Origin of the sequence: Cellulomonas sp., assembly GCF_015234515.1 — a bacterium.
Taxonomy (GTDB): domain Bacteria; phylum Actinomycetota; class Actinomycetes; order Actinomycetales; family Cellulomonadaceae; genus Cellulomonas.
Map to the genome: position 1 here is coordinate 115,344 of NZ_JADGMY010000028.1, position 115,343 is coordinate 230,686.

Below are 115,343 nucleotides of genomic sequence, written 5' to 3' on the forward strand. Positions count from 1 at the left end.
GCGAGTCGACGGGGGGCCCGGGCGCACTCGCCCGCATGAATCGGGGCCACGGTAGTCCTGGGCCCAAGGACATAGGAGACATGGACGCGCGCCCATGTCGATCGTTACCTGATTGATACTGGTCAGTACCGTCCAGCATACGAGACGCGACAGGGGGAAACCGCCCCGAAACGGCCTCGACACGTCCCACGTTCGGGTGGTGCGGCACGCCCGCACGTCCGCTCCGGCCGCGCGGCTGCTACGGCGGCCGCGCGTGACCTCGCCGGGCGCTCATCCGCCGGCCAGCCGGTCCAGCCACGTGCACAGGCACGAGCGGTTGCCGTCCGCGTCCGCCAGCACCCAGAAGCTGGGCGCCTGCGAGTCGTCGACGACCTGTCCGCCCGCGGCCACGGCGGCGTCGATGCGCCCTGGCACCTGGCCGGGGTCGACCCACACGTCCAGGTGCCACCGCTGGCGCGGCTCCTCCGACCCCGACGCCTGGAACCACACCGGCGGGTGCGCGCCGGCCGGGTCGCGGACCTCGTCGTCCGCACCCGCGCGCCGCTCGTAACCGAGGAGCGCCCCCCAGAACGGCAGGACCACGCCGGCGTCCGGCGCGTCCAGCGCGAGCTCGACGCTCTGCAGACCGGACCCGTCAGGGACCAGGCCGGCCTCCCCCGCCAGCCGCGACACGGTGCGGGCGAGATCGACGTCGCGCTGCGTCACCCCGTCCGCGTCGTGGCTCCACAGCCGGACGTCGACATGCCCCCAGCGCAGGTCGAGGTCCGGGTGGTGGTCCGCCTCCTCGGCGGCGGCACCGATCGCGTCGACCAGGGCGAGGCCGACCGCGAACCCTCCGGTCGCGACCCGGGTCCGCAGCCCGTCGCTCAGGTACACCCAGCCGGCCAGGCCGGCGTCCGCGATCTGCTGACCCGTGAGCGTCGTCGCCATACGGGCATGGTGGCGCAGTCGGCGCCGTCGTGCCTGTCGAACGGTCACGGCCCTGGACCGGCACGGTGCCCGACGCGTCAGCCGTCGCCCCCACGGCAGACTGGGGCCGTGGACGACCTGCACGTCTCCCCGGGGCCCGGCGCCCCCGCGGGCCTCACCGTGCCCGCGGCCGAGCTGCTCGAGCAGTTCTCCCGCGCGTCGGGGCCCGGCGGTCAGGGCGTCAACACCACCGACTCCCGCGTGCAGCTCAGCCTCGACCTCGGCACGACGACCGCCCTGGACGACGCCCAGCGCGCGCTCGTCCTCGACCGGCTCGCGCCTCGGCTGTCGGGCACCGTCCTGACGATCAGCGCCGCCGAGCACCGGTCCCAGCGGCAGAACCGCGCCGCGGCGAGGGAGCGCCTGGCCGAGCTCCTCCGGGAGGCCGTCGCCCTGCCGACCCCACGCCGGCCCACCCGCCGCACGCGGGGGTCACAGCGCCGTCGCCTCCAGGACAAGCGCGAGCGCTCGGCCCTCAAGCAGGACCGTCGCGCCCCCCGTCCCGACTGAGCACCGGACCGCCGCGGCCAGAACGACGGACGCCAGGCGGTCACACGTTGAAGCGGAACTCCACCACGTCGCCGTCGTGCATGACGTAGTCCTTGCCCTCGATGCGCGCCTTGCCCGCGGCGCGGGCGGCGGCGACCGAACCGGCCTCGACGAGGTCGTCGAACGAGATGACCTCCGCCTTGATGAAGCCCTTCTGGAAGTCCGTGTGGATGACGCCCGCGGCCTGCGGGGCCGTCCAGCCCTGGCGGATCGTCCAGGCGCGCGACTCCTTGGGGCCGGCCGTGAGGTAGGTCTGCAGGCCGAGGGTGTGGAAGCCGACGCGGGCGAGCTGGTCGAGGCCCGCCTCCTCCTGACCGTTGGCCTCGAGCATCTCGCGCGCCTCGTCCTCGTCGAGCTCGACCAGCTCGGACTCGAACTTGGCGTCGAGGAAGATCGCGTCGGCCGGCGCGACGAGCGCCCGCAGCCGCTCCTGCATCGCGGTGTCCGCCAGGCCCTCGTCGTCGGTGTTGAAGACGTAGATGAACGGCTTGGACGTCATGAGCTGCAGGGCCCGCACGTGCTCGTCGTCCGCCAGGCCGGCGGCGAACAGCGTCTGCCCCGTCTCCAGGACGGCGAACGCGCGCTTCGCGGCGTCGAGCACCTCGGGGTCCGTCTTCTTGCCGCGGACCTCCTTCTCGAGGCGCGGGATCGCGTTCTCGAGGGTCTGCAGGTCCGCGAGGACGAGCTCGGTCGCGATGATCTCGATGTCGCCCTCGGGGTCGACCTTGCCGCTGACGTGCACGACGTCCGGGTCCGCGAAGGCGCGCGTGACCTGGCAGATCGCGTCCGCCTCACGGATGTTGGCGAGGAACTTGTTGCCCAGGCCCTCACCCTCGCTCGCGCCCTTGACGATGCCCGCGATGTCCACGAACGACACCGTCGCGGGCAGGATCCGCTCGGAGCCGAAGATCTCGGCGAGCTTCTCCAGGCGTGGGTCCGGCAGCGGCACCACGCCCACGTTCGGCTCGATCGTCGCGAACGGGTAGTTCGCCGCGAGGACCTGCGCGCGGGTCAGCGCGTTGAAGAGGGTGGACTTGCCGACGTTGGGCAGTCCGACGATGCCGATGGTGAGAGCCACGGGCGTCGAGTCTACGCAGCGCCACGCGTACCGCGGTCCGCGGACCGGAGCACGACCGTCCGGGGCGCACCGCGCGTGACCGTCACGACCGGCGACGCCCCGGACCTCGCATCAGGCGAAGGCGCGCATCTTCTGCAGCAGGTCAGGGCCGCGGCGGTCGAGCACGGAGCCGCCCAGGCGGACTCCCCCGACCAGGACCAGTGCCCCCAGCAGGACGCCGACGCCGAGCGCCGCCCACCCCAGCGCGGCGGACCCCTGGACGACGGCGAACAGCGCGAGCAGCGCCGTCGGCGTGCCGAGCGCACCGATCGCCATGAACCCGACCATCTGCGACGTGAACGCGGCGGTGCCCGCCCCCTGCTTCGTGCCGAACGGGTTCTCCCCCGGCTGCTGGACCGGGTAGACGACGGCGGCCGAGACGACGCTCGCGCCGCCGAGCGACGTCAGCAGCAGTCCGACGCTCGCTCCCACCAGCGCGACCAGCGCGTCCCACCTGTCCGCGTACCAGACCGTGCCGAGCACCACGACGAGCGACATGACCAGACCCAGCGAGCCCGCGACGACGACGCGGCCCCACCGGTCGGCGACGCCCCGCAGCGGGGACGCGAGGTGCGTGCAGTACGCGGTGCCGTCGTACGCGACGTCGGCGGAGATGCTCCAGCCGACCGTGAAGGCCGCGACCGGGCCGGCGATGAGCACGAGCGCGCCCTCGGGCGCGGAGATGGCCAGCAGCAGCGGGACCACCGGGACGATCGCGACCGCGATCGCGTAGCGCGGGTCGCGGAGCCAGTACGTGGCGGCCCGCGCGGCCACCGCGCCGGTCGGCGTCGCCGGCAGGCGACCGAACCAGCCGAGGCCGCGCGCGCGGGAGTCGCCGCCCGCGCTGACGGGCTCGGTGAGCGTGCGGTCCAGCGCCCACGACCACGCGCGCACGGCGACGACGAGCGTGGCGAGGGCGATCAGGAGGCGCAGACCGGCGCCCGCCCAGTCGCCACGCGCCACAGCAGGCGCGAGCGCCCAGGGCGCACCCAGCGGCGTCCAGGACAGGACGCGTGCCACCGCCCCCAGCCCGCCCAGACCGGACGCGCCCGCGGCGACGCCGTTCAGGATGGGTCCCAGGAAGATGAACGGCAGGATCGCGAGCGTGGCGACGACCTCCCGGACGCGCCGCCTGCCGATGACGGGCGCGAGGACGGTCGTCGTCGCCCGGGAACCCAGGGTGCACGCCAGGACGGCGAGCACCGCGCCGACGAGCGCCGCGACCGCCGCGAGCGGCTCGCGCCACCACGACAGCGGCGTGGCGAGGGCGCTCAGCGTGGTCACGACGCCCGGGATGCCGATCAGACCGGCGAGCGTCAGGCCGACGAGCAGGTCGCGGCGCGGCACGCCGAACGTGACGAACCGCCGCGGGTCGAGCGTCGAGTCGACGCCGAAGGCCACGAGCGGCACGACCCACCAGCCGAGCACCACCAGCGACCCGACGACGACCAGGAGGTCCGCACGCAGCTCGGCCTCCACCCACCCGAGGGCGATCGCACCCGCGACCGCACCCACCAGCACGGACAGCCCGTACAGCGCGCCGAGGACGAGGCCGAGGACCTGCCAGACGCTGCGGCGCAGGCCGTTGCGCAGCAGCGTGAGCTTCAGTCGGACGAGGTGCGCAACCACGCCAGGCCCTCCCCCGTGATCCGACCGCCGACCAGCTCGACGAAACGCTCCTCGAGCGACCGGCCGGCGCGCACCTCGTCGACCGTGCCGGCCGCCAGGACGTGCCCCTCGGCGATCACGGCGACGTGGTCGCACATGCGCTGGACCAGGTCCATGACGTGCGAGGACACCACCACGGTGCCGCCGCCGGCGACGTACTGGTGCAGGATCTCGCGGATGTTCGCCGCGGACACCGGGTCGACGGCCTCGAACGGCTCGTCGAGCACCAGGACGCGGGGCGCGTGCACGAGCGCGCACGCCAGCGCCACCTTCTTGGTCATGCCGGCGGAGTAGTCGACCACGAGCTTCTCGGCGTCCTGCTCCAGGCCCACCGCGGCGAGCAGGTCGGCCGTGCGCGATGCCACCGTCGCGCGGTCCAGGCCCTGCAGCAGGCCCGCGTACGTCACGAGCTGGACGCCGGTGAGGCGGTCGAACAGGCGGACGCCGTCGGGCAGCACGCCGATGGTGCGCTTGACCTCGTTCGGGTGCGCCCACAGGTCGACTCCGTGCACGAGCACGGTCCCGGCATCGGGCCGCAGCAGACCCGTCGCCATCGACAGCGTGGTCGTCTTGCCCGCGCCGTTGGGACCCACGAGGCCGTAGAACGAGCCGGCCGGGATCGCCAGGTCGACGCCCGCGACGGCCACCTTGTCGCCGAACCGGCGCCACAGGCCGTGCAGGGCGATCGCGGGCGCGTCCGGCACGGGCGCGGTGCCGGTCGGCGGGATTCCCGGCGCAGCGCCGGGGCCTGGCTGCGGGAGGTGGGCTGGCGTCGTCACCGTCACGAGGATAGGGGTCGGCACCGACGGTCCATATCGGTCGCGGGGCGGATCCTCGGCTCCGTCCGCAGACGGGTCCCGGCGGCCGACGCACCGCCGCGCGGCGCGGCCTCGCGTCGCGTGTCGGTGGGCCCTGGCACGCTGCGGACCATGGACCCCGACACCGCACTCGGTACCGTGCCGCTCCTCCTCGGCGCCCTGCTGCTGGGCGCGGTGCTCGGCGCCGTGGTCGCGTGGGTGCTCGCGTCGTCGCGCGCCGCGCGCGCGGCGGACGAGCGGGTGCGCGCCGCGGAGGTCGACGCCGCCCGCGCGCGGGCGCACCTGGAGTCGGAGCGGGCCGGGGCCGGCGACCGCTTCCGGGCGCTCGCGGACGAGGCCCTGGCGGCGACGAGCGAGCAGTTCCTCGCGCTCGCCCACCAGCGGCTCGCCGCGGAGCACCAGACGCAGGTCGGCGAGCTGGTGCAGCGCGAGCAGGCGGTCCGCGCGATGGTCGAGCCGCTGTCCCGCACGCTCGACCACGTCCGCACCGAGCTCGTCGAGGCCGAGCGGGCGCGCGTCGAGGGCAACGCGGCGCTCGGCGAGCAGGTCCGCGCGATGCGGGCCGCGTCGGAGCAGCTGCGGGGCGAGACGTCGCAGCTGGTGACGGCGCTGCGCTCGTCGCAGGTGCGCGGGCGGTGGGGCGAGGTGCAGCTGCGCAGGGTGGTCGAGGCCGCCGGCATGCTCGCGCACGTCGACTTCGTCGAGCAGGAGCAGGTCCGCACCGACGACGGGCTGCAGCGCCCCGACATGGTCGTCAAGCTCGCCGGTGGGAAGAGCGTCGTCGTCGACGCCAAGGTCGCGTTCCTCGGGTTCCTCGACGCCGCGCAGACCGACGACGAGCAGGTCCGCGCGCAGCGGCTCGCCGCGCACGCCCGGCACGTGCGCAAGCACGTCGACGACCTGGCCTCGAAGCGCTACTGGGACCAGTTCGCCCCCGCGCCGGAGTTCGTCGTGATGTTCGTGCCCGCCGAGTCCTTCCTGCACGCGGCAGCCGAGCAGGACCCGTCACTCATCGAGTACGCCTTCGAGCAGAACGTCGTCATCGCGACACCGGTCACGCTGCTGACCCTGCTGCGGACCGTCGCGTACTCCTGGCGGCAGGACGCGCTCGCCGCGAACGCGCAGCAGGTGCTCACGCTCGGCAAGGAGCTGCACGGGCGGCTCGCGACCATGGGCAGCCACCTGGCGAGGCTCGGCCGGTCGATCGACGCCGCGGCCGGTGCCTACAACCAGGCCGTCGGCTCGCTGGAGTCCCGCGTCCTGGTCAGCGCACGACGCTTCGCGGACCTCCACGTCGTCGACGGCGAGCTGCCGACGCCCGACCCCGCGAACCCGCGTCTGACCGCGCTCAGCGCACCGGAGCTCGTCGCGTCGGCCGCGGACCAGGTGGTCGCGCTCGACGACCTCGTGCTGGGAGACCGGGCCGCCTCACGCGACGCCCGCGCACTGGCGGAGGAGGCGGCTGCCGCACGCTCGCGCGGCGAGGACGCCTCGACCGGCTGAGAGACGGGCCGTCAGACCGGCGGCTACGACCGGCGGCAACGACCGGGGGCGTCAGACCGGCTGGACGTCCAGGCGACGACGACCGTCGGGGCGCGGGCGACCCGTCGGCTCCCCCGCCGCCTTGAGGTCGGCGCGCAGCTCGCGCGGCAGCGAGAACATCAGGTCCTCGGTCGCGGTGCGCACCTCCTCCACGTCGGCGAAGCCGTGCTCGGCGAGGAACGCCAGGACGTCGGAGACGAGGATCTCGGGCACGGAGGCGCCCGAGGTGACGCCCACGGTCGTCGCACCCTCGAGCCAGGCCGGGTCGATCTCGGAGGCCTTGTCGACGCGGTACGACGAGCGCGCCCCGGCGTCGAGCGCGACCTCGACCAGCCGCACCGAGTTCGACGAGTTGGCCGACCCCACGGTGAGCACGACGTCGCACGCCGGCGCCAGCTTCTTGACCGCCACCTGGCGGTTCTGCGTCGCGTAGCAGATGTCGTCGCTCGGCGGGTCCTGCAGGTGCGGGAACCGCACGCGCAGCCGACGGACCGTCTCCATCGTCTCGTCGACCGAGAGCGTCGTCTGCGAGATCCACATGACCCGCTCCGGGTCGCGGACCTCGACGTGGTCCGCGTCGGCCGGTGTGTTGACGACCTGGATGTGCTCGGGCGCGTGACCCTGCGTGCCCTCGACCTCCTCGTGGCCCTCGTGGCCGATGAGCAGGATGTCGAAGTCCTCGGCGGCGAACCGCACGGCCTCCTTGTGCACCTTCGTCACCAGGGGGCACGTCGCGTCGATCGTCTGCAGGTTGCGTGCCGCGGCGGACGCCTTGACCGCAGGCGAGACCCCGTGCGCCGAGAAGACGACGCGCGCGCCCTCGGGGACCTGGTCGGTCTCGTCGACGAAGACGGCGCCGCGGGCGGCCAGCGTGTCGACGACGTGCCGGTTGTGCACGATCTCCTTGCGGACGTACACGGGGGCGCCGTAGTGCTCGAGCGCCTTCTCCACGGCGATCACCGCACGGTCGACGCCGGCGCAGTAACCCCGGGGGGCCGCGAGCAGGACACGCTTGCGCGCCGTGCGGAGGTCGTCCGCGCGCACGTCGACAGGGTCGGGGGCAGCCTGGGTCACCCCGCCAGTCTAGGCCGGGGGCCGCTCGGACCCCGGGGTGACCCCGGGCACCGTCACCCGACCTCCACGACACCCCCGCCGGCTGCCGACCGGGTGGCGTGCACGGTCGCGGCCCGGACCGCCCGGGTGCGACCGTGTCAGTCGCGTGAGGCAGGCTGTGTGCGTGCAGGACGAGACGAGCGCAGCCACCGCGGCACCGGCCGCACCCACGACCGCACCCCTGCCGCTGCCGCTGAAAGCCGCCGACACGACGCCCGAGCGGCCGTGGCCCGTGCGGCACCTCGCACCCAAGGTCGCCGACTACGTCGCCCGCATGCCGCCGGTCTGGGTCGAGGGCCAGGTGCTCAACGTGCGGCGGTGGAACTCCCTGCTGTTCCTCACGCTGCGCGACACGGACCTCGACATGTCGCTGTCGGTGACCCTGCCCGCCGTGGCGGCCATGAGCCTGGGCGACCGGTTCGCCGACGGGGCGCACGTCGTCGTCCACGCCCGCCCGCAGTACCAGGTGAAGAAGGGCTCGCTGGGGTTCGCCGCGGACCGCGTGCGGCTCGTCGGACTGGGCGAGCTGCTGGCGCGCATCGAGCACCTGAAGGGCGTCCTGGCGGCCGAGGGCCTGTTCGACGAGTCCCGCAAGCGCCCGCTGCCCTTCCTGCCGTCGGTCGTCGGCGTCGTCTGCGCGCAGCAGGGCGACGCCGAGCACGACGTCGTCTCGAACGCCCGTGGGCGCTGGCCCGCCGTGCAGTTCGAGATCCGCCGTGTCACCGTGCAGGGCCCCAGCGCCGTGCCGGAGGTGAGCGCCGCCATCGCCGAGCTCGACGCGGACCCGCGCGTCGAGGTGATCGTCGTCGCGCGCGGTGGCGGGTCGTTCGAGGACCTGCTGCCGTTCAGCAACGAGACGCTCGTGCGCGCGGCGGCGGCGTGCCGGACGCCGCTGGTCAGCGCGATCGGCCACCACATGGACTCCCCGCTGCTCGACCTCGTCGCGGACCTGCGCGCGTCGACGCCCACGGACGCCGCCAAGCGGGTCGTGCCGGACGTCACCGAGGAGCGTGCGCGGATCGTGCAGGCCCGCACGCGGACGCGCGCGGCGGTCGCGCAGCGGATCGCCCGCGAGGAGTCGACGCTCGGGCACCTGCGCACGCGTCCCGTCATGGCACGGCCCGAGACGCTCGTCGACCCGCACGAGGACGCACTGCACCGCCAGACGGCGCGCGGCCGCACGCTGCTCGACGCGGCGCTGGCGCAGGCGTCCACCGCGACCGCGCGGCTCGCGGGTCAGGTGCGCGCGCTCTCCCCCGCGGCGACGCTGGAGCGCGGCTACGCGGTCGTGCAGCGCGCGGACGGCGCGGTCGTCCGCAGCCCTGACGACGTCTCCCCGGGTGACCACCTGCGGGTGCGCGTCGCCGCGGGCGAGCTCTCGGCCGACGTCACGCCCTGACCGGTCCGGCCCTGCACCCCGCCCCCTCCGGACACCCGCGCCGGGCCTGCTCCAGGCCCTGTGCCGCCGCATTTCCGGCCCTCGCGACGGCGCGACGCGCGCGCGTGCGACGGTGCGACGGCGGCCGGCCGGCTGGTTGACTGTGCACGTGACACGACGTGAGACGCCCGCACCTGAAGCCTCAGGGAGCTCGCCGACGAGCTCTCTGCCCGACCCCGCGACGCTCGGCTACGAGCAGGCGCGCGACGAGCTGGTGTCCATCGTGGCGCGGCTCGAGTCCGGCGCCGGGACCCTCGAGGAGTCGCTGGCGCTGTGGGAGCGGGGCGAGGCGCTCGCGGCGCGGTGCCAGCAGTGGCTCGACGGGGCACGTGCCCGACTGACCGCCGCCCGGGGTCGCCCCGAGGACGGCAGCACGCCCGCAGACGGCGCCGTCGCCGAGGGTGACGTCGCGGCGGACGCCGGCGAGAGGGATGGGCTGTGAGCCGCGGCACGGACGGCCGCGCCCTGGTCGTCGGGGAGGCGCTCGTCGACGTCGTGGCGCGTCCGGACGGCTCGCGCGACGAGCACCCCGGTGGCAGCCCCGCCAACGTCGCGCTCACGCTCGGCCGCCTCGGCCGGCGCGCGGACCTGCTGACGTGGCTCGCCCATGACGCGGAGGGCGACCTGGTGCGCCGGCACCTGGAGGCGTCCGGGGTCCGGGTGATGCGCGGGGACCGCACTCCCCCGACGACGCCCGTCGCGACGGCCCACCTCGACACCGACGGTGTCGCGACCTACGAGTTCGACCTGCAGTGGGATCTCCCCTCGACGTGGGACGAGGACGACGACGACGCGCTCGTCGTGCACACCGGGTCCATCGCCGCCGTGCTGCGGCCCGGCGCCTCGAAGGTCGCCGAGCTGCTCGAGCGCCGTCTGGCCACCTCGACCGTCACCTACGACCCCAACCTGCGCCCCGCCCTCATGGGCGACCCGGCCGACGTCCTGCCCGTCGTCGAGGGGCTCGTGCGCCTCGCCGACGTCGTGAAGGTGAGCGACGAGGACCTGGCGTGGCTGCAGCCGGGTGTCGCACCGGCCGAGATCGCGGAGACGTGGAGCCGGTCCGGTCCGGCGATCGTCGTGGTGACGCACGGCGGCGAGGGCGCGTTCGCGGTCACGTCGGCGGGCGCGCGCCTGTCGGTCGCTGCCCCGCGCGTGACGGTGGCCGACACGGTCGGTGCCGGCGACTCCTTCATGGGCGGGCTGATCGACGGCCTGTGGACGGCCGGTCTGCTCGGTGCGGCACGGCGCGCCGCGCTGCACGACGCGGACGCGACGACCGTCCAGGACGTGCTGGAACGCTGCGCCCGGATCGCCGCGATCACGGTGTCCCGAGCGGGCGCGAACCCGCCGCGGCGCGACGAGCTCGACAGCGCGCCGGTCACCAGCGACACGAAGGGGGCCGGCGTATGACCGCCGCCACGACTGCTCCGACGACACCCGCAGCCGCCTGGGCGGAGCTGTGCGCCGGCAACCTGCGGTTCGTCGAGGACCGCATGGTGCACCCGTCGCAGGGCATCGACCGGCGTGCCGAGCTCAGCGCGCAGCAGCACCCGTTCGCCGTCGTGTTCGGGTGCTCCGACAGCCGCGTCGCGGCCGAGATCATCTTCGACCAGGGCCTGGGTGACCTGTTCGTCGTCCGCACCGCCGGCCACGTGCTGGACACGACCGTCATCGGGTCGATCGAGTACGGGGTCACGGTGCTCGGTGCACCGCTCGTCGTGGTCCTCGCGCACGACTCCTGCGGTGCGGTCGCGGCCACCGTCGACGCCATGACGAACGGCAACGTGCCCCCGGGGTTCGTGCAGGCCGTGGTCGACCGCGTGATCCCGTCGATCGTGGGGCTGACCGCCTCGGGCCGCCCGCTCGACTCGTTCGACGCCGCGACGCTCGGCCACGAGCACGTGCTGCACACCGCACGGCAGCTGCACGGCTACTCGGTGTCGCTCGCGGACGAGATCGCCGCCGGGCGCTGCGCGATCGTGGCGCTCGAGTACACCCTCGCCGACGGCCGCGCCCGCCTCGCCCGCGTGATCGGCGACATCGGCGCAGGCATGGGCGTCGTCCCACCCTCGACTGACTGACCGTCCACCCTTCGGGACACCACTCGACCGACCTCGCAGTTCGGCGGCGATCGGACCTCCAGAAGCCGCCGAACGTCGAGTTCGGCGGCTGGGGTGGGTGTTGGGGTGTTGGGGTGGGTTGGGGTTAGGCGGCTGGGGTGGGGGTGGTCTCGGTGCGCTCGGGGGTGCGGTCTACGCGCTTGCGCGCCCGCTCGGTCGCGCGCCGACGCTCCTCGACGCTGTCCTCGTCGGCCTTCTTCGCCGCGTCCGCGTCGTAGGTGAGGTTGTCGCCCGTCTCGGGGTCGAAGATCATCAGCCGCGCCGGGTCGAACCACAGCTCGGCGGCGTCACCGTCACGCACGTGCGACTCGGCGCCGAGCGCCGCGATGAACTGCGTGCGCATGCCTTCGCCGTCGAGGTCCCGGTCGAGCTCGGTCAGCGTCTCAGCGACCTCGCCGCGTGTCTCGAACGGGATGTACGCGTAGAGCTCGGGGCCGAGCCACTCGACCACGTCGACGTCCGCCTCGAACGTCACGCCCTTGGCACGCGTGTCGTCGTCGAGGGTGTCGGAGTCCTCGATGTGCTCGGGCCGCAGGCCGACGATGACGAGGTCGCGGCTCCCGATCCGCGTGCGCAGGTCGTCCGTCAGCGGGACCTCCGCGAGCGGGAGGCGCAGCACGTCGCCGTCGACCTCCCCGGGCAGGAAGTTCATGGGCGGCGAGCCGATGAAGCCGGCGACGAACAGGTTGACGGGCTGGTCGTACAGCGCCCGCGGGCTGGCGGCCTGCTGCAGCACACCCTTCTTGAGGACGGCGACACGGTCGCCCAGCGTCATCGCCTCAGTCTGGTCGTGCGTCACGTAGATCGTCGTGGTGCCGAGCCGGCGCTGCATGCGGGCGATCTCGGTGCGCATCTGGCCGCGGAGCTTGGCGTCGAGGTTCGACAGCGGCTCGTCGAACAGGAACGCGCGCGCTTCGCGGACGATGGCGCGCCCCATGGCGACGCGCTGGCGCTGGCCGCCGGACAGGTTCGCGGGCTTGCGGTCGAGGTGCTCGCGCAGCTCGAGCGTGTCGGCGGCCTTCTCGACACGTGTGCGGACCTCGTCCTCGGAGAACTTGCCCTTGTCCAGGCGCAGCGGGAACGCGATGTTCTCGAACACGGTGAGGTGCGGGTACAGCGCGTAGTTCTGGAACACCATCGCGAGCTTGCGGTCACGCGGCGCCTTGTCGTTGACCACGTCGCCGTCGATCACGATCTCGCCGTCGCTGATGTCCTCCAGCCCGACGACCATCCGCAGCAGCGTGGACTTCCCGCAGCCGGACGGCCCGACGAGGATGACGAACTCGCCGTCGTCGATGTCGAGGCTCACGTCGTTCACGGCCGGGTACCCGTCGCCGTACTTCTTCACGACGTTCTTCAGCGTGATCGATGCCATGACGGTCCTCCTTCGGACGTCGGACGGGTCAGCCCTTGACGGCGCCCTGGGTGAGTCCGGCGACGATCTGACGCTGGAACAGCAGCACCAGCACGACGACGGGGATGGTGACGATGACGGCGGCGGCCGAGATGGCCCCCGTGGGCTCCTCGAACTGCGAGGCACCGGTGAAGAACGCGAGCGCAGCCGGCACGGGCCGGGCGCGCTCGGTGGACGTCAGCGAGATCCCGTAGACGAAGTCGTTCCACGCGAGGAAGAACGCGATGATCGCGGTGGTCGCCACACCCGGGCCTGCGAGCGGCACGATGACCTTGCGGAACGCCTGGGCGGTCGTCGCGCCGTCGACCTGTGCGGCCTGCTCCATCTCCCAGGGGATCTCCCGGAAGAACGCGGTCAGGGTCCAGATCGACAGCGGCAGCGTGATCGACAGGTACGGGATGATCAGGCCGGGCCACGTGTCGAACAACCCGATCGCACGCCAGATGTTGAACAGCGGCGTGACGATCGAGATGACGGGGAACATCGACACCCCGAGCGCGAGGCCGAGCACCAGCGCCTTGCCGGGGAAGTCGAGGCGGGCGACCGCGTACGCGCACAGCGCCGCCAGCACGACCGCGATCCCGGTGGCGATGAGGCAGATGCCCACAGAGTTGCGCAGCGCCGGCAGGAACAGCTCGGACGCGTCACCGGTGAGGATGAGCTGGTAGTTCTGCCACGACACCGCCGTGGGCAGGAACGACCCGTCGTCGAGGTCGGCCGGCGCCTTGAGCGACAGCGACACGATCCACGCCACCGGGAACAGGCAGTACAGGACGATCAGGATCCCGCCGACCCACCACCACGCCTTCGTCCGCCCGCTCATCGTCCCGCCCTCGTCGACGCCGCCAGGTTGACCTTGAAGCCTTTGACGAACACCAGCGCGATGAGCGCGACGCAGATGGTCAGCAGCACGGACACCGCCGAGCCGATGCCGATCTCCAGGCGCTGGATGGTCTGCCGGTAGGCCAGGAACGACACCGACTCGGTGCCCGCCGCGCCGTTCGTCATGATGAAGATGTTGTCGAAGATGCGGAACGCGTCGAGGGCCCGGAACAGCAGCGCGACCATGATCGCGGCCTTCATGTTCGGGATCGTCACGCGACGCATCCGCTGCCACCAGGTGGCGCCGTCGACCTTCGCCGCCTCCTGCAGCTCGCCCGGGACCTGCGCGAGCCCCGACAGCAGCAGCAGCGAGATGAACGGCGTCGTCTTCCAGATCTCCGAGATGCAGATGACCGTGATCGCGGTGCCGAACGACGCGAACCAGTCCAGGTCGTCGGGCACGAACGGCAGCCAGCTGTTCATGAACCCGCTGGTCAGGTCGAACATGAACCGGAACGCGAACGCCGAGACGACCGTGATGATCGCGTACGGGATGAGGATCGCCGTGCGCAGCGTGGGACGCATGGTGCTCAGCGCGTTGTTCATCACCAGCGCCAGGGCGAACCCGAGGACGAGCTCGACCACCACGGTGACGACCGTGATGAGCACGGTCACCCACAGCGCCTGCCACCAGATCGAGTCGGACAGGATCAGCGCGTAGTTCTCCAGGCCGACGAACCGCCGGGCGTCGGGGTTGGTGAGCTTGTAGCTGTACAGCGAGTCCCACACGGCCTGCAGGATCGGGTAGCCCACGACGGCGACGAGGACGAGGATCGCGGGCGCGCACAGCAGCAGCCCGAGCCGGGCCTCCTGGCGCGCCCGGTCCGACCGGCGCGGCTTGCGGGGCCGGTCGGTGGCCGCGTCAGCCGCGGCGGGGACGGTGGTGGTCGCGGCGCTCACAGCAGTGCCCTCCCCTGCAGGACGTCGGTGATGAGCGTGTCGCCGGAGGCCGGGGTGGAGTCCGGGGAGACGCTGCGGGGCGAGTGCCACGTGCGCTGCACGCTCGTCGACACCTCGTTGTAGAACGGCGTCTGCGGCCGTGGTGCGGCATTCTGCAGCGACTCGCGGATGAGGTCGGCCATCGGGAAGGCCTCCTGCACCTCGGGGTCGTCGAACGCCACGAGCGACCCGGGCGGGTTGCCGTCCGACAGGTAGTACGCCGCCTGCTTCTCGGGCTGGACGATGCACTGCGCGGCCTCGAACGCCAGGTCGGGGTTCTCGCTGAACGCGCTGACGCCGAGCGTGACGCCCCCGATCGGCGGGCGGGACTGCTCACCCTCGACCGCCTGCGGGTACTGCGCCCAGCCGTAGTCGTCGACGACCGACTGGTCGAGGCTGCCGGACTCGACGCCCGCGTTGGCGCGCTGCCAGACGAACGGCCAGTTGACCATGAAGCCCGCGGAGTCGCCCTCGAACATCGAGGCGTTGATGTCCTCGTCGGCGTTGGAGAGCTGCGGCCCCCCGACACCCGAGGCGGCGAGGTCCGACATGATCTGCGCAGCGGTGCGGCCGGCGTCGCTGTCGAGGCTCGGCGTGACGGCCTGCGGGTCCTCCTCGTCGGGGTTCTCGAGGATGTGCCCGCCGGCGGACTCGACCAGCGCGTTGACCCACACGGTGAGCGACTCGGCGCGCGTGCCCTGGACCGCGACCGTGACGTCCTGCTGCTCGGCCGCGTCGATGATCTGGTCCCACGTGACCGGCTGCGACATGTCCAGGCCTGCGGCCTCGGCCACGGACTTGCGGTACCAGAGCAGCTGCGTGTTGGCCCAGAACGGCACGACGACGAGCTCGTCGCCGTACGTGGCCGCCGCGACGGCCCCCTCGGCCACGTCCTGCGTGACGGTCTGCGCCACGTCGTCCGGGATCTCGGCCAGGAAGCCCGCGTTGGAGAACTCCGGGACGAACGGCGGGTCGATGCTCATGAGGTCGATCGACGTGTCGTTGGCCGCGAGCCGCCGGACCAGCTGCTCGCGCTGGCCCGGAGCGTCGCGCGGCAGGAGTGCGACGTCGAGGCGGTACGCGCCGTCGGACTCCTCGCTGCACTCGGCCGCGATGCGTGCCTGCCCGCCGGAGTCGGGGTTGATGTACCACGTGAGCGTGGGCGGCCCGGCCTCGGCCGACGCGCAGGCGGCCAACGGGGCCACCAACGCCAGGGCGAGGAGGGCTGTGCGTCGTTGCACCGGGGTACCTGACCTCTCGCGTCGTCGGAAGGGTCTTTCGGTGCTTCACATATGACTACGACCTGCAGCGTTCCGCCACCGGAAGCCTGCGCGCCCCGACGCGACGGCGGTGGAAGGATGGGCGCATGACTGACACGAACGGTCCCGACGTCGCGGCCGAGGCCCAGCCCGCGTACCGCATCGAGCACGACACGATGGGCGAGGTGCGCGTCCCCGCCCACGCGCTGTACCGCGCGCAGACCCAGCGCGCGGTCGAGAACTTCCCGATCTCGGGCAGCACGCTCGAGCGCGGCCACATCGAGGCGCTCGCCCGCGTGAAGAAGGCGGCCGCGCGCGCGAACGCCGAGCTGGGCGTGCTGCCGCAGGACGTGGCCGACGCGATCGCCTCGGCCGCGGACGAGGTCGCCTCGGGCGTCCACGACGCCCACTTCCCGGTCGACGTGTACCAGACGGGCTCGGGCACCAGCTCGAACATGAACACCAACGAGGTCCTGGCGACGCTGGCGACCCGCCTGCTGGGGCGCGCCGTGCACCCGAACGACCACGTCAACGCGTCGCAGTCGTCGAACGACGTCTTCCCGACGTCGGTGCACGTGGCCGCCACCGCCGGCGTCGTCCGCGACCTCGTCCCGGCGCTCGAGCACCTCGCGGGCGCGCTCGAGGAGAAGGCGACCGCGTGGGCGCAGGTCGTGAAGTCCGGTCGCACCCACCTCATGGACGCGACCCCGGTGACCCTCGGCCAGGAGTTCGGTGGGTACGCCGCCGCGATGCGCTACGGCGTCGAGCGCCTGCAGGCGGCGCTGCCGCGCGCCGCCGAGGTGCCCCTGGGCGGCACGGCCGTCGGCACGGGCATCAACACCCCCGCCGGGTTCCCGCAGCGGGTCATCGCGCTGCTCGTCGAGGACACGGGGCTGCCGCTGACCGAGGCGCGCGACCACTTCGAGGCGCAGTCGTCGCGCGACGGCCTCGTCGAGCTGTCGGGCGCGCTGCGCACGATCGCCGTGAGCCTGACGAAGATCTGCAACGACCTGCGCTGGATGGGGTCCGGCCCCAACACGGGGCTCGGCGAGATCGCACTGCCCGACCTGCAGCCCGGCTCGTCGATCATGCCCGGCAAGGTCAACCCGGTCGTCCCGGAGGCCGTGCTCATGGTCTGCTCGCGCGTCGTGGGCAACGACGCGACGGTCGCGTGGGCCGGTGCGTCGGGCTCGTTCGAGCTCAACGTGCAGATCCCCGTCATCGCGTCGGCCGTGCTCGAGTCGATCCGCCTGCTGGCCAACGCGTCGCGCGTGCTGGCCGACCGCACCGTCGCAGGCACGACGCCCAACGTCGAGCGCGCCCGCGCGCTCGCCGAGTCCTCGCCGTCGATCGTCACGCCGCTCAACCGGACGATCGGCTACGAGAACGCCGCGAAGATCGCCAAGCACGCCGTCCGGGCGGGAGTCACCATCCGCCAGGCGACGATCGACCTCGGCTTCGTCGAGCGGGGCGAGCTGACGATCGAGCAGCTCGACACGGCGCTCGACGTGCTCGCGATGACGCGGCCGCCGCAGGCGTGAGCGCCCGGGGTGCCCGGGTCGCGCCGTCGACCGGGGCACCCCGGACGGATCCACCCCGCTGCGGACCCAACCTCCGGTGTCACCCGAACGGGTTCTCCCGCAGCCCTCACGTGCGGATTCGTCGCCCCTAGCATCGCCGTCAGTCGTCCGGGCACGGACGCGACACGGGAGGTGCACGCATGGGCTGGCGCTCGCAGGTGCTCCTCGGGCGCCTGCGTGACCAGACCGCCGTCCTCGCGACCGCCGCCGTCGTGGCGTTCGCCGCCACCACGCTGCTGGGCACCTTCGCGTTCCTCGTCGACGTGACCGGCCAGGACGCGGTCGACGCCGCACTGTCCCGCGCCCCGGCCGCCGACCTGGACCTCGAGGCCGTCGTGGACGTCGGCGACCGTGACGTGCGGGCCACGCTCGAGGCCGCGGAGGACACGCTGCGCTCGACCCTGGGCGACATCCCGTACGACCGCGGCGTCTGGCTGACCGGCCACCTGTGGCGCGTCGCACCGGCCGACGGCACCGGGGCCCAGCGCCCCCTCGCCTACCCCCTGAGCACGCCGCAGGTGCCGGAGCACGCGAACCTCCTGTCCGGTGGGTGGCCCGTTGCGCCCCGCGACGACGCCGGCCGCCTCCAGGTCAACGTGCCGGCCGTCGCCGCGGAGCGCTACGGCTGGCGGGTGGGTTCCGAGGTGCCGGTCAGCACCATCGGCAACGCGCGGACCGACAGCTGGATGGTCGTCGGGACGCACGAGCTCACGGGGCCCGCGGTGACGTGGTCACGGGACCTGCTCGACGGGGCGGGGCACGCGCGCGACTTCCCCGTGCCGGGGTCGCGCGGCTACAGCACCACCGACGCGTGGGGACCCGTGGTCGTCGCCGCGGACGCGCTGCTCGAACCCGGTGCCGCGCAGCGGATCCACCTCGTCGCCACACCCGACCTGTCCGCCGCGCCGCGCGGCGAGCTCGCTCAGGCGCGGGACCGGCTCGCCGCGGCACAACCGCTGCTGTCGGCCGCGCTGCAGCCGGTGCGGGCGGTCGGGACCGTGCAGACCCGGCTCGGCGACACGGTGGACGGCGCCGTCCGGCAGCTCGCCGTCACGCGCGTGAGCGTGACCGTCGCCGGGCTCCTGCTGGCCGTCCTGGCGACGACCGTGATGCTGCTGGCCGCACGTGCGGTCGCGGAGCGTCGGCGCGGTGACGGCGCGCTGCTGGTCGCGCGCGGAGCGACCCCTGCGCAGCTGCGCTCGCCGGCAGTGGTCGAGGCGTGCGTCCTCGCCGCGGCCGTCACGGCGACGGCACCGTGGGCGGCGCGGGTCGCGTTCACGCAGCTGCTCGAGAGCTCCGCCCTGGGCGCGGCGGGGGTGCGCGTCCCGCCGGGAGTGCCCGTCCCGGTGTGGCTCGCGTGCGGCGCCGCTGCGCTGGTGCTGGCCGTCGTGCTGGTGGTGCCGGCGTGGCACACGCGCGGCTCGTCGAGCGCCTCCCCGCACACCCGCCTCGTCGCGGCGGGCACCGACGTGGGCCTGGTCGTGCTCGGGGCCGTCACGCTGCAGCAGCTGCTCGCGCACGGCGGACCGCTGACGCACGGCCCGTCGGCGGCACGCCTGGACCCCGTGCTCGTCGCCGGACCCGCCGTCGTCACGCTCGCGGTCGCGGTCCTCTCGCTGCGCCTGGTGGGTCCCGTGGCGCGCGGGGTCGACGCGCTCGCGAGCCGGAGCACGTCCCTGCTCGCACCGCTCACCGCCTGGCAGGTGTCCCGCCGGACCGTCACCGCGACCGCCACGACCCTCGTCGTGGTCCTCGCGGTGGCGACGGCCACCTTCGCGCAGGCGTTCGCCGCGACGTGGCGCGTCTCGCAGCTCGAGCAGGTCGACCTCGCCGTCGGCACCGACATCCGGTTCGCGGCCTCGCGCACCGAGCCGCTGACGGTCTCGGCGGACGTGCGCACCGCCCTCGCGCAGGCACCGGACGGCACCCGGCCGCAGGCCGTCACCGACAGGGGTGGCACGGTCGGGGGCTCCAGGTCGAGCGCGATCCCGACGTACGGGCTGGACACGCACCTGACCGGCGTCGACACCCGGCACCCCGAGGCGCTGCGCGGGCGCGTCGACCCGTCCTGGGCCACGCTGCTGGACGGGCTGGCCGGCGAGCGGTCGGACGCGGCGGCGTCCGGTGCCACAGGCGTCCCGCTCCCGGGCGACCCGCAGTGGCTCACGGCCCGGGTGGTGCCCCTGGCGGGCCCGGACCTGGAGGGCACGGCCCTCGTGATGCTGGCGGTCGAGGACGACGCCGGCGTGCAGGCGTGGCTCACCGCGTCGGTCACGGACCTGACGGACCCCTCGACGGTGGCCGTGGAGGTCCCCCGGGCGCACGGGCCGCTGCGCGTCGTCGCGCTGCGGGCGGTCCTCGCCTCCGGCCCCGCACCCCCGCGCGCCGCGAACGTGGCGAACGCCCCACCCCCGCTCGGTGACCTCGGGGTGGCGGTGGGCGACGTGCGGGTCGTGGACCGCACGGCGCGCCTGACCACGCTGGGCGCCGCCCTGGACGCGCGTGACCGCGGCGTGCGCGTGGACCTGCGGGACACGAGCTGGCGGGCCGGCGCGGGCACCGGTGCGACGGGCTCCGGGCTCAGGACGGACCGTGACGGCCTCGACGCCGCGGCAGCGGTCCCGCCCGACGCGCTGGTGCTGCGCGGCACGTTCGACCTGGAGGTCGCCGCCCGGGACGGCGCGCTCCTGGCGGCGCACAGCTGGCCGTCGGTCGGCCCGGTACCCGTCGTCATGACGCGCGACCTCGCCGAGCGCGGCGAGATCACGGTCGGGGCCGAGTTCCGGCTGGGGACGGGCGACGGGGTCGTGCGCGCCCGGGCGACCGCGCTCGTGCCGTACGTGCCCGGGACCCCGCGGGGGCCCGCCGTGCTCGCCGACCGGACGGCACTCGCGCGGGCCACGGTCGAGGCCGGCGGCACCGACCCGCTCGTCGACGCCTGGTGGCTGACGGCGCCCGACGTCACCGCGGCCCGCACGGCGGCACAGCTCGCCGACGCGCTCGGCGCGAGCCCCACGGTGCGCGTCACGGCAGGGGACGAGGCGGTGACCGGCGCCCTGAGCAGCAGCGTGCCGGCCTCGCTCGGGCTGGTCACGGTGGCCACGGCGCTGCTCGCACTGGTCGGGCTCGGTGCGAGCGCCGCCGCGTCGGTCCGCTCACGCCGCCTGGAGCTGGCCCGCCTGCAGGCGCTCGGAGCGGCGCGGCCCACGCTCGTGACCGGCCTCGTGGGTGAGCACGCGCTGCTCGTCGCGCTCGGGTCGAGCACGGGCCTCGTGATCGGGTACCTGCTGACGCGCGTGGTCGCCCCGCTCCTGACGGTCTCCCCCGACGGCGCGGCGCCGGTGCCGCAGCCGGTCCCGGCGTGGCACGCGGGTCCCGTGCTGCTCCTCACCGCCGGCCTGGCGCTGGGGGCGTGCGCGGTCGTCGGCGCGCTCGCCGCGCTGCTGGTGCGGCGGGCGTCGGGTGCCCTGCTGCGGATGGGGGACGACCGGTGAGCGCCCGCACCCGCCTGCGCGCGGCCACGGCCGGCGCCTGGCTCGTCACCCGGCGGCGCGCCGTCCAGGACGTCGGCCTGCTCGCGGGATCGGCGGTGCTGCTCCTGTGCGCGCTCGTGCTGACGCTCGCCGTGCCACGCCTGGTCGAGCGCGCGGCCGACGCCGCCCTGCGGGAGACGATCACCGTGGCGGGCTTCGACGCCGACCTCGTGGCGGCCGTCGCCCCCGAGCAGTTGCAGGGCGAGGACCTCGCCGACGTCGGCCACGACGCCGCCGCGTGGCTGGCTTCGGCGTTCGGGGACCGCATCCACGACCCGGTCGTGACGCTGCGCACCGGGCACCTGACGGTCCCGACCCCTGCGGGGGACGTCGCCGCGACCCTCGTCCACGTCGCCGTCCCGGGTCAGGACGCCGCACCGGTGCGGTGGGTCGCCGGCACGGAGCCCACCGCGGTCGCCCCGGCGGCGCAGGGTGTGTTCGACCCGGTCGACGGCCGGCAGACGCGGACCGTCCAGGTCGGGCTGAGCGCGGTCGCGGCCGAGGACCTGGGACTGGCGCTCGACGACGGACTGGTCGTGCTCCGCCGGGAACAGGCCGGGCAGCGCCTCGACCTCGTGGTGACGGGGCTGTACGAACCGGCGGACCCGGCGGCGTCGCTGTGGCTCGACTCGCCGGGCCTGCTCGCGGTGCGCGCGGCACCTCCGGGCGCCAGGACGACGATGCAGGTGTCGGCGTACGTCCCTGCGGGGTCCGTCGGTGACCTGGTGACGGCGGTGGGGCGCCGGGACGTGTCCGTGGCCGCGCGTGCCGCCGTCCGCACCGACGGCATGACGGTGGCCGACGCGCACACCCTCGTCGAGGCGGTCGAGTCGCTCTCGGCCCGGTCGGGCGGGGTGACGACCCGCCTCCCCGGCGTCGTCGCGGCGTTCGACGCACGGATGTCCGCCGCGCGCGCCCAGGCGTCCCTGGTGCTCGCCGGTGTGGCCACGGCCGCCGCGCTGTGCCTCGTGCTCAGCGCGTCGCTCCTCGCCGGCCGGCGGCGCGACCTCGTGGCCGCCGAGCGGGCCCGGGGCGCGTCCCTCGTCTCCGTCGCCCTGCGGTCGCTGCTCGAGACCGTGCCGGTCGTGGTCCTCGTCGGTGTGCTGGCGGCCGCTGCCGTCGAGTGGTGGCTGCCCGAGCAGGAGGCGTCGGTGACGCTCGCCCTCGCCGTCGCGGGCGTCGCCGCCGGTGCCCCCGCCGTCCTCGCGACGCTCCAGGCCGCGACCGCGTGGAACGGGCGGCGCGTCCCGGCCGACCGTGAGGAGCGCGCAGCGGAGCGGGCCCGCGGCCACGCCCGCCGTCGCGTCGCCGAGGCGGTCGTGGTCGTCCTGGCCGTCGCCGCCGTGGTCTCGGTGCGCGGGCGCGGCGTCGTGCCGCTGGCGTCGGGCGGGATCGACCCGCTGCTGGCGGCGGCACCGGCGCTCGTCGCCGGTGCGGCCGCGCTCGTCGTGGTGCGGCTCTCCCCCACGGTCGTCCGGGTGGCCGGCCGGTGGGCCGTCCGGTCCCGTGGGCTGTCGGCACCGCTCGCGGCGGCGCGCGCGCACGCCGCCGCGACGGCCGTCGTCCCGCTGCTGGCCACGACCGTGGCGGTGGCGCTCCTCGTGCTGTCCGGGACGCTCGTGCAGACCGTGCGGACGGGGCAGCAGCTCGCAGCGGACGAGCTCGTCGGCGCCCCCGTCCGCATCGACGGGCCGATGGGGACACCGGCGGGCCAGACGCTGCTGGAGACCCTGGGCGACGAGCCCGGTGTCACCGCCGTGGCCGCGGGCGCCCAGCTGAGCCGGCGGACGTTCGGCGAGCGCACCGGGCTCACGGCCACGCTGCTGGTCGTCGACGCGGCCGAGCTCGCCACGGTGCGCCGCGAGCTCGGCCTGCGCGAGGTCCCGGGCCTGGCCACGCTCGGGGAGCCCGGGCAGGGCGGGGCCGTCCCCGCGCTCGCCAGCCCCGCGCTGCTCGAGGTGGCCGCGCTGACGGGCACCGAGATCGCCATGACGGGCGTCACCGGCACGATCCGCCTGGACCTGCGCGGGGCGACGGACCTGCCACCGGACCGGGGCGCGCCGCCGCTGGACGCACGTGCCTCCCTGCCGGTCCGCTCGGCCGACGACGGGATCGTCGTCGTCGACCGCGACCGGCTGGCCGCCGAGCCCGAGCAGGAGGTCCGCGTCGACCGGGCGTGGGTCGCCGGTCCGGGGGCGGTCGAGGCGGTCGCCACCGCCGCCGTCGGTCCGGTCGCGACCTCCGGGCTGACCGTCACCACCCGCGACGGCTGGTTCCAGGCGTGGTCGCACTCCCCCGTCCCGGCCGCCATGACGTCCCTGCTGCTCGCCGCCGCCGGCGTCCTCGCCGTCCTCGCGGTGCTCGCGGTCGTCCTGGTGGTCGTCGCGACGTCCCGCGAGCGCGGCCGCACGGTGTCCGCGCTGCGCACGCTCGGCATGGACCTGCGGACCGCGCGCCGGGCGACGCTCGGGGAGCTCGCCCCCCTCGTCGTCGGCGGTCTCGTCGGCGGGTGCGCGATCGGGCTCGGCCTGCCTGCCCTGATCGGGGGGTCGCTCGGCCTGCGCCGTCTGACGGGCGAGCCGCAGGGGACCACGGTGGACCTGACGTGGTGGCCCGTGGTGGCAGCGGTCGCCGTGCTGGTGCTGGCCGTGCTCGTGGCCGTCGTGGTGGAGCAGGGGGCGCGACGCCGCGACAGCCTGGGGCAGGTCCTGCGGGTCGGCGGTCCGTGACGGGTCGCTCGCGCGGGAGGCGCGACGACGCACCCGAGAGGGTGAATCCACCCCCGTTGCTCCCCAACCTTTTGTGTCACTCGAACGGGTGTTGAAGCAGCATCCACCTGCGGCTTCGTGTCGCCTAGCATCGCCGTCAGCCGAGCCGCACCGGGCGGTCAGCGATGCTGCGGGAGGTGGGCCGGATGGGGTGGCGGTCGCGGATCCTCCTCGGACGGCTGCGCGACCAGGCCGCGGTCGTCGCGACGGTCGCCCTGGTCACGTTCGTCGCCACCACCCTGCTCGGCACCTTCGCGTTCCTCCTCGACGTCACGAGCAACGACGCGCTCGACGCGGCGATCGCGCGGGCGCCCGACTCGGCGGTGACGCTCGAGGCCAACATCCGGGTGCGCAACAAGGACTCCGCGGCTGCGCTCACCGCGGCCGAGCGGGCCCTGACCGGGGTGCTGGGCGACCTGCCCGCCGAGAGCGAGGCGTGGCTGCACGGCCGCCTGTGGTCGCTGCCCCGCCCCGACGGGACGCCCGCGGACCCGCTCGCGTACGCCGCCAGCACCCCGCTGGTACCCGAGCAGGCGGACCTGCTGTCCGGGACCTGGCCCGACCGCGCGCGGGACGACGCCGGTCTGCTGCTGGTCAACGTCCCGCAGGTGGCCGCGCAGCGGTACGGGTGGAGCGTCGGCAGCCAGGTACCGGTGCACGTGACCGGCGCGGAGACGACGGACACGTGGCTCGTCGTCGGCACGCACCGGATCACCGGCACGGCGACGGAGTGGAAGCGGGACCGGCTGGGCGGCACCTCGCACGACGGGGCGTTCCCCGTGCCCGGCACGATGGGCAAGATCCTCACCGACCTGTGGGGACCCATGATCGTCGCGCCCGAGGCGCTGCTCGGCGAGGGCCTGGTCGACACGGCGCAGCTGTACGTCACCCCGCAGGTCGCCGACGCCCCCCGCGGCGCGGTCCCGGCGACGCGGGAGGCGCTCGACTCGGCGCAGGTGCTCCTGGCCAAGGCGCTCGGCGAGGCCGACGTCAGCGGCGCGGTGCGCACCACGCTCGACGAGACCATCGACGCGGCGTGGCGTGAGCTCGCGGTGACGCGCGTCGGCGTGATCGTGGTCGGGCTGCTCCTCGTCGTGCTGGCGACGACCGTCATGCTGCTCGCCGCCCGCATGCTCGGGGAGCGGCGTGCCTCCGAAGGCGAGCTCGTCGCCGCGCGCGGCGCCTCGCCGAGCCAGCTCAGGTCGCTCGCCGTCCTCGAGGCGGTGGTCCTGGCCGCCGTCGCGGCCGGCGTCGCCCCGTGGCTCGCGCGCGGCGCCTTCTCGTGGCTCGCCGCGTACGGCGGGCTCGACACCGCCGGGCTCCACACGCCGCCCGGTGTGCCGCCGTCGGTGTGGCTCGCGTGCGCCGCCGTCGCGACCGTCCTGGCCGTGGCCCTCGTCGTGCCCTCGTGGCACGTCAGCGGCTCGTCGAGCTCGTCCGCGCACGTCGGGCTCGTCCGCACGGGTGCGGACCTCGCCCTCGTGGCACTCGCCGGGGTCACGCTGTGGCAGCTGCTCGACTACGGCGCCCCGCTGACGGCGTCGACGTCGGCGTCGGGTGTGCGCCTCGATCCCGTCCTCGTGGCCGGGCCGGCCCTGGTCGCGCTCGGGGCCGCGGTGCTCGCGCTGCGCCTCGTCACGCCCGTCGCTCGCGTCGCCGACGCGCTCGCCGACCGCAGCCGCTCGCTGGTCGCCCCGCTCGCCGCCTGGCAGGTGGCACGCCGTCCCGCCGCCGCGGCCGGCACGACGCTCGTCGTCGTCCTCGCCGTGGCCGCCGCCACGTTCTCGCACGCGTTCCAGACGACCTGGCGCACGTCACAGCTCGAGCAGGTCGACGCCGCGGTGGGCACCGACGCCCGTGTCGACGTCCAGCGCGGTGAACCGCTGACGACGTCGGCGGACGTCCGCGCGGCCGTCGCGGACGCCCCTGCGGGCACCCGTGTGCAACCCGTCGGCCAGCGGCCCGTGGTCGTCGGGCAGTCGCTCGGCACCGACCGCGGCAGCGCCCTGGTCGACACGCAGCTCCTCGCCGTCGACACCGACCACCCGGAGGCGCTGCGGGGCCGCTCGCAGCCGGGCTGGCCCAACGTCGTCGGTGGTCTCTCGGTCACGAGCCACGGCAAGCCCGTCGAGAAGAGCCCCGGCACGCCGCTCCCCGGGGACCCCCACTGGCTCGTCGCCACCGTGACGTCCGCCTCCGCGCCGGCCGCGGTGGGCACCGCCAACCTCAGGCTGGCCGTCGAGGACGACACAGGCCTGCGGTCCTGGGTGACCGTGCCCAAGCAGACCCTGGGTGTGCCGCAGGAGGTCGTGGTGCCCCTGCCGCGGGCTCTGGGCACGGTGCGCCTCGTCGCCGCCACCGCCTCGATCACCCTCCTCGAGCCGCCGCGCGCCGCCACCGACGCGACGGGGCCCGGCGAGCGGCTCGGCCACGTCGGCCTGGCGCTGCACGACGCGCGCGTCGTCGACCGTGCCGCCGGGGCGACCGAGGAGCAGGCGGCCCTGTCGAGCGCCGGCACGCCGGTCGACCTCAGCGGCGCCACCTGGCAGGGCTACACGACCAGCAAGGGCACGACCCGCTCGTTGGTCTCGGGCACGGCGGCGACGGCGCCCGACCCGGCAGGTCGGCCCACGAACGCGCTGGTGCTCGACGGTGAGTTCGACATGACGGGGATGACGAGCACCAACGGCGGTCTCGTCGCGCACGCCTGGGAACCGCAGGGGGTCGTGCGGGCCGTGATCACCGAGGAGCTCGCCGAGAGCGCGGTCCTCGGCGGACCGGTCGACGTCTTCTGGATGCGGGTCGGCGACGCCGCGGTGAAGCTGCAGGTCGACGGCATCGTCCCGTACCTGCCGGGGAGCCCGCGCGGGCCTGCCATGCTCGTGGACCGGACCGCGCTGGGCCGGGCGATCGTCGAGGCCGGCGGCACCGACACCCTCGCCGACGCGTGGTGGCTGACGGCGTCCGACGACGCCGCGCCGGCACTCGCGGCGGCCGTGGCGGCGGCCGCGGGCGGGGACGCGACCGTGCGGGTGAGCGAGCGCGCATCCGCCGTGACGGGCCCGCTGCGGGCTGCCGTGCCTGCGGCGTTGTCCCTCGTCACCGCTGCGACCGGTGTGCTGGTCCTCGTGGGGCTCGGCACGAGCGCCACGGCCGCCGTGCGCTCGCGTCGCCTGGAGCTGGCGCGCCTGCAGGCGCTCGGTGCGGCGCGGCCGTCGCTCGTCGCCGGGCTCGTGGGCGAGCACGCGCTGCTGGTGACGCTCGGTGCCGGCGCGGGCCTCGGGATCGGCTACGGCCTGGCCCGGGTCGTCGCGCCCGTCCTGACGGTGTCCGCCGACGGCCGGACACCGGTGCCCGCACCCCTACCGAGCTGGGACGACGTCGCCGCGCTCACGATCACGGGCGGCCTGACGCTCGCCGCGTGCGCCGTCGTCGCGGTCCTCGCCGCGGCGCTGGTCCGACGCGCCTCGGGCACGCTGCTGCGGCTGGGGGACGACCGGTGACCCCCCTCGCGACGCGCGTGCGCGCCACCGGCGCCGACGCCCTGCTCGTCACGAAGCGGCGCGCGAGGCAGGACACCGGTCTGCTCGTCGGCACCGCGCTGCTGCTGCTGGTGACGCTCGTCCTGACGCTCGGGGTGCCGCGCCTGCTCGAGCGGACCGCGGACGAGGCCGTCCGCCAGACCATCCGTGCGGCCGGCACCGACGCCGACCTCATCGCCGTCCCACCGCCGGTGATCGACCTCTCGGAGGGTCCCGTCGACGACGCGTACACCGCGGCGCAGTGGCTGGAGTCGCAGTTCGGTGACGCCACCGAGGAGACGGTCGTGACGGTGAGGTCGGGACACGTCGTCGCCGACTCGCCTGCCGGCCTGTTCGCCCTCGAGCTCGTGCACGTCGCGACGCCGGGCAGCCCGTCGCCGGTCCGCTGGGTCGCAGGCACCGCGCCCAGCCCTGCGCTCCCCGACGCGGACGAGGCGGCGGACGCGGAGGGTGAGGCGGCGGACGCGCAGGGCGAGGCGGCCGGCGAGGACGACGGTGCAGCACCGGACGTTCCGACGCCCGCCACGGTCGAGGTCGGTCTGAGCACCGCCACGGCCGCCGCGCTGGACATCACGCTCGCGGACGGGCCGTACACGATCGACCGGCGGACGGACAGCCGGTTCGACCACGTCGTCATCACCGGCCTGTACGAGCCCGTCGACGCGCAGGACCAGGTCTGGGTCGGACAGCCCGGGCTGCTCGGGCCGATCACCTCCCCGTCCACGACCAAGACGGCCCTCCACACGGCGGCGTACGTCCCCGTCGAGTCCGTCGACGACATGGTGGAGGTCGCCGGCAGGGGGAAGGTCGGCGGGACGGCGCGCGCCGCCGTGCGGACCGAGGGGATGTCACTCGGCGACGCGCACGCCCTGACGTCCGAGGTCATGTCCTTCGCGGCCAGGACCGGGCAGCTCTCCAGCGGGCTCCCGCAGGTGGTTGCGGCGTTCGACGCCCGCATGTCCGCCGCACGCGCCCAGGCCTCGCTGGTCGTCGCGGGAGTCGCGAGCACGGCGGCGCTGTGCCTCGTGCTCGCCGCGTCCCTCCTGGTCGCGCGACGCCGTCCCTTCCTCGTGGCCGAGCGGGCGCGCGGGGCGTCGATCGCCTCGATCCTGACGCGCGCACTGCTGGAGTCCGTGCCGGTCGTGGTCGGCGTCGGCGTGATCGCGACGGGCGCCGTGCTCGCGTTGCTGTACGACCAGCCGGGGTCCGCGCTGCTGGCCGTGTCCGTCGGGGTCGTCGCCGCGCTCGCCCCGGCCGTGCTCGCGGCGCGCGAGGCCGCGCAGGCGTGGACGGGCCGCCGCGTGCCCGCCGACCGACGCGTCCGTGCGGCGCAGCGCGCACGCCGGGGGGTGCGGCGCCTCGTCGCCGAGGCGCTCGTGGTGCTGCTCGCCGTCGCCGCGGTCGTCTCCGTCCGCGGTCGCGGGCTCATCCCGCTCGGCTCGGGCGAGGTGGACCCGCTGCTCGCGGCCGCGCCCGTGCTGCTGGCCTCCGCCGCCGCCCTGGTCGTCGTGCGGGTCTCCCCCGCGGTGGTCCGTGCCGCCGGCCGGTGGGTGACGCGCTCGCGCGGGCTCGCCGCGCCGCTGGCCGTCGCCCGCGCCCACGGCGCCACGACGGCGGTCGTGCCGCTGCTCACCGTCACGGTCGCCGTCGCGCTCGTCGTGATGTCCGGGACCCTGGTCCACACGATCCGGTCCGGTCAGCACCTGGCCGCCGACCAGCTCGTCGGCGCACCGGTGCGCCTCGACGGCCTGCTCGACACGGAGGTGGGCGGCGACCTGCTCGGGCGGCTCGCGGCCGACCCGGGCGTGACCGTCGTCGCGACGGGCACCCAGCTGACCCGCCGTGCGTTCGGCGAGTTCACCGGGGTCACGGCCACGCTGCTCGTCGTGGACGCCGCCGAGCTCGCCGAGGCGCGACGGTCCATGGGGCTGCCGGTCGACGACGGGCTCGCGACGCTCGGCGAACCCGGACCCGACGGCTCCGTGCCCGCGCTCGTGAGCGCCGCGCTGCTCGAGCGGGCCGCGATCGAGGGCACCGAGGTCCTCATGTCCGGCTTCAGCGGGACGATGACGGTCGACGTGCGCGGCACCACGGACCTGACGCCCGACAAGGGCGAACCGGTCGACGCGAACGTCGGCGCGCGGGACCAGGACGACGGGCTCGTGGTCGTCGACCGTGACCTGCTCGCGGACGTGACCGAGCAGGCGCCGCGGGTGGACCGTGCGTGGGTGTCCGGCCCGGGTGCGGTGGCCGCGGTCGAGGCCCCCGACGTCGCCCCGACCGCCGCGTCGGGCATCGTCGTGACGACGCGCGACGGCTGGTGGACCGCGTGGTCGCAGGGCCCGCTGACGTCGGCGCTGACCACCATGCTCGTCGCCTCGGTCGGTGTCCTCGCGGCCCTGTCGGTCCTGGCCCTGGTGCTCGTCGTCGTCGCCACGGCACGCGAGCGCGGGCGGACCCTGTCGGCGCTGCGCACGCTCGGGCTCGACGCCCGCACCGCGCGCTGGGCCACGCTGGGCGAGCTCGCCCCGCTGGTGCTGGGCGGGCTGGTCGGTGGGGTCGTGATCGGGCTGGGCGTGCCGGCGCTGATCGGCGACGCCCTGGGGCTGACGCTGCTCACGGCCGAGCCGGAGGGCGCCACGGTCGACCTCACGTGGTGGCCGGTGGCGGCGGCGGTGGTCGTCCTGCTCCTCGCGCTGGTCGTCGCCGTCGCGGCGGAGCAGGCCGTGCGGCGGCGGGACCGGCTGGGAGAAGTACTGCGGGTGGGTGAACGGTGACCAGGATGGAGCAAGCCATGGACCACAGGTCGACGGTGCAGGACGCGCCCCCGACGAGCCTCGCCGTGCTGGAGGAACGTGCCCGGGCACGTCCCGAGGCGTTCGGGCGGACGTCGCTGATCGTGTGCGAGTCCCTCGTGCGCATCTACCAGTCCGAGGGCATCGAGGTGCAGGCCCTGCAGGGCCTGGACCTGCTCGTCGAGGAGGGCGAGCTCGTCGCCGTCGTCGGCGCGTCCGGCTCCGGCAAGTCGACGCTGCTGTCGGTGCTGTCCGGGCTCGACGTCCCCACCGCCGGCAACGTCCGGGTCGCCGAGTGGGACCTCATGACGATGACGGCCCGCGAGCGCGTCGAGTACCGCCGCTCCACCGTCGGGTTCGTGTGGCAGCAGACGGCGCGCAACCTCGTGCCGTACCTGACGTCCCAGGAGAACGTCGAGCTGCCCATGTCGCTCGCCGGTCGCCCCCGGCAGCAGCGGCGCACCGAGGCAGCGGCCCTGCTCGACGTGCTGGGCGTCGCGTACTGCGCGGACCGGCGGCCCGGCCAGATGTCCGGCGGCGAGCAGCAGCGCGTCGCGATCGCGGTCGGCCTGGCCAACTCCCCGCGCGTCCTGTTCGCCGACGAACCCACGGGCGAGCTCGACACCGCGACGTCGAACGACGTCCTCGAGGCGATGCGCTCGGTCAACCGCGAGCTGGGCACGACCGTCGTCGTCGTCACGCACGACCCGAGCGTGAGCGACCACGTGCAGCGCACCGTCGAGATCCGGGACGGCCGCACCAGCTCGGAGGTGCTGCGCCGCACCGCGACGCGCGACGACGGGACCGAGCACGAGGTCGCCGAGGAGTTCGCCGTCCTCGACCGCGCAGGACGCATCCAGCTGCCCCAGGAGTACCGCGAGACCCTCGACCTGGTCGGGCGCGTGCGCCTCACGCTCGAGCAGTCGCACGTCGCGGTCCGTCGGGGCCAGGACGGCGCGGACGACGCCTCGTCCGACGCGCACCGCACCGGACACGGACGGAGAGCCCGATGACCGCCACCACGACCGACCCGCGCAGCGCGGACCGCACGGGCGACGGGCCCCTCGTGCTCGTGGAGCACGTGGACCGCACCTTCGGCTCGGGCCACGCCGCGGTGCACGCGCTGCAGGACATCTCGCTCGAGGTGGCCCCGGGCGAGCTCGTCGCCCTCGTCGGACGCTCCGGGTCCGGCAAGACGACGCTGCTCAACACGATCGGCGGGCTCGACCGGCCCGACGCCGGGCGCATCGTCGTGGCCGGACGCGAGGTGTCGTCGCTGGACGAGCGGGGTCTGGTGTCGCTGCGCCGCGACGTCGTCGCGTTCGTGTTCCAGACGTTCGGTCTCGTCCCCGTGCTGACGGCCGCCGAGAACGTGGGCGTGCCGCTGCGGATGCGGCGCACGCCCGTCGCCGAGCGCGAGGCGCGCGTCGAGCTGCTGCTCGACCTCGTGGGTCTGGGGCCGCACGCCAAGCAGCGACCGGGGCAGCTGTCGGGAGGTCAGCAGCAGCGCGTCGCCATCGCCCGTGCCCTGGCGAACTCCCCGCGGCTGCTCATCGCCGACGAGCCGACCGGCCAGCTCGACTCCGAGACCGGCCGCGCCGTCATGGCGCTCATCCGCGCGGTCGTCGAGGCCGAGGGCATGACCGCGATCGTGTCGACCCACGACCCGGTGATGGTGGCGCTGGCGGACCGGGTCGTGCGCCTCGCCGACGGTCGTCTCGTCGACCGCTGATGCGCTGGCGTCCACGGCTCTTCCGCGGCCGGCTGCGGGACCAGGCAGCCGTCGTCCTCGTCGTGGCGGTCGTGGCCGTCGCTGCGACGACGCTCGTCGGCGTGCTCGCCGGGCTGCTGAACGTCGCGGAGACCCGCGCGGTGCCGGAGGCGCTCGACCGGCTCGACCCCGCGCAGGTGCGCATCGAGTCGACCCTGTGGGTCGGTGGCGAGGACGTGGGGCCGGTGCTCGAGGACGCGCGGGCCGGGATCGCCGAGATCACCGGTGACGTGCCCACCACCGACGAGACGTGGCTGATCGGCTCGATCCACGCGCTGCCGAAGGCCCCCGACGCGACGCAGCCGGAGCTGACCTACCTCGCATCGCTCCCGCACGACGCCGCGACCCTCCTCACGGGCCGGTGGCCGGACCGAGCCGTCGACGACGACGGCCGGGTCGAGGTCAACGTGCCCGCCGTCGCGGCCGAGGCACGCGGGTGGGAGGTCGGCGCGACCATCGACGCCCGCGACTGGGACACCACCGAGTACCGCACGTGGGTGGTCGTCGGGACGCACGAGGCGGCCCGCCCGCTCGGCGCGTGGTCCCGGGACAGGTTGTGGGGCCGCGGGATCCAGCCGGGGTTCAACGTCCCGGGCGGTGCCGGCATGTTCACCACCACCGCATGGGGTCCGCTGGTCGTGGACCCCGCGGCGCTCGCCGGCCCCGAGAAGGTCGACACGGCGTACCTGCTGACCTACCCGCAGCTCGCCGACGCCTCGGACGCGGCTATCGCCGAGCTGCGGGCCGAGATGCGCGACGGCAGCGAGACGCTCGCCGCGGCGCTCGGGGACGTCGGGGGACGGCTCGTCACGGACGTCGACGACACGATCGACGCCACCTGGCGCGAGCTCGTCGTCACACGCGCGGCGGTCATCACCATCGGGCTGCTGCTGGCGACCCTCGCCGCCGCCGTCATGCTCCTGACGGCCCGGCTCCTGGCCGAGCGACGGGCCGTCGAGAGCGAGCTGCTCGCCGCACGCGGCGCCTCGCCACGACAGCTCCGGTCCCTGGTGGTGCTCGAGGCGCTCGCGCTCGCAGGGGTCACCTGGCTGGTCTCGCCGTGGCTCGCCGGCCTCGTGCTCGATCTCGCGAGCCGCTCGGGCCTGCTGGCCGACGCGGGCTACGCGATGGACCCGGGGGTGCCCGACGGCGCGCTGCTCGCCTGCGCCGCCATGGCCGGCGTGCTGGCCGTGACGCTGTGCGTCCCCGCGTGGCACACCGCGGGGTCGACGACCGGGACCGCGCACGCCGGGATCCTGCGCGTGGGTGGCGACGTCGCTCTGCTGGCGCTGGGCGGGCTCGCGATGTGGCAGCTCGTCGTGTACGGCTCGCCCCTGACGGGCGGCGTGGACGGACCCCGCATCGACCCGGTGCTCGTGGCGGGCCCCGCGCTCGTCACGCTGGCGGCGGCGACGGTCGCGCTGCGCGCCGTCGCGCCCGTCGCACGCGTCGGTGAGCGGCTGGCGGGACGCGCACGGTCGTTCGTCGTCCCGCTCGCGGCGTGGCAGGTCGCACGGCGCTCCTCGGTCACCACCGGTACCGTCCTCGTCGTCACGATCGCGGTGACGGCGGGCACCTTCGCCACCGGGTTCGCGGCGACCTGGCGCACGTCGCAGGTCGAGCAGGTGAACCTCGCACTGGGCACCGACCTGCGGGCGGACGAGATCACCGACCCCGCGCTCACGGCCTCGGCGATGTTCGCCGAGGCGACGGCCGCCCACGACGACGCGCACGGTCAACCTGTCGTGAACCGTCCCATCTCCCTCGGTCCCCGTGGTAACTCCGCCGGGGTGTCCGCACGGCTCGTCGCGGTCGACGCGTCGCGGCCGCAGGACCTGCGCGGTCACGGTGCGGTGCCGTGGGGCGCGGTGGTCGATGAGCTCGCGGAGTCGCAGCCCGCGCTCGACGCCGGCACCCCGCTGCCGCCCGACTCGCAGTGGCTGGTGGTCGAAGGCACGGTCGGCACGCTCGAGGGGACCACGGGCAAGGCGCTCGTCGGTGTGACGGTCGAGGACGAGCGCGGTGTCCTCACCCAGCTCGGGCCGCGCTCGACCTTGCTCGGGGCGTCGGAACCCCTCGTCTACGAGATCCCGCCCGCCGGCAGGGGCACCCTGCGCGTCGTCGCCGTGGACGCGCTCGTGACGGTCGAGGAGCTTGCGCCCGACCTCGTGTTCGCGCTGGAGCGCAGCGGCGGCACCGGTGTGATGCTCGCCCCGGTCGAGCTGTCGATCACCGGCGTGCGCACCGTCGCCCGCTCCGAAGGCATCAGGTTCGCGTCAGAGGTCCCGGACGCGCCGAGCACCGCCGTCGCCGTCGACGTCGGCGGCTGGTCCGCCGGCCTGCACCAGGAGGACAGGATCTTCCTGGCGGAGGTCGAGAGCACGATGTCCACGCCAGCGGGCTCCCTGGACCTGCAGTCGAACATGGAGGTGAACCCCTGGTCGAGCGCGCCCGCCCGGCTGGTGGCACGGGCGTGGCCGGCGCAAGGCTCCGTCCCCGTCGTCGCGAGCCACGCGCTGCACGACCGCCTGGACGGCACGGCGCGCGCCCTGACGATGAGCATCAACGGGGTCAACGTCCACGCCCGGGTCGTGCGCTACGTCGACCACGTCCCGGGGGCGCCCCGCGGGATCGCGATCCTCGCGGACCACACGACGCTCACGCGCGCGGTGCTCGAGAGCGGCGGCCCGCCCGGCATGGTCGACGCGTGGTGGGTCGCCGCACCCGCGGCGACGAGTGCCACCGTCGCCGCCGGGCTGACCGACGTCGACGCCGTCGTGCGCACCCGTGCGGGCGAGCAGGACAAGGCGCTGACCGGACCGATCAGTGTCGCGGTGCCCGTCGCCCTGTCGCTCGTGGGCTTCTCGGCAGCGCTCCTCGTCCTGATCGGCGCGGGCTCGGTCGCGGCGGCGTCGGTGCGCGCCCGCCGGCTCGAGCTGGCGCGCCTGCAGGCCATCGGTGCCTCCCGCCCCGGGCTGGTCGGCGGCCTGCTCGCCGAGAGCACGGTCCTGGTCGTCGTCGGCGCGCTCTCCGGGATGCTGGCGGGCTACGGCCTGGCCGCGGTCGTCGCACCCCTGCTCACGATGTCGCCCGACGGGCGCACCCCCGCCCCGGATCCCTGGCTCGTGTGGGTGTGGGGGGACCAGGCCCTGCAGACGTTCGCCGTCGCCGCAGGCGCGTCGGCGGTCGTCGCGGCGGTCGTCGTCGCCGGGGTGCGCCGCACCTCCGGGGCGGCCCTGCGGATGGGAGACGACCGATGACGACGCTGGCGACGCGCGCACGCGCGACCACGGGTGACGCGCTGCTCGTGACGCGCCGCCGCACACGGCAGGACGCGGGCCTGCTGCTGGGCACCGCGGTGCTGCTGATCGCGACCCTGCTGGCGCTGCTGGCCGTCCCCCGGCTGCTGGACCGGACGGCCGTCACGGCGCTGCGGACGGCCGTCGTCAACGCCGGGCTCGACGGGGCGGTCACGGTCCGCGCCGTGCCACAGGGCCTCGGCGGCCTCCCGTTCGCTGCACCGCTCGAGGCGGCGGGATGGGTCGACACCGTGACCCAGGGGCTGCGCCCGGCGATCGCGCTCGTGAAGTCCGTCCCGTACACCGCGACCATCGGCGGCACGGACCTCTCCGCGCGGCTGTTCCTGATGGACGCGCCCGGCCGGCGTTCGGAACCCGTGACGTGGCCGGTGGGCCGGGCCCCGGAGCTCATCGTCCTCCCCGATCCGAAGGACCCCGACCCGCCGCCGGTCCCTGACCTCGAGGTGGGTCTGAGCCTCCCCGTCGCCCGGGTGCTCGGCGTGGACCCCGCTGCGGGGCCGGTGAGCGTGGAGCTGAGGAACCGCAGCTCGGTGCAGGAGGTCTGGGTCACCGGCCTGTACGAGCCGGTCGACCCCGCCGACGATCGTTGGGCGATCGCGCCCGACCTGCTGCAGGTCGTGCCGGCAGACCCCGCGGACGAGGTGGCCGGGTCGTTCTCCCTGTACGTGCCTCCTGCGGCCGCCTCCGACCTGGCCCGCTTCATCGGGAGCAAGCAGCTGACCGGTGAGGCCATCGCGTTCGCCGACTCCGAGCGGCTCCGCACCGAGGACGTCCCCGCGCTGCGCCGCGCCGTCGTGACCCTCATGGCGCAGGACCCCGACGTCACGAGCACGCTCCCGGACGTGCTCGACGCCTACGAGGCGCACGCCCGCGCGACGACCGCACAGGCCTCGCTCGTCCTGGCGGGCATCGGTGCGACGGCCGCGTGCTGCCTCGTCCTGGCCGCGGCACTGCTCGTCGAGCGCCGGCGCAGCCACCTCGCGGGCGAACGCGCCCGTGGTGCCTCGCTGGCGTCCGTCGCGCTGCGCGGCGCGGTCGAGTCCGTGCCCGTCGCCTGCGTGGCCGCCCTCCTCGCGGGTGTGGCGATCACGGTGTGGCTGCCCGGTCAGCGGGGGTCGACCTGGTTGCCGGCAGCTCTCGTCGTCGTGGCCGCGTCCGCGCCCGCGATCCTCGCGGCGCGGGCCGCCGCAGCGGCGTGGACCGGTCGTCGCGTCCCCGCGGACCGCAGGGAGCGCGCGCGGCTCGCCGGGCTACGGGGGGCACGTCGCCTCGTCGCGGAGATCGTCACCGTCGCCGTGGCGGTGCTGGCCCTCGTGTCGCTGCGCGGCCGCGGTCTGGTACCCGACGACGGTGCGGAGCCGGACCCGCTGCTCGTGGCCACACCCTTCCTGCTGGCCGTCGCCGCGTCCCTCCTGGTGGTCCGCATCGCGCCCGCCGTGGTCCGCGCCGCGGGCAGGTGGGCGGCCCGGTCGCGCGGTCTGGCCGCCCCCCTGGCGGCGACACGCGCGCAACGGGGTGCGACGGCCCTGCTGCCGCTCGTCAGCGTGACGGTCGCTGTCGCGCTCATGGTCCTCAGCGGCATCGTCGTGCACAACGTGCAGGAGGGGCAGCAGGTCGCCGCCGACCGTCTCGTCGGCGCCGACGTCCGCATCGACGGCGCCGACGGCATCCTCTCCTCGCAGAGCGCGGTCGCGGCGCTGGAGCAGATCGCGTCGGCGGACGGGGTGACGGCCGTCGCCACCGCCGCACAGATCGAGGAGCGCATCTTCGGGAGCGGTGGTGGTCTCACCGCCGCCGTGCTCGTGGTCGACGCCGCGGAGCTCGCACGGGTCCGTGATGCGATGGGCCTGCCGGTCGACCCGGGTCTGGCTGCCCTGGCCGAGCCGTCCGGCGCGCAGGTCCCCGCCCTCGTCGACGCGGAGCTCCTCGCGCGCGTCGACGCCGAGGACGGTGTCCCGCTCCAGGTCATCAAGGGACGCGTGGACCTCGACGTGCGCGGCACCACGTCGCTGTCGATCGACGCGGGCGCACCACCGGCGGATGCCCGCGCGACGCACGCCTCCCGCACGGAGGACGACGGCGTGGTCGTCGTCGACGCCGGTGCCCTCGCCGCCCGGACGGACAAGCCGCCGTCGACGACGCGCGCCTGGGTCACCGGCCCCAGGGCGCAGCAGGCCGTCGCCGACTCCGGGATCGCGCGCCTGCCGAAGGTGACGGTGACGACGCGCGACGACTGGTACGAGACGTGGTCGCACGCGCCGCTGCCCCGCGCGCTGGCCGTCCTGCTGGTCGCCGCGGTCGGTGCGCTGGGCGTGCTCGCCGTGATCGGGCTGGCACTGGTGGTCGTCGCGACCTCGGGCGAGCGCGGGCGCACGCTGTCCACGCTGCGCACACTGGGGCTCGACGCACGCACGGCGCGGTGGGCGACCCTCGGCGAGCTGGCACCGCTCGTGGTCGGCGGCCTGGTCGGTGGCAGCGCCATCGGCCTCGCGCTGCCCGTGCTCGTGGGGGACGCCCTCGGGCTGTCCTGGGTGACGGCCGCCCCCGGGCACGTGCCGATCGAGCTCACGTGGTGGCCCGTGCTGGTCGCCGCCGGGGCGCTCGCCGTCGCGCTGCTGGTGGCGGTCCTCGTCGAGCAGGCCGTCCGGCGCCGGGAACGGCTCGGGGAGGTCCTGCGCGTGGGCGCGCGCTGACGCGCGCGCCCTGGTCCGTCAGCGCTGGTCCGTCAGCGCTGGTCCGTCAGCGCTGGTCCGTCAGCCTGCGGGCGGGCCAGCGACCCCGACCACAGGCGTGGCCTGCCCCGACGCCCCCGGCAGCTCGTGCCCGGGCCGGCCGCCCCGCATCGCGAAGGCGCACACGGCGCCGACGAGGAGCACGGCGACGGTCACCGCGAGCGTCTGCGCTGCGGCTGCGGCGAACCCGGCCTCGACGGCGGCCTGCGCGGCCGCACGCACCTGGTCGGCGACGTCGGGGGGCACGTCGGCGGGCAGGTCGACGCCCCCGCCCGCGGCACCCAGCCCGGCGGCCGCAGCCTGACGGAAGCCCTCGACGAACGGCTCACGCACCGCGTCGGGCAGGGACCGTGCCGCGTCCTGCGCCGCCGCCGGCATCGTGGCGGCGAGGCGCGACGTCAGCGCGGCGACCACGACGGCGGACCCGATGACCCCGCCGATCTGCCGGTTCGTGTTGAAGGCGCCCGCGCCGGCACCGGCGTTGCGCTGGTCGAGACCCGTGGTCGCGAGGTTGCCGAGCGGCGAGAACACCAGCCCGGTCCCCACACCGAAGCCCAGCATCGGCACGACGAGACGCCAGACCGCGACGTCGGGCTGGACCTGCGTCGCCAGGACGCCGATCGACACGGCCAGCACGACGAACCCGGTGAAGACCACCCACTTGCCGGCCACGCGGTCGGAGAGCCGGCCCGCGAACGGCGCGACGACCCCCGAGATCAGCGAGCCGGGCAGGCCGACGAGCGCCGCGTGCAGCGGCGAGAGGCCGAGGACCTGCTGCAGGTACAGCGTGAACGGGAAGAAGATGCCCGTCATCGCGAAGGACACGGCCGCGCCGGCGAGGTTGGCGAGCGCGAAGTTGCGGTGCACGAACAGCCGCAGCGGCAGCAGCGCGTCCTCGCCCCGGTGGCGCTGCCAGATCAGGAACACGCCGGAGACGACGGCACCCGCACCGATGACGAGCGGCACCGTGACCGGCCCGACGATGGTGCCCCAGTCGTAGGCCGCACCCTCCTGCAGGCCGAACACGAGCAGGCTCATCCCGACGACGGAGAGCACGACACCCGGCACGTCGAACGTCCGCGCGTGCGTCGGCAGCGCGGGCAGGCGCGTCAGCGCGAGCCACAGGGCGACGCCGCCCACCGGGATGTTGACGTAGAAGATCCACTCCCAGCCGACGCTCTCGACGAGCACCCCGCCCAGCACCGGGCCGGTGATGGTCGCGACGCCCGCGACCGATCCCCAGATGCCCAGGGCGGCACCGCGCTTCTGCGCGGGGAACACGCGCGTGATCATCGCCATGGTCTGCGGCGTCATGAGCGCGCCGCCGATCCCCTGCACCGCGCGCGCGGCGATGAGCACGCCGACCGACCCCGCGAGGCCGCAGGCCAGGGACGCGACCGTGAACACGACGAGCCCGGCGACGAACACGGGCCGCGGCCCGAAGCGGTCGCCCATCCGGCCGGTGACCAGCAGCAGCACCGCGAAGGTGAGCAGGTAGGCGCTGTTGACCCAGCCGACGGTCACCAGGCTCGCGTCGAACGCGGCCTGGAGGGTCGGCACGGCGATGTTCACGATGGTCGTGTCGACCATGATCATGAAGAAGCCGAGGCACAGCGGGGGCAGGATGCTCCACGGGCTCCGGCCGCCCAGGTCGACGCCGGGGGCGGGTGCGGTCATGACGTGCTCCGGTCTACGGGGCGCCGGTACGGCGCGGTGGTCCGCGGGCGCGGGACCCTCGTCCCCGCCCGGCGCGCCACACTACGCCCGCGTGCAGCGTCCGGCGCGGCGGTCGGCCGTGCGCACGGCAGCGCACGGCCGACGCGCCGACTTCTCAGACCTCGATGCCCTCGAAGAGCTCGGTGACGAGCGCGGCGACGGGCGAACGCTCCGAGCGGGTCAGCGTGACGTGCGCGAACAGGGGGTGCCCCTTGAGCGCCTCGATGACGGCAGCGACCCCGTCGTGCCGGCCGACGCGCAGGTTGTCGCGCTGCGCGACGTCGTGCGTGAGGACCACGCGGGACGACTGCCCGATGCGCGACAGCACGGTGAGCAGGACGTTGCGCTCGAGGGACTGCGCCTCGTCGACGATCACGAAGGCGTCGTGCAGCGACCGGCCGCGGATGTGGGTCAGCGGCAGCACCTCGAGGATGTCGCGGTCCAGGATCTCCTCGACGACCTCCTTGCTGACCAGCGCCCCGAGGGTGTCGAAGACGGCCTGCGCCCACGGGCTCATCTTCTCCGCCGAGTCGCCGGGCAGGTAGCCCAGGTCCTGGCCCCCCACCGCGTACAGGGGCCGGAAGACCATCACCTTGCGGTGCTGGCGCCGCTCGAGCACGGCCTCCAGACCCGCGCACAGCGCGAGCGCCGACTTGCCGGTGCCGGCACGCCCTCCCAGCGAGACGATGCCGATCTCCTCGTCGAGGAGCAGGTCGATCGCGACGCGCTGCTCCGCCGAGCGACCGTGCACGCCGAAGACGTCCTGGTCGCCGCGCACGAGCTGCACGTGCTTGTCGGCCGTGACGCGCCCCAGCGCCGACCCGCGCGGGCTGTGCAGCACCAGCCCCGTGTGGCACGGCAGGTCGCTCGCGCCGCCGAGGAGGGCCGAGGGGCCCACGACGACGTCCGCGAGCGCGACCGACTCGTGCTCCCACAGGTCGGCCATCTGCTGCTCGGACAGGTCGAGGGCGTCCATGCCCGTCCACCCGGAGTCGACCGCGAGCTCGGCGCGGTACTCCTCCGCTGCCAGGCCGACGGCCGAGGCCTTGACCCGCATGGGCAGGTCCTTGGACACCACCACGACGTGCTGCCCCTCGGCCGCGAGGTTGGCGGCGACCGCGAGGATGCGCGTGTCGTTGTCGCCGAGCCGGAACCCGGCGGGCAGCACGGCGAGGTCCACGTGGTTGAGCTCGACCCGCAGCGTGCCACCCTCGTCGGTGACCGGCATTGGGGCGTCCAGCCGGCCGTGCTTGATGCGCAGGTCGTCCAGCAGGCGCAGCGCGCTGCGGGCGTAGTAGCCGAGCTCCGCGTGGTGCCGCTTGGCCTCGAGCTCCGTGATCACGACGACGGGGATCACGACGTCCTGCTCGGCGAACCGCAGGATCGCGCGCGGGTCGGACAGCAGGACGGACGTGTCGAGCACGTAGGTCAGGCGGGGGCCCGGTGCGGAGCCGTCGGTCTCGGACGCTGCGGTGGCGCTCGTCGCGGTCGTGGTTGCCGGGTCGTGCTTCGAGGTCTGGTCCACGGCAGGCTCCCCTCGGCGCCTCAGCGCCGGTCTGGACGCTTCCCGACGGTCCCTGGCGCCGCAGCGCAGACGGACCGGCGTTCGACGGCGGGACGGGGTCGGCCGGCCGAGGGCCGGGTCCGGCCCTCCTCCCGGAGCGCATGCTCCATGGGCTGACCTCCCGGGACGACGGGTGTCGTCCGTTGTGTCCGAAGGTAACCCGCACCACCGACACGACGCCCGCGATCCGGCGCCGACACGCGAGAAGTCACACGGCGTTCACCTGGCGGGAGGACGTCAGCGCCCCAGGCGCCGCTCGCGCTGGCTGTACGCGCGCACGGCACGCAGGAAGTCGACGCGCCGGAAGTCCGGCCAGTACGCCTCGCAGAAGTAGAACTCGGAGTGGGTGCTCTGCCACAGCAGGAACCCGCCCAGGCGCTGCTCGCCCGACGTGCGGATGACGAGCTCCGGGTCGGGCTGGCCCTTCGTGTACAGGTGCTGGGCGATGTGCTCGACGTCGAACGCCTCCGCCAGCTCGTCGAGGCTCGAGCCGGCGTCGGCGTGCATGCGCAGGAAGGAGCGCACCGCGTCAGCGATCTCGCGCCGCCCGCCGTAGCCCACGGCCGCGTTGACGTGCAGCCCCTGCACGTCGACCGTCGCGTCCTGCGCCGCCTTGAGCGCGGCGGCCGTGCAGTCCGGGAGCATGTCGAGCGCGCCCACCGCCTGGATGCGCCAGCGGCGCTCCGCGGCGAGCTCCCCCACGACGTCCTCGATGACCCGCAGGAGGTCACCCAGCTCCGCAGGGTCGCGCGCGAGGTTGTCGGTCGACAGCAGCCAGAGCGTCACGACCTCGACACCGATGTCCTCGCTCCACTGCAGGAGGTCGCTGATCTTGTCGGCGCCCCGCCGGTGCCCGGTCGCGGACGACAGGCCGCTGTCGCGGGCCCAGCGGCGGTTGCCGTCGAGGATGACGCCGACGTGGCGCGGCACCTGGTCCGGCTGCAGCGACGCGGCCAGGCGGCGCTCGTACAGGCCGTAGAGCGGGTGCGGCAGGCGCACGCGTAGCCTCCCAGGGGCGGGTCGTCGGACGTCCAACACGGTACTCGCCGCGACGGGGTGCCGGGGGCAGGTCGGGCTCCGGGGCACGTTGCAGAGGTCCCATGACACGTCACCTACGGCGACGTAACCTACGTTCACGTAGGTCAGGCAGGCGACGCACGAGCAGAGAGCGGTCACACCCTTCGATGAGCACCTCCCCCGCGCACGGACAGCAGCCCGCAGCACGCTCCGACGACCACACCGGCGCCGGTTCGTTCGCTCGCGCCGCCGCCGACGTCGGTGACGCCGTCGAGGCCGCCGTCGAGAACATCAAGCCGCGCCTGCGTGGCTGGGTCCACGCCGGTGTGGCGCCGTTCGTCCTGATCGCGGCGATCGTGCTCGTCGCCATGTCGCCGACACCGGCGGCACGCTGGTCGAACCTCGTCTTCGGGGTCTCGGCGGTCCTGCTCTTCGGCACCAGCGCCGTCTACCACCGTGGCACCTGGTCGCCGCGCGTCGCGGGCGTCCTGCGGCGCCTCGACCACACCAACATCTTCCTCATCATCGCCGGCACCTACACGCCGCTCGCGGTCCTGCTGCTGCCGGTGGCGACGGCGCGCACGCTGCTCGTCATCGTCTGGTCCGGGGCGATCCTCGGGCTCCTGGCCCGCATCTTCTGGCTGAACGCGCCCCGCTGGGTCTACGTCCCGATCTACCTGGCGCTGGGCTGGGTGGCCGTCGGGTTCTTCCCGCAGTTCTGGGAGACCGGCGGCCCCACGATCGTCTACCTCATCGCGGTCGGCGGCCTGGCGTACACGGTCGGCGCCATCGTGTACGCCCTCAAGAAGCCCAACCCGAGCCCGCGCTGGTTCGGGTTCCACGAGATCTTCCACGTGCTGACGGTGATCGGGTGCGGCACCCACATGGTTGCCGTGGCGATCGCCACGTCACGCCTGGGCTGACTCGCCCGGGCTGACGCGGCCCGCCCACGTCGAAACCGCCACCTCGGAGCCGGGCCACCTCGGACGCGGGCGACTCAGCCCCGCGGCACCACGGCGTAGCGGCGGTGCGCGAGCGACGGGTTGCGCTCGCGCACGGACCGCAGCTCGTCGGCGTCGAGGTCGACCGTGCGGACCTGCGGCTCCTCGTCCAGCTCGAGGCCGACGACGCCGTCCGGCCCGACGACCAGCGAGCGTCCCACGACACCTCGGCCCGCCTGCCCCACGGCGACCACCGCGGCGGTGTTCTCGATCGCGCGGGCGACCGCGAGCGTGCGCCAGTGCATCGCCTTGAGGTCGCCCGACGCCCACGCGGCGGGCACCACGAGCACGTCGGCACCCGCGTCGACGAGCCGGCGCGCCGACTCCGGGAAGCGCAGGTCGTAGCACGTCAGCACGCCGAAGCGCAGCCCGGCCACGTCGAGCACCAGCGGCGGCGCGTCGGCCGGACCCGGCGCTAGCCGCTGCGACTCCCGTTGCCCGAACGCGTCGTAGAGGTGGACCTTGCGGTACACGCCCGCGAGCCGGCCACCGGCGTCGACGGCCACCACGACGTTGTGGGCGCGCGGCTGCCCGTCGGCGCCCGGCTCCCCACCCGGCACCGTCGTGCCGGCGACGACCGCCAGGCCGTGCGCGGCCGCGTCCTCGCGGAGCGCCGAGACGAAAGGGCCGTCGAGCGGCTCGGCCAGCTCGACGCCCACGCCCCGCGGGTCGAACGCGGACGCGTACTCCGGCAGCACCACCAGGTCGGCGCGGGCGCGTGCCGCGGTGCGCAGCGCGTCGCGGGCCGCCAGCAGGTTCGCGTGGCGGTCCGGCCCCACCTCGAGCTGCGCGACCGTGACGCGCACGGCCGGGCGCTGCGGCGGCTGGGGACGTGCGCTCACCGCGGCCCCGCGTCAGGGCGGGAGCCGTCCGGGGTGGCGTCGTCCGTCGGGTCGTCCGGTGCGCTCTCCGGCGCGTCCTGCGTGCCGCCGTCCGACGCGCCGTCGCCCCCGAGGGCCCCGGTGAACGTGACGCTCGTCGCCTCGGCCCGCAGCCGGTCGCGGTGGGCCGCGCGGCGCATGCGTCGCGTGAAGGACACCGCGAGCGCGATGACCGCGAGCGCGAGCAGGAAGGTCGCGACGAACCCGGCGAAGCCCGGCGAGCCCTCCGTGGGGCTCTCGTACGTCGGTCCCGGCAGCCGCCCGGACGAGACTGCGGACGCGACGACAGCCGTCGTCACCAGAGCGTTCATCGTGCGTGCTCCGTCCCGCGGACACCCGCGAACAGGTCGGTCTCCGGCAGCGTCGTCTCCACGCGGGACTCCGCGAGCTCGTACTCCTCGTCGGGCCAGGTCGCGATCTCGACCTCGCGCGGGACGGCGAAGAACCAGCCCTCGGGGTCGATCTGCGTGGCGTGCGCGCGCAGCGCGGCGTCGCGCTGCGCGAAGTGGTCCGCGCACGCGATGCGGGTCGTCACCTCGCGCTCGGGGACCTCCCGTGCCTGGCGCGAGTCGATCCAGTCGCTGAACGGCGACTCGCCACCGGCGGCCACGATCGCGTCGTGCACGGCCCGCATCCGCGCGAGCGAGAAGCCGTGGTTGTAGTAGAGCTTGAGCGGCGTCCACGGCTCGCCCTGCCCGCGGTAGCGCTCGGGGTCGCCTGCCGTCGCGAACGCCTCGACGGACACCCGGTGGCACATGATGTGGTCGGGGTGCGGGTACCCGCCCGACGGGTCGTACGTCGTGATCACGTGGGGCCGGAACTCCCGGACCGCCGCGACGAGCGGGGCGCTCGCCTCCTCGAGCGGCAGGGTCGCGAACGAGCCCTCGGGCAGCGGCGGCAGCGGGTCGCCCTCGGGCAGCCCCGAGTCGACGAACCCGAGCCAGCGCTGCTGGACACCCAGCGCGGCGGCCGCGGCGGCCATCTCCTCACGACGCACGGCGCGCATCGCCTCGAGCCCCTCGGGGGCCGCGCCGTAGTGCGGGTTGAGGACGTCGCCGCGCTCACCGCCCGTGCACGTCACGACCAGGACCTCGACGCCCTCCGCGGCGTACCGCGCGGTGGTCGCGGCACCCTTGCTGGACTCGTCGTCCGGGTGCGCGTGCACCGCCATCAGCCGTAGCCGCTCCGAGCTCACCGTGGATCCTTCCGTGGCAGGTCGTGGGACGAGAGACAATGATCCCTCACCGCACCGACACCGGTCGCACGACACCCAGGAGGCCCCATCGTGGTCGCACCGGCCCCCCGCCCGCCCGCCGGGCGCTACGGACCGGAACCCACCGACGGCACCCGCCGCCTGCAGCGCCTCGCGCTGGCCGCGGCCGTCGTGGTCGCCATGGTGCTCCTCGCCTGGATCGGCACGGGCGTCATGCGGGACCCGGTGATCTGGCAGGACGTCGGCTACCGCGTGGACGGGCCGACGTCGACCGAGGTGACGTTCGACGTCACCACACCGCCGGGCGGGGCGGCGACGTGCCGCGTCCAGGCCCTGTCGGCGTCGTACGCGCAGGTCGGCGTGCTGGACGTGCCGGTTCCCCCTGCCGGGACGCGGACCCGTCGGGTCACGGTCACCGTGCCGACCGTCGAGCTCGCCGTGACGGGCGTCGTGCAGGGGTGCGAGCCCGTCGACTGAGGCCTCACGGACGTCCAGCCCCCGGTCCGGGACGAGCTCGAGCCCGGGGTTGCTAGGCTGTGCGTTTACGCCGCCCCCGGTCCGGCGTCGTACGACAGGTCGACGCGACCGCGGTGGCAGGCCCACCCGCCCCCGTGCCGCACCTTCGTCCGTGCCGCCGGGGGTTCACGCGCCGTCGGACCGACGGCCCCCCAGGCAAGGTAAGGAAGGAGCGATCGTGACCGAGACGACTGCGCCCACATGGCTGACGCAGGAGGCCTACGACCGCCTCACGGAGGAGCTCACGCACCTCCAGACGGACGGCCGCAAGGAGATCACGGACCGCATCGCCGCGGCCCGCGACGAGGGCGACCTCAAGGAGAACGGTGGCTACCACGCCGCCCGCGAGGAGCAGGCCAAGCAGGAGGCCCGCATCCGCGAGCTCCAGGCCAAGCTCCGCAACGTGCAGATCGGCACGCCGCCCGACGACGGCGTCGTCGAGCCGGGCATGGTCGTGACGGCCGTGGTCGCGGGTGACGAGATGACGTTCCTGCTCGGCTCCCGCGAGATCGCGGGCAGCGCCGACATCGACGTCTTCTCCCCCACGTCGCCCCTGGGCGCCGCGATCCACCGCCACAAGGTCGGCGACTCGACGTCGTACGAGGCGCCGAACGGTCGCCAGATCCCGGTCGAGATCAAGGCGGCCAGCCCCTTCCAGGGCTGACGCGCCCCGCCGAGTGCGGGGGAGGCGACCTGACTGCGGGACATCCCGCACCCTGGGCCGGCTCCCCCGCACTCGGCGTCTGACGCCCGACGTCAGGCGCTGCTGAGGCGGTAGCCGGCCGCACGCAGGCCCGTCAGCAGCGCGCCGCAGTGCTCGGGGCCCTTGGTCTCGATCTGCAGGTCGACCGCGACGTCGCTGAACCCCAGGTCGCCGCCCGTGCGCAGGTGGCTGACGTGCATGACGTTGCCGCCCATGGCGGCGACGTCCCGCAGCAGGTCGGCCAACGCACCCGGCGTGTCCTCGACGACCACGTGCAGCTGGAGGTACCGCCCGGCGGACGCCAGGCCGTGGCGCACGACGCGCAGCAGCACCAGGGGGTCGATGTTGCCGCCCGACAGGACGCACACGACCGGCCGGCCGTCCCCCGCCGAGATGCCGCGCGGGTCCGCCATGACGGCGGCGACGGCCGCAGCGCCCGACGGCTCGACCACGAGCTTCGCGCGCTCGGCCACGAGCAGCAGCGCGCGTGACAGGTCCTCCTCCGAGACGGTGCGCACCTGGACCCGGTGGCTCGCCAGCACCTCGAACGGGACGTCCCCCGGCGTCCCCACGGCGATGCCGTCGGCCATGGTCCGCAGCTCGGGCGCCGGCGTGGGCCGTCCTGCCGCGAGCGACGCAGGGTAGGCGGCCGCGCGCGCGGCCTGCACCCCCACGACGCGGACGTCCGGCCGGTCGGCCAGCGCGGCGGCGATCCCGGCGGCGAGCCCGCCGCCGCCGACGGGCACGACGATGGTCCCCACGTCCGGCACCTGCTCGAGGACCTCGAGCGCGATCGTCCCCTGCCCGGCGTCGACGTCCGCGTGGTCGAACGGGTGGATGAGCACCGCGCCCGTGCGTGCCGCGTGCTCGTGCGCCGCCACGAGGGCCTCGTCCACGGACGTGCCGACGAGCTCGACGCGCGCGCCGTAGGACCGCGTCGCCGCGATCTTCGGCAGCGCGGCGTCGACCGGCATGAAGATGACGGCGTCGATCCCGAGGATGCCTGCCGCCAGGGCGACGCCCTGCGCGTGGTTGCCCGCGCTGGCCGCGACGACTCCCCTGGCCTTCTCCGCGTCCGTGAGACGCGCCATGCGCGTGTAGGCGCCGCGGATCTTGAACGAGCCGGCCCGCTGCAGGTTCTCGCACTTCAGCCAGACGTCGGCGCCGATCATCCGCGAGAGCGCGCGGCTGCGCTGCACCGGCGTGCGCTCGGCGACCCCCTCGATCAGCGCGGCCGCGTCGCGGACGTCCTGCGGTCCGATCACGGCGCCACGGGCGGGTCGCCCGCCGTCGTGCCGCGCGCGTCGTCGTCGTCCTCGCGTGCGGCACGCGCCTCGGACTCCGCCTCCGCCGCCGCGGCGACCGCCCGGTCGAGGACCGGGTGCCCCTTGGCGCGTATGGACACGTGGTCGTCCGACCCGAGCTGGGGGAACTTGTCGTGCCCGTGCAGGTACAGCACCACGGTGTTGATCAGGGCCGCGAGCGGCACCGCGAACAGGGCGCCGACGATGCCCGCCACGAGCGACCCGGTCGTGACGACCAGCAGCACGGCGACGGGGTGCAGCGAGACGGCGTGCCCCATGAGGAACGGCTGCAGCACGTGCCCCTCGAGCTGCTGGACCAGCAGCACGACGCCCAGCATGATCAGCGCCGAGCCCCAGCCCTGCGTGACGAGTGCGACGAGCACCGCGATGGAGCCGGTGACGATCGCCCCGACGAACGGGATGAACGACCCGAAGAACACCAGCACCGCGAGCGGCATGACCAGCGGCAGCTGCAGGAACGCGGCACCGATGCCGATGCCGACGGCGTCGACGGCCGCGACGAGGATCTGCGTGCGGGTGTAGGCCCCGAGCGTGACCCAGCCGCGCCGCCCCGCCTGGTGGAACCGCTCGCGCGACCCACGGGGCATGAGCCCGACGACCCACGCCCAGATCCCCCGCCCGTCGATGAGGAAGAACAGCGAGCAGAACAGCGCGATCAGCGTGCCGGCGGCGACGTGCCCGACGGTGACACCCACCGACAGCGCGCCCGAGGCGATCTGCTGACCGCTCGACGCGGCCGCGTCCTGGAGCTGCTCGACGTACGTGTCGAGGTCGCCCTGACCGAGCTGCAGGGGCCCGTCGGACAGCCAGCGGACCAGCTCGTCGACGCCCTCGCGGGCCTGCTCCCACAGCGCGGCGATGCCGTTGACGATCGACCGTCCGGCGAGCGTCAGGAGCCCTGCGACGAGCGCGAGCAGCAGGACCAGCGCGAGGCCGGCCGCGGCGGCGCGCGGCAGCCGCAGGTGCCGCTGCATGGCGGCGACGACGGGCGAGAGCAGGACCGTGATCAGCAGCGCGATCGCGACGGGCACCACGATGACCTTGAGGGCTGCCAGCAGCCACAGCCCGGCGGCGAGCCCGGCAAGGATCACCAGCACGCGCCACGACCAGTCCGACCACGCGCGCACGGCGGCCGGCACCGGCTCGGGACGCGGGGTCAGCGCGGAACCCGCGAGCGGTGCCGGGCCCTGGTCGCGCACGCCCGGTGCGGTCACCGCCCGAGCCCCGCCACGGCGAGGGCCTGCGCCAGGTCGGTCAGCAGGTCCTCGACGTCCTCGATGCCCACGGACAGGCGGACGAGGTCGTCGGGCACCTCGAGCGCCGTGCCGGCCACGGACCCGTGGGTCATCCGGCCGGGGTGCTCGACGAGCGACTCGACACCGCCGAGGGACTCGGCGAGCGTGAAGACCCGGGTCGCCGCGCACACCGCGACGGCGGACTCCGCCGAGCCGGTGCGGAACGCGACCATCCCGCCGAAGCCGCGCATCTGCCGGGCGGCGACCTCGTGACCGGGGTGCTCGGGCAGCCCGGGCCACAGCACCTCGCGCACGCCGGGGTGCTCGACGAGGAACCGGGCGACCGCCTCGGCGTTGCTGTTGTGCCGGTCCATGCGGACCGCGAGCGTCTTCAGGCCGCGCAGCGTGAGCCACGCGTCGAACGGCCCGGCGACCGCGCCGGACGCGTTCTGCAGGAACCCGACCGCGTCGCGCAGGGCCGTGGTGCCGGTGGGGCCCACCATCCCGGCGGGCAGCTGGGCGCCGTCGGCCACGACGACCGCACCGCCGACGACGTCGGAGTGCCCCCCGATGTACTTGGTCGTCGAGTGCACGACCGCGTCCGCACCCAGCGCGAGGGGCTGCTGCAGGTACGGCGAGGCGAACGTGTTGTCGACGACGAGCACGGCGCCGGCCGACTGCGCGTGCGTCGCGATCGCGGCGATGTCGGCGATGCCGAGCAGCGGGTTGGTCGGGGTCTCGACCCAGACGACCTTGGTGCGGCCCGGCTGGATCGCGGCGAGGACGGCGTCGGGGTCGGACAGGTCGACCGGTGTGTGGTCGATACCCCACGGGCCCAGGACCCGCGCGATCAGACGGTAGGTGCCGCCGTAGGCGTCGTCCGGGACGACGACGTGGTCGCCCGGCCGCAGGACGGACCGCAGCAGCGCGTCCTCCGCGGCGAGCCCGGACGAGAACGCGAACGCCGCCGCACCGCCCTCGACGGCGGCGAGCGCCTCCTGCAGCGCGTCGCGCGTCGGGTTGCCGGAACGGGAGTACTCGTACCCACCGCGCAGGCCGCCGACGCCGTCCTGCTTGTACGTCGAGACCTGGTGGATGGGGGTCACCACCGCGCCGGTGCGCGGGTCGGGGTCCTGACCTGCGTGGATGGCTCGGGTCGAGAATCCGGAGTCGGTCCAGTCGGGGTGCTGCGCGAGCGGGTCGTGAGTCACGCCCCCAGGCTAGGCGGTGGACCGGGCGGCGGCGCAGGACGGCGCGCGCCGGCCGCCGGAACAGGCCCAGGGCGGCGCCTGTTGCACGACGTGGACCCGACAGTAAGGAGACGGTCATGGCCTCGTTGTTCGAGACGCTGCTCGGCTCGTCGCTGCGCACCACCATGGTGGACGCGGAGCACGCGCTCAAGGGGCGGGACGGGTACGCGTACCCGGTGCCCGAGAAGCACGTCGTGCTGGGGACGCCGCTGCAGGGACCCTGGCCCGAGGGCACGCGCGTGCTGTACCTCGCGTCCGGGTGCTTCTGGGGCGCGGAGAAGGAGGCGTGGCAGCTGCCAGGGGTCGTCACGACGGCCGTCGGGTACATGGGCGGCTTCACGCCGTACCCGACGTACGAGGAGACGTGCACCGGGCGGACGGGCCACACGGAGACGGTGATGGTCGCGTACGACCCGACCGTGCTGTCCGACGTCGACCTCCTGCGGCACTTCTGGGAGGAGCACGACCCGACCCAGGGCTTCCGCCAGGGCAACGACGTGGGCACGCAGTACCGCTCGGCGGTGTTCTTCACGACGCCCGAGCAGGAGGCGGCCGCGCGGCAGACGCGCGACGCGTACGCGCCGCTGCTCAAGGCGCGCGGGTACGGCGACGTGACGACCGAGATCCGGTCCGTCGAGGACGCCGGCACCTTCTACTACGCCGAGGGCCCCCACCAGCAGTACCTGCAGAAGAACCCGGGCGGCTACTGCCCGGTCAACTCCACGGGCGTCGCCTGCCCGCTCCCCCCGGCCTGACGAACTGGATTGCTCTCTCACCCCCTGGTGAGAGAGCAATCCAGCCACCCCCGGGGGGAGGGCGCGAGAGAGCAATCCAGCCACCCCCGGGGGGGAGGGCGCGAGAGAGCAATCCAGCCCCCCCCTTCCCCCCGGGGGGAGGGCGTGAGAGCGCAATCCAGCCACCCCCATGCGGGCGTGAGAGCGCAATCCAGCCACCCCCATGGGGGCGTGAGAGCGCAATCCAGCCACCCCCATGGGGGCGTGAGAGTGCAATCCAGTCCGGTCATCCGGGCGGGTGCGTGAGAACTCCGGGGGCGGGTGTCGGTGGGCCGGGTCAGGATGGGCGCATGTTGTTCGACGACGTCGCCGACGCGTCCGGGCAGCTCGTGGCGACCCGCTCACGGCTGGCCAAACGGGCGGTGCTGGTCGACGTGCTGCGGCGCGCGTCTGCGGGCGGTCCCGAGGACGTGGCGATCGTGTCGCGGTACCTGGGCGGTGAGCTGCGGCAGCGGCGCACGGGCCTGGGGTGGCGGTCGCTGGCCGGCCTGCCCGCTCCCGCCGTCGCGCCCTCGCTGACGGTGCAGGACGTCGACGCGGCGTTCGAGCACATGGCCGGCCTCGCGGGTCCGGGCTCGTCGAGGGCACGGCTCGAGGCGGCGCGTGCGCTCTTCGCCGCGGCGACCGAGCGCGAGCAGCGGCTGCTCGGTGGGCTCGTCAGCGGGGAGCTACGGCAGGGGGCGCTCGACGCGCTGCTGCTCGACGCGGTCGCCGAGGCCTCGGGCGTCGGGGCCGACGTGGTCCGGCGCGCCGCGATGCTGGCCGGGGAGACGGAGGCCGTCGCGGTCGCCGCCCTCGGTGCCGACTCCCCCGAGGACGCACGCACGGCGCTCGATGCGTTCACGCTGACCGTCGGCCGTCCCGTGCGTCCGATGCTCGCGCAGTCGGCACCCGACGTCGCGACGGCCGTCGCCGAGCTCACCGCACGTGCCGGCACGTCGGACGGGCCGCCCGGCGCGGTCGTCGTCGACACCAAGCTCGACGGGATCCGCATCCAGGTGCACCGCGACGGCGACGACGTGAGGGTCTACACCCGCAGCCTCGACGACGTCACCGCGCGCGTCCCCGAGATCGTCGCGGCCGTGCGGGCGCTGCCGGCCCGCACGCTCGTCCTCGACGGCGAGGCCCTGGCGCTCGACGCCCAGGGACGCCCGCGCCCGTTCCAGGAGACCGCGTCCCGCAGCGCGACCCGGGACGCGGACCTCGCTGCGTCCGCGACGCTCACGCCCTACTTCTTCGACGTGCTGCACGTCGACGGCCGGGACTTGCTCGACGCGCCCCTGCGCGAGCGGCTCGCCGTGCTGGACCAGGTGGCCGCGCCGCACGTCGTCGAGCGCGTGGTCACGTCCGACCCCGCCGTCGCGGGCGAGCACTTCCGCTCCGTCGTCACCGCCGGGCAGGAGGGCGTGGTCGTCAAGGCGACCGACGCGCCGTACGAGGCGGGCCGCCGCGGTGCCGCCTGGATCAAGGTCAAGCCGCGGCACACCCTCGACCTCGTCGTCCTGGCCGTCGAGCGCGGGTCGGGCCGGCGCTCCGGGATGCTGTCGAACATCCACCTCGGGGCGCGGGACCCCGGCGGCGGGTTCGTCATGCTCGGCAAGACGTTCAAGGGGATGACGGACGAGATGCTCGCGTGGCAGACGCGGCGGTTCCGCGAGCTCGAGGTCGCCGACGACGGGTGGACGGTGACGCTGCGCCCCGAGCAGGTCGTCGAGATCGCGTTCGACGGGCTGCAGCGCTCGACCCGCTACCCCGGCGGGCTGGCCCTGCGCTTCGCGCGGGTGCTGCGGTACCGCTCCGACAAGCCGGCGGCCGAGGCCGACACGATCGACACCGTGCGAGCGCTGCTGCCGTAGCCCGCAAGAGACCCCGAGACGGCCGTCGCGCCGAACCGGGCGGCCGGCCCTACGGTGGAGACACGGATCGGCTGTCGGGGGGACGCCATGAACCGCACCATCAGCATCCTGTTCCGCGCGATCCCGTTGGCGATGGGGGTGGTGTGCCTCGCGTTCGGCCTGTACGTCCTGTCGGGCGGCGACGACGCCGCGCACTTCGTCGCAGGGCACGTCAACGTCGCACTGACCGCGATCTGCATCGCCCTGTTCACCACGGCGGCGACGATCATCCGGCAGCTCGTCCACCGCTACGGCGAGGTCTGGGAGATCCTGCTGCCGTCGCTCGGGTACGCGGTCGCGGCGGCCACCGTCATCTGGGGCATCATCGTCGTGCTGGAGGGCGACGAGGCGCAGCACGTCGTGGCCGGGCACGTCATGGTCGGCATCGGCTTCATCGCCGCGTGCGTGAGCACCGTGGCGGCGGCGTCGACGAAGTTCGTGCTCATCGCGGCCAACGGCGCACGCAGCCCGGACAGCGGCCCGCCCGACGGTGCGTACTCGCGCCGGGTCGGCACCCTGTTCATCGCGATCCCTGTCGTACTCGCCGTGATGGGGCTCGTGATCGCCGCGACGCTCTATGCGGGCGGGACGACGCCCGAGCTCGTCGCGGCCCACGTCCTGACGGGCCTGTCACTGATCTGCTCGGCGCTCATCGCGCTGGTCGCCAGCATCGTGCGGCAGGTCCGCAACGAGTTCGGCGACACCGAGCGGTTCCGCTGGACGTGGTGGGTCGTGGCCATGGGGACGATCAACGTCCTCGTCGGCATCGGGGTCCTGCTGGCCTCGGACGACCCGGCCCGGCTGGCGCCCGGCACCGTGCTGATCGGGCTGGGACTGATCTGCTTCAGCATCCTGTCGAAGGTCGTGCTGCTCGCCCTCGTGTGGCGCCGGAAGTTCGCGCTGGCCAACCGCATCCCGATCATCCCGATCGGCACCGCGCTGGCCTGCCTGTTCTTCGCGGCGTTCCTGTTCGAGGCGACGACGCGGCAGCCCGGGTTCTTCGTCGGGGCCCACGTCATGGTGGGGCTCGGGGCCGTGTGCTTCACGCTGTTCTCGATCGTGTCGATCCTCGAGGCCGGCACGTCGGAGTCCTAGGGTCGCCCGCCGCGGCGCGCCGTGGGCCGCTGCGCTGCGCGGCCGCGCCCCGTGAGGCAGGGTGTCCGCGTGGACGAGACAGCCGGGACCGTGCCGACGCAGGTGGACGACGCCCCACCCCACCCCGTGGCCGTCACGGTGTGGCGGTACCTGGCCGCCGCCCTCGTCTGCGGGTCCGCGATCCTCATGTTCGCGGTGCACGTGCGCCCGCTCGCGTACGTGCCCCTGGTCGCGGGCGTCGCGATCGGGTGGGCCGTCGACCGGGTGCTGGGACGGGACCTGCTCGTCATCGCCGCGGGCATGGGCATCGTCAGCACCATCCCGCTGGCCGCGGACCTGTCCGACCTGGGCATGGTGCAGTTCACGATCGCCCTCTCGCTGGCGGTGGTCGTCCCGTACGTGCTCTCGCGGCACGTGAACGGTGACCGCGTCATCCGCTTCCCGTGGCGCACCGGCAAGCGGTGGACGCGCACGCAGTGGGCGTACCTGCTGTTCGTCGTCGGCGCCGGGTACCTGGTGCTGCCGTTCTACTTCCTGTCGTCCGGCGCATACCTCAACTGGCCGACGGTCGTCGAGGGGCAGGAGATCGCGCGCCTGTTCGTCGGCGTCAACGCCGTCGGCACGTGGGACGAGCTGTTCTTCATCTGCACGGTGTTCGCGCTGCTGCGCCGGCACTTCGGCCTGTGGACGGCCAACCTGCTGCAGGCGATGGTCTTCGTCTCGTTCCTCTGGGAGCTCGGGTACCGCGAGTGGGGTCCGCTGCTGACCATCCCGTTCGCGCTCATCCAGGGGTTCACGTTCAACCTGACGAAGTCGCTGACCTACGTGCTGGTCGTGCACCTGCTGTTCGACGCCGTCGTCTTCATGGTGCTGGTGCACGCGCACACGCCCGAGCTGTTCGACGTCTTCGTCACCGCGCCCGCGCGCTGACGCCCGCACCCCGAGGAGGACCCCGATGACCGACGCCCTGACCACCTGGGCCGGCAGCCACACGTTCCGCGGCGGGCCCGTCGTGCACCCGGAGACGGTCGACGAGGTCGCGGACCTCGTCGCCGGGGCCCGGCACGTGCGAGCGCTCGGGTCGCGGCACTCCTTCCACGACCTCGCGGACGGACCCGGGACGCTCGTCGTCCTGGACCGGCTCGACATCCCCACCGTGATCGACCCCGACGCGGCCACGGTCACGGTCGGCGCCGGGGTGCGGTACGGCGAGCTCGCGCGTGACCTGCACGCCGCCGGGTGGGCGCTGCACACGATGGCCTCGCTGCCGCACATCGCCGTCGCGGGCACGGTCGCGACGGCCACGCACGGGTCGGGCGACACCGCAACGAACCTGTCCGCCGCGGTGCGCGGTCTCGAGGTCGTCGGCGCGGGCGGCGAGGTCCGCACGCTCGGCCCCGACGACCCGGAGCTGGCCGGATCGGTCGTCGCGCTCGGCGGGCTGGGCGTCGTGACGCGCGTGACGCTCGGGATCCACCCGACGTACGACGTCGCCCAGGAGGTGTGGCTCGACCTGCCGTGGACCACCGCGCTGGACCGGTTCGACGCGCTCATGTCGTCCGCCTACTCGGTGAGCCTGTTCACCGACTGGCGTGGCGAGACGGTGGGGCAGGTGTGGCGCAAGCACCGCGTCGAGACCGACGCCTGGACCCTGCCCGGCCCGGGCGACGTGCTCGCGGGGTCTCGTCCCGCGCCCGGACCCGTGCATCCGGTGCCGGGCCCGGACCCCGAGGCCTGCACGCAGCAGGGCGCCGTGCCCGGGCCGTGGCACGAGCGGCTCCCCCACTTCCGGCTCGACTTCACGCCCTCGGCGGGCGCCGAGCTGCAGTCCGAGTGGCTCGTCCCCCGTGAGCACGCCGTCGCCGCGATCGAGGCGCTGCGCGGCATCGGCCACCTGACGTCGCCCCTGCTGCTCGTCAGCGAGATCCGGTCCATCGCGGGCGACGACCTGTGGCTGTCCACCGCGCACGGCGGGGACCGCGTCGGTCTGCACTTCACGTGGAAGCCGCTGCGCGCCGAGGTCGACGCGGTGCTGCCGGTGATCGAGCGCACGCTGGCGCCGTTCGCGGCACGCCCGCACTGGGGCAAGCTCTTCGCAGACGAGCAGCGCACGCTGCGCGACCTGTACCCGCGGTGGGACGACCAGCTCGCGCTCCTCGACCGCCGGGACCCTGAGGGCGTCTTCGCCAACGACTTCCTGCTGCGCCACGGCCTGCGCAGCTGACGCCCGGTCGGCGCACGGGAACGCCGCACCGGTCGTCAGACGGCGGGCAGCCGGTCGGGCTCCTGTCGGGCCGCCGCCACCGCCTCGGCGACGAGACGGTCCGTGGCCTCGGCCCGGTGACGCGCGCGTCGCCGGGAGACCCACACCGCTGCGGCGACCAGGACGACCAGGACCAGCAGGGTCCAGGGCAGGGCGGCCGTCGACGCCGTGGCGGTGACCGGTGCGAGCGTCGAGCCGTCCGCGGCGATCTCCGGGACCAGCCGCACGGTCGCGGTCAGGCGCAGGAGCGGACGCACGTCCTCGACGCGGACCGCGACGGTCGTCCGCTCCCCCGGCAGCAGCTCGGGGACGTCGACCTGCACGACCTGTTCGCCCCACCCGAACGGTCCGGCGACGGTCACGGTCGCCGGACCACCGACCCGCGCGTTCCCCGTGTTCGCGACCTCGACCCCGACGTCGACCGAGCCCGCAGCCGTGGGGTCGAGGGTGCCGTGGTGGACCGCACGCGCGTCCTCGAGGCTCACGCCGGGTCCCAGTGGTCCCGCGACGCGCAGGTGCAGCCGCGCACCCAGCCGCCGGTCGACGCTCACGCCGTCCGCGCGGGAGCTGACGAGCGACGTCACGACTCCCCCGGCGTGGTCACCGGGCTCCGCGTCCTCCGGGACGGTCAGGACGAACGGCACGACCACGCTCTCGCCCGGCGGGACCGCGACCTCGGGCGTCGCGATCGCCACCCACGCACCGACCCCGTGCGACGTCTGGTCCGCGCGCCGCAGGTCCAGCACGCCGCGCGTGGTCGTGAACGCGTCCGCCGCGTAGACCTGCAGCGTCGTGGTCGCGTTGCCGTGGTTGGTCACGACGAGGGCGTCCTCGATCGTCTCGCCCGGCGCCGCCGTGTAGGCAAAGTTGGCGCGGTCGGCGGCGTGCGGCTCGGCGTCGGCAGGTCGGACGCCCCAGGTGACGGTGGCGTCCGCGCTCGGGTCGGCGCTCGGGTCGGCGCTCGGGTCGACGGCGACGGCCGACGCGGACCGGGCGACGACGACGGGAAGGACGGCGCCCGTCAGCGCGGCGAGCAGGCCGGTGATCAGGGCGACGACCAGCGCGGGCGCCCGGTGACCTGGGACGAGCGGCGGCGACGTGCGGGCGCGGGTCATACGAGCACTCCTCGGCTGTGGTCCGGATGGGGTCGTGACGCGGAAGGGGCCGTGGACACGTCGGCCGGCCCCGTCGGTGAGGCCGACGGAGCCGACCGACGTCCGTCAGCTCAGCGCCGTGAGGGTGAGCGTCGCGGAGTACCGGCCCTCGGTGACCGAGACCGGCAGGCGCAGGTCGAGCTCGGCACCCAGCAGCACGCTGCCCAGCGCGTGCCCCACGGCGGCCGAGCCCAGGACCGCCGGCTCCGCGAGGCCGTCGCCCGACACGAAGCCCGAGGCGACGGCCGCACCCGGCGTCGCACCGCCGTCGTTCTCGGTCACCGTGGGTGACCATCCCAGGTGCTTGGCGTCGACGGCCCGGTCACCCGCCACGAAGTCGCTGACCTGGCCCGACAGCGACCACGCGGGCGTGTCACGACGCGTGTCCGTGACCCGGACCGGGTTGAGCGCGCCCGTCGCGCGCAGGTGGTCGCCTGCCTGCTCGGCCACGCCGAGGTCGACGAGGTCGTTGCTGCCGTCGATCGCCCACACGAGCTCACCGGGCTCGCCGTCCTGCTCGGGCACGGTCACGGCCAGCCGCTGCGCGTCGTCGGCCGGGACCTCGACGCCGTCCTCGACCACGCGCTTGCCACGCGCGTCCTTGGTGATCGTGAAGGCGTCGTACAGGTCGCCGACCTTCTCGGGCGCATCACCGTTGACGGCTGCGACGTACGACTCGTAGCGCAGGGTGCCGCCGTCGACGGAGACGACCTGGTACGACGAGACGTTCGCGCCGCGCTTGACCTGCGTCGCACCGTTGCGTGTCCACACGTTGTCGCCCTCCGCGGCGAGCGTGTAGTACTTGCCGCCCGAGTTCGACACGGCGTACACCGGCCCGCTCGTGATGCCGGGCGTGCCCGTCGCGGTCGTGTCCTTGTAGCCCCGGGCGTACGTGTGGTCGTGGCCCTGCAGCACGAGGTCGATGTCGTGCTTCTCGAACACGGGCACCCACGCGGCGCGCAGCAGGGGCTCGTCGCGCCCGCTGGAGACGCTGTAGACCGGCTGGTGGAACGTCGCGACGGCCCACGTGTTCGGGTTGGAGCCCAGGACGTGGTCGAGCCAGGCGGCCTGGAAGTCGACCCACAGCTGCCCGGCGTCGGGGCAGCCCTCGGTGCAGGCCGGCAGGTCGGGCGGGGTGAGGAAGCCGGAGTTCCGTGTCGCGTTCAGGGTGATGAACCGAACGTCCTGGTAGTCGACGAAGTAGACCGTCTCGCCGGCGAACGTCTCGAAGTGGTCGAGGTACGCCGCGGTCTGGCGCGCGGCCGGCGTGTCGCCCTCGGCGAGCTTCGCCAGGTCACCGATCGTCGCGCGCGTCGGGGAGTTCAGCGCGTACGTGAAGTTCGCCTTCCAGTTCCGCATCGTCTGGTCGCCGCTGTACTCGTGGTTGCCCGGCGCGGCCAGGACCTGCGTGGTCATCGCGGACTCGCCCATCCCGGAGAACCAGTTGGTCCACTGCGTCTGGTTGCTCGCGGTGTCGATGAGGTCGCCCGCGTGGACGCTGCCCACGGCGTCGGGCGCCTTGGCGTGCGCGGCCTGCACGACGGCGGGCCACGTGGTGTCGAGGCTGATCTGCGCGTCGCCGTAGTAGAGGAACGAGAAGGGCTCGGCGGCGTCGGACGCCGTGCGGAACGTGCGCCAGGGCGTCCAGTCGTCACCCTGCCCGACGCGGTACTCGTACCGCGTCCCCGCCGCCAGTCCGGTGAGGGTGGCCGAGAGGTGCGTGTGCTCGCCGATGGTGTCGGTGACGGTCGCGGCGACCGTCGCACCGGTGCCGCCGGTGCGTCGGTACTCGACGGCCGCCGGCGCGCTCGACGTGCTGCGCCACGTGACGAACTGCGAGGTGGTCGCCTGGTCGGTCGGGGTGAGGATCAGCCGGTCCGTCGCCGTGCCGGTGTCGGCCGCGACGGGGGTGGCGGTGGCCAGGAAGCCACCGGCGACGACGGCACCGCAGGCCAGGGCAGCGGTGAGCCGGTGCCGCAGGGGCCCGGCTGCACGAGGGCGGGACGGGAGTGGCGTTCGCATCGAGCGTCTCCTTGCGTCGGAAGATGACGCCCCGAACGGTGTCGGGTCGAGGCGACGCGCGGTCGTACGGACGGTGTACGGCTCGGCACGGGTGGGAACACTCTGGGGTCCTGCTGCCGGGCCCCCGGGACGTGGGAGGGTGGACCGATGCGCACCCTCGGACTGATCGGCGGCATGAGCTGGTACTCCACGCTGGAGTACTACCGGGTCATCAACACGGCGGTGCACGAGGCGCTCGGCGGGCACCACAGTGCGCACCTGCTGCTGGAGTCGGTGGACTTCGCGCAGGTGCGCGAGCTGCAGCTGGCCGAGGACTGGGCGGGCGCGGGCGACCTCCTCGCCGCCGCGGGCCGTCGGCTGCAGGGAGCGGGCGCCGACGCCGTCCTCATCGCGACGAACCTCATGCACAAGGTGGCGCCCGCCGTGGAGGCCGCACTCGACGTCCCGCTCCTGCACATCGCCGACGCGGTCGCCGACGTCGCGACGGGTGCGGGCTGGGGAACCGTGGGTGTCGTCGGCACGCGCTGGGTGATGGCCGAGCCGTTCTACGCCGACCGGCTCGCGACCCACGGCATCGCCACGCTGGTGCCGGACGCCGCCACGCAGGACGAGATCGACCGGATCATCTTCGACGAGCTCGCGCACGGCCGCGTCCTGGACACCTCACGCGCCCGGCTCACCGCGGCTGCCGCGCAGCTGCAGGCGCAGGGCGCCGACGCGGTGGTGCTGGCCTGCACCGAGCTCGAGCTGGCGCTGACCGGGCCCGGCCCGGTGCCGCTCATCGAGTCCGCCCGCGTCCACGCGCTGGCCGCCGCCCGGTTCGCGCTCGGCGGCGCGACGCCGCCGCTGACGGCCGCGGTCTGACCGCGGCCGCCGTCAGACGTCCCAGGACGTCACGCGCGTCGTGAGGTCCGTCCAGCCGTCGCGGCCCAGGGGCGAGAGCGTCCGGATGCGTCGCCCCGGGTGCAGCCGCGGGTCTGCGGCGTAGCGACGACCCAGCTCGGTCTCGGCGCCGGTGTCACCGGCGTCCGCCCGGACCAGCAGGTCGGCGACCTCGTCCGCGAGCACGGCGACGTCCTCGGGTGCCTCGTGCAGCTCCGCGCCCCACACGTCCCACAGCAGCAGCTCGTCGCGGCGACGGTGCGCGACCTCCAGCAGCACGTTCCCCCGCACGAAGTCCGGTCCGCACAGCTCCGGCAGCTCGCGCGCGACCCCGTACGCACCGAGGTCCAGCCCGTCGCGCCGGTGCGCGAGCCACAGCTCCGCGGCGGTCGCGAACGGTGCGTCGAGGCCCGTCGGCAGGTCGAACGGGTCGAACGGCTCCCCGGCCGGGGGCGCGGCACCGAACGCCGCGTCGATCTCGGGGTCCGCGCGCACCCAGCGCCGTCCGTCCCAGCGCTCGACGACGACGTGGTCGTGCGCGAAGCCCGGGGTGAAGTACCGCGCGAACCCGACGCGGGACCGTGCGGGGATGCCGTGCTCGCGCAGCAGCCCCACACCGAGCAGCGTGTGGTCCCGGCAGCACCCCGCGAGACGGGCAGTGGCCGGACGGCCCGCGAGCGGGGCGGGTGACAGCGCGAAGCCGGCCGTGAGGATCGCGTCCAGCCACCGCAGGTCGACCGTCGGCAGCCGGTCGGCGTCGAGGGTGTCCGCCTCGGCCCGGTAGTGCGCGATCAGTCCCGTCGCCGCGGCGTGCACGTCTGCCGGGCCGGTGCCCAGCGCGGCGAGCACCGCGGCGTGCCGGCCGGGGTCGCTGTAGGGCGAGTGCCGCGCCCACTGCCCAGGGTCGCCCGTCGCGTCCTGCACGCCGTCCGGCATCGCCGCCTCCGTCCCGGGGTCCTGCGTCGGACTCCCGTGCGGAGTAGACACCCCGTGGGTGCCGGACTCATCGGGGCGGGCGGGACCGGACGGCTCCCGACGTGCGAGCGCCGCCGGTGCCCTCGTCGGGGCGACCGGCGGCGCTCGGTGGGACGTCGTCAGCTCACGCCGACGATGTCCACCACGAACACGAGGGTGTCCCCGCCCTTGATGCCGGCCTGCGGCACGCCGCGATCGCCGTAGGCGAGGTGCGACGGGATCGACAGCAGCACGCGCGAGCCGACCTGCTGGCCCACGAGGCCCTCGTCCCAGCCCGCGATGACGGCGCCGACACCGATCGGGAAGCTGATCGACGAGCCGCGGTCGAAGGAGTTGTCGAAGACGCCCCCCTGCCACGCCTGCCCCAGGTAGTGCACCTCGATGTCCTGCCCCGCCTCGACGAGCGCGCCGTCGCCGCGGTCGAGCACGACGACCTCGAGCTGCTCCGAGGGGGAGGCGTCCGGGAACGTGAGCGTGGGCTTGGTGCCGGGTGCGCCCGAGACCTCGGGCAGCGCTGCGGCCATGGCGGTTCTCCTTCGGTGGATGACAGTGCCCGACCATCCTGCCCTGCCCGCCAGGGCCCCGCCGCACGGGCCCCGACGCTCAGCGCCCGAGGACCCCCGCGAGCCACCGCAGCTGCGCGTCGAGCTGGAAGCCACCGCCGCCCTCGTGCTCGTTGAACTCGTACACCTCGATGGCCCGCTCCGGGCGCGAGCCCGCGAGCGTGCCGTAGTGGTTGTACGCCGCGAACACGGTGGACGGCGGGCAGATCGGGTCGCGCAGCGCGACCGAGAACAGCGTGGGCGCCGTGGCGCGGCGCGCGAGGTGCACACCGTCGAGGTACGACAGCGTCCGCAGCGCGGCGGCCTTGTGGTCGCGGTGCACCGACAGGTACGTGACGAGCTCGTGGTACGGGTCCGCGTCGGTGACCGCGATGGCCCGCTGGACGTGGCACAGGAACGGCACGTCCGGCATGGCCGCCGCGAGGCCGTCGGCCAGCCCTGCCACCGCGAGCGTCATGCCGCCGCCCTGGCTGCCGCCGGTCACGGTGACGCGCGCCGGGTCGACGCCGGGCAGGGACCGCACGGCCTCGACCGCGCGGACCCCGTCGGTGTAGACCCGCCGGTAGTAGTGCTCGGCGGGGTCGAGGATCCCGCGCGTCAGGAAGCCCGGCGTCTGCGGCCCCGACCCGACGGGGTCCGGCGTGTCGCCGCCGCTGCCCCACCGCGAGCCCTGGCCGCGGGTGTCCATCAGCAGGTGCACGTACCCGGCCGCCGCCCAGGCGAGGCGCTCGTGCGGGCGCCCCCGGCCACCGCCGTAGCCGATGAACTCCACGACGGCGGGCAGCGACGACCCGTCCGTGGCCGACCCCGCGGGCCGCGTGACCCACGCCTTGATCGGGTGCCCGCCGAACCCGGCGAACGTCACGTCCTCGACGTCGACGAGCGTCAGGCCCGCGTCGTACGGCTCGCGACGCACGTCGAGGTCGAACGCGCGCGTCTCCGCGAGCGTCGCCGCCCAGAACTCGTCGAGGTCCGCCGGTTCGTCGAGCTCCGGCAGGTAGCGCTCGAGCTCGGGCAGGGGCAGGTCGAACAGCGCCATCGCGGGTGGTCCTTTGCAGGTGCGGCCCAGGGGTCGGCCGATGCTAACCCGCGCGGCGACGCCTCCCGCAGGACCGGCACGGCCCGCGCATCAGCGCGTCAGGAACCCCAGCAGGTCGTGGCGCGTCAGGACGCCCACGGGCCGCCCGTCGTCGACGACCATGAGCGCGTCCGCCTTCTCGAGCGCGGCGCGGGCCGAGTCGACGGCCTCCCCCGAGCCGATGAGGGGCAGGGGCGCGGACATGTGCGCGTCGACCCGGTCCGCGAGCGACGCGGCGCCGGAGAACACCGCGTCGAGCAGCTCGCGCTCGCTCACGGCGCCGGCGACCTCGCCGATCATGACGGGCGGCTCGGCACCGACGACCGGCATCTGCGAGACGCCGTACTCGCGCAGGATCTCGATGGCGTCGCGGACCGTCTCGGTGGGGTGCGTGTGCACCAGGGCGGGCAGGTCGCCGCCCTTGGTCCGCAGCACGTCGGCGACCGTCGCGCCCTGGCCCCCGGCGAGGAACCCGTACGAGCGCATCCAGGAGTCGTTGAAGATCTTCGACAGGTAGCCGCGTCCGCCGTCGGGCAGGATCACGACGTAGACCGCACGTGCCGCCGCCTCGGGGTCCGTCTCCTGCAGGGCGCGCGCGTGGCGCAGCGTCGCCTCGACCGCCATGCCGCACGAGCCGCCGACCAGCAGGCCCTCCTCGCGCGCCAGGCGTCGGGTCATCGCGAACGAGTCCGCGTCGGAGACCGCGATGATCGCGTCCGGCACCGTCGGGTCGTACGCGGTCGGCCAGAAGTCCTCACCGACGCCCTCGACGAGGTACGGGCGCCCGTCGCCGCCCGAGTACACCGAGCCCGCCGGGTCGGCCCCGACGACGACCACGCGTCCGCCGTCCGCGGCCGGGCGGTCCGCCGACGCGTCGTGCAGGTAGCGCCCCGTGCCCGTGATGGTGCCGCCCGTGCCCACGCCCGTGACGAGGTGCGTGATGCGCCCGTCGGTGTCCGCCCAGATCTCCGGCCCCGTGCTCGCGTAGTGGCTGGCCGGGCCGTTGACGTTGGCGTACTGGTTGGGCTTCCACGCGCCGGGGGTCTCGCGCGTGATGCGGTCCGAGACCGAGTAGTAGGAGTCCGGGTGGTCGGGCGGCACGGCGGTCGGGGTGACGACGACCTCGGCACCGTACGCGCGCAGCACGTCCCGCTTGTCCTGGCTCACCTTGTCCGGGCACACGAAGATGCAGCGGTACCCCTTGCGCTGCGCGACCAGCGCGAGCCCCACGCCGGTGTTGCCGGACGTCGGCTCGACGATCGTGCCGCCGGGCTGCAGCTCGCCCGACGCCTCGGCGGCCTCGATCATCCGCAGGGCGATGCGGTCCTTCACGGACCCGCCGGGGTTGAGGTACTCCACCTTCGCCAGGATCGTGGCGGTCAGGCCGGCGGTGACGGACGTGAGCCGGACGAGCGGGGTGCCGCCGACGAGCTCGGAGATGTGCTGGGCGTACTTCACGCCCCGATCCTCTCATCCGTCCGCGGCCCGGCCCCGGACGCGCGAGAGCCCCGCCGACCCGGGGGTCGACGGGGCTCTCGTCAGACTGCGGTGCTGGTCAGTCGCCGCGCAGGATGGCGAGCAGCCGCAGCAGCTCGAGGTACAGCCAGACCAGCGTGACGATGAGGCCGAAGGCCGCCGCCCACGCGAACTTGGCGGGCACGCCCTGGTCGACGCCGCGCTTGATGGAGTCGAAGTCCATGATGAGGCTCGCCGCGGCGAGCCCCACGGCCACGAGGCCGATCACGATGCCCAGGAAGCCACCACGCAGCGGGCCGTAGCCCCCGCCGCCGACGCCGAACAGCATGAGGCCGAGGTTGACGAGCGAGTACACGAGGTACCCGGCCATGCCGATGAGGACCGCACGCTGGAACTTGGGCGTGACCCGGACCTTGCCCGAGCGGAACAGCACCAGCGAGACGGCGAACACCGACAGCGTGGCGAGCACGGCCTGCCCGACGATGCCGTCGAAGGCCGACTCGTAGAACGCGCTGATGCCGCCGAGGAACACGCCCTGGGCCACCGTGTACAGCGTGATGAGCAGGGGGCTGGGGTTCTTCTTGAACGCGTTGACGAGGCCCAGCACGAGGCCGACGATCGCGCCGACGATCCACAGGCCGGGCGCGACCACCCACGTGGCCGCGGCCACGACGACGAGCAGCGCGAGCAGCCCACCGGTCTTGACGATGACGTCGTCGTAGGTGAGGCGTCCGGTCTCGCGCGTCGTCGCGGGGGGCGCGTCGTACATCTGCTCGAGCGTCGCGGCGTCCGCGACCTGCGCGCCCGGCGTGCCCCACGCGGGGCCCTGGGTGGCGGTCTGCTGACCGCCGCGGCGCTGCTGGCGCGGGTCACCGAAGACGGGACTGTTGTTGAAGACGGGGTTGGTCATGCGGCACCTCTGGGTCGTGGCCGGCCGGGAGATCATGTCGACGTCCTGCACAACGTAGTGGGTGCCCCGGACGTTCCCCACCTTGGGGCCCCCCGTCCGGGCCTGCCCATTGCCTCGTTCTTCCGGATGATCCCGTCCGCGCAGGATCGGTCGCGGGACGGTGCCGCGCGACCTCACGGAGGAATAGCGTCGTCGGCGTGAGCACAGCGACGCGAACCACGACGCGAACCCAGGGGACCTGATGATCGAGGCGCACGGACTGACCAAGAGGTACGGCAGCAAGACCGCGGTCGACGGCATCGACTTCACGGTACGGCCGGGACGCGTGACCGGCTTCCTCGGGCCCAACGGCGCGGGCAAGTCGACGACCATGCGCATGATCGTCGGCCTCGACCACCCGACCGCCGGCACCGTCACGGTGCAGGGCCAGCCCTACGCGAAGCTGCGCTCCCCGCTGACGGAGGTGGGCGCGCTCCTCGAGGCGAAGGCGGTCCACCCCGGACGCTCGGCGCGTCAGCACCTGCGGGCGCTGGCCGCGACGCACGGCATCGGCGACAAGCGCGTCGACCAGGTGATCGAGCTCGCCGGCCTCGGCGCGGTGGCGAAGAAGCGCGTCCAGGGCTTCTCGCTCGGCATGGGTCAGCGCCTGGGCATCGCCGCGGCGCTGCTCGGTGACCCCCACACGCTAATCCTGGACGAGCCCGTCAACGGCCTCGACCCCGAGGGCGTCGCGTGGGTGCGCGGCCTGGCCAAGCACCTCGCGTCCGAGGGGCGCACGATCTTCCTGTCCTCGCACCTGATGACCGAGGTCGCGGTGACGGCCGACGACCTGCTGGTCATCGGCCGCGGCAAGATCGTCGCCCAGGGCCCGGTGGACGAGGTCGTGTCGCGCGCGACCACGACGACGGTGCGCGTCCGCAGCCCGCACGCGAGCGAGCTCGCGGCGGCCCTGTCCGGCCCGCGCGCCACGATCGACGCGCTCGAGCCCGGGCTGCTGGAGGTCCACGGCCCCACCGCGGAGGAGATCGGTGAGCTCGCCGCCGCCTCGAGGTTCGTGCTGCACGAGCTCACGCCGGTCAGCGGCTCCCTCGAGCAGGCGTACATGTCCCTGACGGCCGACTCCGTCGAGTACCACTCCGGCGTCCCGGACGACACCACGTCGAGCCCCACCGCCGCCGCCGGGACGACCGGCCCGACCAGCACGGAGGCGCACCGATGAGCACCGCGACCACACCCCGCACCGCACCGGCACCGGCAGCCGCGCCCAGTACCGCCCGCGTCACCCCGTGGCACCTGCTGCGGTCCGAGTGGATCAAGCTCTGGAGCCTGCGTTCGACGTACTGGACCCTGGCACTGACGATCGCGGTGCTCGTCCTCCTCGCGTGGGCGATGGCGGCGTCGTACGACCTCGCACCCGAGGCCTTCCGCGGCGCGGACGGCGGCGCCGTGCTGATCTACAACCTGCTCGGCCCCGGGCAGGTCTTCGGGCCGCTCGTCCTCATCGTCCTCGCCGCACTCACCGTGACGGGCGAGTACAGCACGGGCCAGGTGCGCTCGACGTTCGCGGCTGCGCCTACCCGGTTGCCCGTGCTGTGGGCGAAGGGGATCGTCGTCGCCCTCGTGACGTTCGCGACCGCCGCCGTCGGCACGGCGCTGTCCCTCCTGCTCGGTGGAGCGGTGGAGCCCGCGCTGCAGGCGAACTGGGCCGACCCGGAGATGCTGCGCGTCGTCCTCGGCACACCCCTCTACATCGCCACGGTCTCCCTGCTCGGCTACGCACTCGGTGCTCTGCTGCGCAACACTGCTGCCGCGATCGCCACCGCGATCGGGCTGGTCCTCGTCCTGCAGATCGTGCTCGGCTTCATCAGCTGGAAGCCGCTCGAGTACGTGCGCCCGTTCCTGCCGGCGAACGCAGGCTCCCTCGTGACGGTGCCGGAGGAGCTCCTGAGCGCGGAAGGGATGGGAGCGTCCGCCGTGGACCTGTCCCCGTGGGGCGGCTACGCGGTGCTCGTCGCGTGGGTCGCCGTCATCCTCGTCGCAGCCGCGGTGCGGCTGCGCACGCGCGACGTCTGAGAGGTCCGCGCGAACCGACGCGGCGCACCACCGTCCTGGAGGGGGACGGCGGTGCGCCGCGTTCGTCGTCCGCGGGTGCCGTCAGGCGGCGACGTGGGGTGACGCCTTCGCGTCCCGACGCGCCTGGCGTCGCGCTGCTCCCCGCTCCCGGCGCCGCTCGACCAGCGTGTAGAGCACCGGCACGAGCACCAGGGTCAGCAGCGTCGAGGTGAACAGGCCGCCGATGACGACGATCGCCAGCGGCTGCGAGATGAACACCCCACCGCCGGTGAGCCCGAACGCCATGGGTACGAGCGCGAAGATCGTCGCCGCGGCCGTCATGAGGATGGGCCGCAGCCGCTTGCGCGACCCCTCGGTGACGGCGTCGTCGATCCCGCGTCCGCGCTCGCGGTACTGGTTGACCAGGTCGACCAGCACGATCGCGTTCGTCACGACGACCCCGATGAGCATCAGCACGCCGATCAGTGCGGGCACGCCCAGCGGCGTCCCGGTGAGCAGCAGGCCGAGCAGGGCGCCGGTCGCCGCGAACGGCACCGACACCATGAGGATCAGCGGCTGCAGCAGCGACCGGAACGTCGCGACCATCACGACGTAGACGATCGCGAGCGCGACGAGCAGCGCGAGCCCGAGGTCCGCGAACGCGTCCTCCTGGTCCGCCGCGACGCCGCCGATCTCGACGCTCGCACCGGCCGGCACGTCGACGTCCTCCAACGCGGTCCGCATCCGCTCCGTGAGCCCACCGAGGTCCTGGTCGGCCGGCGTGGCCGAGATCGTCGCCGCGCGCTTGCCGTCGATGCGGGTCGTCGAGACCGGCACCTCGACCTCCTCGACGCTGGCGACGGACGTCAGCGGGACGATGCCGGTGGCCGTGGGCAGCACGAGCTGCTCGACCTCGGCCACGCTCGCCGGTGCGGGGACCGTCACGACGGTGACGTCCACAGGCCCGGCACCGAGGTCCACCGTGCCGATCGGCTGCGGGCTCATGAGACCGGCGACCGTACCCACGACCGCGGTCTCGGTCAGCCCGGCGGCTGCCGCGGCCTCGCGATCGACCGTGACGCGCACGGTCGGCTGGTCCGCGGACAGGTCGTTGGTGACGTCCGTGGTGCCCTCGACGTCGGCGACGACGTCGCGCACCTGCGCGGCGAGCCGCTCCAGCTCGTCGGGGTCGTCGGCCTGCACCACGACGTCGACGGTCGACGACCCGAACGCGGCGTCGGCGCCCGCCACGACGACGTCGCCGTGCCCGTCGCTGCCCGACAGGTCGGCGACCGCCTCGCGCACGTCGTCGGCGACCGCGGTGTTGTCGGAGTCGTCCGTGAGGGTCAGCGCGAAGGACGCACGCGGTGCGCCCCCGCCGCCGAACACCGCCTCGATGCCGCCGGCAGAGCCGACCGTGGTCTGCACGGTCTGCACACCCTCGACGCCCAGCAGGACCTCCTCGATCTCCTGCGCCGCGGCATCCTGCGCCTCGAGCGAGGTGGCCGGCGGGAACGTCTCGGTGACGGTGAGGGTGTTCTGACCGGCGTCACCCAGGAAGTTGGTCTCCAGGCGCGTGGCCAGGCCGAGCGTCCCGGCGAAGACGACGACGGCCGCGAGCAGCGTGACGACGGGGTGCGCGATCGCGCCGCGCAGCGTGGCCAGGTACGACCGCTGCATCCAGGAACGACGCTCCTTGGCCTCCGCGGCGGCACGCACCTCCTCCGCACCGGCCCCCTCGACCACGTCCGCCTTGACGAACCAGTACGCCAGGACGGGCACGATCGTCAGCGAGACGAGCAGCGAGGCGACCAGCGCGATCGCGGTGGTGAAGGCGAACGGCCGGAACAGCTCGCCGACCATCCCCCCGACCAGGCCGATGGGCACGAACACCGCAGCGGTCGCGATGGTCGAGGCGGTGATCGCGCCCGCCACCTCGCGCACCGCGGTGACGATCGCGTCGCGCTTGCCCTCGCCGTACGACAGGTGCCGCTTGATGTTCTCGATGACGACGATCGAGTCGTCGACGACTCGGCCGATCGCGATGGTCATCGCGCCGAGCGTGAGGATGTTGAGCGAGTACCCGGCGACCTGCAGGCCGATGAACGTCACCAGCAGCGACAGCGGGATCGAGATCGCCGAGACCAGGGTCGAGCGGATCGAGCCCAGGAACAGCAGGATGACGACGACCGCGAACAGCAGGCCGAGGCCGCCCTCGGTGGCCAGGCCCTCGATGGACTCCTCGATGAACGGGGCCTGGTCGAACACCACGGCGATGTCGACGTCGCCACCGAGCTGGTCGCGCAGCTCGTCGACCGCGTCCTGCGCGCCGTGCGACACGTCGACCGTGTTGCCGGCGGGCGTCTTGGTGAGGGAGACGGCCAGGGCCGGCTCGCCGTCCAGCCGCGACAGGCTCGCCGCGGGCACGGGGGCGACGACCACCTCCGCGACGTCACCGAGGGTGACGGCCTGGCCGGTCGCGGAGCCGAGCAGCGGGAGCGCACGCAGGTCGTCCACCGAGGTGATCGGCGAGCCCGCCTGGACGGACAGGGTGAGGTCGCCCTCGTCGACCGTGCCGGTGGGCAGCACGACCCCGTTGTCCTGCAGGATCGTCTGCACCGCCGCCGGCGACAGGCCCGCCGCTGTGAGGGCGGGCAGGTCGAGCGTGATCGTGACTGCCTGCTCGGCCACGCCCGTGACGGCGACGTCGCGCACACCGTCGACCTGCTCCAGGCGCGGCACCACGACGTCCTCGACGACCCGGGCCAGCGCGGCCTGCGGGTCCTCGCCCTCGCGCACGTCGTCGGGGGTCCCGGCGACCGCGAGCTGCACGACGGGCAGGTCGTCGATCGACCCGGTGACGACCATCGGGTCGACGCCCTCGGGCAGCGCCGAGCGGATGCGGTCGACGGCCTGCTGGATGTCCTGGGCCCGCGCGTCGACGTCGACGCCGTAGGTCAGCTCGACCGTCGTCGTCGAGACCGACGTGGAGGACGTGGAGGTCACGGACTCGACGTCCGCGACGGCGGAGACCGCCTGCTCGATGGGTTCGGTGAGCTGCTGCTCGACGAGCTCCGGCGAGGAACCCGGGTCGACCGCGACGACGACCGCCGTGGGGATCTGCAGCGACGGGATGAGCTCCTGCTTGAGGGAACCGAGGCTGAACCAGCCGAAGACCGCGATCGCGACCGTCACGAGCGCGACGACCGAGCGGTTGGCCAGCGAGAGCCGGGCGAGGCGGGACACGGGTTCCTCCGAGGGGCAGGGCGGCGGTCGTGACGGGGCGGGACGGGTCCGCGTCGTCGCGGCGTAGGGCGACAGTACGTGCGGGTCCGGGGCCGGGGCACCCGCCAACCCAACGGATGCCGGGTTCACGGGGGTTCCCGGCCCCGACGTGGGGCTTGTCACTCCCGCGGCCCGGGACGAGGGCCAAGGTTAGGCTCACCTGATGAGCATCACCGGCCGGACCGCCCTGCCCCTCGTGGCCCCGCGACGCCCCGCACCGGTGCTGGGTGAGGTGGTGCGGACGCAGCGCCTCACGCCGCACCTCACGCGCGTCGTCCTCGGCGGCCCGGGACTGCGACCGCTGGCCGACCCGGTCTGCGCCGACTCGTACGTCAAGCTCGGCCTCCTCCCCGACGGCGCGCTCGACGGCTGCCCGCTGACGGACGACGGCCGCGTCGACCTCGCGGCACTGCGCGCCGGTCTCCCCGAGGGCGTCCAGGTGCGCCAGCGCGCGTACACGATCCGCGCGTGGGACCCGGCGACCCGCGAGATGACCCTCGACTTCGTCGTGCACGGCGACGAGGGCCTCGCCGGGCCGTGGGCTGTGGCGGCGTCGCCCGGCGACCGCGTGCTGGTCCACGGGCCCGGCGGCGCGTGGGACCCGAGCCCGGACGTCGACGTGCACCTGCTCGTCGGTGATGCCAGCGCCGTTCCCGCGGTCGCGGTCGGTCTGGAGCGCCTGCCCCGTGACGCCGTCGGCGCCGCGTTCGTCGAGGTTCACGGCCCCGACGACGAGATCGCGCTCGACGCACCCGCCGGCGTCACGGTCACCTGGCTGCACCACGGCGACGCACCCGCCGGGTCGACGCTCCCCGAGGCGGTCCGCGCCTGGCCGTCCCCCGGGGGGCGCATCGGCGCGTTCGTCCACGGCGAGGCCGGTGCGGTCAAGGAGCTGCGGGCGCACCTGCGCACCCACGGGGTCGCGCGCGCCGACCTGTCCATCTCCGGGTACTGGCGCCTCGGCGCCGACGACGAGAGCTGGCGCGCGAGCAAGAGGGCCTGGAACGCGCAGATCGAGGCCGCGGAGGCGGCCGCGGGGCTGGACTGAGAGAGTCACCGGGGAACGTCGAGAAGCTGGTCGCCCACCCGTCATCCAGGTACGGGCGCCACCCGGGCGCCCCGAGGACGGAGACCGCCATGCCCCGCTACCTGCTGATCGTCGACTTCAGGTCCGGCCCGGACCCCACACCCATGGAGGAGTGGGACGAGGCGGACGTGCAGGCGCACCTCGACCACTACGCCCGGCTGAACGACGAGCTGCTGGCGAGCGGCGAGCTCGTCGGTGGCATCGCCCTCGAGGGCCCCGACGTCGCACGGGTGGTCCGATCCGACGGGCGATCGGGCACCACCGTGACCGAAGGCCCGTTCACCGAGTTCTCGGAGTGGCTCGCCGGGTTCCAGGTGGTCGACGTCGTCGACGAGGCACGCGCGGTCGAGATCGCTGCCCGCGTGTCCGCCGTCCCGGGCCGTGGTGGGGTGCCCTGCGAGCAGCCGGTGCAGGTCAGGCGGGTCGTCGACGGCGCGATCGCGGACGCGGCCACGATGCGTGACTGGCTCGGCACGGCCGACGGGCGCTGAACCGGCCGCCCGGGCGGCGCACACCCCAACGGGTGAGTCCCGACGAAAACGGCACGAGGCTCCTCGCCCGCCCGCTAGCGTTCCGGTGCCCACGACGCGAGGGGGACCTGATGCTGCGCTTCCTGCCGGTGATCGTCGAGATCGCCCTGCTGGTGTTCTGCCTGATCGACTGCATCCAGTCCGACTCGGACCGCGTACGCAACCTGTCGAAGGGCTGGTGGCTCGTCCTCATCGTCGTCCTGCCGCTGGTCGGCGGCATCGCGTGGCTCGTCGCAGGACGTCCGCAGACGCCGCGTACGCAGGTCGCGTGGCGCGCGACCGAGACGGCGGGCTTCCCCGAGTACGAGCGCCCGCGCCGCTACGGCGACGACGCTGATGCCGCCGAACGCCGCCGCGCCGAGGAGCGCCGCTCCGACGAGCTCCACGAGCAGATGCTCCGCGAGTGGGAGGCGCAGGTCCGGGCCCGCGAGCAGGCGACGGAGCGCGACCGCCCGGACGCCTGACGTCGGTGCCCCCGCCGGGGTTCGAACCCGGACTGGACCGGGTTTAAGCCGGTTGCCTCTGCCGGTTGGGCTACGGGGGCGCGCCGCCATCCTGCCAGCGCGCACGCAACTGGATCGCACTCTCACGCCCACGGGGGTGACTGGATCGCACTCTCACGCCCACGGGGGGACTGGATTGCACTCTCGCGCCCCAGGGGGAGGGCGGGGGGGGCGGGGGCGGGCGGGGTCCCGCCCGACCTTGCTCGTGAGAGGGCAATCCAGTCACGGCGTGCGACGGCCCCGCGACCCGGGTGGGGGCGCGGGGCCGTCGGCGGGCGGGTCAGGCCTTGTGGGCGTCGCTCGTCGCGGCCGGGGAGTCCTTCTCGGCCTTCTGCGGCGGGAGCGTCGGGGCGGCGGTGGCACCGTCCGTCGGTGCCGTGGCCTGCGTCGTCTGCTCGACCTTGGGCTTGGGCGGCACCGACGCGGCGCGGAACTCGGCGCGCGGGTCGTGCAGGGAGCCGAGGGCGACGACCTCGCGGCGCAGCAGCACCGACCCGGTCCACCCCGCGGCGATGCGCAGCTTGCGGTTGAAGGTCGGCATCGCGAACACGTGGTACGTCCGGTGCAGCACCCACGCGAGGAACCCGCGGACCTTGACGCGACCGAACATCTGCGCCACGCCCTTGTACATGCCGAGCGACGCGACGGCACCGACGTTGCGGTGCTTGTAGATCGTCGGCTCCGCGGAGCGCAGGACGAGCGCGAGGTTGTCGCCGATGTGGTTGCCCTCGCGCAGCGCGTGCTGGGCGTTCGGCGGGCAGGTCGCGCCGGGGTTGTACAGGTCCGGCACGGCGGCGCAGTCGCCCGCGGCCCAGGCGTCGGCGACGACGGTGCCGTCCGCCGCGGTGACCTGCAGGTACTCGTTGCAGATGACGCGGCCCATCTTGTCCAGGGGCAGGTCCGAGTCCTGCAGGACCGGGTTGGCCTTGACCCCTGCCGTCCACACGACCGTCTCGGCGTCGAACTCCGTGCCGTCCGACAGGACGATGTGCCCGTCGACGCACGAGCTCAGGAACGTGGACAGGTAGATCTCGATGTCCCGCTTGCGCAGCTGCTCGAGCGTGTAGCCGCCGAGCTCCTCGCTCACCTCGGGCAGGATGCGGCGGCTGCCCTCGACGAGGACGAACCGCATCTCGTCCGCCTCGATCTGCCCGTACTTGCGCACCGCGTACCGGGCCATGTCCTCGACCTCACCGAGCGCCTCGACACCGGCGAACCCGCCGCCGACGAAGACGAAGGTCAGCATCTTGCGGCGCAGCTCGGGGTCCCACGTGGACGCCGCGACGTCGATGCGGCCCAGCACGTGGTTGCGCAACGCGATGGCCTCCTCGACGTTCTTGAAGCCGATGCCGACGTCGGCGAGGCCGGGGATCGGCAGCGTGCGCGCGACGGATCCCAGGCCGACGACGAGGTGGTCGTACGTCACCCAGTACGCGTCGCCCTCGATGGGGGTGATCTGCACGCGGCGCTGCGCGTGCTCGATCTGCGTCACGTGGCCCTGCAGGACGTCGACGCCCTTGAGCGCGCGGCGGTGCGGCGCGACGACGTTGCGCGGGTCGATCGACCCGGCCGCGGCCTCGGGCAGGAACGGCGCGTAGGTCATGTAGGGGCGCGGGTCGACGACGACGATCGCGGCGTCACGCCTGCCGAGCCGGCGGCGCAGCCGCCGTGCCGAGTACAGGCCGACGGTGCCGCCGCCGAGGACGACGACGCGCGGCACCTTGCGCGGCTTGCCTGCCGGGGCGGGCATGAGCACGCCCGACGGGCGGGCAGCGTCGACGGGGGCGGACGACTGAGGCATACCTCCTACGGTAGACGCGGACACCCTCCGCGACCCCGTCGGGGAGCGGTGATACCGCGCACACCGGGCGCTCCGGAACCGTGAGGTGAAGCGCTCAGGAACCGGCGGACGCGGCCTCGTCGTGGGTGGTCTCGCGCTCGGAGCCCTCCTGCTCGGTGGCCTCCTGCTCGACACGCACCGCCGTGATCCGTCGGCCCTCGACCACCCGCACCCGCAGCCGCGTCACCGCCGGGGCGTCCGCGCCGTCGGGCGTCTCGACGTCGACGTCGACGACGTCGCCGGGCCGTGCCATGCGCCCCAGCCGCGCCAGGACGTAGCCCGCGACCGTCTCGTACGGCCCGTCGGCCAGCACGACGCCGGTGCGGTCCGCGAAGTCCTCGAGCGTGAGTCCGGCGTCGACGTCCGCGTCACCGACGGCCCGGACGGGGACGTGGTCGTACTCGTCGACGATGTCGCCGACCAGCTCCTCCAGCAGGTCCTCGAGCGTGACGATGCCGTCGGTCCCGCCGTACTCGTCGACGACGACGGCGATGTGCGCGCCCGTGCGTCGCATGGTCGACAGCGTCGGCAGCACCGCGTTGGTACCGGGCAGCTGCACGACCGGGCGCACCACGTCGCCGACGGTCGTCGCCGAGACCTCGATGATCGCCTCCACCACGCCCTCGCGGCCGTGGGTGTCCGGGTCGACGTCCGCCTCCCGGACCGCGCGCGCGACGGGCGCCAGCAGGTCCCGCACGTGGACGAACCCCACGATGTCGTCGAAGTCCTCCCCCGTCACCGGGTACCGCGAGTAGGGCAGGGTGCCGACGAGCTGGGCGGCCCGCGCGATCGGCTCGCTCGCCGCCAGGAACGTGACGTCGGTGCGCGGGCGCATGACCTCGACGAGCGAGCGGTCGCCGGCGTCGAAGATGTCGTCGATGAGTCGGCGCTCGTCCTCCGGGAGGTCGGGGTGCGAGCGGACCAGGTCGCGCAGCTCCTCGTCGCTCATCTGGTCGCTCGTCGCGGCGGGGTCGAAGCCCAGCAGCCGCACGACGCCGTTGGTCGACTTCGACAGCAGCCACACGACCGGCGTCATGAGGGCGGCGAACCGGTCGAGGGGCGGGCCGACCCACAGCGACACGCGTGCCGCCTGCTGCATGGCGATGCGCTTGGGCACGAGCTCGCCCAGCACGAGCGACAGGTACGCGATGAGCAGCGTGAGGGTGACGAGCGCGACGCCCTCGGCGGCGCCCTGGGTCATGCCCAGCGAGACGAACACGGGCGCGAGCGCCGACGCGAGCGCCGATGCACCGAAGGCAGCCGAGAAGAACCCGGCGACGGTGACGCCGATCTGCACGGCCGCGAGGAAGCGGTTGGGGTTGCGCGCCACGGCGGCGACGCGCGCACCGCGCGGCCCCTGCTTCTCGAGCTGGCCGAGCTGCGACTCACGCAGCGAGACCAGTGCGAGCTCGGTGCCCGAGAACACGCCACCGACCAGGACGAAGAGCAGGACGAGGCCGATGTCGGCCCAGATGTCGACGGTCACGGGTCCTTCCAGGGTGGTCGAGCGAGGGCTCCCACCCTAGGCGCCGACCTCGTCCACCCGCCCACCGTCCGGGCCGCCCACCGCCAACGCGGGGGAAACCGCTCGAGCGCGGGTGAAACGAGTAGCGCGCTCGAGCGGTGTCCCCCGCCCTCGGCGCTCGTCAGGGAGCGGCCGGTGCGGGTTCGGCGACGGACGGCGCGTCCGCTGGCGGTGTGCCGTCGGACGGGGGCGCTGTGCCGTCGGCCGGGGCCGGTGCGCCGTCGGGGGCCGGTGCGCCGTCGGACGGGGCCGGTGTCTCGGCGGCGGGGGCCGTGGCCGACGGGGTCGGTGCCGGCTTCGCGTCGTCCGCCGCCTTCTGCCAGGGCAGCACGGGAGCAGCCGCCGCGAACGGCCAGGTGGGGGCGCTCAGCCGCTCCCGCAGGTCCGTGTCGGTCAGGTCGAGCGGACCGCCGTCCGGGAACTCGCCGCGGCTGAGGCTGTGCAGCGGGAAGACGTTCCACCGCGTCTCCCGGTTGGGGCCGGGGACCCCCACGTGCAGGAGCGGCTCGTCGGCACCGTCGGGCCAGTACTCCTGCTGGAGCCAGGGGCTGCCGCCGTCGGGCTCGGTGGTCACGGGACGGCCGAGCTGGTCGAAGACCTGCGCCCCTTCGACGGGGTTGCCGTCGGCGTCGTAGACGAACAGGTTGAAGGCCCGCTCACCGTCGACGATCACGCCGTCCTCGGCCGACGTGTCGACCCACACCTGCGACATCGCCAGCTCGTTGCGGTGCGCTCCGGGCAGCGTCAGGACGAGGATCACGGCCGCGAGCGCGAGCACACGGCTGAGCACCTCCAGCACGCGGTCCCAGCGCGGCCCGGCGCGCCACTCGCCGCGCCCCCACTGCGCGCTCGCCACGATCGCCAGGATCATCAGGACCCAGCCGCCGGAGCTCGACGGCACCCAGAACGGGTACGGCTCGGCGCCGATCGTGTTGAGCACCAGGTGCGCGAGCACCCAGCCGCGCAGCACCCACCACGCCGGACGCAGCGCGACGAGCAGGTCCTCGACGCCGGGGAACCAGCGGGTCCCGCGCAGGCGTGCGAGCGTGGTCCGGGCCGCGTCGCGGGTCGCGCGCCACGGCGCCAGCAACGCGGTGCGGAACGCGTTCTCGGCGCGCCCCTGCTGACCGGCCGGGGCCAGCCCCGCGGCAGAGCGCAGCTCGGCTGCGTACGCCTCGGGCGTGCCGAACTCGTCGACGAGCGAGCCGCGGTGGGCGCGTCCGTCGTCGGCCAGCGCGTCGGCCAGGTTGGCCTCGAGCCCGTCGGTGAGGTCGTCCACCTGCTCCTGCCCGAGGTCCGCGAGCGCCGCCCGCACCTGCGCGGCGTACGTCCGGACGTCCTGCGCGATCGTGTCGTCGACGATGCTCATGCCCCACCCTCCGTCCCGAGCAGGCGCTGCATCGTGCCCGCGAACTCGAACCAGTCCTTGCGCTGCGCGCCGAGCATCGCTCGCCCCTGCGCGTTGATGCCGTAGTACTTGCGGTGCGGTCCCTCGTCGCTGGGCACGACGTACGACGTCAGCGCGCCAGACGAGTACAGCCGGCGCAGCGTGCCGTACACGGACGCGTCGCCGACCTCCTCGATGCCGGCGGCGCGCAGGCGTCGCACGACGTCGTAGCCGTAGCCGTCCTCGTCCGCGACGACGGACAGCACGGCCAGGTCCAGCACCCCCTTGAGCAGCTGCGTGGTGTCCATGCGACCTCCCGCGTCGTCGTCGCCCGTCGCACCGCCGGTCCCGGGCTGAGTGGGACCGGCGGGCGCACGTGGCGCGGGGACCCCTCCAGGGCCCGCACGTCGCACAGTACTGTGCAGTCCGCACTACTGTCCACGACACGCCACAGCGCGTGTCCGGCAGCACCGGACCGGGGGGCCCGGGTCCGCAGCACCGGGCCCGACCGGGCCCGCGAGCTCAGCGCTCGGCGATGCTCCAGGCGATGCCGTCGAGGATGTCGTGCTCGGAGGTGACCACGTGGGTCAGCTCACCCCCGGCCGCCGCCACCTCGTCGCGCACCCGCCGGACCACGTCGCGCCACACGAGTGCTCCCGCGCCGATGACGTCGACCCGGCCGGGGTGCAGGTAGGGCAGCGCCGCGCGCTGCTCGCGCGTGCGGGCCAGCATGTCCTCGCACGACGCGAGCACGTCGTCGACACCGAGCACCGCGCCGTCGATGCGCGTGCGGTCGTAGTGGTCCAGGCCGAGAGCGTGAGCGGTGAGCGTCGTCACCGACCCGGCGAGGCCCACGAGCGTCACGGTCCGGCCCAGCGGCACGACGGCCGCCGCGGCGTCCAGCGCGGCGCGCACGTCGGCTTCGGCCGCGGCGACCTGCGCGGGCGTCGGGGGGTCGTCGTGCAGGTGCCGCTCGGTCAGCCGCACCGAGCCGACGTCCATCGAGACGGCCGCCTCCGGCGCGTCGGTGCCCAGGACCAGCTCGGTCGAGCCGCCGCCCAGGTCGACGACGAGGAACGGCCCGTCGAACCGGCTCGCGAGCACTCCCGTCGCGCCGCGGAACGACAGCCGCGCCTCCTCGTCCCCCGCCACGACCTCGGGCTCCACGCCCAGCGCGTCGCGCACGCCGGCCACGAAGTCCTCGCGGTTGCGCGCGTCACGCGTCGCGGACGTCGCGACGAACCGCACCGCCTCGACGCCCAGCCGCTCGCACACCTCGTGGTACCCGCGCGCCGCCGCGAGCGTGCGCGCGAGCGCCTCGGGTGCCAGCAGCCCGGTGCGGTCGACCCCCTGGCCGAGCCGCACCACCTCGTTGCTCCGCTCGAGGTCGACGAGCGTGCCCGCCGCCGGGTCGACGTCCGCGACGAGCAGACGGATGGAGTTGGTCCCGCAGTCGATGGCTGCCACGCGTGTCACCGGCACATCGTGCCACCGCCGACCGACACGGCAGGGCCGCGGCTCACGGCCGGGGTCCGACCCGCGCCGGCCCGGCGGTCAGCAGGTGCAGCGGTCGGGGCGCCACCGGTCGGCGATCATCGCCAGCGCCTCGTCGCCCACGGGGTTCACACCCGGCCCGGCGGCGAGCGCGTGCGCGACCAGCACGTGCAGGCACTTGACGCGCTGCGGCATGCCGCCGGCGGAGATCCCGGCGATCTCCGGCACGTGACCGAGCGCCTCACGGTCGGCGAGGTACGCCTCGTGGGCCCGCCGGTGCCCCGCGGCGAGCTCCTCGTCCTCCGCGAGCCGCGCCGTCAGCTCCTTCATCACACCCGTCGCCTCGATCGCGCTCACGGCCGCGACGGCCTGCGGCGAGGTCAGGTAGTACGTCGTCGGGAACGGCGTGCCGTCGTCGAGCCGCGGCGCGGTCCGCACGACCAGCGGGCGTCCGCACACGCAGCGCGCCGCGACGCCGACGACGCCGCGCGGCGGCCTGCCGAGCTGCTCGGTCAGCACCTCGACGTCCCGCTCGCTCACGGCGTCCGTCACCGCCCGGGCGTCGGGGACGTCGGGCAGTGCCGACGGGCCGGGCACGTCGCGGTGCGTGGTGGGGTCAGGTCGTGCGGGCACGTCGGTCCGTTCGTTCGTCCGGTCGGGCCGTCCATTGTCCCCCACGGGCCTGTCAGCCGGCGGGCTCCGTGCCGGGCGCCGGGGCCGCTGGGCCGTCGGGCGGCGTCGGCCCGTCCGTGGGCTGCCCGTCCAGGTCGAGGCTGCCCGCCATCTCCACCGACTCCCACACGGTCGCGTACCAGGGGCGCGTCGCACCGTCGGCCGTCTCGGGGACGGGGCCGCCCACGTCCGCCGCCGTGTCGGGCACGGTCTCGGGGTCGACGACGCGGAACGCCGTCTCCCCCGGCATGACGAACGACAGCCGCTCACGCGCCTGCGCGACGATGTACGCCTCGTCGTCCCACCGCTTCAGGTCGGCCTCGAGGTCGGCGTTCTCCGCGAGCGCCGCGTCGCGCGCCGCGCGGAGCTGCTCGACCTCGGCGCGCGCCGACAGGTACGAGCCGAGCGTCGGGTAGACCAGGACGAACGCGACCAGGACGACCAGCGAGAACACCATCGCGCGGACGGTGAACATGCGCGGCACGGGCAGACGCGCGCCCCCCGCGGGCGGCGTCCCGCGCGGCGGCGTCCCCGCGCGGCCCGGGCCCGGACGCCCGCCGGCACGGCCCGATCCCGGGCGGGAGGCACCCACCTTCGGCACCGCCCCCGAGCGCGGCGCGGCGCTGCGCACGCCGCGCGGCGACGTCGACGTGCTCGACCTGCCCGCTGCCGCCCGTCCCGCGCGCGGGACGGCGCCCGACGGCGTCTCGTCGCGCCCCGCTCGCCGGCCGGAGCCGGGCGCGGCAGGACGACGGGGGACGGACATGGCGTCGATTCTGCCTGGCGCTCGGCGGATCCGCCGGACGTCGGCGGGTGCGCCGCGTCGGGGATGGACGGGCTGCTCGTCGCCCCGGTCCTCGTGGGTCCCGGCTCCGTGCACCCCGTCGCGATGCTGGCCGGGCTCGCGGCCGTCGTCGACGACCGACACGCCCACGCACGACGACGCCCGGCCCACCGTGACGGTGGACCGGGCGTCGTCGTTCAGGCGGTGGTCAGCCCTGGAAGCGCGGGAAGGCGCTCGCACCGGCGTAGATGCCGGCGTCGTCGAGCTCCTCCTCGATGCGCAGGAGCTGGTTGTACTTGTTGATGCGCTCGCCACGGGCGGGCGCACCGGTCTTGATCTGGCCCGCGTTCGTCGCGACCGACAGGTCGGCGATCGTCGTGTCCTCGGTCTCGCCGGAGCGGTGCGAGGTCATCGTCGTGAAGCCGGACCGCTGCGCCAGCGCGACCGCGTCGAGCGTCTCGGTGAGCGAGCCGATCTGGTTCAGCTTGACCAGCAGGGAGTTCGCGGCCTTGAGCTTGATGCCCTTGGCGAGGCGCTCCGGGTTGGTGACGAACAGGTCGTCACCGACGATCTGGACCTTGTCGCCGATGCGCGACATGAGCGCGACCCAGGCCTCCCAGTCGTCCTCGGCCAGCGGGTCCTCGATGGACACCAGCGGGTAGTCCGCGACGAGGCTCTCGTAGTACTCGATCATCGCGGCGGCCTGCAACTGCTGGCCCTCGAATCCGTACTTGTCGTCGGCGAAGAACTCCGTCGCCGCGACGTCGAGCGCGAGCGCGACGTCCTTGCCGGGCACGAAGCCGGCCTTCTCGATCGCGGTGATGATCAGGTCGAGCGCGGCGCGGTTGCTCGGCAGGTTCGGGGCGAAGCCGCCCTCGTCGCCGAGGCCCGTCGACAGGCCGTTGCTCTTCAGCACGGACTTCAGCGAGTGGTAGACCTCGGTGCCGGTGCGCAGCGCCTCACGGAACGTGGGGGCGCCGATGGGGGCGACCATGAACTCCTGGATGTCGACGTTGGAGTCGGCGTGCGACCCACCGTTGAGGATGTTCATCATCGGCACGGGCAGGACGTGCGCGTTGGGGCCGCCGACGTAGCGGAACAGCGGCAGGTCGGCCGAGTCGGCCGCGGCCTTGGCGACCGCGAGCGAGACGCCGAGGATCGCGTTGGCGCCGAGCTTGCCCTTGTTGGGCGTGCCGTCGAGCTCGATGAGCGCGGCGTCGACGAGACGCTGCTCGCTGGCCTCGAAGCCGATGAGCTCCGGAGCGATGTCGTCGATCACGGCGTTGACGGCGCCCTGGACGCCCTTGCCGAGGTAGCGGGGGTCATCGGCGTCACGGCGCTCGACGGCCTCGAACGCGCCGGTGGACGCCCCCGAGGGGACGGCGGCACGGGCGATGGTGCCGTCGTCGAGGGCAACCTCGACCTCGACAGTGGGGTTGCCGCGCGAGTCCAGGATCTCGCGGGCGCCAACGGCCTCGATGCTGGCCATGGGTGCTCCTTCGACAGACGGGTGGGTTTGCCCACCCAGCCTAGTGCCGCTGGTCAGATGGGGCCTCGGGACCTTCGGCAGGTGGACGACGACGCCCTGACCAGCGGTGATGCTGGCAGGCACATCCCGACGTGCGAGCATGCGACGTGACGTCCGCCGATCCGCCCGCCGCGCTCGTCGCGCGGTTGCGCGCTGCCGGCTGCGTCTTCGCGGAGGACGAGGCGGCTCTGCTGGTCGCGGCGGCCGGGGAGGGGCCTCCCGCAAGCGGCGCCGCGGGCGCGGGCGGTCGGGTCGACGCGCTGGAGGCCCTCGTCGCCCGCCGGGTCGCCGGCGAGCCGCTGGAGACCGTCCTCGGGTGGGTCGAGTTCGCCGGGCTCCGGCTCGGCGTGGGGCCCGGGGTGTTCGTCCCCCGACGCCGGACCGAGCTCCTCGCGCGGACGGCCGTGCGCCTGGCGCGGTCGGCCGGGCCCTCCCCCGTGGTCGTGGAGGCGTGCTGCGGCGTCGCGCCCGTCGCGACCCTCGTCACGCGGGACGTGCCGGGCGCGCAGGTGCACGCGGCGGACCTCGACCCCGTCGCCGTGGGGTGGGCACGGCACAACCTCGGCGGCGCGGGGCACGCGTGGGCCGGGGACCTGCTGGACCCCGTGCCGTCCGCACTGCGCGGGCGGGTCGACGTGCTCGTCGCCAACGCGCCCTACGTGCCGCACGACGCGATCGCCACCATGCCGCCCGAGGCGCGGGACCACGAGCCCCACGCCGCCCTCGACGGCGGTGCGGACGGGGTCGACGTCCAGCGTCGGCTGCTCGCGCTCGCACCGGTGTGGGTGCGCGCCGGCGGTCACGTCCTGGTCGAGACGAGCGTCGGGCAGACAGCGCTGACCGCGGCCGCCTGCCCGCCGGGCTGGCCGGTCGAGGTCCTGCACGACGACGACGTCGACGGCACGGTCGTCGTCGCGCACCGCCATGCCTGAACGCGCGAGACCGGGCGCGGATCGCTCACCACCAGGGATGAGCGATCCAGGCCCGGTCTCGCGCCGCGGCATTCTCAGCAGGCGGGACGGAGGGTCAGCCCACCGTGCACGGCGTGCCGTTGAGCGCGAACGCCGTCGGGCGCGGGTTGCTGCCGGTGTGCGAGCCGTTGAACCCGATGTCGACGGTGCCGCCCGCGGCGAGCGTGCCGTTCCACGGCGCGTTCGCCGCCGTGACCGTCGTGCCGGACTGCGACCACGTCGCCGACCAGCCCTGGGTGACCTTCTGGCCGCCCGCGAACGCGAACGTCAGGGTCCAGCCGGTCAGCGCCGACGAGCCGGCGTTGGTGACCCGCACGCCGGCCGTGAAGCCGGTGTTCCAGTCGTTCGTCGTGTACGCGACGCGGCAGGTGGCGCCGGTGGTCGGCGTCGGGGTGGGCGTGACGGTCGGCGTGGCGGTCGCCGTCGGCGTGGGCGTGGCGGTCGGGGTGGCGGTCGCCGTCGGGGTGGCGGTCGGGGTCGTCGTCGGCGTGGGCGTCGCCGTCGTCCCGATGCGGGACGGGTCGACGATCCCCCAGTACGCCGGCTTGACCTGGAGCTCACCGTCGAAGAGGAGCGGTGCCGCACCCGAGCGCAGCCACGTCCGGGAGTCCTCGAGGCCCCAGATCGTGATCGACTCGAACGACGACGCGTGCCGCTCGAGCATCGTGAACATGTCGCGGTAGTAGTACCCCTGCTCGATCAGGCGGGCCGCCGGCGGCGCCGTCCACTGCTCACCGGAGTCGCGGTACGCCGACACGTCGAGCTCGGTGACGGCCTGCCGCACGTCGAGCGCCTCGAAGGCCTCGATCGTGTCCTCGATCATCGAGATCGAGCGGCCCACCTCGACGTGCAGCTGGTGCCCGACGCCGTCGACCGGCACACCCTGCGCGAGCAGGTCCGTGACCAGGCGCAGGTAGGGCGCGCGCTTGTTCGGGTACTCGGAGTTGTAGTCGTTGATGAACAGCTGCACCTCGGGACCGAACGCGGCGCGCGCGTACCGGAAGGCGTCGGCGATGTACGACGGGCCGAGGACGCGGTACCACTCGCTGCGCCGCAGGCCGTCGGACTCGTTCTCGTCGATGACCTCGTTGACGACGTCGAACGCGAAGATCGGGTTGCCGGGCGTGCCGTACTCGCCGTACGTCTCGCGGTAGTGGTCGGCGATCGCCTCGATGTGGGTGCGCAGGCGCTCGCGCAGCAACGCCTGGTCGGCGGCCGACGTGGTCAGGGCGGCCCCGTCGCGCTGGAAGAACCAGGCGGGCGTCTGCTGGTGCCACAGCAGCGTGTGGCCGTAGACGCGCATGTCGTGCTCGATCGCCCAGTCGACGAGGCCGTCGGCCGCACCGAACGTGAACGTGCCCTCGGTGGGCTGGATCGACTCGGGCTTCATCTGGTTGCCGGGCGTGATCTGCTCCGCGTGGTGCGCGAGCAGGTCGCCGCGGCCGCCGAGGACGTCCTGCGGCTCGACGGCGATGCCGAACGGCACGGACACGGCGTCGGAGACGGGCGTCACCGCGAGGTCGGGGGTGTACTCGATGCCCGTCACGAGGACGTCGTCGATCATGAGGTCGACCGGTGCGGACACCGACTCGACGTAGAACGAGGCCGTGTCGAAGGGCCCGGGCGTGTAGATGCCGGTGACCTGGCGCCACTGGCTCGTCACGCCCTCGATCGTCGCGATCGTCTCGTACGTCGGCTCGCCGCCGAGGTCGCGCTGCGCGGAGAGCCGCAGGTCGGCCGTGCCGGCGCCGTCGGGCAGCCGCACCCACAGGCTGATCGTGTACGTCGTGCCGGGCTCGAACAGCTCGGTGGCGGGGACGAGCGCACCGTCCCACGGGTCCACACGGTCCTGCACGAGGAGGCTGCCGGCGCCGCGGGCACCGGTGGCGGTCGTGCTCACGCTCGCCACGCCGCGCGCCTCCCAGCCGTCCAGCCCCGACTCGAAGTCCGCCGTGTGCACGACCACGGGGGACGCCGCGCGGGCCGGTGCGACGAGCGGCGAGCCGAGCGCGCCGGCGAGGGCCAGGGTGGCTGCCACCAGGGCCGCGGCGACCGTGACGGCCGTCCGCGGGCTCGTGGTGGCGGGACGGGCGGACGGCATGGAGGTCTCCTCGCGACGGTGGTGGATCGTCACAGCACGACCCGTCGCGAGGCTAGGTCCGCGGGGGGCGCGGGAGCAGCCCCCGAATCATTTCAGTGCCTGCTCCCGCGCCCGCGTCCGCGCGTCCCTGCGCTGGTCAGCCCACTGCCAGCGGCGCGACGATCTGCTCGACCTGGTCCTTCGCGTCACCGAACAGCATGGCCGTGTTCTCCCGGAAGAACAGCGGGTTCTGCACACCGGCGTAGCCCGTGGCCATGGACCGCTTGAACACGATGACCTGCTTGGCCTTCCACACCTCGAGCACCGGCATGCCGGCGATGGGCGACGACGGGTCGTCGAGCGCCGAGGGGTTCACGGTGTCGTTCGCGCCGATGACGAGGACGACGTCCGTGTCCGCGAAGTCGTCGTTGATCTCGTCCATCTCGAAGACGATGTCGTACGGCACCTTCGCCTCGGCGAGCAGCACGTTCATGTGCCCGGGCAGCCGCCCCGCGACGGGGTGCACGGCGAACCGCACGTCGACGCCCTGCCCGCGCAGCTTGGAGACCAGGTCCGCGACCGGGTACTGCGCCTTGGCGACGGCCATGCCGTAGCCCGGGGCGATGACGACGCGGCTCGCGTCGCGCAGCAGGTCGGCGACCTCGACCGCGCTGATCTCGCGGTGCTCGCCGTAGTCGTGGTCGCCGGCCGTGACCTTGCCACCCTCGGCCCCGAACCCGCCGAGGATCACCGACACGAACGACCGGTTCATGGCCTTGCACATGATGAACGACAGGATCGCGCCGGAGGACCCGACGAGCGCGCCGACGATGATGAGCAGGTCGTTGCTCAGCATGAAGCCGGCCGCGGCCGCCGCCCAGCCCGAGTACGAGTTCAGCATCGACACGACGACCGGCATGTCGCCGCCGCCGATCGACGCGACCAGGTGCCAGCCGAGCGCGAGCGCGACGACCGTCATCAGCGCGAGCGGCAGCAGCGCGTGGCTGTCGATGAACCACGCCATGAGCCCGGCCGAGGCGACGAGCGCCCCGAGGTTCAGCCAGTTGCGGCCCGGCAGCATGAGCGGCGCGCTCTTGATGCGCGCCGACAGCTTGAGGAACGCGACGATCGAGCCGGTGAACGTCACCGCACCGATGAGCACGCCGAGGAAGACCTCGACCAGGTGCAGGGCGTCCGGCTCCTCGGTGAGGAAGGAGTTGAACCCGACGAGCACCGCGGCGAGCCCGACGAACGAGTGCAGGATCGCGATCATCTCGGGCATCTGCGTCATCTCGACGCTGCGTGCCCGCCAGATGCCGATGCCGGCCCCCAGGGCGAGCGCCATCGCGATGAGCAGCAGCGTCACGACGACGGGCCGCTCGGAGACGTCGGCCGCGAGCGCGACCGTGGCGAGCAGCGCGAGGACCATGCCCGCGATGCCGTAGAGGTTGCCGCGGCGTGCGGTCTCCTGCTTGCTCAGCCCCGCGAGGGAGAGCACGAAGAGGATCGCCGCGATCAGGTAGACGGCCTGGGCCAGTGACGTGAGCACGCCCGTCACGCCTCCTTCCGGAACATGTGGATCATGCGGAACGCGACGAGGAACCCGCCGAAGATGTTGATCGCCGCGACCGTCGCGGCGATGAACGCCAGGGTGCTGACCACCCAGCTCGCGTTGCCGATCTGCAGCAGCGCGCCGACCAGGATGATCCCGCTGATGGCGTTGGTGGTCGCCATGAGCGGGGTGTGCAGCGAGTGGCTGACGTTGGAGATGACGTAGTACCCGACCACCACGGCGAGCGCGAAGACCGTCGCGTGCAGCAGGAACGACGCGGGAGCAGCCGTCAGCGCCAGGACCGTGAGCACGGCCCCGAGCACCGCGAGGACCGCGTTGCGGCGGGACCTGCGCGCGGCCGCCTCGGCGGCGGCGGCCTTCTTGGCGGCCAGCTCCTCCGGGGTCTCGACGGGCGCCGTCGCGACGGGCGCGGCCGCGGACACCGCGACCGGCGGCGGCGGCCACGTGACGTCGCCGCCCGTGGTGACGGTCATCCCCCGCTGGACCGGGTCCTCCAGGTCGAGCACGACCTGGCCGTCCTTGCCCGGGGTGAGCAGCGCGAGCAGGTGCACGATGTTGGTGCCGAACAGCTGCGACGTGTGCTGCGGCATGCGGCTCGGAAGGTCCGTGTACCCGAGGATGACGACGCCGTTGTCGGACACGACGCGCTCGCCCGGGACCGTGAGCTCGCAGTTGCCGCCGCCGGACGCGGCGAGGTCGACGATCACCGAGCCGGGGCTCATGGCCGCGACCATGTCCTTGGTGATGGTCCGCGGCGCCTGCCCCCGCACGAGGGCGGTGGTGACGACGACGTTCGCCCAGGCGGTCTGCTCGGCGTACATCGCGGCCGTCAGCCGCTCCTGCTCCGCCGTGAGCTCACGCGCGTAGCCGTCGGTCGAGACCTCCTGGTTGGCGCCCTCCGCCTGGACGAAGGTCGCACCCATGGACTCGATCTGCTCGCCGACCTCGGGCCGGACGTCGAACGCCCGCACCTGGGCGCCCAGGCTGCTCGCCGTGCCGAGCGCTGCGAGCCCGGCGACGCCCGCGCCGATGACGAAGACGTTGGCGGGCGGCGTCTTGCCGGCGGCGGTCACCTGACCGGTGAACATCCCGCCGAACTCCTCGGCAGCCTCGATCACCGCGCGGTAGCCCGCGACGTTCGACAGGGTCGACAGGACGTCGAGCGCCTGCGCGCGCGAGATGCGCGGGACCGCGTCGAGGGCGAGCGCCGTGATCCCGTGACCGGCCAGGCGTGCCGCCAGGTCGGGGTCGGCGAAGGGCGCCATGGTGGCGACGAGCGTCGCGCCGGGGCGCATCGCGTCGACGTCGGACGGCAGGTGCACCGCGGTGACGACGTCGCAGGCCAGCACGTCCGCCCGCTCGGCGACCGTGGCCCCGGCGGCGGCGTAGGCCTCGTCGGTGAACGTCGCGGCGGCGCCGGCGTCGCGTTCGACGAGGACCTCGTACCCCAGGGCACGGAGCTTGGCGACGGTCTTGGGCGTCGCGGCGACGAGCCGCTCTCCCGGGCGCTGCTCGCGCGGGACGCCGATCCTCATGCGTGCTCTCCTTCGACGGGACGGTGAGCGGGACATCGGTCCTGCTCGCGGGGTCAATCCTCACCGGACGCGACCGCGGGTGGGTCGGACCTTCGACCCGGACAGACGCATTCTCCCGGCACGCACGGGCAGGTGAGCGCCCGGTCCGGGTCCGCGCGTACCACCATTCGAGACGGACCGGCGCCCGGAGGGCCGGGTGGAGCGGTCTCAGTCCTCGGCCCGGCGGGCCGCGGACTCCCAGGTGGCGGTCGCACGGCGCAGCGCGGCCTCGGCGTCGACGCCCGCGCGGTGGGCCGCCGCGACGAGTCCCAGCAGCGCATCGCCCAGGCCCTGGTCGGTCGCGGCGGCGCCGACCGCGGCGGTCGGGGGCGGGACGGTCGGGGGCGGCGCCGCGGCGAGCAGCCCCGCCTGGTCGGCCCTCGCGAGCAGCTTCTGCGCGCGCGCGAGCGCGCCCATCGTCGCGGGCACACCGTCGAGCGCCGACGTCCGCGTCGGCTTCTCCGCCCGCTTGAGCACCTCCCAGCGCTCCAGCACGGCGGCCACGTCGATCTCGGCGTCACCGTCGGCCGCGAAGACGTGCGGGTTGCGACGCACCAGCTTGGCGACGAGGGCGTCGGCCACGTCGGCGACGTCGAACGGGTCGGCCTCGTCCTCCGCGGCCACCCGCGCGTGGAACAGGACCTGGAGCAGGACGTCGCCGAGCTCCTCGCGCAGCCCGGCGCGGTCGCCGGCCTCGACCGCCTCGACGAGCTCGTGCGCCTCCTCGACCGCGTACGGCAGGAGCGACGCGTGGGTCTGGACCGCGTACCAGGGACAGCCGCCGGGCGACCGCAGCCGGTCCATGACCGCGACGGCCCGCGCGAGCGCGGCCGCCTGCCGCGCGGTGAGCGGGACCTCGCCCGGGTCGCGCGTCGTCACGTCCGTCAGCGTGTCACCGCGGTGTGGGCGTCGGCGCGGGCGTCGCACCGTCGACCGGAGCGCCACGACCGCCCTCGGGAACCACCCAGGAAGGCGTCGTCGGCGGCGCGACGACGAGGCCCTCGGTGAACTCACCGAACCGCGGGTTCACCTCGATGTCGGCGGCAGCCACGCGCTCCTGGTACCGGTCGGCGGCGGCCTGCGCGCCGGGGAGGTCCTGGAGCGCGGCGGTCGCGAGCGAGTACCGCGCCACGGCGAGCGAGCCCGGTCCGAACTCGCGCGCGGAGCCCTCCTCCTCGCCCAGCGCCTGCACCGAGACCGTGCGCAGCAGCTCGCGGGCCTCCTCGTCGTTGACCCCGACGCCCTCGTCGGCCGCCACCTCGAGGGCGAACGGCTCGGTGATCAGGACGCCCAGGACGTCCTGCGCGCGGGCTCCGGCGAAGATCGGCGCGAGCTCCTCCTGCGTCGCCGCCAGCTCGGCCGTCGTGATCGTGCGTCCGTCGACGACCGCCGCCGCCCCCGGCTGCCCGGAGCACCCCGCGAGCAGACCGCCCGCCGCGACCACCGCCGCCACCACCCGTCCGCGTCCTCGCGTCCGTCGCACCGTCACCAGGGCCTCCCGCTCACGTTCCGTTGGACTCGGCCGCCATCGTAGGCCCTGGTCCGGCGCTCCCCGGCACACCGCCCCACCCCGTGCGACGAGGACGTCACCGGGCCGCCGTGCCCGCCGCGGCCGCTGCCGAGACGTCGCCGCGCACGATCGCGTCGATGAACTGGCGCGCCCACGTCATCACCTCGCGCCCGTGCAGCGGCTTGCCGCCGATGCGGGCCGTCGTCGGGAACGGCACGAGCACCGTGCGGACCGCCGGCTTGAGGACCGAGCCCGGGTACAGCCGCTTCAGCCGCAGCTGCGCCGACTCGGGCAGCGACACCGGCGCGAAGCGCACGAACCGGCCCTGCGCCGTCACGTCCGCCAGGCCGGCGGACCGGGCGTGCAGGCGGAACTGCGCGACCTCGAAGAGGTTGTCGACCGCAGCCGGCACGGGTCCGTAGCGGTCCACGAGCTCGGCGTGGACCTCGCGCAGCATCGTGTCGTCCGTGGCCGCCGCGATCTTGCGGTACGCCTCGAGACGCAGGCGCTCGTGCGCGATGTAGTCGTGCGGGACGTGCGCGTCGACCGGCAGCTCGATCGTGACGTCGGGCTGCTCCTCGGGCGCCTCGCCCTTGAACGACGCGACGGCCTCCCCGACCATGCGCACGTAGAGGTCGAACCCGACGCCCTCGATGTGCCCCGACTGCTCGCCGCCCAGCAGGTTGCCGGCGCCGCGGATCTCGAGGTCCTTCATGGCCACGGCCATGCCCGCGCCCAGGTCGGTGTGGGCGGCGATCGTCTGCAGGCGGTCGTGCGCGGTCTCCGTGAGCGGCACCTCCGGCGGGTACAGGAAGTACGCGTACGCCCGCTCGCGCCCGCGTCCGACGCGCCCGCGCAGCTGGTGCAGCTGCGACAGCCCGAGCCGGTCGGCACGCTCGAGGATCAGGGTGTTCGCGTTCGAGATGTCCAGGCCCGTCTCGACGATCGTCGTGCAGACCAGGACGTCGAACTTCTTCTCCCAGAAGTCGACGATGACCTGCTCCAGGCGGTGCTCGCCCATCTTGCCGTGGGCCACGGCGATGCGGGCCTCGGGGACGAGCTCGTTCAGCCGCGACGCCGTGCGCTCGATCGAGTCGACCTTGTTGTGGACGAAGAACACCTGCCCCTCGCGCAGGAGCTCGCGGCGGATCGCCGCCGAGATCTGCTTCTCGTCGTACGGGCCGACGAACGTCAGGACGGGGTGCCGCTCCTCCGGCGGGGTCGCGAGCGTCGACATCTCCCGGATCCCGGTCACCGCCATCTCGAGCGTCCGCGGGATGGGCGTCGCGCTCATCGCCAGCACGTCGACGTTGGTGCGCAGCGCCTTGAGCGTCTCCTTGTGCTCGACGCCGAAGCGCTGCTCCTCGTCGATGATGACCAGGCCCAGGTCCTTGAACCGGATGCTGCCGGTGATGAGGCGGTGGGTGCCGATGACCACGTCGACCGACCCGTCGGCGAGCCCCTCGACCACCTCCGTCGACTCCTTCGCCGTCTGGAAGCGCGACAGGGCCTTCACGTTCACCGGGTAGGGCGCGTAGCGCTCCGCGAACGTGTCGAGGTGCTGCTGCACCAGCAGCGTCGTCGGCACGAGCACCGCCACCTGCTTGCCGTCCTGCACCGCCTTGAACGCCGCGCGCACCGCGATCTCGGTCTTGCCGTAGCCGACGTCGCCGCAGACCAGCCGGTCCATGGGGACCGTCTTCTCCATGTCGGCCTTGACCTCGTCGATCGTCGCGAGCTGGTCGGGCGTCTCGACGTAGGCGAACGCGTCCTCGAGCTCGCGCTGCCACGGGGTGTCCGGGCCGAACGCGTGGCCGGGGGTCGCCATGCGCGCCGAGTACAGCCGGATCAGCTCGGCGGCGATCTCCTTGACCGCCTTGCGGGCGCGGCCCTTGGTCTTCTGCCAGTCCGAGCCGCCCATGCGGTTGAGCGTGGGAGCCTCGCCGCCGACGTACTTGGTGACCTGGTCGAGCTGGTCGGTCGGCACGTACAGCCGGTCGCCGGGCTGGCCCTTCTTCGAGCTCGCGTACTCGACCACCAGGTACTCACGCGTGGCGGCCGACGCCCCGGAGCCGATCGTGCGCTGCACGAGCTCGACGAACCGCCCGACACCGTGCTGCTCGTGCACGACGAAGTCGCCGGGCCGCAGCTGCAGCGGGTCGACGACGTTGCGCCGCCGGCTGGGCATGCGCCGCATGTCGCGCGTGCTCGACCCCGGGCGGCCCGTGAGGTCGGCCTCGCTGAAGACGGCGAGGTGCAGGGACTCGTGGACGAAGCCGGGCCCGACGGGCGCCGGGGTGACGAGCACGACGCCACCCTCGGGCTCGTCGTCGACGATCGCGACCAGGCGTGCGGGCACGTCGGCCGCGCGCAGCTGCTCGACCATCCGCTGGGCGGGACCGTGCCCCTCGGTCGCGAGCAGGAGCCGCCAGCCCTGCTGCTGCAGCCGGTGCACGTCCTCGACCGCACGCGCCACCTCCCCGCGGTACCGCTCGACCTCGCGCGCGCCGACGACCAGCGTGCGTACGTCCGACGCGGCGGCCGGGCCGTCGCCCGTCGGCGCCTGCTCGCCCGTCACGGCGTCGGCGTCGAGCGTGAAGCCCGACAACGTCCACCAACCGAGGGACCGGACGGCCGCCAGCGCACGGACCTCCGCGAAGGAGGCGAACGACGCGGCGGACAGGTCGAGCGGGACGGCGGCACCGGCCGCGGCCGACGTCCACGCCGCCTCGAGGAACTCGTGGGTCGTCGCGACCAGGTCGTGCGCGCGGCGGCGCACGCGCTCGGGGTCGACGACCACGAGCAGGGACTCGTCGGGCACGAGGTCGAGCACCGGCACCATGCGCTCGACCAGCACGGGCGCGAGGGACTCCATGCCCTCGACGGCGATGCCCTCGGCCAGCCGGTCCAGCATGTCCAACGCCCCGGGCAGCTGCTCGCGCAGCGACGCGGCACGCGCGCGGACCGCGTCCGTCAGAAGGATCTCCCGGCACGGCGGCGCCCACAGGCCGTGGTCCGCGACCTCCAGGCTGCGCTGGTCGGCGACGGAGAACCAGCGGATCTCCTCGACGTCCTCGCCCCACAGCTCGATGCGCAGCGGGTGGTCCTCGATCGGCGGGAAGACGTCGAGGATGCCGCCGCGCACCGCGAACTCCCCGCGGCGCTCCACCATGTCGACGCGCGTGTAGGCCGCGTCGACCAGCCGCTGGGAGAGGTCCTCGAGGTCCACCGTGTCACCGGTGTGCACCTCGACGGGGGCGAGCTCGCCCAGCCCGTCGACGACCGGCTGGAGCAGCGCGCGCACGGGCATGACGAGGACCCGCACCGGGCCGGCGACACCACCGGCCGGGTCGGGGTGGGCGAGCCTGCGGAAGACGGCGAGGCGGCGCGCGACCGTGTCCGAGCGCGGGCTGAGCCGCTCGTGCGGCAGGGTCTCCCAGCTCGGCAGCACGGCGACGTCGTCGTCCGGCAGGTAGCAGCGCAGCGCGGACGCGAGCTCGTCGGCGTCGCGGCCCGTGGCGGTGACCACGACGAGCGGGCGGCCGGTCGCGGTCGCGCCGTCATGCCCCGTCGGGTGCGCGCCGGCGAGCGCCGCCAGGAGCGGGGGGCGGACGCCGGCAGGACCGACGACGTCGAGCTCGCCCCGCGCGCGCACGGACGCGACCGCCTCCGCGGCGGCGGGGTCGGCGAGGAGGGCGGGCAGGAGGCCGGTGAGGTCCATGGGGTCCTTTGGGCAGCATGATCGCCACCCTCCCGAGGGGTCGGGAGGGTGATTTCGGCAGCGCACCCATTCTACGGAGCCGCGGGATGTCGACCGAGGCGGGTTTCACCCGTCGCGGGTGTGGGCGCAACGGGCGCCCGCTGCCAGTGTGGGTCGACCGGGTTGCCCCGGTTTCGTCCTGACCGGGGGGTGGGCGATGCGGGTCTCCGTCGCGCAGTGCCGCGCCGGCACGTCGCTGCCCCCGTCGTCCACGACGGGGGCACGATGTTCACGCAGCTGCTGAGACGGGCGCGCCTGCTGACGGCGGGTGGAGCACCCACCGACGGCCCACCCGAGGGCGGCACCCTCGTCCGTGCGCCCGCGGCACCCCGCGACGACGCCCCGCCCGCACGCCGCGAGCACCTGCGCAGCAGCACGGCCCTCCTCGTCGCGTACCTGGTGTCGCGGGTCGTGGTGCTCGGCGCGGTCGCGGTCGCGCGCCGGCAGCAGGGCCTCGACTGGTCCCGCGCGTTCGCACCCTGGGACGGGCCGTTCTACGTCGCGATCGTCGAGCACGGCTACCCGGGATTCATCCCCGAGCCAGGTCAGGGCCACCTGGCCACGGCTGCCTTCTTCCCGCTGTTCCCGATGCTGGTCCGGGGGCTCTCCGAGGTCACGGGCGCCCCGGTGGTCGCCACCGGCGTCGTCCTCAACACGCTGCTCGGTGTGGCGGCCGTCCTCGCGGTCCACGCCGCCGGCCGCACCGTCCTCCCGGCACGCGCCGCGTTCCTCGCCGCGCTCGTGGTCGTGGCCATGCCCGGGTCGGCGACGTTCTCCTTGTTCATGTCCGACCCGCTGCTCGTCGTGCTCGCCGCGTCCTGCCTGCTGCTGCTGGCGCGCCACCGCTGGGCGGCCGCCGGGCTCGTCGCCATGGCCGCCACGGCGACCCGTCCCAACGCGCTCGGCCTGGTCGCCGCCGCGGCGGTCGCGTCGTTCCTCGCACTGCGCCGCGACCGCGACCTGCGGAGCCTGGTGGCGCCCGCCCTCGCCCCGCTCGGCGTCCTGGGGTACTGGGCGTTCCTGTGGTGGCGCACCGGGCAGCCGGACGCGTGGTTCGTCGTCCAGGAGCGCTTCTGGCACCAGGAGCTCGACTTCGGGATCGAGTTCGCCTACATCGTCACGGGGTTCTCCGAGCTGGTGCACGACCACACCTACCTCGTGATCTGGGCCGGGTTCCTCTGGCTGGCGCTGGCGGCCTGGGCGGTGTGGCGCGGCGCCCGCATCCCCGCGGTCCCGGCGACGTACACGCTCGTGCTGCTCGGGCAGATGCTCGCGTACAGCGGGGTCGGCCCACGCCCCCGGTTCCTGCTGGCGGCGTTCCCGCTCGTCTGGTTGGTGGTCCAAGCACTCCGGGAACGCGCCGTGGTCGCGCTTTGCGGGGTGCTGCTGGTGGCGCAGGCGCTGGTCGCGTGGGCGTACGCCTCGCAGTACGTGATCCCGTGAGGTGGCGGGGCACCCGCGCCCGCCCCGACGGGCGGGCCAGGAGCACTGCTGTGGACGGGCCGACGCGCGGACCGGGGCGCGATCTTCACCCGGACGAGTGATCCCGGTTGCCCTAGATCGTGCCGTCTGTCCAGACGTGACATAGGTCACGTTCAGGCGTCCAGCATGTGGGATGCTGACATGTGCCACGTTTCGTCTCCGCGTCAACCTGGACAGACGCACAGAACTCGGGCACCGGGGCGCCGGGCGGCGGCTCCCGCCAGTGACCGGTCGTCACAGGCCCCCTGGTGACCTGCGCAATCACCTGTGACGCGGACCACCCGCCCGGGTGAGAGCGGGCACGACCCCAGGCCGCACGCGGGCGTACGACGACGTCCGTGGCGGCTGTCCTGGACGACCCTCTCGCACTCCCCGGATCCCCGTCCACGGGCGCGATGGGGCCTTGTGGAGCGCCTTGAGTCCTGTGGAACACTCACCGACCAGTAGGCCAAGAGGCTCAACGCGTCGTTCACCCGATCGGCTCCCTGGACAGTCTCTTCTTCCCCCGGAGGCCCCCTATGGCCGCACACTCGCTGCCCACCGGGCGTCGCGCCCGACGTCCGGCCCGCGCACAGAGCCGTACGGAGAGGTCCGGCCCCCGCCGCGCCACGGCGCGCCGCGGCCGCCTCCGGCAGACCGTCGCGCTGAGCGTCACGGCGGCCTTCGGCCTCGCCACTCTCGTCGCCTCGGGTCAGGGCGCCTCGGCAGCGGCGAGCTACGAGCTCGGGCAGACGGTCGTGCAGGACAGCTTCTCGCGTACCGTCGGGGCCGGCTGGGGAACAGCCACGAGCGGCCAGAAGTACGCGGCGGACAGCTCGGTCGGCGCGTCCGTCACGTCCGGTCGCGGCCAGATGTGGCTCGCCCCCGGCCGTACCGGCCAGGTCGTCGCCTCCGACACCTCGGTCGCTGACGCCCGCGCGGCCGTCACCGTCTCGGTCGACAAGCTGCCGACCGCCGGCAACGGTGCGTCCGCCACGCTGCAGCTGCGCGGCTCGGGCTCGACCGGGTACCGGGGGACGCTCCGGTTCGGCAAGGACAACAAGGTCAGCCTCAAGCTCGAGCGCGCCAACGGGGGGGATGCCGTGCTCGTCGCCGACCGGCTCCTGCCGCAGCGCGCCACGTCGGCCGCGACGGCGTTCCGGTTCGAGCTGCAGGTGACCGGCAGCTCACCGGTGTCGGTCGCCGCACGCGCGTGGCCCGTCGGCACGACCGCTCCCAGCTGGCAGGTGCGCGCCGAGGACTCGAGCTCCCGGCGGATCTCGAAGGCCGGCACGGTGTCGGTGCGCGGCGGTCTGTCCGGCGGGACGGCTGCGATGGGCCTGCGCCTCGACGACCTGCTCACCCGCGCCATGGTGCCGGTGACCGCGACGCCGTCGGCCACCCCCACCCCGTCGGCCAGCGCCACGCCGAAGGCGACCACCACACCCCGGCCGACCGCCACCGCGAGCCCCACTGCGAAGCCCACGGCGGCTCCCACGCCGTCAGCCACCCCGAAGCCGACCACCACGGCGGCCCCCGCCCCGACGCAGGCCCCGGCCACCGCCCACGGCTCCGCAGCCGTCGGCACGACCTCCTACCCGGTCCCGGCCAACGCGGTGCACGTCGAGCCGCGCGGCGACGCCAAGGGCGACGGGTCTGCCGGCTCCCCCTACGGCAGCGCGGCGACCGCACTGGCCAAGGCGCCCAACGGCGCGACCGTCGTCCTCCATGCGGGCACGTACCACGAGAGCGTCCAGGTGCCCTTCTACAGAGCGCTGACCATCCAGTCCGCGCCCCGCGAGGCCGTGTGGTTCGACGGCTCGCGCGTCGTGTCCGGCTGGCAGAAGTCCGGCAGCACCTGGTCCGTCGGGGGCTGGGACGTCAAGCTCGACACCCGTGTCTCCCTCAGCGCGGGTGAGGACGAGTCCAGCCGCTACGTCGATCCCGCGTACCCCATGGCGGGCCATCCGGACCAGGTCTGGGTCGGCGGCACCGAGCTGACCCAGGTCGGCTCCGCGGGCGCTGTCACCGCAGGGACGTTCTACGTCGACCGGAGCGCCAACCGGCTCGTCATCGGCACGGACCCCAGCAACAAGGAGGTGCGCGCGAGCGTCCTGAAGAAGGCCATCCAGATCCAGGGTGCGGGCTCGACCGTGCGCGGCATCGGCGTGCAGCGCTACGGCGACCACGCCGCCGTGCTCGGCGTCGTCAGCGCCGAGGTCCCCGACGTCACGCTCGAGAACCTCGTCGTCCGCGACAACGCGAGCATCGGGATCTACGTCTGGGCCAAGGGCAGCTCGTTCTCGCGCCTCACCGTCGAGGACAACGGCCTCCTCGGGCTCGTCGCCAGCAAGGCCGATGACCTCACGATCTCGGAGTCGGTGTTCGCACGGAACAACTCCGAGCGCTTCAAGGCCGAGCCCGCCTCCGGCGGCGCGAAGCTGCACAACTCGACGAACGTCACCGTCGAGCGCTCGGTCTTCGACTCGAACGTCACCCGGGGCCTGTGGTTCGACGTCGACATGCGCAACTCCCGGGTCGTGCACAACACCGTCGTCGGGAACGGGGTCGACGGCATCGAGATCGAGCTGAGCGAGAACATCGTCGTGGCCGGCAACTACCTGGCCGACAACGGGGAGTCGGGCCTGAAGATCTTCGACTCCGGGACGATCGACGTCTCCAACAACATGATCACCGGGAACCGCGGCTATGCGATCCGGATGCTGCAGGACGAGCGCCGGGGCAGCACCGCCGGGGTGCCGTGGCTGCTGCGGACGATCGACGTGCGGAACAACGTCCTCGCGGCCGCCAACGGCTCGACCGCAGCCGTCCAGGTGCACGACTTCACCAAGAAGAGCTATGCCAAGGACCTCGGGATCAACCTCGCCGGGAACCTCTATCACCGTTCGTCCGCAGCCAACCCGCCGCGTCTCGTGCAGTGGGCAGCGGGGCCGCAGCTCGTGTCGTACGCGACGCTCGGCGACTTCCAGTCCGCCACCGGCAACGATGACTCGTCGAAGCTCGTCGAGGGCTCGGCGGTCGTCGGCTCCGACCGTGCGCTGAACTCCACCGGACGTTCCGGCGCGCAGGGCGTCCCGGTCGGCGTGACCGACGACGTCGCGGCCGCCCTCGGCGTCTCGTCCGGATGGAAGGGGCTCGGCCCGATCGAAGCTGCACGCGGCTGAGCGCCGCGGTGACCCGAGGTGCTGACGGTCGTCTGCCAGCGACCGTCAGCACCTCCCGTCACGCCCCTGGTCGGCCGCACCCGCTCGGCTGCTTCGTCCGATATCACCCCGGACACAACCACCCGTTTGGTCCCATACCGACCGTCGGTCCGTGTGGCACGTGAGACGATCGGATCTCGGTCTTGCGTGAGGAGCGTCACCGCATGGAGCTCGACGAGTACCTGCTGGCCTTGCGAAAGCGATGGTTCGTCATCGCCGTGCTCGCGGTCGTCGGCGGAGCACTCGCCTGGGCTTACGCCCAGTCGATCACGCCCGCCTACCGCGCCTCGGCTAGCGTCTTCGCCTCGGTCACCGAGGCCGAGTCCGCCGGAGAGCTCGTCCAGGGCTCGACGTTCGTCCAGAACTCGGTGACGTCGTTCGCCCGGCTCGCGAGCATGCCGGCCGTCCTCGACCCCGTGATCGACGAGCTCGACCTCGACACGACGGCGAAGGACCTCAGCAAGCGCGTCACCGCCGACAACCCGCTGAACACGGTCGTCCTGGAGATCTCGACGACCGACCCCGACCCGCAGGTCGCGGCGACGATCTCGAACGCCGTCGCGCGCCAGCTGGCGGTCACCGTCCAGAGCCTCTCACCGCGGACCCAGGCCGGCGAGAGCGCGATCCAGCTCACCATGGTCGCCCCGGCGGTAGCGCCCGCCGTGCCCTTCCAGCCGAACACGCGGTTCCTCACGGCGTCGGGTGCTGCCGCCGGTGCGGTGCTGGGTGTCGCGCTCGCTCTCCTGCTCACCGTCCTCGACACCCGTCTACGCACGCGCAGCGACGTCGAGAAGGTCAGTGGTCTGCCCGTCCTCGGGACGATCGTGCGCACCCGGTCGGCCCGCGCCGCGTACACCACGGTCCGGACCGAGCCCGGGACGCCTCGGGCCGAGGCGTTCCGACGCCTGCAGGTGAACCTGCAGTACCTCGAGACGGGTCGACGCCTGCGCACCATTGTCGTCACCTCGGCGATGGCGCGTGAGGGCAAGACGTCGACGTCGGTGAACCTCGCGTCGGCCGTGGCCGAGAAGGGCGCGCGGGTGCTCCTCGTCGACGGCGATCTTCGGATGCCCGCCATCGCGGAGGCCCTGGGCCTCGAGGGAGGTGCCGGCCTCACGACGGTCCTCATCGGGCGCGCCCGTCTCGACGACGTCGTCCAGACGTGGGGGCTGCCGAACCTCCATGTCCTGACGGCCGGCGACCGGCCCCCGAACCCCAGCCAGCTGCTCGACTCCCCCGCGATGCACACGCTGCTCGAGGAAGCCGCACGGGATTACGACCTCGTCGTCATCGACGCGGCCCCGGTCCTCCCTGTCGTCGACGCGACCTTGCTCGGGCGCCGCAGCGACGGCGTCCTGCTCGTCACGCGCCTCCGGTCGACCCGCCGCCAGCACTTGCGCGGAGCGCTGGCCGCGCTCGAGCGCGTGGGGGCGACGTGCCTCGGGCTGGTCGCGACCAACTGGACGGACGACGGCACGGGCGCGACGTATGGCAACGCGTTCCCGGGCACACCGGTGCACCGCCGTGGCACGCGGCGCGGCTCCGCGGTCCGCCGCCGCGCCACGGCGCAGCCGGCCCCCCGTACCGCCGACGACGATCAGGTGCTCGCCGCGCCGACGGCCGGTCGCGCGGCCCGGGGTCCGGTCAGCACTACCACGGACGAGGCAGACGACGAGCGGGCGACCGATGCCGTGTCGCAGCCGCCCGGCCCCGCCGGGGAGGTCATGACGCGGCGGGCGTCCGAGACGCCGGCGTCCGACGCGGCGTCCGGGCCGCACGCCGCAGCCCTCCACGACGAGGCCCCCCACGACGAGGCGCCGGTCGACCGTTCCGCGGCGATCCCGGAGCACGACTCCCGTGCCTCCGACAGTCCTGAGCACCCGCCCGCCGGTGCGACCGAGGGGCTACACGGGCCCCACGGCTCGGACGTGCGTCCCGCGGCGACCGACGCGGCCACGGACGCAGTGCGGGCGAGCGGCGCACGGTGACGGTCGCCGCGCCGGTGCACTCCCAGGCGCCCCTGCGCGCCCACGTCCAGCTCTACGAGCAGGCCCGGACCGCGCACCTCGAGCGGCAGGCCGCGGACCCGCGACTCACCCTGCTCTACGCAGCTCCGCGCTACGACTTCGACGTCGAGCTCGCCCAGCGGCTCGACGCCCGGCGCGCGAGCACCCTCGATGCCGCGCGCCTCCTCTGGCGCTCGGACGTCGCGGTTCTCGAGATCACCGAGCCGGCTTTCCTGGCCGGCATCGTCCGCGCAGCGACGTGCCTGGCCGCCCTCCGGCTGCGGCGCGTCGTCCGACGCCGGCCGGTCCCGCGCGTCGTCTCGTACGCCATCGGCAACAACGACCCGCGCGTCGAGTACCAGCCGCGCTCGGTCCGCGAGCAGGTGACCTTCCACGCCAAGTGGTGGATGTCGTCCCGGGTCGTGCGTACGGTCGACCGCCTCGTCTTCGGCACGCCGCAGGCGGAGGCGACGTATCGCGCGCTCTACGGGCGGCCGTCCCGCCACCAGGAGACACGCACCATCCCTGCCCTGCCGACGCCGTGCTCGTGCCCGGCCGCCGCGCCGGACCCGGGAAGGCTCCTGTTCCTCGGCGCGTTCGTCGAGCGCAAGGGGCTTGCGGTGCTGCTCGAAGCGTGGCCGGCACTCGCGGAGCGTCCCGGGACGACGCTCACTTTCGTCGGCAAGGGCCCGCTCGAGGGCGAGGTGCGCGCGCTCGCTGCGCGGGACGACCGGGTACAGGTCGTCGTCGACCCACCGCGCGAGCAGATCCACGCCGAGCTCCGGGCGGCATCGGTCCTCGTCCTGCCGTCGCAGGAGTCACCGACGTGGCGCGAGCAGGTCGGGCTGCCGATCGTCGAGGCGCTCGAGCACGGGTGCACCGTCGTGACGACCGACCAGACGGGCCTCGCACCGTGGCTCGCCGAGCAGGGGCACCGGGTCCTCCCGTCGAGCGCAGCAGCCGCCGACCTCGGCCACGCGCTCCTCGACGCGCTCCTCGCGCCCGTGCCCCGCGCGGAGGTTCTCGCGTCCCTGCCCACGCAGGACGGCCGCGAAGCGGCTCACGCGTGGATGTTCGCCCCTTCCGGCCGCGGCTGAACACGCCGCCGCTCGTCGTCGCCGGCCCACCAGGCCCCGAGCCCGAGACCGAGGAGCAGGACGAGGTTCATCGTCGACGAGACGAACGGGCTGAACAGCAGGTCCCAGAAGAAGCGGAGTGCGAGGGCGAGGGCGAGGGCCACACTCGTCGACGCGCCGATCCCACGTGCGGTGTGCACAGCGACCACCATCGCGAGCACCGCGGCGAGGAGCACGCCCGCCGCCCCCGACCACGCCCAGAGGTCCCCGACCCCGGAGTGCAACTCGATCTGGCCGCCGAACATGTAGTTCTCGACGTAGCCGTTGTTCGGCTCGTACCCGACAGAGGCCATGCCCTCCTTCGCGACGAGGATGTCCTCGCTCGTCAGCAGCGTGCCGCTGCCGAACCCCATGGGGCGGTGGGCGATCAGGTACCGAAAGGCACCGATCTCGGGACGGCCACCCACGAGCACGGAGCCGGACTGGTCGATCTGCGCCTGGGTGCGTACCTGGGTCGCCTCGCCGAACGCACCTTCGAGGATCAGCGCCTGGACGAGCCAGTAAGCCCCGGCGCCGAGGCCGGCGACGAACGCACCCGCTCGCAGGCCGGACGCTCGGCGCGTCGAGGTCGTCGGTCGCCCCTCCCACAGCATGACCACGGCGACGATGAAGAGGATGGCGAACGCCGACCTCGCGTCGTTGAGCGCGTGCACCGCACTGATGACGAGCGCGACCCCCACCTGGACCCACCGTCGCCCTGACCACCACGCGAGCCCGAGGAGCACGATCGTCATGGGCGTCGCGAACCCGAACTTCCACGGGTTGCTCGCGAACGCGCCGCCCGTCGGCACGGTGACGAGCATGGCGAGGCCGAAGCACACGGTGAGCAGCGGCGGCGCCACCTGACGGCATGCCCAGACGAGGAAGCCGACGAGCACGGGCAGGCCGATGACCAGGAGGCTGTTGCGCACGGCGATCGTCGTGTTCGTGGTGTGGTCGCTCGCGGCGTGGACGCTCAGCCAGAACCCGGCGACGACCGCGAGGACCGAGGCGACGACGAGCCACCGGTAGCCGACCGCCGACCAGGCTGCGCGCCACCACACCGGCGCGAGCGCGAGGCAGAGCACCAGCCCGAGCGTCGCACCCTGGGCGAGGTCGAGGCGGGCACCGACGAGAACCGTGCCGAGGACCGCGAGGGCGCGGTAGGCCGGGCCGCGCCAGGCCGGCGCGTCCTCATCCCTGAGCTCCATCCGCTCTCGTCCCCCTCCCCGCCACGCCGACGGGCGCGCGCACCACTCTTGCATCGTCCGCCCGCAGGCGGGGCGCCTTCCTCGATCGGCTCAGGGGACGTGCCGGAACGCCGGGCGTCGCCGGGACGCCAGGCGCTCCGCCGCACCTCAGGCGGCCTCGGTGACCGTCAACCCGTGCACCCGGATCGCGACGGGCGCGTTCGTCGACGTGCCGCTCAGCAGCCCGTCCACGCCGACCCCGCCGGCGTCCTGGAGCTCAGGTGTCGCGTCCGTGGCCGTCACCTGCCACGTCGTGGGCTCGGCTGTGCCGTCCTTCCACGTCCGCAGGCGCAGCGTCGTCGGGTCGGAACCGACGACCTGGAAGCGGACGTTGAGCCGCTCGCCGGCCGCGAGGGTCACGCCTGCGACGTTCACCTGCGCGAGGATCGTCTCGCGCGGGGCGAGGCGGGTCAGGACCAGGTTGAGGGCGCCGCTCGACTTCACCCAGACCTGCCCGCGGTACATGCTCGACCAGCTGCCCGACCGTGCCGTGAGTGCGACGAACGCGCCTCCGCCGTCTCCGATCTTGTCGAGCGAGATCTGCCCGAGCACGTCGACGTCCCGCACAGCGAGGTCCGCCCACCGCACCCGCGGCGTGGCACCGGGCACGAGCGCCTGGAGCGTCCCCACGCCGGGGGCGACGGAGTACTGCGCCGCGGACCCGAAGTGCGACCACGCACCACCCGGCGTCGACGTCCCCCAGCCCGTGGCGACCGTGCGGTCGAAGACGTCCTGGGCGAGGGGACCGTCACCGGGCGGCTCCTCCACCGGCGGCTCGTCCACCGGGACCGCCGCGACCGTGACCTCTCGGGTGAGCGTGTCCGTCGCTCCGTCGGGGCCGGTGACGGTGAGCGTGACTGCGTACGTGCCCGCTGCGGCGTACGTGTGCTGCGCCTGCGCGCCGTCGCCCTGCTCCCCGTCGCCGAAGTCCCACGCCCAGGCGACGACAGGAGCGTCTCCCGCGGACGACGCGGACCCGTCGACGCTCACGGTGAGCCCGAGCGGCGATGCCTCGAAGGCGGCGACCGGCGCGGCCATCGGGTCGTCTGCGGGCGACGAGACCGTCACCTGCTGGGTCACCGACGCGGTGGCGCCACGGTTGTCGGTCACCGTGAGGGTCACCGGGTAGGTGCCGTCGGTGGCGTAGTCGTGCGTGGCCTGGGAGCCCGTCACGGCAGGCGAGCCGTCCCCGAAGTCCCACGACCGGACGGTCACCGTTCCGTCAGGGTCGACGGAGGTGCTGCCGTCGACAGCGACGGAGAGGTCGGTCGCCGTCGCGGTGAACGCCGGCACCGGTGCCTGGTTCGGCACCGCCGAGCCGGGCTGACCGGCGAAGAACTCGTCGATCGTCACCCGCACCGGAGCGTTCGTGACCCCACCGTCGAGGCCGGTGTCGATGCCGACCGCGCCCGCGTCCTGCAGCTCCGCTGTGGCGTCGGTCGTCTGCACCTGCCACGCGGCAGGCTCGGTCGTCCCGGTCCACGCCTTGAGGCGCAGCGCCGTCGGGCTCGAGCCCTCCGTGCGGAACCGCACGTTGAGCGGCGTCCCGGCGGTGAGCGTGAGCCCAGGCACGTTGACCGCGGCGAGGGTCGACTCCGAGCCCGCGATCCGTGTGACGAGCAGGGACACGGTGCCGTTGGCACGCACCCAGACCCGTCCCCGGTAGAGGCTCGACCAGCTCCCCCCGCGGCTCGTGAGCGCGACGGTCGCACCGCCGCCGACGGGGATCTTGTCGAGGGAGAGCTGGACCGTCTGGTCAGAGTCCGTCGCGGCGACCGAGCGCAGCTGGAGGCGCGGCGTCGACGCGGTGGTGCCGATCGACACGCGGCCGGTGCCGTCGGCGACCGAGTACTGGGCCGCGCTGCCGAAGTGCGTCCACGCGCCCCCTGTGTCCGAGGACCCCCACCCCGTGGCGGCCGACCGCGAGAAGCTGTCCTGCGCCCACATGGTCGGGGCCGTGGCCTCGACGTCGTGGCTCACCGTCGTCACCGCGCCCTGGTTGTCCCGCACGGTGAGCGTCACGGTGTACGTGCCGGGCGAGGCGTAGGTGTGCTCGGCCGTGACCCCGGCGGCCTGCGCCCCGTCCCCGAAGTCCCACGCGTAGGCGACGACCGACCCGTCCGGGTCGGACGACGCGGACGCGTCGACCGCGACGCGCAGGAGCGCCGCCGTCGGGGTGAAGGCGGCGACGGGAGCGGCGTTGGCGGTGACGACGACGCGCGAGCTGGTCGTGCCGGTCGCGCCGAGGTCGTCGGTGACGGTCAGCCGCACCGTGTACGTCCCGGGCGCGGCGTACGTGTGCGTCGGCGCCTCCTGCGTCGATGTCGTGTCGTCGCCGAAGTCCCACAGGTACGACGCCACGGTGCCGTCGGGGTCGGAGGTGCCGACCGGCGCGAACGCCACCGTGAGCGCGGACGGCTGGGCGACGAAGCCGGCGACGGGTGCCTGGTTGGGCGCGACGGTGACGTCGTGCGTGGTGGTGGTCGTCGCGCCGTCGTGGTCCGAGACGGTGAGCGTCACCGTGTAGGTGCCGGCGCTCCCGTACGTGTGCGAGGCCGTCGCACCGGTCGCCGTGGCACCGTCCCCGAACCGCCACGAGTACCCGACGACCGTGCCGTCGGGATCCGTGGAGGCCGAGGCGTCGACGGCGACATCGAGGTAGCTCGCCGCGACCGTGAACGTCGCCACCGGCGGTGCGTTGGTGACGGTGACGGACTGCTGCCGGGCGCTCGTGGCGCCCTTGTCGTCGGTCACCGTGAGCGTCACGGTGTACGTGCCGGCCAGGTCGTACGTGTGCGCCGGCGGCGTCACCCCCTCCGCCGTCGTGCCGTCGCCGAGGTCCCACGCCCACGACGTGACGGCACCGTCCGCGTCCGCGGAGGCCGACCCGTCGAGGGTGAGCGCGCGTCCCGCGAGGGTGGCGTCGAACGCCGCCTGCGGCGGCAGGTTCGGCGTGGTGCCCGTCCGGCCGAGACCGGCGTGCAGAGCTGCGTCGCTCCCGCTCAGGGGCCGCGAGTACACCGCGACCTCGTCGATCCGGCCGTCGAGCGCGGCGGACGTCGACCCCCAGGTCGCCCCGTTCGCCACCCGCCAGTAGCCGGTGTACGACTGCGAGCCGACCTGCGGGTTCGTGCCGACGGGCTCACCGTCGACGTACAGCACCATGCCGTCCGGGCCCTGCGTCGCCAGGACGTGGTGCCACTGCCCGTCGTTGTACGGCTCGGCGGACGTGACGGTGTTCGCCGTGCCGGTCCACGCACCGAACACGAGCCTGCCGTCGTCCTGCAGGTAGACGTGCCGGTCCTGGTCGCCGGCCGTGCCGGTCTGCCGGCTGGCGAAGCCGATGATCTTCCCGCCGCGCACGCTGGTGGTGGAGAACCACGCTTCCAGCGAGTACGCCCGCGGGTTGTCGAACGTGGCGGTCGTGGCGGCACCCGCCGACCCCTCGACGAACCGCACGGACCGGTTCCCCTCGTGGGCGGCGAGAGCGCCGGCGTCCTGACGGGTCCACCCGGTGCCGGTGAGCGTGCCCGTGTTGCCGCCCGCCCCCGAGTCGGTGAGCGCCGAGCCGGTCGCCTCGTCGAACCGCCAGAAGAGCTCGGGGTCCGCGGCATAGACGGCGGCGCCGTACACGTCGGAGGGCGCAGGCGGGACGTTTGCCGCGTACCCGGCCGCAGTCACGTGGGACCGGATCTCCTGCGGGGTGAGGACCCGCGGGTAGACCGCGACCTCGTCGATCGTCCCGGCGAAGTAGTCGGTCGACGGGCGGTTCAGCCAGCTGGACAGGACGTCACCGCCGACCCGCCAGTACCCGTTGTACGCCTGGCCCATCGTCGTGTCGGTGCGCTGGCCGACACGCTTGCCGTCGACGTACAGCTGCATGCCGCCCGACCCGAGGGTCGCGACGACGTGGTGCCACGCCCCGTCGTTGAAGGACGCGGTCGACGTGACGACACGCGCGGTGCCGGGGTAGACGCCGAAGGCAAGACGGCCGTTGCTCGTCATGTACACGTGCCGGTCGTACGAGCCCGAGCTGCCCGTCGCCCGGTTGCCGTAGCCGATGATCTTGCCGCCGGTCCTGGACGTCGTGCGGAACCACGCCTCGACCGAGAAGACGTTGGGCGCGGCCACGGCCGTCCGGGTGGCGGCCGTCCCCGCCGTCGTCCCGGGGAACGTCGCCGCCGTGTTCGGGTCGCCCACCGGCGCGCCGGCGGCACCGCGGGTGACGCCCGCCGTGGTCGCGAGGTCGTTCGTCCCCATCCAGTCGTACACCGCCGTACCGGTGGGCTCACCGAACCGCCAGTAGGAGCTCGGCTCGTCGCCGAGCACCTCACGTGCGTAGTCGCTCACCGGGGCGTCGCTCACCGTCACCGTGAACCAGTCGGACATCGACGCGTTGCCCCACGGGTCCGTCGCGATGACGCGGTAGCGCTGCGACGAACCTGGGGTGAGCCCCTTGTCGACGAAGGACATCGTCGGTTGCGCCCAGAACACCGCGGTGACGCTCTCCGTGTGGATGGGCGGCGTCGAGGTCGACTGCCGGTAGAGGTCGTAGCGCACCGTCGCGTCGTCCCGGTCGGCGTTGCCCGGCCAGGTGAGCCGCACCTCGCCGCTCGCGTAGGACAGCCCGCCGAGCGCGAACGCGCTGCCCTTGGCCGTCGGCCCCACCTTGTTCGGCGCGGACGAGCGGTCGAGGAACCGGACGATGCCCTGCTGACCCGTGCCGTTGACCCGCAGGAACTCACCGCCGAACAGGACGTAGCTGCCGGCTGCCGTCACGGTCCACGGCCCCTGCCCCTGCCCGGTGTACGTTCCGGGCACGAAGGTCGGGTACCACTCGAGGAACTCGGGGCGCGGCGTGCCGGGGTGGTCGGGGTAGTTGTAGATGTCCGGGGTGTTGACGCCACGGACGTCGTTCGTCACGGCAGTGCCGTGGTAGAACGACCACGGATCAGTCTGCGGGAAACCGCCGCTGTTGCCGCAGTAGTGCTTGTGGCTCGCGATGTAGACGACGTCCCCGGCGGGGGCGGCCGAGTACGTGTCGCCGTGGCAGTCCTCCAGCCACACGAGCTCGCCGGTGTCCCACGACGCCTTGAACGTGCCCTCGATGGTGCCCGTGGAGGCGATGTGCCAACCCGTGCCGTAGAAGCCTGAAGCGTCGCTGGTGAGCGAGGCGATCGCCGACCGTGCTCCGGCGTTGCGGACGGTAGAGGCCACCGGCAGCGGCAGCAGCGCCCCCGTCGCGGCGTCCAGCCGTGCGAGGCCGTAGCTCTGCGTCGACTCGCCGCCGATGCTGGTGAAGTTGCCACCGATGACTGCCGTCTGCCCGTCGGGCGACACCTGGATCGCGTTCACCTGGTAGTCGTCGACGGGCGCGGTGAACGACTGGAGGGCGGCCGTCGTCGGGTGGAAGGCCGCGACCTTGGGGCGCGCGGTGTTGCCGACGTGCGAGAAGTTCCCCGCGACGTACACGGTCCCGTTGGGAGCGACCGTGACGCCCTTCGCGTAGCCGTTGAGGTTGGGCGCCCACGGCTTGAGGGTCCCGCTCGGGATGTCGAAAGCGGCGGCGCGGTTGCGCGACTGCCCGTTCACGGTGGTGAAGGCACCCACGGCATAGAGGGTGCGACCGTCCGCCGAGGCGACGAGATCGTTGACCTGACCGTTGAACGTGGGCGCGAAGGACGCGCTCAGGGCGCCGCTCACCAGGTCGTAAGCCATCATGTGCGCCCGCGGCACGGTGCCGGACCCGCCGAGGGCGACCCCCGGTGGGCGTGCGGCCGAGAAGCTCCCCCCGACGTAGACCGTGCTGCCGACGGCCACCTGCTTCCACACGACGCCGTCGATCTGGGCCGTGGGCAGGGCGTCCGCGCTCACGGACCGAGGCAGCGGCGGTGGGTCGTCGGCCAGGGCCCGCGGGGCGGCCGCGGTCGCGAGCCCCCCGAGAAGGAGGGTCGCGCTCATGGCGGTAGCGACGCGTCGGGATAGGACGCTCGTGGAGATGCGCATGGCAGGCCTCGATCATGCGGAGCGGGGAACTCGGGGCGGGGGCGCCACGGGTCGCTGAGATGATCCGGACATTACGGGATCAACCGCGCGCGACGACACGGGCCACACGGGTGAACCTGGACCCGGATGCGGGTGAAACTGGTCAGGCGTCCGTGTCAGCGCTGCGCGTCACCCGCGAACAGGACCACAGGCCCCACCGCGCGCACGTCGAGCTCGACCCGCAGGTCGTCGCGCGCATCGGCCGGGACCGCGAAGACGAAGGCACCGGTCGCCGTCGCACCGGCCTCGAGACCGTGCGGCAGCGGCGAACCGCCGGGTTCCGTCAACGTCGTCGCAGGGGTCTGCTGGGGCCCGTGGTAGAGGTTGACGACGGCACCTCGCAGGTCGAGAGGCGCGGCCGAGCCGTTGACGAGCTCGACCTTCACGCGCAGCGCAGGGCCGCCGACCTCCCCCGGCTGCACGGCCTCACCGTCGACCGCGTCGACAGCGCTCAGCCTCGCGGTGACAGCCTCCGCGAGCTCCGCCACGGCGTCGATCGGGACCGTCACCGTCGGCACCGCTGCGCCGTCCGCAGGCGCCCCCTCGGCAGGCGGGTCCGCTGAGGGTGCGGTGTCGTCGACGGAGCCCGCGCCGGACGGGTCGTCCGCCAGCGCGGTCGCACCCGCGACGGCCCGGGTGGGTGTCGCGCTCGGCGTGGGGGCGGCGACAGCGCCACCCTCCCGACCCGCCCCGCGGGAGCCCGCGAGCGCGAGCGTGAGCCCGACGGCCACGACGACGAGCGCCACCACGGCGACGACCCACCAGCGGGCCCGTGACAGCACCGGCCCGGCAGCCGAGACACCCTCGCTCATGCGCTTCCCTCCGACCGCGCCGCCACGCGACGGCGCCGCACGACCCTGGGCAGACTATGCCGAACCGGGCACCGGGCGCGGCGGCGGGACGGGTGAACATGCGTCGTTTCGCCCGTTTCGCGCACCCGTTCCGCCTAACGTGTAGCGACGCCACGGTCCGGGGCGTCGACCGCGGGGACGGAGGAGTTCGTGAGTGTCGATGGTGAAGTCGGGCCGGCGGTCCGACAGCGTGTTCTGGTGAGCGCGTACGCGTGCGGGCCGGGCGACGAGCCCGAGGCGAACGCGGGCTGGGCGTTCGCCGTCGCGGCAGCGGCGCACCACGACGTCCACGTCGTCACCCGGGAGCGGTTCCGGCCCGCGGTCGAGCGCGCGCTCGCCGCCGACCCTGCGCTGGCCCGGCACCTGTCGGTCGAGCACCTCGAGCTGTCACCGCGAGTCGTCGCGCGCAAGCGCGGGGCCGCCGGCGTGTACTGGTACTACGTGGCCTGGCAGCGCGCCTTTCTCCGGCGCGCGCGCGAGCTGCACGCGCGCGCCCCGTTCGAGGTCGTCCACCACGTGACGTTCGCGAACGACTGGCTGCCGTGCGGTGCCGCCGGGCTCGACGGCCCGGCGCTGGTCTGGGGACCCGTGGGCGGCGCGTCGTCGCTGCCCCTGCGTCGTCTCGCGCGCTGGCTCGGGGTCCGGGGCACGCTCGTCGAGGCGGTGCGCGTCGTCGCGACCGGCGTGCCACGCGCGTTGTGGGGCGACCACGCGGCGCGGCGCGCGGCCGTCGTCGTCGCGCAGAACGACGACGTCGCGCAGCGCTTCTCCAGGGCCGCGCACGTGGTCGTCGAGCCCAACGCAGCGTTCCCGCGACTGCCCGTCCCCGACGGAGCCGCACCACGTGGCCAGCGGGTCGCCGTCCTCGCGTCACGGCTGCTCGCCTGGAAGGGCGGGCGGCTCGCGATCGCGGCGATGGCCCGACCAGCGCTCGCCGGCTGGCGCCTCGACGTCTACGGCACGGGGTACGAGGAGCTGGCGCTGCGACGCCTGGCCCGTCGGCTCGGTGTTGCCGACCGCGTGCGCTTCCTGGGTCATCGGCGGCGCGAGGAGGTCCTGCGTGCGTTCGCCTCGGCGGACGCCCTGCTGTTCCCGTCGATGCACGACCAGGCCGGGTGGGTCGCCGCCGAGGCGAGCGCGCTCGGGACTCCTGTCGTCTGCCTGCCCCTGGGCGGCCCTCCCCTGCTCGCCGCCGACAACGCCCGCGTGGTGCCGCTCGCGGGCGACCTGCCGGCGGGACTCGCGGCAGCCGTCCGGGACACGCTCGACAAGCCCGGGGTCCCGCACGACCGGTGGCGGGCGGACCGGCTCGTCGAGCTCGTGGACGAGTGGTACGCCCGCGCGGCCCGGTCAGTCGGTGGCCGCGAGGGCCCGGCGCCGACGCGCGAGGTCCCGGCGCACGTACCAGGCGTTGGGCACGACCTGGCACACGAGCACGGACACCGCTGACCCGAGGACCGGCCCGGCCGCGCCGAGCGGCTCGATGAGCAGCCACGACAGCCCGAGGTTGATCGGGACCATGGCGACGACCGGCACCACCTGGAACCGGAGTCCCGCGGCGTCGGTCATGTACATCCCGAGCGGGTACTTCGCCGCCTGCACCACGACGAAGAGGACGAACGACGCCGCGAACGTCGCCGTCAGCTCGATCTTCCCCTTCGTGATGACCTGCGTGACGAGCGGCAGCGCCAGCCACAGGAGCAGACCCAGCGTCGCGGCCAGACCCGTGAAGACGGCGGTGGCGCGAGCCGGGCTCTCGATCCTCCCCGCCGCGCGTGCGCGCGCGTAGAGCGGCCACAGGGCGACGCCGGCCGCCGCGACGACCTGGTTGATGAGTCCGAACGTCTGAGCACCGAGGTTGTACTGCGCGAGCTCCGACGTGCCCGCGAGATGGCTGAGCAGGAGCCGGTCCGTCTGCATGGCGATCGGCAGCGCGATCATCTGGACGAGCATCGGCCAGGCCACGTCGACGACCTTGGCCCCGCGCACGCTACGCAGCCGCGGCACGTCGCGCGCCGCCGCCACCACCTGCGGCGAGAGCAGACGCGCCGCGAGGACGAGGCTCAGGAGCGCCACCGTCGCGTTCGCGACGTAGGAAAGGACCGCTACGTACGGGCCGAAGGCCCACGCCAGCGCGACGGACGCCGCGACGCCGCAGAGGACGAGCGGGGAGGCGATGCCGCCGAGCGCCGTCTGCTGGGCCGTCCGCCCCAGGGCGACCAGCACCCGCTGACCGACACCGAGCGGGAGTGCCAGTGCGAAGACCACGAGGCACACGGTCGCCGCGCGTGCACCGTCGTTCCCCATGAGGCCGTCGCCGAGCAGCGCCGGCCACCAGCCGAGGGCACCGATCGTGACCGCGACGGTGGCGATGACGGTCGCGGAGACGAGCAGGATGCGGAAGGCGCTGGTGATCGTGCGCCGCACCTCACGGTCCGTCCGCGGCTGCGCTGCCGACGCGACGGCGTTGACCAGGACCGCGGCGATCCCGAGGTCAGCGAACGGCATGAGACCCGTGAGCCCCGTGAGGAGGCCGTACTGGGCGAACGCGTCGACGCCGTAGTGCTCGATGATGAGCCGGCTCGTCACGATGCCGGCGAGGCCCGCGACCCCCATCACTCCGACCTTGACGGCCGCCGTCCCGCCGACCTGCCGGACGGCCGACCGCTCGCCCTTGACGTGCGTCGTCACGCGCCCCGCTCCCCGGTCGACGACTCGATGGCGACGCGCCGGCGCCCCGGCGACGGCCGCCGGTACTCCTGGTAGCGCACACCCAGGACGGCGGCCGCTGCACCCAGGCCGCGTGCACCTGTCGCCACGCCCCGGGCCTGCACGCCGGGCCGGCGCGTCACCGTCCCGGCGGCTGCGGCGAGCGCCCCCACCGCGATCCTGCCGAGCGCGGGCGCGCCGTACCGCACGCGCGTCCTGAGTCCAGAGACGGGCCCCGGCGCCAGCGCGACGGACGCGCCCACGCTGACGTTCGCCTGGGCGAACCGCCGCCGCACGACCGACGCGCGCGTCATGCGGTCACGCGGCACACGGTCGACGACCCGCGCCTGCGCGCACCACACGATCTCCTCGCCCGCCGCCACGAGCGACCGCGTGAAGCGGGTGTCCTCGCCACCCGCCAAACCGATGGACTCGTCGAAGGAGATGGCGTGCCGAGCGACCGCGGCGAGGTCGAGCAGGAGGTTGTTCGTGGCGGCGGCGGGGACACGGTCGCCGGTCTCCAGGCCACGGGTGTGCGCGCGCGCGAAGAAGCCACCCGCGGCCACCCAGGGGTCGAGCGCGCCGTCGAACACCGAGTCGACCGGGCCCGTGACGCCGGCGGCGCCCGTGTCCCGCCACGTCGCGACGAGCTGCGCGAGCCAGCCCTCACCCGGGATCTCGTCGTCGTCGACGAAGACGAGCGCGGCGGAGCTGCCCGCCTCGGCGAGGGCCCTGTTGCGCGCCACGGCGATCCCGGGCCGCGGCTCGGCCACGTACCGCACGGCGGCGTCACCGAGCGCCGTGACGACGTCCGCCGCGCCCCCGTCGGGGTCGTTGTCGACGACGAGCACCGTCGCCGTCGTCCCGGCGGCGGTGAGCGCGCGGGTCTGCTGCAGGAGCTGCGGCAGCAGCGTGGCGAGCAGCTCGTTACGACGGAACGTGAGGACCGCGACGGTGAGCACGGACAAGGGGTGCGCCTTCCTGACCAGGTGATGAGTGGGCGAGGACCGGTGTGGAAGGCGGCCCCCGCGGCGCGGACCGCCAGGGTAGCGTCAGCGCGACCGCCGACCGACGTCCCGAGGAGGGTCCGTGCCCGCGACCGCCGCTCGACCGATTCGCGTGCTCCAGCCGTTCGCCCGGATCCGTGCGACGACCAACCCGTACATCGCGATGCTGCACGCGGCGCTCGAGCGGACGCCCGACGTCGAGCCGGTGCTCTTCTCCTACGGCCGGGCGCTGGTGGGCCGGTACGACGTCGTCCACGTGCACTGGCCCGAGACGCGGCTCGGCGGGCGCACGCCGGTGCGGCGCGCGCTGCGCCTGCTGCTCGCCTACGCGTTCTGGGCACGCGTGCGGCTCACGCGCACGCCGGTCGTCCGCACCGTCCACAACCTCGAGCTGCCGTCGGGGCTCGGCCGGCTCGACTACGCGTGGCTGCGCCTGCTGGACGACGCGACGACGCTGCACGTGGTGCTCAACGAGACCACGCCGCCGACGGGACGCCCGTCGGCAACCGTCCTGCACGGGCACTACCGGGACTGGTTCGCCGACGTCGAGCGAGCGGACGCCGTCCCCGGTCAGGTGACGTACGCCGGCCTGGTGCGGCGGTACAAGAACGTGGTCGGGCTCATCGGCGCCTTCCGTGACGCGCACGCCGAGGACCCGGCGCTCAGCCTGCTCGTCGCGGGCAACCCGTCCGGGCCGGACCTCGAGGGCGACGTGCGTACGGCCGCCGACGGCGACGACGCGATCCGTCTCGATCTGCGGTTCCTCGACGACGCGGACCTGGTGCGCGCGGTGACCTCGGGCGAGCTCGTGGTCCTGCCGTACCTGCACATGCACAACTCCGGGACGGTGCTCCTCGCGCTCTCGCTCGACCGCCCGGTGCTCGTGCCGGACAACGCGGCCAACCGGGCGCTCGCGCAGGAGGTCGGGCCGGGCTGGGTGCTCACCTTCGAGGGCGAGCTCGACGGCGCGGCCATCCGACGGGCGCTGCTGGCTGCCCGCGGACCGCGGGCGCAGCAGCCCGACCTGTCGCGGCGGGAGTGGGACGACGCAGGGGTGGCGCATCGGGAGGCCTACCGCGAGGCGCTGCGGCTACGCCGCGGCACGGCGACGCTCTGACGCCGGGCGGGACGCCGGCCCGGCACCGGCCGCCCGCAGCGCGCGGTGCCCGTCGCGCACGCCGCGGAGCGCCGCCCGCCACGGCGCGAGCGACGTCAGGAGCTGTCGACGGCCCCCCTGCAGGACGATCGAGCGCACGGCCCACGGCGTCGTGCGCCACCAGCGGCGACGGTCGACCGCGTCGAGCGTGCGCGCCGCGTGCAGGAGCCGGTTGCGGATGTTGAAGTAGTAGTACGTCTCGGACTTGGCACGGCCCGTGCGCTGCTGCGTGCCGCCCTCGTCGTGCACGGCGGTCACCTCGGTGGCGACGACGAGCCGGGCACCGAGCTGCTGGGCGCGGACGGACAGGTCGACGTCCTCCCAGTAGAGGAAGTACTCCTCGGCGAAGCCGCCGATCCGCTGCCAGAGCCCCACGTCGCACGCGAGGCACGCACCGGAGAGCCACTCGACGTACGGGCGCCCGTCGGGCGGCTCGGGACGACGGGTGCTCGACCGCATCGTCCCGTCGTCCAGGAGCAGGTCCGTGGTCGACGCGGCGAACGGCAGGCCCGACGGCGCGAGGATGCGCGGCGCGACGAGCGCGTCCGGGTCCTCGACGGTCCGGGCGACGAGGCGGGCGACGTCCTCGGGCTCCAGGGCCAGATCGGGGTTGAGCAGCACGACGTGCGTGGCGCCCGCCTGCACCGCCCGCGCCACACCCAGGTTGGCGCCGGCGCCGAAGCCCGTGTTGCGGTCCGGCTCGACGAGGTCCCACCCGTGGCGGGTGGCGACCGCCCTGACGTCGGCGCGTTCGGCGGACGTCGAGAAGCTGTCGACGACGACGACGGACGTGCCCGGCGCGGCGGCGGTCCGTGCCAGGTTCTGCTCGAGGAGCGCCGACGACCCGTAGTTCACGACGACGAGTGCGGTGCGCGGGACTCCGGCGACGTCAGGCGACACGTCGACGCCCGTGGTGGAGTGCCGCGACCGTGTCCCGGAGCGCCGCCGCTGCGTCGTCCCACGCGAG

The 115,343-nt window shown here is 74.2% G+C and carries 83 protein-coding genes and 1 tRNA gene (1 of these 84 only partly in view); 36 read left to right on the forward strand and 48 right to left on the reverse strand.

Features of this window, described 5'->3' with window-relative positions; all coding sequences use genetic code 11:
• Positions 1-270 precede the first annotated feature (270 nt).
• Positions 271-930, reverse strand: coding sequence for a 4a-hydroxytetrahydrobiopterin dehydratase (locus tag IR158_RS14225; protein ID WP_291814079.1), 660 nt, complete (start codon positions 928-930; stop codon positions 271-273).
• A 108-nt stretch (positions 931-1,038) separates the two neighbouring features.
• On the opposite strand from IR158_RS14225, the gene arfB reads away from it, so the two are divergent.
• Positions 1,039-1,479, forward strand: a complete 441-nt coding sequence (gene arfB, locus IR158_RS14230) for an alternative ribosome rescue aminoacyl-tRNA hydrolase ArfB (RefSeq protein WP_291814080.1) — start codon at positions 1,039-1,041, stop codon at positions 1,477-1,479.
• A gap of 40 nt (positions 1,480-1,519) precedes the next feature.
• On the opposite strand, the gene ychF is transcribed toward arfB, so the two are convergent.
• The 3 genes from ychF to IR158_RS14245 form a co-directional block, all read right to left on the reverse strand.
• Positions 1,520-2,596 carry a redox-regulated ATPase YchF gene (gene ychF, locus IR158_RS14235; protein ID WP_291814081.1) on the reverse strand — a complete coding sequence of 359 codons (1,077 nt, stop codon included), beginning with the start codon at positions 2,594-2,596 and terminating at the stop codon, positions 1,520-1,522.
• A 111-nt stretch (positions 2,597-2,707) separates the two neighbouring features.
• On the reverse strand, positions 2,708-4,264 hold the full coding sequence (locus tag IR158_RS14240; RefSeq protein WP_291814082.1) for a hypothetical protein: 1,557 nt from the start codon (positions 4,262-4,264) through the stop codon (positions 2,708-2,710).
• A complete protein-coding gene (locus IR158_RS14245; protein ID WP_291814540.1) occupies positions 4,240-5,031 on the reverse strand; it encodes an ABC transporter ATP-binding protein in 792 nt (263 codons plus the stop codon). Before IR158_RS14245 ends, IR158_RS14240 begins: the two co-directional genes overlap by 25 nt.
• A gap of 201 nt (positions 5,032-5,232) precedes the next feature.
• On the opposite strand from IR158_RS14245, the gene IR158_RS14250 reads away from it, so the two are divergent.
• Positions 5,233-6,624: a DNA recombination protein RmuC gene (locus tag IR158_RS14250; protein WP_291814083.1), complete on the forward strand. Its 1,392-nt coding sequence runs from the start codon at positions 5,233-5,235 to the stop codon at positions 6,622-6,624.
• A 51-nt stretch (positions 6,625-6,675) separates the two neighbouring features.
• Here IR158_RS14250 and IR158_RS14255 read toward each other — a convergent pair whose 3' ends face one another.
• The gene (locus tag IR158_RS14255; protein ID WP_291814084.1) at positions 6,676-7,737 is read right to left on the reverse strand and encodes a 4-hydroxy-3-methylbut-2-enyl diphosphate reductase; all 1,062 of its coding nucleotides are present in this window, start codon (positions 7,735-7,737) and stop codon (positions 6,676-6,678) included.
• Between the two features lie 163 nt (positions 7,738-7,900).
• Here IR158_RS14255 and xseA point away from each other — a divergent pair, with 163 nt between their 5' ends.
• From xseA to IR158_RS14275, 4 genes are all read left to right on the forward strand, one after another.
• Positions 7,901-9,175 (forward strand): exodeoxyribonuclease VII large subunit, encoded by a 1,275-nt coding sequence (xseA, locus tag IR158_RS14260; RefSeq protein WP_291814085.1) that lies wholly within the window; start codon positions 7,901-7,903, stop codon positions 9,173-9,175.
• A 205-nt stretch (positions 9,176-9,380) separates the two neighbouring features.
• The gene (locus IR158_RS14265; protein ID WP_291814542.1) at positions 9,381-9,656 is read left to right on the forward strand and encodes an exodeoxyribonuclease VII small subunit; all 276 of its coding nucleotides are present in this window, start codon (positions 9,381-9,383) and stop codon (positions 9,654-9,656) included.
• Complete coding sequence (locus IR158_RS14270) at positions 9,653-10,624, forward strand: carbohydrate kinase (protein WP_291814086.1); 972 nt, start codon at positions 9,653-9,655, stop codon at positions 10,622-10,624. Before IR158_RS14265 ends, IR158_RS14270 begins: the two co-directional genes overlap by 4 nt.
• Entirely contained in the window at positions 10,621-11,295 is a 675-nt protein-coding gene (locus IR158_RS14275) for a carbonic anhydrase (RefSeq protein WP_291814087.1), read from the forward strand. The genes IR158_RS14270 and IR158_RS14275 overlap by 4 nt, the downstream gene beginning before the upstream one ends.
• A 124-nt stretch (positions 11,296-11,419) precedes the next feature.
• Here IR158_RS14275 and ugpC read toward each other — a convergent pair whose 3' ends face one another.
• From ugpC to IR158_RS14295, 4 genes are read right to left on the reverse strand one after another with little or no spacing between them, the layout of a single operon-like run.
• Complete coding sequence (gene ugpC, locus IR158_RS14280) at positions 11,420-12,709, reverse strand: sn-glycerol-3-phosphate ABC transporter ATP-binding protein UgpC (RefSeq protein WP_291814088.1); 1,290 nt, start codon at positions 12,707-12,709, stop codon at positions 11,420-11,422.
• A gap of 28 nt (positions 12,710-12,737) precedes the next feature.
• Entirely contained in the window at positions 12,738-13,571 is an 834-nt protein-coding gene (locus IR158_RS14285; RefSeq protein WP_227578377.1) for a carbohydrate ABC transporter permease, read from the reverse strand.
• The gene (locus tag IR158_RS14290; protein ID WP_291814089.1) at positions 13,568-14,530 is read right to left on the reverse strand and encodes a carbohydrate ABC transporter permease; all 963 of its coding nucleotides are present in this window, start codon (positions 14,528-14,530) and stop codon (positions 13,568-13,570) included. Before IR158_RS14290 ends, IR158_RS14285 begins: the two co-directional genes overlap by 4 nt.
• Positions 14,527-15,810, reverse strand: a complete 1,284-nt coding sequence (locus tag IR158_RS14295; protein WP_291814090.1) for an extracellular solute-binding protein — start codon at positions 15,808-15,810, stop codon at positions 14,527-14,529. The genes IR158_RS14290 and IR158_RS14295 overlap by 4 nt, the downstream gene beginning before the upstream one ends.
• Positions 15,811-15,935: 125 nt before the next feature.
• Here IR158_RS14295 and IR158_RS14300 point away from each other — a divergent pair, with 125 nt between their 5' ends.
• From IR158_RS14300 to IR158_RS14340, 9 genes are all read left to right on the forward strand, one after another.
• Positions 15,936-17,369 (forward strand): aspartate ammonia-lyase, encoded by a 1,434-nt coding sequence (locus IR158_RS14300; RefSeq protein ID WP_291814091.1) that lies wholly within the window; start codon positions 15,936-15,938, stop codon positions 17,367-17,369.
• A gap of 179 nt (positions 17,370-17,548) precedes the next feature.
• Positions 17,549-20,902, forward strand: a complete 3,354-nt coding sequence (locus tag IR158_RS14305; RefSeq protein ID WP_291814092.1) for an FtsX-like permease family protein — start codon at positions 17,549-17,551, stop codon at positions 20,900-20,902.
• Positions 20,899-23,670, forward strand: a complete 2,772-nt coding sequence (locus IR158_RS14310; RefSeq protein ID WP_291814093.1) for an FtsX-like permease family protein — start codon at positions 20,899-20,901, stop codon at positions 23,668-23,670. Before IR158_RS14305 ends, IR158_RS14310 begins: the two co-directional genes overlap by 4 nt.
• Before the next feature lie 185 nt (positions 23,671-23,855).
• The gene (locus IR158_RS14315; RefSeq protein WP_291814094.1) at positions 23,856-27,212 is read left to right on the forward strand and encodes an FtsX-like permease family protein; all 3,357 of its coding nucleotides are present in this window, start codon (positions 23,856-23,858) and stop codon (positions 27,210-27,212) included.
• Positions 27,209-30,028, forward strand: coding sequence for an FtsX-like permease family protein (locus tag IR158_RS14320; protein WP_291814095.1), 2,820 nt, complete (start codon positions 27,209-27,211; stop codon positions 30,026-30,028). The genes IR158_RS14315 and IR158_RS14320 overlap by 4 nt, the downstream gene beginning before the upstream one ends.
• Before the next feature lie 17 nt (positions 30,029-30,045).
• Positions 30,046-31,059: an ABC transporter ATP-binding protein gene (locus IR158_RS14325; RefSeq protein ID WP_291814096.1), complete on the forward strand. Its 1,014-nt coding sequence runs from the start codon at positions 30,046-30,048 to the stop codon at positions 31,057-31,059.
• A complete protein-coding gene (locus IR158_RS14330) occupies positions 31,056-31,778 on the forward strand; it encodes an ABC transporter ATP-binding protein (RefSeq protein WP_291814097.1) in 723 nt (240 codons plus the stop codon). Before IR158_RS14325 ends, IR158_RS14330 begins: the two co-directional genes overlap by 4 nt.
• Positions 31,778-35,077, forward strand: coding sequence for an FtsX-like permease family protein (locus IR158_RS14335; RefSeq protein ID WP_291814098.1), 3,300 nt, complete (start codon positions 31,778-31,780; stop codon positions 35,075-35,077). The genes IR158_RS14330 and IR158_RS14335 overlap by 1 nt, the downstream gene beginning before the upstream one ends.
• Entirely contained in the window at positions 35,074-37,830 is a 2,757-nt protein-coding gene (locus IR158_RS14340; protein WP_291814099.1) for an FtsX-like permease family protein, read from the forward strand. Before IR158_RS14335 ends, IR158_RS14340 begins: the two co-directional genes overlap by 4 nt.
• Positions 37,831-37,890: 60 nt before the next feature.
• On the opposite strand, the gene IR158_RS14345 is transcribed toward IR158_RS14340, so the two are convergent.
• From IR158_RS14345 to IR158_RS14355, 3 genes are all read right to left on the reverse strand, one after another.
• Positions 37,891-39,546, reverse strand: a complete 1,656-nt coding sequence (locus IR158_RS14345) for an MDR family MFS transporter (protein WP_291814100.1) — start codon at positions 39,544-39,546, stop codon at positions 37,891-37,893.
• 154 nt (positions 39,547-39,700) lie between these two features.
• Entirely contained in the window at positions 39,701-41,017 is a 1,317-nt protein-coding gene (locus IR158_RS14350; RefSeq protein ID WP_291814544.1) for a PhoH family protein, read from the reverse strand.
• A gap of 369 nt (positions 41,018-41,386) precedes the next feature.
• Positions 41,387-42,148 carry an isoprenyl transferase gene (locus IR158_RS14355; RefSeq protein ID WP_291814101.1) on the reverse strand — a complete coding sequence of 254 codons (762 nt, stop codon included), beginning with the start codon at positions 42,146-42,148 and terminating at the stop codon, positions 41,387-41,389.
• A 185-nt stretch (positions 42,149-42,333) separates the two neighbouring features.
• On the opposite strand from IR158_RS14355, the gene IR158_RS14360 reads away from it, so the two are divergent.
• The gene (locus IR158_RS14360; protein ID WP_291814102.1) at positions 42,334-43,089 is read left to right on the forward strand and encodes a hemolysin III family protein; all 756 of its coding nucleotides are present in this window, start codon (positions 42,334-42,336) and stop codon (positions 43,087-43,089) included.
• 74 nt (positions 43,090-43,163) lie between these two features.
• On the opposite strand, the gene IR158_RS14365 is transcribed toward IR158_RS14360, so the two are convergent.
• From IR158_RS14365 to mca, 3 genes are read right to left on the reverse strand one after another with little or no spacing between them, the layout of a single operon-like run.
• A complete protein-coding gene (locus IR158_RS14365) occupies positions 43,164-44,009 on the reverse strand; it encodes a carbon-nitrogen hydrolase family protein (protein WP_291814103.1) in 846 nt (281 codons plus the stop codon).
• Entirely contained in the window at positions 44,006-44,359 is a 354-nt protein-coding gene (locus IR158_RS14370) for a hypothetical protein (RefSeq protein WP_291814104.1), read from the reverse strand. The genes IR158_RS14365 and IR158_RS14370 overlap by 4 nt, the downstream gene beginning before the upstream one ends.
• The gene (gene mca, locus IR158_RS14375; RefSeq protein WP_291814105.1) at positions 44,356-45,243 is read right to left on the reverse strand and encodes a mycothiol conjugate amidase Mca; all 888 of its coding nucleotides are present in this window, start codon (positions 45,241-45,243) and stop codon (positions 44,356-44,358) included. Before mca ends, IR158_RS14370 begins: the two co-directional genes overlap by 4 nt.
• A gap of 90 nt (positions 45,244-45,333) precedes the next feature.
• On the opposite strand from mca, the gene IR158_RS14380 reads away from it, so the two are divergent.
• Both IR158_RS14380 and greA read left to right on the forward strand, forming a co-directional pair.
• On the forward strand, positions 45,334-45,738 hold the full coding sequence (locus tag IR158_RS14380; protein WP_291814106.1) for a DUF4307 domain-containing protein: 405 nt from the start codon (positions 45,334-45,336) through the stop codon (positions 45,736-45,738).
• 217 nt (positions 45,739-45,955) lie between these two features.
• Positions 45,956-46,441 (forward strand): transcription elongation factor GreA, encoded by a 486-nt coding sequence (greA, locus tag IR158_RS14385; protein WP_291814107.1) that lies wholly within the window; start codon positions 45,956-45,958, stop codon positions 46,439-46,441.
• A 92-nt stretch (positions 46,442-46,533) separates the two neighbouring features.
• Here greA and ilvA read toward each other — a convergent pair whose 3' ends face one another.
• From ilvA to IR158_RS14400, 3 genes are read right to left on the reverse strand one after another with little or no spacing between them, the layout of a single operon-like run.
• Complete coding sequence (gene ilvA / locus IR158_RS14390; protein WP_291814108.1) at positions 46,534-47,745, reverse strand: threonine ammonia-lyase; 1,212 nt, start codon at positions 47,743-47,745, stop codon at positions 46,534-46,536.
• Positions 47,742-48,965 carry an AI-2E family transporter gene (locus IR158_RS14395; RefSeq protein ID WP_291814546.1) on the reverse strand — a complete coding sequence of 408 codons (1,224 nt, stop codon included), beginning with the start codon at positions 48,963-48,965 and terminating at the stop codon, positions 47,742-47,744. The genes ilvA and IR158_RS14395 overlap by 4 nt, the downstream gene beginning before the upstream one ends.
• A 50-nt stretch (positions 48,966-49,015) precedes the next feature.
• Positions 49,016-50,251, reverse strand: coding sequence for a cystathionine gamma-synthase (locus tag IR158_RS14400; RefSeq protein WP_291814109.1), 1,236 nt, complete (start codon positions 50,249-50,251; stop codon positions 49,016-49,018).
• A gap of 116 nt (positions 50,252-50,367) precedes the next feature.
• Here IR158_RS14400 and msrA point away from each other — a divergent pair, with 116 nt between their 5' ends.
• The 5 genes from msrA to IR158_RS14425 all read left to right on the forward strand — a co-directional run bounded on the left by msrA (position 50,368) and on the right by IR158_RS14425 (position 56,298).
• A complete protein-coding gene (gene msrA / locus IR158_RS14405; RefSeq protein ID WP_291814110.1) occupies positions 50,368-51,045 on the forward strand; it encodes a peptide-methionine (S)-S-oxide reductase MsrA in 678 nt (225 codons plus the stop codon).
• Positions 51,046-51,374: 329 nt separating this feature from the next.
• Positions 51,375-52,940: an ATP-dependent DNA ligase gene (locus IR158_RS14410; protein WP_291814111.1), complete on the forward strand. Its 1,566-nt coding sequence runs from the start codon at positions 51,375-51,377 to the stop codon at positions 52,938-52,940.
• Between the two features lie 87 nt (positions 52,941-53,027).
• Complete coding sequence (locus IR158_RS14415; protein WP_291814112.1) at positions 53,028-54,074, forward strand: DUF2776 family protein; 1,047 nt, start codon at positions 53,028-53,030, stop codon at positions 54,072-54,074.
• A 186-nt stretch (positions 54,075-54,260) separates the two neighbouring features.
• The gene (locus IR158_RS14420; protein WP_291814548.1) at positions 54,261-55,004 is read left to right on the forward strand and encodes a CPBP family glutamic-type intramembrane protease; all 744 of its coding nucleotides are present in this window, start codon (positions 54,261-54,263) and stop codon (positions 55,002-55,004) included.
• Positions 55,005-55,029: 25 nt separating this feature from the next.
• Complete coding sequence (locus IR158_RS14425; RefSeq protein WP_291814113.1) at positions 55,030-56,298, forward strand: FAD-binding protein; 1,269 nt, start codon at positions 55,030-55,032, stop codon at positions 56,296-56,298.
• A 35-nt stretch (positions 56,299-56,333) separates the two neighbouring features.
• Here the strand turns inward: IR158_RS14425 and IR158_RS14430 are convergent, their stop codons facing one another.
• Positions 56,334-57,452, reverse strand: coding sequence for a DUF916 domain-containing protein (locus IR158_RS14430; RefSeq protein WP_291814114.1), 1,119 nt, complete (start codon positions 57,450-57,452; stop codon positions 56,334-56,336).
• 105 nt (positions 57,453-57,557) lie between these two features.
• Positions 57,558-59,513: a metallophosphoesterase family protein gene (locus IR158_RS14435; RefSeq protein WP_291814115.1), complete on the reverse strand. Its 1,956-nt coding sequence runs from the start codon at positions 59,511-59,513 to the stop codon at positions 57,558-57,560.
• Between the two features lie 147 nt (positions 59,514-59,660).
• Between IR158_RS14435 and IR158_RS14440 the strand changes: the two genes are divergently transcribed.
• The gene (locus IR158_RS14440) at positions 59,661-60,377 is read left to right on the forward strand and encodes an amino acid racemase (protein WP_291814116.1); all 717 of its coding nucleotides are present in this window, start codon (positions 59,661-59,663) and stop codon (positions 60,375-60,377) included.
• 12 nt (positions 60,378-60,389) lie between these two features.
• Here the strand turns inward: IR158_RS14440 and IR158_RS14445 are convergent, their stop codons facing one another.
• The 5 genes from IR158_RS14445 to IR158_RS14465 all read right to left on the reverse strand — a co-directional run bounded on the left by IR158_RS14445 (position 60,390) and on the right by IR158_RS14465 (position 65,397).
• On the reverse strand, positions 60,390-61,331 hold the full coding sequence (locus IR158_RS14445; protein WP_291814117.1) for a transglutaminase-like domain-containing protein: 942 nt from the start codon (positions 61,329-61,331) through the stop codon (positions 60,390-60,392).
• Between the two features lie 158 nt (positions 61,332-61,489).
• The gene (locus tag IR158_RS14450) at positions 61,490-61,894 is read right to left on the reverse strand and encodes an FKBP-type peptidyl-prolyl cis-trans isomerase (protein ID WP_291814118.1); all 405 of its coding nucleotides are present in this window, start codon (positions 61,892-61,894) and stop codon (positions 61,490-61,492) included.
• 79 nt (positions 61,895-61,973) lie between these two features.
• Positions 61,974-62,972 carry an acetylxylan esterase gene (locus IR158_RS14455; RefSeq protein WP_291814119.1) on the reverse strand — a complete coding sequence of 333 codons (999 nt, stop codon included), beginning with the start codon at positions 62,970-62,972 and terminating at the stop codon, positions 61,974-61,976.
• A gap of 90 nt (positions 62,973-63,062) precedes the next feature.
• Positions 63,063-64,469 carry a cystathionine beta-synthase gene (locus IR158_RS14460; protein ID WP_291814120.1) on the reverse strand — a complete coding sequence of 469 codons (1,407 nt, stop codon included), beginning with the start codon at positions 64,467-64,469 and terminating at the stop codon, positions 63,063-63,065.
• Positions 64,470-64,566: 97 nt separating this feature from the next.
• A complete protein-coding gene (locus IR158_RS14465; protein ID WP_291814121.1) occupies positions 64,567-65,397 on the reverse strand; it encodes a Bax inhibitor-1/YccA family protein in 831 nt (276 codons plus the stop codon).
• Between the two features lie 241 nt (positions 65,398-65,638).
• Between IR158_RS14465 and IR158_RS14470 the strand changes: the two genes are divergently transcribed.
• Both IR158_RS14470 and IR158_RS14475 read left to right on the forward strand, forming a co-directional pair.
• On the forward strand, positions 65,639-66,616 hold the full coding sequence (locus IR158_RS14470) for an ABC transporter ATP-binding protein (protein WP_291814122.1): 978 nt from the start codon (positions 65,639-65,641) through the stop codon (positions 66,614-66,616).
• Positions 66,613-67,470: an ABC transporter permease subunit gene (locus IR158_RS14475; protein WP_291814123.1), complete on the forward strand. Its 858-nt coding sequence runs from the start codon at positions 66,613-66,615 to the stop codon at positions 67,468-67,470. Before IR158_RS14470 ends, IR158_RS14475 begins: the two co-directional genes overlap by 4 nt.
• 81 nt (positions 67,471-67,551) lie before the next feature.
• Here the strand turns inward: IR158_RS14475 and IR158_RS14480 are convergent, their stop codons facing one another.
• Positions 67,552-70,695 (reverse strand): efflux RND transporter permease subunit, encoded by a 3,144-nt coding sequence (locus IR158_RS14480; RefSeq protein WP_291814124.1) that lies wholly within the window; start codon positions 70,693-70,695, stop codon positions 67,552-67,554.
• Between the two features lie 202 nt (positions 70,696-70,897).
• On the opposite strand from IR158_RS14480, the gene IR158_RS14485 reads away from it, so the two are divergent.
• The 3 genes from IR158_RS14485 to IR158_RS14495 all read left to right on the forward strand — a co-directional run bounded on the left by IR158_RS14485 (position 70,898) and on the right by IR158_RS14495 (position 72,815).
• Positions 70,898-71,782 carry a siderophore-interacting protein gene (locus IR158_RS14485; protein ID WP_291814125.1) on the forward strand — a complete coding sequence of 295 codons (885 nt, stop codon included), beginning with the start codon at positions 70,898-70,900 and terminating at the stop codon, positions 71,780-71,782.
• Positions 71,783-71,871: 89 nt separating this feature from the next.
• On the forward strand, positions 71,872-72,312 hold the full coding sequence (locus IR158_RS14490; RefSeq protein WP_291814126.1) for a YciI family protein: 441 nt from the start codon (positions 71,872-71,874) through the stop codon (positions 72,310-72,312).
• 110 nt (positions 72,313-72,422) lie between these two features.
• Positions 72,423-72,815, forward strand: a complete 393-nt coding sequence (locus tag IR158_RS14495; protein WP_291814127.1) for a PLDc N-terminal domain-containing protein — start codon at positions 72,423-72,425, stop codon at positions 72,813-72,815.
• Between the two features lie 6 nt (positions 72,816-72,821).
• Here the strand turns inward: IR158_RS14495 and IR158_RS14500 are convergent.
• The 9 genes from IR158_RS14500 to eno all read right to left on the reverse strand — a co-directional run bounded on the left by IR158_RS14500 (position 72,822) and on the right by eno (position 82,045).
• Positions 72,822-72,895, reverse strand: a tRNA-Leu gene (locus IR158_RS14500).
• A gap of 239 nt (positions 72,896-73,134) precedes the next feature.
• A complete protein-coding gene (locus tag IR158_RS14505) occupies positions 73,135-74,655 on the reverse strand; it encodes an FAD-dependent oxidoreductase (RefSeq protein ID WP_291814128.1) in 1,521 nt (506 codons plus the stop codon).
• 94 nt (positions 74,656-74,749) lie between these two features.
• Positions 74,750-76,180: a hemolysin family protein gene (locus IR158_RS14510; protein WP_291814129.1), complete on the reverse strand. Its 1,431-nt coding sequence runs from the start codon at positions 76,178-76,180 to the stop codon at positions 74,750-74,752.
• 160 nt (positions 76,181-76,340) lie between these two features.
• Positions 76,341-77,588, reverse strand: coding sequence for a hypothetical protein (locus IR158_RS14515; RefSeq protein ID WP_291814130.1), 1,248 nt, complete (start codon positions 77,586-77,588; stop codon positions 76,341-76,343).
• Positions 77,585-77,914 carry a PadR family transcriptional regulator gene (locus IR158_RS14520; RefSeq protein WP_291814131.1) on the reverse strand — a complete coding sequence of 110 codons (330 nt, stop codon included), beginning with the start codon at positions 77,912-77,914 and terminating at the stop codon, positions 77,585-77,587. The genes IR158_RS14515 and IR158_RS14520 overlap by 4 nt, the downstream gene beginning before the upstream one ends.
• Positions 77,915-78,128: 214 nt before the next feature.
• Positions 78,129-79,082 carry an exopolyphosphatase gene (locus IR158_RS14525; RefSeq protein WP_291814132.1) on the reverse strand — a complete coding sequence of 318 codons (954 nt, stop codon included), beginning with the start codon at positions 79,080-79,082 and terminating at the stop codon, positions 78,129-78,131.
• Between the two features lie 78 nt (positions 79,083-79,160).
• The gene (locus IR158_RS14530) at positions 79,161-79,679 is read right to left on the reverse strand and encodes a DUF501 domain-containing protein (protein WP_291814550.1); all 519 of its coding nucleotides are present in this window, start codon (positions 79,677-79,679) and stop codon (positions 79,161-79,163) included.
• Between the two features lie 106 nt (positions 79,680-79,785).
• Positions 79,786-80,538 carry a septum formation initiator family protein gene (locus IR158_RS14535; protein ID WP_291814133.1) on the reverse strand — a complete coding sequence of 251 codons (753 nt, stop codon included), beginning with the start codon at positions 80,536-80,538 and terminating at the stop codon, positions 79,786-79,788.
• Between the two features lie 226 nt (positions 80,539-80,764).
• Positions 80,765-82,045 (reverse strand): phosphopyruvate hydratase, encoded by a 1,281-nt coding sequence (gene eno, locus IR158_RS14540; RefSeq protein WP_291814134.1) that lies wholly within the window; start codon positions 82,043-82,045, stop codon positions 80,765-80,767.
• A gap of 146 nt (positions 82,046-82,191) precedes the next feature.
• Here eno and IR158_RS14545 point away from each other — a divergent pair, with 146 nt between their 5' ends.
• A complete protein-coding gene (locus tag IR158_RS14545; RefSeq protein WP_291814135.1) occupies positions 82,192-83,016 on the forward strand; it encodes a putative protein N(5)-glutamine methyltransferase in 825 nt (274 codons plus the stop codon).
• 94 nt (positions 83,017-83,110) lie between these two features.
• On the opposite strand, the gene IR158_RS14550 is transcribed toward IR158_RS14545, so the two are convergent.
• The 6 genes from IR158_RS14550 to mfd all read right to left on the reverse strand — a co-directional run bounded on the left by IR158_RS14550 (position 83,111) and on the right by mfd (position 93,513).
• Entirely contained in the window at positions 83,111-85,156 is a 2,046-nt protein-coding gene (locus IR158_RS14550; RefSeq protein ID WP_291814136.1) for an endo-1,4-beta-xylanase, read from the reverse strand.
• A gap of 136 nt (positions 85,157-85,292) precedes the next feature.
• Complete coding sequence (gene pntB, locus IR158_RS14555; protein WP_291814137.1) at positions 85,293-86,684, reverse strand: Re/Si-specific NAD(P)(+) transhydrogenase subunit beta; 1,392 nt, start codon at positions 86,682-86,684, stop codon at positions 85,293-85,295.
• Positions 86,685-86,689: 5 nt separating this feature from the next.
• Positions 86,690-88,243: a Re/Si-specific NAD(P)(+) transhydrogenase subunit alpha gene (locus IR158_RS14560; protein WP_291814138.1), complete on the reverse strand. Its 1,554-nt coding sequence runs from the start codon at positions 88,241-88,243 to the stop codon at positions 86,690-86,692.
• Between the two features lie 207 nt (positions 88,244-88,450).
• On the reverse strand, positions 88,451-89,161 hold the full coding sequence (locus IR158_RS14565) for a MazG family protein (RefSeq protein WP_291814139.1): 711 nt from the start codon (positions 89,159-89,161) through the stop codon (positions 88,451-88,453).
• Between the two features lie 13 nt (positions 89,162-89,174).
• Positions 89,175-89,771 (reverse strand): hypothetical protein, encoded by a 597-nt coding sequence (locus tag IR158_RS14570; protein WP_291814140.1) that lies wholly within the window; start codon positions 89,769-89,771, stop codon positions 89,175-89,177.
• A gap of 97 nt (positions 89,772-89,868) precedes the next feature.
• Positions 89,869-93,513, reverse strand: a complete 3,645-nt coding sequence (mfd, locus tag IR158_RS14575) for a transcription-repair coupling factor (RefSeq protein ID WP_291814141.1) — start codon at positions 93,511-93,513, stop codon at positions 89,869-89,871.
• A 264-nt stretch (positions 93,514-93,777) separates the two neighbouring features.
• On the opposite strand from mfd, the gene IR158_RS14580 reads away from it, so the two are divergent.
• From IR158_RS14580 to IR158_RS14595, 4 genes are all read left to right on the forward strand, one after another.
• The gene (locus IR158_RS14580; RefSeq protein ID WP_291814142.1) at positions 93,778-94,995 is read left to right on the forward strand and encodes a hypothetical protein; all 1,218 of its coding nucleotides are present in this window, start codon (positions 93,778-93,780) and stop codon (positions 94,993-94,995) included.
• A 557-nt stretch (positions 94,996-95,552) separates the two neighbouring features.
• Complete coding sequence (locus IR158_RS14585) at positions 95,553-98,198, forward strand: right-handed parallel beta-helix repeat-containing protein (protein ID WP_291814143.1); 2,646 nt, start codon at positions 95,553-95,555, stop codon at positions 98,196-98,198.
• 203 nt (positions 98,199-98,401) lie between these two features.
• Positions 98,402-100,225, forward strand: coding sequence for a polysaccharide biosynthesis tyrosine autokinase (locus IR158_RS14590; RefSeq protein WP_291814144.1), 1,824 nt, complete (start codon positions 98,402-98,404; stop codon positions 100,223-100,225).
• Positions 100,222-101,340 carry a glycosyltransferase family 4 protein gene (locus IR158_RS14595; RefSeq protein ID WP_291814145.1) on the forward strand — a complete coding sequence of 373 codons (1,119 nt, stop codon included), beginning with the start codon at positions 100,222-100,224 and terminating at the stop codon, positions 101,338-101,340. The genes IR158_RS14590 and IR158_RS14595 overlap by 4 nt, the downstream gene beginning before the upstream one ends.
• Here the strand turns inward: IR158_RS14595 and IR158_RS14600 are convergent.
• From IR158_RS14600 to IR158_RS14610, 3 genes are all read right to left on the reverse strand, one after another.
• Positions 101,304-102,569 (reverse strand): hypothetical protein, encoded by a 1,266-nt coding sequence (locus IR158_RS14600; protein ID WP_291814146.1) that lies wholly within the window; start codon positions 102,567-102,569, stop codon positions 101,304-101,306. The genes IR158_RS14595 and IR158_RS14600 overlap by 37 nt on opposite strands.
• Before the next feature lie 147 nt (positions 102,570-102,716).
• Positions 102,717-108,569 carry a PKD domain-containing protein gene (locus tag IR158_RS14605; protein WP_291814147.1) on the reverse strand — a complete coding sequence of 1,951 codons (5,853 nt, stop codon included), beginning with the start codon at positions 108,567-108,569 and terminating at the stop codon, positions 102,717-102,719.
• 200 nt (positions 108,570-108,769) lie between these two features.
• Positions 108,770-109,465, reverse strand: a complete 696-nt coding sequence (locus tag IR158_RS14610; protein WP_291814148.1) for a hypothetical protein — start codon at positions 109,463-109,465, stop codon at positions 108,770-108,772.
• A gap of 237 nt (positions 109,466-109,702) precedes the next feature.
• On the opposite strand from IR158_RS14610, the gene IR158_RS14615 reads away from it, so the two are divergent.
• Positions 109,703-110,953: a glycosyltransferase family 4 protein gene (locus IR158_RS14615; RefSeq protein WP_291814149.1), complete on the forward strand. Its 1,251-nt coding sequence runs from the start codon at positions 109,703-109,705 to the stop codon at positions 110,951-110,953.
• On the opposite strand, the gene IR158_RS14620 is transcribed toward IR158_RS14615, so the two are convergent.
• Positions 110,855-112,195: an oligosaccharide flippase family protein gene (locus IR158_RS14620; RefSeq protein ID WP_291814150.1), complete on the reverse strand. Its 1,341-nt coding sequence runs from the start codon at positions 112,193-112,195 to the stop codon at positions 110,855-110,857. The genes IR158_RS14615 and IR158_RS14620 overlap by 99 nt on opposite strands.
• Positions 112,192-113,175, reverse strand: coding sequence for a glycosyltransferase (locus IR158_RS14625; protein WP_291814552.1), 984 nt, complete (start codon positions 113,173-113,175; stop codon positions 112,192-112,194). Before IR158_RS14625 ends, IR158_RS14620 begins: the two co-directional genes overlap by 4 nt.
• A gap of 127 nt (positions 113,176-113,302) precedes the next feature.
• Here IR158_RS14625 and IR158_RS14630 point away from each other — a divergent pair, with 127 nt between their 5' ends.
• Complete coding sequence (locus tag IR158_RS14630) at positions 113,303-114,337, forward strand: glycosyl transferase (protein ID WP_291814151.1); 1,035 nt, start codon at positions 113,303-113,305, stop codon at positions 114,335-114,337.
• Here the strand turns inward: IR158_RS14630 and IR158_RS14635 are convergent.
• The gene (locus tag IR158_RS14635) at positions 114,311-115,276 is read right to left on the reverse strand and encodes a glycosyltransferase family 2 protein (RefSeq protein WP_291814152.1); all 966 of its coding nucleotides are present in this window, start codon (positions 115,274-115,276) and stop codon (positions 114,311-114,313) included. The two genes, IR158_RS14630 and IR158_RS14635, sit on opposite strands and share 27 nt — an antisense overlap.
• Positions 115,266-115,343, reverse strand: the final stretch of a protein-coding gene (locus IR158_RS14640) for a glycosyltransferase family 1 protein (protein ID WP_291814153.1). It continues 1,011 nt past the right edge of the window; only the last 78 of its 1,089 coding nucleotides appear in the window; its start codon lies beyond the right edge, outside the window; the stop codon is at positions 115,266-115,268. Before IR158_RS14640 ends, IR158_RS14635 begins: the two co-directional genes overlap by 11 nt.

What these genes read in the sequence shown, in the direction of transcription:
- IR158_RS14445 (WP_291814117.1), bottom strand. Translation starts at nt 61,331, where the DNA reads ATGCCGGACGGCGTGCAGGACGCGACGGGCGACCCTGGGCAGTGGGCG.
- IR158_RS14455 (WP_291814119.1), bottom strand. Translation starts at nt 62,972, where the DNA reads ATGGCGCTGTTCGACCTGCCCCTGCCCGAGCTCGAGCGCTACCTGCCG.
- IR158_RS14335 (WP_291814098.1), top strand. Translation starts at nt 31,778, where the DNA reads ATGCGCTGGCGTCCACGGCTCTTCCGCGGCCGGCTGCGGGACCAGGCA.
- IR158_RS14610 (WP_291814148.1), bottom strand. Translation starts at nt 109,465, where the DNA reads ATGAGCGAGGGTGTCTCGGCTGCCGGGCCGGTGCTGTCACGGGCCCGC.
- IR158_RS14505 (WP_291814128.1), bottom strand. Translation starts at nt 74,655, where the DNA reads ATGCCTCAGTCGTCCGCCCCCGTCGACGCTGCCCGCCCGTCGGGCGTG.
- IR158_RS14450 (WP_291814118.1), bottom strand. Translation starts at nt 61,894, where the DNA reads ATGGCCGCAGCGCTGCCCGAGGTCTCGGGCGCACCCGGCACCAAGCCC.
- IR158_RS14330 (WP_291814097.1), top strand. Translation starts at nt 31,056, where the DNA reads ATGACCGCCACCACGACCGACCCGCGCAGCGCGGACCGCACGGGCGAC.
- IR158_RS14345 (WP_291814100.1), bottom strand. Translation starts at nt 39,546, where the DNA reads ATGACCGCACCCGCCCCCGGCGTCGACCTGGGCGGCCGGAGCCCGTGG.
- IR158_RS14415 (WP_291814112.1), top strand. Translation starts at nt 53,028, where the DNA reads ATGAACCGCACCATCAGCATCCTGTTCCGCGCGATCCCGTTGGCGATG.
- IR158_RS14360 (WP_291814102.1), top strand. Translation starts at nt 42,334, where the DNA reads ATGAGCACCTCCCCCGCGCACGGACAGCAGCCCGCAGCACGCTCCGAC.
- mfd (WP_291814141.1), bottom strand. Translation starts at nt 93,513, where the DNA reads ATGGACCTCACCGGCCTCCTGCCCGCCCTCCTCGCCGACCCCGCCGCC.
- IR158_RS14300 (WP_291814091.1), top strand. Translation starts at nt 15,936, where the DNA reads ATGACTGACACGAACGGTCCCGACGTCGCGGCCGAGGCCCAGCCCGCG.
- IR158_RS14560 (WP_291814138.1), bottom strand. Translation starts at nt 88,243, where the DNA reads ATGAGGATCGGCGTCCCGCGCGAGCAGCGCCCGGGAGAGCGGCTCGTC.
- IR158_RS14430 (WP_291814114.1), bottom strand. Translation starts at nt 57,452, where the DNA reads ATGACCCGCGCCCGCACGTCGCCGCCGCTCGTCCCAGGTCACCGGGCG.
- IR158_RS14465 (WP_291814121.1), bottom strand. Translation starts at nt 65,397, where the DNA reads ATGACCAACCCCGTCTTCAACAACAGTCCCGTCTTCGGTGACCCGCGC.
- eno (WP_291814134.1), bottom strand. Translation starts at nt 82,045, where the DNA reads ATGGCCAGCATCGAGGCCGTTGGCGCCCGCGAGATCCTGGACTCGCGC.
- IR158_RS14580 (WP_291814142.1), top strand. Translation starts at nt 93,778, where the DNA reads ATGTTCACGCAGCTGCTGAGACGGGCGCGCCTGCTGACGGCGGGTGGA.
- IR158_RS14315 (WP_291814094.1), top strand. Translation starts at nt 23,856, where the DNA reads ATGGGGTGGCGGTCGCGGATCCTCCTCGGACGGCTGCGCGACCAGGCC.
- IR158_RS14590 (WP_291814144.1), top strand. Translation starts at nt 98,402, where the DNA reads ATGGAGCTCGACGAGTACCTGCTGGCCTTGCGAAAGCGATGGTTCGTC.
- IR158_RS14225 (WP_291814079.1), bottom strand. Translation starts at nt 930, where the DNA reads ATGGCGACGACGCTCACGGGTCAGCAGATCGCGGACGCCGGCCTGGCC.
- IR158_RS14600 (WP_291814146.1), bottom strand. Translation starts at nt 102,569, where the DNA reads ATGGAGCTCAGGGATGAGGACGCGCCGGCCTGGCGCGGCCCGGCCTAC.
- IR158_RS14605 (WP_291814147.1), bottom strand. Translation starts at nt 108,569, where the DNA reads ATGAGCGCGACCCTCCTTCTCGGGGGGCTCGCGACCGCGGCCGCCCCG.
- IR158_RS14325 (WP_291814096.1), top strand. Translation starts at nt 30,046, where the DNA reads ATGGACCACAGGTCGACGGTGCAGGACGCGCCCCCGACGAGCCTCGCC.
- IR158_RS14475 (WP_291814123.1), top strand. Translation starts at nt 66,613, where the DNA reads ATGAGCACCGCGACCACACCCCGCACCGCACCGGCACCGGCAGCCGCG.
- IR158_RS14515 (WP_291814130.1), bottom strand. Translation starts at nt 77,588, where the DNA reads ATGAGCATCGTCGACGACACGATCGCGCAGGACGTCCGGACGTACGCC.
- IR158_RS14275 (WP_291814087.1), top strand. Translation starts at nt 10,621, where the DNA reads ATGACCGCCGCCACGACTGCTCCGACGACACCCGCAGCCGCCTGGGCG.
- IR158_RS14495 (WP_291814127.1), top strand. Translation starts at nt 72,423, where the DNA reads ATGCTGCGCTTCCTGCCGGTGATCGTCGAGATCGCCCTGCTGGTGTTC.
- IR158_RS14585 (WP_291814143.1), top strand. Translation starts at nt 95,553, where the DNA reads ATGGCCGCACACTCGCTGCCCACCGGGCGTCGCGCCCGACGTCCGGCC.
- IR158_RS14370 (WP_291814104.1), bottom strand. Translation starts at nt 44,359, where the DNA reads ATGAACGCTCTGGTGACGACGGCTGTCGTCGCGTCCGCAGTCTCGTCC.
- IR158_RS14535 (WP_291814133.1), bottom strand. Translation starts at nt 80,538, where the DNA reads ATGTCCGTCCCCCGTCGTCCTGCCGCGCCCGGCTCCGGCCGGCGAGCG.
- IR158_RS14485 (WP_291814125.1), top strand. Translation starts at nt 70,898, where the DNA reads ATGAGCATCACCGGCCGGACCGCCCTGCCCCTCGTGGCCCCGCGACGC.
- IR158_RS14420 (WP_291814548.1), top strand. Translation starts at nt 54,261, where the DNA reads ATGTTCGCGGTGCACGTGCGCCCGCTCGCGTACGTGCCCCTGGTCGCG.
- IR158_RS14440 (WP_291814116.1), top strand. Translation starts at nt 59,661, where the DNA reads ATGCGCACCCTCGGACTGATCGGCGGCATGAGCTGGTACTCCACGCTG.
- IR158_RS14250 (WP_291814083.1), top strand. Translation starts at nt 5,233, where the DNA reads ATGGACCCCGACACCGCACTCGGTACCGTGCCGCTCCTCCTCGGCGCC.
- IR158_RS14425 (WP_291814113.1), top strand. Translation starts at nt 55,030, where the DNA reads ATGACCGACGCCCTGACCACCTGGGCCGGCAGCCACACGTTCCGCGGC.
- IR158_RS14410 (WP_291814111.1), top strand. Translation starts at nt 51,375, where the DNA reads ATGTTGTTCGACGACGTCGCCGACGCGTCCGGGCAGCTCGTGGCGACC.
- IR158_RS14305 (WP_291814092.1), top strand. Translation starts at nt 17,549, where the DNA reads ATGGGCTGGCGCTCGCAGGTGCTCCTCGGGCGCCTGCGTGACCAGACC.
- ugpC (WP_291814088.1), bottom strand. Translation starts at nt 12,709, where the DNA reads ATGGCATCGATCACGCTGAAGAACGTCGTGAAGAAGTACGGCGACGGG.
- IR158_RS14435 (WP_291814115.1), bottom strand. Translation starts at nt 59,513, where the DNA reads ATGCGAACGCCACTCCCGTCCCGCCCTCGTGCAGCCGGGCCCCTGCGG.
- IR158_RS14285 (WP_227578377.1), bottom strand. Translation starts at nt 13,571, where the DNA reads ATGAGCGGGCGGACGAAGGCGTGGTGGTGGGTCGGCGGGATCCTGATC.
- msrA (WP_291814110.1), top strand. Translation starts at nt 50,368, where the DNA reads ATGGCCTCGTTGTTCGAGACGCTGCTCGGCTCGTCGCTGCGCACCACC.
- IR158_RS14520 (WP_291814131.1), bottom strand. Translation starts at nt 77,914, where the DNA reads ATGGACACCACGCAGCTGCTCAAGGGGGTGCTGGACCTGGCCGTGCTG.
- IR158_RS14550 (WP_291814136.1), bottom strand. Translation starts at nt 85,156, where the DNA reads ATGCCGTCCGCCCGTCCCGCCACCACGAGCCCGCGGACGGCCGTCACG.
- IR158_RS14490 (WP_291814126.1), top strand. Translation starts at nt 71,872, where the DNA reads ATGCCCCGCTACCTGCTGATCGTCGACTTCAGGTCCGGCCCGGACCCC.
- IR158_RS14340 (WP_291814099.1), top strand. Translation starts at nt 35,074, where the DNA reads ATGACGACGCTGGCGACGCGCGCACGCGCGACCACGGGTGACGCGCTG.
- IR158_RS14470 (WP_291814122.1), top strand. Translation starts at nt 65,639, where the DNA reads ATGATCGAGGCGCACGGACTGACCAAGAGGTACGGCAGCAAGACCGCG.